Annotated in this window: 107 protein-coding genes, 1 tRNA gene, 1 other RNA gene and 1 pseudogene (1 of these 110 running past the window's edge); 67 read left to right on the plus strand and 43 right to left on the minus strand. The window is 54.2% G+C overall.

What is annotated here, in order from left to right; genetic code table 11:
- Positions 1-326, plus strand: a pseudogene (locus tag IE090_RS11925) (alpha-amylase family glycosyl hydrolase); the annotation flags it as partial.
- A gap of 216 nt (positions 327-542) precedes the next feature.
- Here the strand turns inward: IE090_RS11925 and IE090_RS11930 are convergent.
- Together IE090_RS11930 and IE090_RS11935 are read right to left on the minus strand one after the other, a co-directional pair.
- Positions 543-1,691 carry a Fic family protein gene (locus IE090_RS11930; protein ID WP_189388619.1) on the minus strand — a complete coding sequence of 383 codons (1,149 nt, stop codon included), beginning with the start codon at positions 1,689-1,691 and terminating at the stop codon, positions 543-545.
- Positions 1,692-1,966: 275 nt separating this feature from the next.
- Positions 1,967-2,851 carry a LysR family transcriptional regulator gene (locus tag IE090_RS11935; protein ID WP_189388620.1) on the minus strand — a complete coding sequence of 295 codons (885 nt, stop codon included), beginning with the start codon at positions 2,849-2,851 and terminating at the stop codon, positions 1,967-1,969.
- Positions 2,852-3,035: 184 nt separating this feature from the next.
- Here IE090_RS11935 and IE090_RS11940 point away from each other — a divergent pair, with 184 nt between their 5' ends.
- From IE090_RS11940 to IE090_RS11960, 5 genes are read left to right on the plus strand one after another with little or no spacing between them, the layout of a single operon-like run.
- The gene (locus IE090_RS11940) at positions 3,036-4,595 is read left to right on the plus strand and encodes an NADH-quinone oxidoreductase subunit L (RefSeq protein ID WP_189388621.1); all 1,560 of its coding nucleotides are present in this window, start codon (positions 3,036-3,038) and stop codon (positions 4,593-4,595) included.
- 10 nt (positions 4,596-4,605) lie between these two features.
- Complete coding sequence (locus IE090_RS11945; RefSeq protein WP_189388622.1) at positions 4,606-7,041, plus strand: YbcC family protein; 2,436 nt, start codon at positions 4,606-4,608, stop codon at positions 7,039-7,041.
- A complete protein-coding gene (gene cysD, locus IE090_RS11950) occupies positions 7,041-7,958 on the plus strand; it encodes a sulfate adenylyltransferase subunit CysD (protein WP_229815750.1) in 918 nt (305 codons plus the stop codon). Before IE090_RS11945 ends, cysD begins: the two co-directional genes overlap by 1 nt.
- Positions 7,942-8,781, plus strand: a complete 840-nt coding sequence (locus IE090_RS11955; protein WP_189388623.1) for a DUF6671 family protein — start codon at positions 7,942-7,944, stop codon at positions 8,779-8,781. The genes cysD and IE090_RS11955 overlap by 17 nt, the downstream gene beginning before the upstream one ends.
- Entirely contained in the window at positions 8,782-9,756 is a 975-nt protein-coding gene (locus IE090_RS11960; RefSeq protein ID WP_189388624.1) for an L-threonylcarbamoyladenylate synthase, read from the plus strand.
- Here the strand turns inward: IE090_RS11960 and IE090_RS11965 are convergent.
- Genes IE090_RS11965 through IE090_RS11975 form a run of 3 tightly spaced genes read right to left on the minus strand, consistent with a single transcriptional unit; the run spans position 9,719 to position 12,051 of the window.
- Complete coding sequence (locus IE090_RS11965; protein WP_189388625.1) at positions 9,719-11,083, minus strand: sensor histidine kinase; 1,365 nt, start codon at positions 11,081-11,083, stop codon at positions 9,719-9,721. The genes IE090_RS11960 and IE090_RS11965 overlap by 38 nt on opposite strands.
- Positions 11,080-11,751, minus strand: coding sequence for a response regulator transcription factor (locus tag IE090_RS11970; RefSeq protein ID WP_189388626.1), 672 nt, complete (start codon positions 11,749-11,751; stop codon positions 11,080-11,082). Before IE090_RS11970 ends, IE090_RS11965 begins: the two co-directional genes overlap by 4 nt.
- Before the next feature lie 9 nt (positions 11,752-11,760).
- Complete coding sequence (locus tag IE090_RS11975; protein WP_189388627.1) at positions 11,761-12,051, minus strand: PepSY domain-containing protein; 291 nt, start codon at positions 12,049-12,051, stop codon at positions 11,761-11,763.
- Positions 12,052-12,322: 271 nt separating this feature from the next.
- On the opposite strand from IE090_RS11975, the gene IE090_RS11980 reads away from it, so the two are divergent.
- A complete protein-coding gene (locus tag IE090_RS11980; protein ID WP_189388628.1) occupies positions 12,323-13,093 on the plus strand; it encodes a substrate-binding periplasmic protein in 771 nt (256 codons plus the stop codon).
- 335 nt (positions 13,094-13,428) lie between these two features.
- Here IE090_RS11980 and IE090_RS11985 read toward each other — a convergent pair whose 3' ends face one another.
- From IE090_RS11985 to hutI, 3 genes are all read right to left on the minus strand, one after another.
- Positions 13,429-14,001 carry a DUF3592 domain-containing protein gene (locus tag IE090_RS11985; protein ID WP_189388629.1) on the minus strand — a complete coding sequence of 191 codons (573 nt, stop codon included), beginning with the start codon at positions 13,999-14,001 and terminating at the stop codon, positions 13,429-13,431.
- 394 nt (positions 14,002-14,395) lie between these two features.
- Positions 14,396-15,394, minus strand: coding sequence for a formimidoylglutamase (gene hutG, locus IE090_RS11990; RefSeq protein WP_189388630.1), 999 nt, complete (start codon positions 15,392-15,394; stop codon positions 14,396-14,398).
- Positions 15,391-16,674, minus strand: coding sequence for an imidazolonepropionase (hutI, locus tag IE090_RS11995; RefSeq protein WP_189388631.1), 1,284 nt, complete (start codon positions 16,672-16,674; stop codon positions 15,391-15,393). The genes hutG and hutI overlap by 4 nt, the downstream gene beginning before the upstream one ends.
- A 91-nt stretch (positions 16,675-16,765) precedes the next feature.
- Here hutI and hutC point away from each other — a divergent pair, with 91 nt between their 5' ends.
- Genes hutC through hutH form a run of 3 tightly spaced genes read left to right on the plus strand, consistent with a single transcriptional unit; the run spans position 16,766 to position 20,729 of the window.
- Positions 16,766-17,479, plus strand: a complete 714-nt coding sequence (gene hutC / locus IE090_RS12000; RefSeq protein ID WP_189388632.1) for a histidine utilization transcriptional repressor HutC — start codon at positions 16,766-16,768, stop codon at positions 17,477-17,479.
- 17 nt (positions 17,480-17,496) lie between these two features.
- The gene (hutU, locus tag IE090_RS12005; RefSeq protein WP_189388633.1) at positions 17,497-19,197 is read left to right on the plus strand and encodes a urocanate hydratase; all 1,701 of its coding nucleotides are present in this window, start codon (positions 17,497-17,499) and stop codon (positions 19,195-19,197) included.
- Positions 19,198-19,202: 5 nt separating this feature from the next.
- On the plus strand, positions 19,203-20,729 hold the full coding sequence (gene hutH, locus IE090_RS12010) for a histidine ammonia-lyase (protein ID WP_189388634.1): 1,527 nt from the start codon (positions 19,203-19,205) through the stop codon (positions 20,727-20,729).
- Between the two features lie 143 nt (positions 20,730-20,872).
- Here the strand turns inward: hutH and rph are convergent, their stop codons facing one another.
- Positions 20,873-21,589, minus strand: a complete 717-nt coding sequence (gene rph, locus IE090_RS12015; protein ID WP_189388635.1) for a ribonuclease PH — start codon at positions 21,587-21,589, stop codon at positions 20,873-20,875.
- Positions 21,590-21,700: 111 nt separating this feature from the next.
- Here rph and IE090_RS12020 point away from each other — a divergent pair, with 111 nt between their 5' ends.
- Both IE090_RS12020 and IE090_RS12025 read left to right on the plus strand, forming a co-directional pair.
- Entirely contained in the window at positions 21,701-22,576 is an 876-nt protein-coding gene (locus tag IE090_RS12020) for a YicC/YloC family endoribonuclease (RefSeq protein WP_308428505.1), read from the plus strand.
- A 575-nt stretch (positions 22,577-23,151) separates the two neighbouring features.
- The gene (locus IE090_RS12025) at positions 23,152-24,465 is read left to right on the plus strand and encodes an ATP-binding protein (protein WP_189388636.1); all 1,314 of its coding nucleotides are present in this window, start codon (positions 23,152-23,154) and stop codon (positions 24,463-24,465) included.
- Positions 24,466-25,007: 542 nt separating this feature from the next.
- On the opposite strand, the gene IE090_RS18005 is transcribed toward IE090_RS12025, so the two are convergent.
- From IE090_RS18005 to IE090_RS12045, 4 genes are all read right to left on the minus strand, one after another.
- On the minus strand, positions 25,008-26,228 hold the full coding sequence (locus IE090_RS18005) for a type II restriction endonuclease (protein WP_308428506.1): 1,221 nt from the start codon (positions 26,226-26,228) through the stop codon (positions 25,008-25,010).
- Between the two features lie 50 nt (positions 26,229-26,278).
- Positions 26,279-27,838: a DNA (cytosine-5-)-methyltransferase gene (dcm, locus tag IE090_RS12035; RefSeq protein ID WP_373296419.1), complete on the minus strand. Its 1,560-nt coding sequence runs from the start codon at positions 27,836-27,838 to the stop codon at positions 26,279-26,281.
- 98 nt (positions 27,839-27,936) lie between these two features.
- Positions 27,937-29,292: a type II toxin-antitoxin system HipA family toxin gene (locus IE090_RS12040; RefSeq protein ID WP_189388637.1), complete on the minus strand. Its 1,356-nt coding sequence runs from the start codon at positions 29,290-29,292 to the stop codon at positions 27,937-27,939.
- On the minus strand, positions 29,282-29,572 hold the full coding sequence (locus tag IE090_RS12045; RefSeq protein ID WP_189388638.1) for a helix-turn-helix domain-containing protein: 291 nt from the start codon (positions 29,570-29,572) through the stop codon (positions 29,282-29,284). The genes IE090_RS12040 and IE090_RS12045 overlap by 11 nt, the downstream gene beginning before the upstream one ends.
- A gap of 237 nt (positions 29,573-29,809) precedes the next feature.
- Here IE090_RS12045 and IE090_RS12050 point away from each other — a divergent pair, with 237 nt between their 5' ends.
- Positions 29,810-30,487: a cytochrome b/b6 domain-containing protein gene (locus IE090_RS12050; protein WP_189388639.1), complete on the plus strand. Its 678-nt coding sequence runs from the start codon at positions 29,810-29,812 to the stop codon at positions 30,485-30,487.
- Here the strand turns inward: IE090_RS12050 and IE090_RS12055 are convergent.
- Positions 30,477-30,914 carry a c-type cytochrome gene (locus tag IE090_RS12055; RefSeq protein ID WP_229815763.1) on the minus strand — a complete coding sequence of 146 codons (438 nt, stop codon included), beginning with the start codon at positions 30,912-30,914 and terminating at the stop codon, positions 30,477-30,479. The two genes, IE090_RS12050 and IE090_RS12055, sit on opposite strands and share 11 nt — an antisense overlap.
- Before the next feature lie 148 nt (positions 30,915-31,062).
- A complete protein-coding gene (locus IE090_RS12060; RefSeq protein WP_189388641.1) occupies positions 31,063-31,653 on the minus strand; it encodes a hypothetical protein in 591 nt (196 codons plus the stop codon).
- Between the two features lie 78 nt (positions 31,654-31,731).
- Here IE090_RS12060 and gmk point away from each other — a divergent pair, with 78 nt between their 5' ends.
- The 10 genes from gmk to IE090_RS12110 all read left to right on the plus strand — a co-directional run bounded on the left by gmk (position 31,732) and on the right by IE090_RS12110 (position 41,504).
- Positions 31,732-32,349 carry a guanylate kinase gene (gmk, locus tag IE090_RS12065; protein ID WP_229815764.1) on the plus strand — a complete coding sequence of 206 codons (618 nt, stop codon included), beginning with the start codon at positions 31,732-31,734 and terminating at the stop codon, positions 32,347-32,349.
- Positions 32,350-32,503: 154 nt separating this feature from the next.
- Positions 32,504-32,734 carry a DNA-directed RNA polymerase subunit omega gene (rpoZ, locus tag IE090_RS12070; RefSeq protein WP_189388643.1) on the plus strand — a complete coding sequence of 77 codons (231 nt, stop codon included), beginning with the start codon at positions 32,504-32,506 and terminating at the stop codon, positions 32,732-32,734.
- Positions 32,735-32,746: 12 nt separating this feature from the next.
- Positions 32,747-34,861 (plus strand): bifunctional GTP diphosphokinase/guanosine-3',5'-bis pyrophosphate 3'-pyrophosphohydrolase, encoded by a 2,115-nt coding sequence (gene spoT / locus IE090_RS12075; RefSeq protein WP_189388644.1) that lies wholly within the window; start codon positions 32,747-32,749, stop codon positions 34,859-34,861.
- 62 nt (positions 34,862-34,923) lie between these two features.
- A complete protein-coding gene (locus tag IE090_RS12080) occupies positions 34,924-35,712 on the plus strand; it encodes a sulfite exporter TauE/SafE family protein (RefSeq protein WP_189388645.1) in 789 nt (262 codons plus the stop codon).
- Positions 35,713-35,794: 82 nt separating this feature from the next.
- Positions 35,795-36,595, plus strand: coding sequence for a prolipoprotein diacylglyceryl transferase (gene lgt, locus IE090_RS12085; RefSeq protein ID WP_189388646.1), 801 nt, complete (start codon positions 35,795-35,797; stop codon positions 36,593-36,595).
- Positions 36,596-36,597: 2 nt separating this feature from the next.
- On the plus strand, positions 36,598-37,392 hold the full coding sequence (gene thyA / locus IE090_RS12090) for a thymidylate synthase (protein ID WP_189388647.1): 795 nt from the start codon (positions 36,598-36,600) through the stop codon (positions 37,390-37,392).
- A gap of 90 nt (positions 37,393-37,482) precedes the next feature.
- Entirely contained in the window at positions 37,483-39,192 is a 1,710-nt protein-coding gene (locus IE090_RS12095; RefSeq protein ID WP_189388648.1) for a putative bifunctional diguanylate cyclase/phosphodiesterase, read from the plus strand.
- 4 nt (positions 39,193-39,196) lie between these two features.
- A complete protein-coding gene (locus IE090_RS12100; protein ID WP_373296420.1) occupies positions 39,197-39,748 on the plus strand; it encodes a dihydrofolate reductase in 552 nt (183 codons plus the stop codon).
- A 373-nt stretch (positions 39,749-40,121) separates the two neighbouring features.
- Complete coding sequence (locus tag IE090_RS12105; protein ID WP_189388650.1) at positions 40,122-40,343, plus strand: hypothetical protein; 222 nt, start codon at positions 40,122-40,124, stop codon at positions 40,341-40,343.
- Positions 40,344-40,433: 90 nt separating this feature from the next.
- Positions 40,434-41,504 (plus strand): patatin-like phospholipase family protein, encoded by a 1,071-nt coding sequence (locus IE090_RS12110; RefSeq protein WP_189388651.1) that lies wholly within the window; start codon positions 40,434-40,436, stop codon positions 41,502-41,504.
- Between the two features lie 3 nt (positions 41,505-41,507).
- Here IE090_RS12110 and IE090_RS12115 read toward each other — a convergent pair whose 3' ends face one another.
- From IE090_RS12115 to argA, 6 genes are all read right to left on the minus strand, one after another.
- Entirely contained in the window at positions 41,508-42,146 is a 639-nt protein-coding gene (locus IE090_RS12115) for a hypothetical protein (protein WP_189388652.1), read from the minus strand.
- Positions 42,147-42,217: 71 nt separating this feature from the next.
- The gene (locus IE090_RS12120) at positions 42,218-43,789 is read right to left on the minus strand and encodes a TonB family protein (protein WP_189388653.1); all 1,572 of its coding nucleotides are present in this window, start codon (positions 43,787-43,789) and stop codon (positions 42,218-42,220) included.
- Positions 43,790-43,835: 46 nt separating this feature from the next.
- Entirely contained in the window at positions 43,836-44,270 is a 435-nt protein-coding gene (locus IE090_RS12125) for a phosphate ABC transporter substrate-binding protein (RefSeq protein WP_229815751.1), read from the minus strand.
- Between the two features lie 8 nt (positions 44,271-44,278).
- Positions 44,279-45,493, minus strand: coding sequence for a porin (locus tag IE090_RS12130; protein ID WP_189388655.1), 1,215 nt, complete (start codon positions 45,491-45,493; stop codon positions 44,279-44,281).
- A gap of 129 nt (positions 45,494-45,622) precedes the next feature.
- A complete protein-coding gene (locus IE090_RS12135) occupies positions 45,623-46,507 on the minus strand; it encodes a bile acid:sodium symporter family protein (protein ID WP_189388656.1) in 885 nt (294 codons plus the stop codon).
- Between the two features lie 85 nt (positions 46,508-46,592).
- Entirely contained in the window at positions 46,593-47,903 is a 1,311-nt protein-coding gene (gene argA, locus IE090_RS12140) for an amino-acid N-acetyltransferase (RefSeq protein ID WP_229815752.1), read from the minus strand.
- A gap of 162 nt (positions 47,904-48,065) precedes the next feature.
- Between argA and IE090_RS12145 the strand changes: the two genes are divergently transcribed.
- The 3 genes from IE090_RS12145 to IE090_RS12155 all read left to right on the plus strand — a co-directional run bounded on the left by IE090_RS12145 (position 48,066) and on the right by IE090_RS12155 (position 51,853).
- Positions 48,066-49,460: a CYTH domain-containing protein gene (locus IE090_RS12145; RefSeq protein ID WP_189388657.1), complete on the plus strand. Its 1,395-nt coding sequence runs from the start codon at positions 48,066-48,068 to the stop codon at positions 49,458-49,460.
- Between the two features lie 25 nt (positions 49,461-49,485).
- Complete coding sequence (tfpB, locus tag IE090_RS12150) at positions 49,486-51,249, plus strand: type IV pilus assembly ATPase TfpB (RefSeq protein ID WP_189388658.1); 1,764 nt, start codon at positions 49,486-49,488, stop codon at positions 51,247-51,249.
- A 103-nt stretch (positions 51,250-51,352) separates the two neighbouring features.
- Entirely contained in the window at positions 51,353-51,853 is a 501-nt protein-coding gene (locus IE090_RS12155; RefSeq protein WP_189388659.1) for a 3'-5' exonuclease, read from the plus strand.
- Here the strand turns inward: IE090_RS12155 and IE090_RS12160 are convergent, their stop codons facing one another.
- The gene (locus tag IE090_RS12160) at positions 51,854-52,720 is read right to left on the minus strand and encodes a coiled-coil domain-containing protein (RefSeq protein WP_189388660.1); all 867 of its coding nucleotides are present in this window, start codon (positions 52,718-52,720) and stop codon (positions 51,854-51,856) included.
- 91 nt (positions 52,721-52,811) lie between these two features.
- Here IE090_RS12160 and IE090_RS12165 point away from each other — a divergent pair, with 91 nt between their 5' ends.
- Positions 52,812-53,720 carry a response regulator gene (locus tag IE090_RS12165; RefSeq protein ID WP_189388661.1) on the plus strand — a complete coding sequence of 303 codons (909 nt, stop codon included), beginning with the start codon at positions 52,812-52,814 and terminating at the stop codon, positions 53,718-53,720.
- Positions 53,721-53,737: 17 nt separating this feature from the next.
- Here the strand turns inward: IE090_RS12165 and lpxL are convergent, their stop codons facing one another.
- The 3 genes from lpxL to hldE are packed head-to-tail and all read right to left on the minus strand — an operon-like array spanning position 53,738 to position 57,052.
- Positions 53,738-54,676, minus strand: coding sequence for an LpxL/LpxP family Kdo(2)-lipid IV(A) lauroyl/palmitoleoyl acyltransferase (lpxL, locus tag IE090_RS12170; RefSeq protein WP_189388662.1), 939 nt, complete (start codon positions 54,674-54,676; stop codon positions 53,738-53,740).
- Positions 54,669-55,625, minus strand: coding sequence for an ADP-glyceromanno-heptose 6-epimerase (gene rfaD, locus IE090_RS12175; protein ID WP_189388663.1), 957 nt, complete (start codon positions 55,623-55,625; stop codon positions 54,669-54,671). The genes lpxL and rfaD overlap by 8 nt, the downstream gene beginning before the upstream one ends.
- Positions 55,622-57,052, minus strand: coding sequence for a bifunctional D-glycero-beta-D-manno-heptose-7-phosphate kinase/D-glycero-beta-D-manno-heptose 1-phosphate adenylyltransferase HldE (gene hldE, locus IE090_RS12180; protein ID WP_189388774.1), 1,431 nt, complete (start codon positions 57,050-57,052; stop codon positions 55,622-55,624). The genes rfaD and hldE overlap by 4 nt, the downstream gene beginning before the upstream one ends.
- Positions 57,053-57,174: 122 nt before the next feature.
- Here hldE and waaA point away from each other — a divergent pair, with 122 nt between their 5' ends.
- A complete protein-coding gene (waaA, locus tag IE090_RS12185) occupies positions 57,175-58,443 on the plus strand; it encodes a lipid IV(A) 3-deoxy-D-manno-octulosonic acid transferase (RefSeq protein WP_189388664.1) in 1,269 nt (422 codons plus the stop codon).
- 25 nt (positions 58,444-58,468) lie between these two features.
- Here the strand turns inward: waaA and IE090_RS12190 are convergent, their stop codons facing one another.
- Positions 58,469-59,800, minus strand: coding sequence for a TolC family outer membrane protein (locus IE090_RS12190; RefSeq protein ID WP_189388665.1), 1,332 nt, complete (start codon positions 59,798-59,800; stop codon positions 58,469-58,471).
- 201 nt (positions 59,801-60,001) lie between these two features.
- On the opposite strand from IE090_RS12190, the gene IE090_RS12195 reads away from it, so the two are divergent.
- From IE090_RS12195 to IE090_RS12235, 9 genes are all read left to right on the plus strand, one after another.
- Positions 60,002-60,625: an NUDIX domain-containing protein gene (locus IE090_RS12195; protein ID WP_189388666.1), complete on the plus strand. Its 624-nt coding sequence runs from the start codon at positions 60,002-60,004 to the stop codon at positions 60,623-60,625.
- Between the two features lie 55 nt (positions 60,626-60,680).
- Positions 60,681-61,121: a DUF1249 domain-containing protein gene (locus IE090_RS12200; RefSeq protein WP_189388667.1), complete on the plus strand. Its 441-nt coding sequence runs from the start codon at positions 60,681-60,683 to the stop codon at positions 61,119-61,121.
- 75 nt (positions 61,122-61,196) lie between these two features.
- Positions 61,197-62,003 carry a 3',5'-cyclic-AMP phosphodiesterase gene (gene cpdA / locus IE090_RS12205; RefSeq protein WP_229815753.1) on the plus strand — a complete coding sequence of 269 codons (807 nt, stop codon included), beginning with the start codon at positions 61,197-61,199 and terminating at the stop codon, positions 62,001-62,003.
- Entirely contained in the window at positions 62,004-62,612 is a 609-nt protein-coding gene (locus IE090_RS12210) for a YqiA/YcfP family alpha/beta fold hydrolase (protein WP_189388669.1), read from the plus strand. It abuts the gene before it with no gap.
- An 80-nt stretch (positions 62,613-62,692) separates the two neighbouring features.
- Entirely contained in the window at positions 62,693-64,582 is a 1,890-nt protein-coding gene (gene parE / locus IE090_RS12215; protein WP_189388670.1) for a DNA topoisomerase IV subunit B, read from the plus strand.
- Between the two features lie 33 nt (positions 64,583-64,615).
- A complete protein-coding gene (locus tag IE090_RS12220; RefSeq protein ID WP_189388671.1) occupies positions 64,616-67,393 on the plus strand; it encodes an EAL domain-containing protein in 2,778 nt (925 codons plus the stop codon).
- Between the two features lie 229 nt (positions 67,394-67,622).
- A complete protein-coding gene (locus IE090_RS12225; protein WP_229815754.1) occupies positions 67,623-67,976 on the plus strand; it encodes a hypothetical protein in 354 nt (117 codons plus the stop codon).
- Positions 67,977-67,982: 6 nt separating this feature from the next.
- Positions 67,983-68,282, plus strand: a complete 300-nt coding sequence (locus tag IE090_RS12230) for a hypothetical protein (protein ID WP_189388673.1) — start codon at positions 67,983-67,985, stop codon at positions 68,280-68,282.
- Position 68,283: 1 nt separating this feature from the next.
- On the plus strand, positions 68,284-68,601 hold the full coding sequence (locus IE090_RS12235; protein WP_189388674.1) for a hypothetical protein: 318 nt from the start codon (positions 68,284-68,286) through the stop codon (positions 68,599-68,601).
- On the opposite strand, the gene IE090_RS12240 is transcribed toward IE090_RS12235, so the two are convergent.
- Positions 68,585-69,433 carry a pirin family protein gene (locus IE090_RS12240; RefSeq protein WP_189388675.1) on the minus strand — a complete coding sequence of 283 codons (849 nt, stop codon included), beginning with the start codon at positions 69,431-69,433 and terminating at the stop codon, positions 68,585-68,587. The genes IE090_RS12235 and IE090_RS12240 overlap by 17 nt on opposite strands.
- Positions 69,434-69,616: 183 nt before the next feature.
- Here IE090_RS12240 and parC point away from each other — a divergent pair, with 183 nt between their 5' ends.
- From parC to mepK, 4 genes are all read left to right on the plus strand, one after another.
- Positions 69,617-71,887 carry a DNA topoisomerase IV subunit A gene (gene parC / locus IE090_RS12245; RefSeq protein ID WP_189388676.1) on the plus strand — a complete coding sequence of 757 codons (2,271 nt, stop codon included), beginning with the start codon at positions 69,617-69,619 and terminating at the stop codon, positions 71,885-71,887.
- Positions 71,878-72,624, plus strand: a complete 747-nt coding sequence (locus IE090_RS12250; protein ID WP_189388677.1) for an NRDE family protein — start codon at positions 71,878-71,880, stop codon at positions 72,622-72,624. The genes parC and IE090_RS12250 overlap by 10 nt, the downstream gene beginning before the upstream one ends.
- Before the next feature lie 182 nt (positions 72,625-72,806).
- A complete protein-coding gene (locus IE090_RS12255) occupies positions 72,807-74,597 on the plus strand; it encodes a L,D-transpeptidase family protein (protein WP_189388678.1) in 1,791 nt (596 codons plus the stop codon).
- Positions 74,598-74,794: 197 nt separating this feature from the next.
- Positions 74,795-75,340 carry a peptidoglycan L,D-endopeptidase MepK gene (mepK, locus tag IE090_RS12260; protein WP_189388679.1) on the plus strand — a complete coding sequence of 182 codons (546 nt, stop codon included), beginning with the start codon at positions 74,795-74,797 and terminating at the stop codon, positions 75,338-75,340.
- On the opposite strand, the gene ptsP is transcribed toward mepK, so the two are convergent.
- Entirely contained in the window at positions 75,337-77,631 is a 2,295-nt protein-coding gene (gene ptsP, locus IE090_RS12265; RefSeq protein WP_189388680.1) for a phosphoenolpyruvate--protein phosphotransferase, read from the minus strand. The two genes, mepK and ptsP, sit on opposite strands and share 4 nt — an antisense overlap.
- 56 nt (positions 77,632-77,687) lie before the next feature.
- Positions 77,688-78,182 carry an RNA pyrophosphohydrolase gene (gene rppH, locus IE090_RS12270; protein ID WP_189388681.1) on the minus strand — a complete coding sequence of 165 codons (495 nt, stop codon included), beginning with the start codon at positions 78,180-78,182 and terminating at the stop codon, positions 77,688-77,690.
- A 255-nt stretch (positions 78,183-78,437) separates the two neighbouring features.
- Between rppH and IE090_RS12275 the strand changes: the two genes are divergently transcribed.
- Both IE090_RS12275 and IE090_RS12280 read left to right on the plus strand, forming a co-directional pair.
- Complete coding sequence (locus tag IE090_RS12275; protein ID WP_189388682.1) at positions 78,438-79,094, plus strand: histidinol-phosphatase; 657 nt, start codon at positions 78,438-78,440, stop codon at positions 79,092-79,094.
- Positions 79,095-79,097: 3 nt separating this feature from the next.
- The gene (locus IE090_RS12280) at positions 79,098-80,294 is read left to right on the plus strand and encodes an imelysin family protein (protein ID WP_189388683.1); all 1,197 of its coding nucleotides are present in this window, start codon (positions 79,098-79,100) and stop codon (positions 80,292-80,294) included.
- Here IE090_RS12280 and IE090_RS12285 read toward each other — a convergent pair.
- On the minus strand, positions 80,291-81,487 hold the full coding sequence (locus IE090_RS12285) for a class I SAM-dependent rRNA methyltransferase (protein WP_189388684.1): 1,197 nt from the start codon (positions 81,485-81,487) through the stop codon (positions 80,291-80,293). The genes IE090_RS12280 and IE090_RS12285 overlap by 4 nt on opposite strands.
- A gap of 121 nt (positions 81,488-81,608) precedes the next feature.
- On the opposite strand from IE090_RS12285, the gene IE090_RS12290 reads away from it, so the two are divergent.
- Positions 81,609-82,484: an HDOD domain-containing protein gene (locus tag IE090_RS12290; RefSeq protein WP_189388685.1), complete on the plus strand. Its 876-nt coding sequence runs from the start codon at positions 81,609-81,611 to the stop codon at positions 82,482-82,484.
- Between the two features lie 7 nt (positions 82,485-82,491).
- On the opposite strand, the gene IE090_RS12295 is transcribed toward IE090_RS12290, so the two are convergent.
- From IE090_RS12295 to IE090_RS12310, 4 genes are read right to left on the minus strand one after another with little or no spacing between them, the layout of a single operon-like run.
- The gene (locus IE090_RS12295) at positions 82,492-83,679 is read right to left on the minus strand and encodes a UbiH/UbiF/VisC/COQ6 family ubiquinone biosynthesis hydroxylase (protein WP_189388686.1); all 1,188 of its coding nucleotides are present in this window, start codon (positions 83,677-83,679) and stop codon (positions 82,492-82,494) included.
- A gap of 1 nt (position 83,680) precedes the next feature.
- A complete protein-coding gene (gene ubiH, locus IE090_RS12300; protein WP_189388687.1) occupies positions 83,681-84,907 on the minus strand; it encodes a 2-octaprenyl-6-methoxyphenyl hydroxylase in 1,227 nt (408 codons plus the stop codon).
- Positions 84,908-84,941: 34 nt separating this feature from the next.
- On the minus strand, positions 84,942-86,252 hold the full coding sequence (gene pepP, locus IE090_RS12305; RefSeq protein WP_189388688.1) for a Xaa-Pro aminopeptidase: 1,311 nt from the start codon (positions 86,250-86,252) through the stop codon (positions 84,942-84,944).
- Between the two features lie 9 nt (positions 86,253-86,261).
- On the minus strand, positions 86,262-86,810 hold the full coding sequence (locus tag IE090_RS12310; protein ID WP_189388689.1) for a UPF0149 family protein: 549 nt from the start codon (positions 86,808-86,810) through the stop codon (positions 86,262-86,264).
- Positions 86,811-86,983: 173 nt separating this feature from the next.
- Between IE090_RS12310 and IE090_RS12315 the strand changes: the two genes are divergently transcribed.
- The 5 genes from IE090_RS12315 (at position 86,984) to IE090_RS12335 (ending at position 89,054) form a co-directional block, all read left to right on the plus strand.
- On the plus strand, positions 86,984-87,223 hold the full coding sequence (locus IE090_RS12315) for a TIGR02449 family protein (protein ID WP_189388690.1): 240 nt from the start codon (positions 86,984-86,986) through the stop codon (positions 87,221-87,223).
- On the plus strand, positions 87,216-87,530 hold the full coding sequence (locus IE090_RS12320; protein ID WP_189388691.1) for a cell division protein ZapA: 315 nt from the start codon (positions 87,216-87,218) through the stop codon (positions 87,528-87,530). Before IE090_RS12315 ends, IE090_RS12320 begins: the two co-directional genes overlap by 8 nt.
- Before the next feature lie 51 nt (positions 87,531-87,581).
- Positions 87,582-87,761, plus strand: a non-coding RNA gene (ssrS, locus tag IE090_RS12325) — 6S RNA.
- A 27-nt stretch (positions 87,762-87,788) separates the two neighbouring features.
- Positions 87,789-88,397: a 5-formyltetrahydrofolate cyclo-ligase gene (locus IE090_RS12330; RefSeq protein ID WP_189388692.1), complete on the plus strand. Its 609-nt coding sequence runs from the start codon at positions 87,789-87,791 to the stop codon at positions 88,395-88,397.
- Positions 88,398-88,592: 195 nt separating this feature from the next.
- On the plus strand, positions 88,593-89,054 hold the full coding sequence (locus IE090_RS12335; RefSeq protein ID WP_189388693.1) for an EVE domain-containing protein: 462 nt from the start codon (positions 88,593-88,595) through the stop codon (positions 89,052-89,054).
- A gap of 4 nt (positions 89,055-89,058) precedes the next feature.
- Here the strand turns inward: IE090_RS12335 and IE090_RS12340 are convergent, their stop codons facing one another.
- From IE090_RS12340 to glnA, 3 genes are all read right to left on the minus strand, one after another.
- Positions 89,059-89,511 carry an ester cyclase gene (locus IE090_RS12340; protein WP_189388694.1) on the minus strand — a complete coding sequence of 151 codons (453 nt, stop codon included), beginning with the start codon at positions 89,509-89,511 and terminating at the stop codon, positions 89,059-89,061.
- A 142-nt stretch (positions 89,512-89,653) separates the two neighbouring features.
- Positions 89,654-90,616, minus strand: a complete 963-nt coding sequence (locus tag IE090_RS12345) for an alpha/beta hydrolase (protein WP_189388695.1) — start codon at positions 90,614-90,616, stop codon at positions 89,654-89,656.
- 107 nt (positions 90,617-90,723) lie between these two features.
- Entirely contained in the window at positions 90,724-92,130 is a 1,407-nt protein-coding gene (glnA, locus tag IE090_RS12350) for a glutamate--ammonia ligase (RefSeq protein WP_189388696.1), read from the minus strand.
- A 438-nt stretch (positions 92,131-92,568) separates the two neighbouring features.
- Here glnA and typA point away from each other — a divergent pair, with 438 nt between their 5' ends.
- Both typA and IE090_RS12360 read left to right on the plus strand, forming a co-directional pair.
- On the plus strand, positions 92,569-94,377 hold the full coding sequence (gene typA / locus IE090_RS12355) for a translational GTPase TypA (RefSeq protein ID WP_189388697.1): 1,809 nt from the start codon (positions 92,569-92,571) through the stop codon (positions 94,375-94,377).
- A 90-nt stretch (positions 94,378-94,467) separates the two neighbouring features.
- Positions 94,468-95,253, plus strand: coding sequence for a substrate-binding periplasmic protein (locus tag IE090_RS12360; protein WP_189388698.1), 786 nt, complete (start codon positions 94,468-94,470; stop codon positions 95,251-95,253).
- On the opposite strand, the gene IE090_RS12365 is transcribed toward IE090_RS12360, so the two are convergent.
- Entirely contained in the window at positions 95,250-95,546 is a 297-nt protein-coding gene (locus tag IE090_RS12365; RefSeq protein WP_189388699.1) for a DUF6471 domain-containing protein, read from the minus strand. The genes IE090_RS12360 and IE090_RS12365 overlap by 4 nt on opposite strands.
- 128 nt (positions 95,547-95,674) lie before the next feature.
- Between IE090_RS12365 and IE090_RS12370 the strand changes: the two genes are divergently transcribed.
- The 7 genes from IE090_RS12370 (at position 95,675) to IE090_RS12400 (ending at position 100,741) form a co-directional block, all read left to right on the plus strand.
- Positions 95,675-96,073 carry a DUF2170 family protein gene (locus IE090_RS12370; protein ID WP_189388700.1) on the plus strand — a complete coding sequence of 133 codons (399 nt, stop codon included), beginning with the start codon at positions 95,675-95,677 and terminating at the stop codon, positions 96,071-96,073.
- A 1-nt stretch (position 96,074) separates the two neighbouring features.
- On the plus strand, positions 96,075-96,767 hold the full coding sequence (locus IE090_RS12375; protein WP_189388701.1) for a PspA/IM30 family protein: 693 nt from the start codon (positions 96,075-96,077) through the stop codon (positions 96,765-96,767).
- A gap of 73 nt (positions 96,768-96,840) precedes the next feature.
- Positions 96,841-97,866 (plus strand): potassium channel family protein, encoded by a 1,026-nt coding sequence (locus IE090_RS12380; RefSeq protein WP_189388702.1) that lies wholly within the window; start codon positions 96,841-96,843, stop codon positions 97,864-97,866.
- A gap of 8 nt (positions 97,867-97,874) precedes the next feature.
- The gene (locus IE090_RS12385) at positions 97,875-98,513 is read left to right on the plus strand and encodes a YjfK family protein (RefSeq protein WP_189388703.1); all 639 of its coding nucleotides are present in this window, start codon (positions 97,875-97,877) and stop codon (positions 98,511-98,513) included.
- A gap of 21 nt (positions 98,514-98,534) precedes the next feature.
- On the plus strand, positions 98,535-98,936 hold the full coding sequence (locus IE090_RS12390; RefSeq protein WP_189388704.1) for a DUF350 domain-containing protein: 402 nt from the start codon (positions 98,535-98,537) through the stop codon (positions 98,934-98,936).
- 12 nt (positions 98,937-98,948) lie between these two features.
- Positions 98,949-99,560: a DUF1190 domain-containing protein gene (locus IE090_RS12395; RefSeq protein WP_189388705.1), complete on the plus strand. Its 612-nt coding sequence runs from the start codon at positions 98,949-98,951 to the stop codon at positions 99,558-99,560.
- The gene (locus IE090_RS12400) at positions 99,560-100,741 is read left to right on the plus strand and encodes a glutathionylspermidine synthase family protein (protein ID WP_189388706.1); all 1,182 of its coding nucleotides are present in this window, start codon (positions 99,560-99,562) and stop codon (positions 100,739-100,741) included. Before IE090_RS12395 ends, IE090_RS12400 begins: the two co-directional genes overlap by 1 nt.
- A 25-nt stretch (positions 100,742-100,766) precedes the next feature.
- Here IE090_RS12400 and IE090_RS12405 read toward each other — a convergent pair whose 3' ends face one another.
- The 4 genes from IE090_RS12405 to IE090_RS12420 all read right to left on the minus strand — a co-directional run bounded on the left by IE090_RS12405 (position 100,767) and on the right by IE090_RS12420 (position 105,302).
- A complete protein-coding gene (locus tag IE090_RS12405; RefSeq protein ID WP_189388707.1) occupies positions 100,767-102,029 on the minus strand; it encodes a malic enzyme-like NAD(P)-binding protein in 1,263 nt (420 codons plus the stop codon).
- 138 nt (positions 102,030-102,167) lie between these two features.
- Entirely contained in the window at positions 102,168-103,508 is a 1,341-nt protein-coding gene (locus tag IE090_RS12410; RefSeq protein ID WP_189388708.1) for an ATP-binding protein, read from the minus strand.
- 2 nt (positions 103,509-103,510) lie between these two features.
- Positions 103,511-104,200 (minus strand): response regulator, encoded by a 690-nt coding sequence (locus IE090_RS12415; protein ID WP_189388775.1) that lies wholly within the window; start codon positions 104,198-104,200, stop codon positions 103,511-103,513.
- Positions 104,201-104,282: 82 nt separating this feature from the next.
- Complete coding sequence (locus IE090_RS12420) at positions 104,283-105,302, minus strand: AI-2E family transporter (RefSeq protein WP_189388709.1); 1,020 nt, start codon at positions 105,300-105,302, stop codon at positions 104,283-104,285.
- 115 nt (positions 105,303-105,417) lie between these two features.
- On the opposite strand from IE090_RS12420, the gene IE090_RS12425 reads away from it, so the two are divergent.
- The 4 genes from IE090_RS12425 to IE090_RS12440 all read left to right on the plus strand — a co-directional run bounded on the left by IE090_RS12425 (position 105,418) and on the right by IE090_RS12440 (position 109,123).
- Positions 105,418-105,502, plus strand: a tRNA-Leu gene (locus IE090_RS12425).
- Positions 105,503-105,521: 19 nt separating this feature from the next.
- On the plus strand, positions 105,522-105,857 hold the full coding sequence (locus tag IE090_RS12430; protein WP_189388710.1) for a CidA/LrgA family protein: 336 nt from the start codon (positions 105,522-105,524) through the stop codon (positions 105,855-105,857).
- On the plus strand, positions 105,850-106,545 hold the full coding sequence (locus tag IE090_RS12435) for an LrgB family protein (protein WP_189388711.1): 696 nt from the start codon (positions 105,850-105,852) through the stop codon (positions 106,543-106,545). The genes IE090_RS12430 and IE090_RS12435 overlap by 8 nt, the downstream gene beginning before the upstream one ends.
- 100 nt (positions 106,546-106,645) lie before the next feature.
- Entirely contained in the window at positions 106,646-109,123 is a 2,478-nt protein-coding gene (locus IE090_RS12440) for a hybrid sensor histidine kinase/response regulator (RefSeq protein ID WP_189388712.1), read from the plus strand.
- 1 nt (position 109,124) lies between these two features.
- Here IE090_RS12440 and nudE read toward each other — a convergent pair whose 3' ends face one another.
- Complete coding sequence (gene nudE / locus IE090_RS12445; protein ID WP_189388713.1) at positions 109,125-109,688, minus strand: ADP compounds hydrolase NudE; 564 nt, start codon at positions 109,686-109,688, stop codon at positions 109,125-109,127.
- A gap of 45 nt (positions 109,689-109,733) precedes the next feature.
- Here nudE and yrfG point away from each other — a divergent pair, with 45 nt between their 5' ends.
- From yrfG to IE090_RS12470, 5 genes are all read left to right on the plus strand, one after another.
- Positions 109,734-110,393 (plus strand): GMP/IMP nucleotidase, encoded by a 660-nt coding sequence (yrfG, locus tag IE090_RS12450; RefSeq protein ID WP_189388714.1) that lies wholly within the window; start codon positions 109,734-109,736, stop codon positions 110,391-110,393.
- A gap of 40 nt (positions 110,394-110,433) precedes the next feature.
- Positions 110,434-110,829 carry a ribosome-associated heat shock protein Hsp15 gene (gene hslR / locus IE090_RS12455; RefSeq protein ID WP_189388715.1) on the plus strand — a complete coding sequence of 132 codons (396 nt, stop codon included), beginning with the start codon at positions 110,434-110,436 and terminating at the stop codon, positions 110,827-110,829.
- Between the two features lies 1 nt (position 110,830).
- A complete protein-coding gene (gene hslO / locus IE090_RS12460) occupies positions 110,831-111,679 on the plus strand; it encodes an Hsp33 family molecular chaperone HslO (RefSeq protein WP_189388716.1) in 849 nt (282 codons plus the stop codon).
- A gap of 224 nt (positions 111,680-111,903) precedes the next feature.
- Positions 111,904-113,442: a phosphoenolpyruvate carboxykinase gene (locus IE090_RS12465; RefSeq protein ID WP_189388717.1), complete on the plus strand. Its 1,539-nt coding sequence runs from the start codon at positions 111,904-111,906 to the stop codon at positions 113,440-113,442.
- Positions 113,443-113,728: 286 nt separating this feature from the next.
- Positions 113,729-115,343, plus strand: the 5' portion of a protein-coding gene (locus IE090_RS12470; protein ID WP_189388718.1) for a Tex family protein. It continues 716 nt past the right edge of the window; the window shows 1,615 of its 2,331 coding nt (coding positions 1-1,615); the start codon lies at positions 113,729-113,731; the stop codon falls past the right edge of the window.

The following is a 115,343-nucleotide window of genomic DNA, read 5'->3' on the forward strand; positions in this document are numbered from 1 at the left end:
TATTTAACTTCGCTGGTAACCCTCGTGAAAAAATGCCGGAAGGCATCCCAATGCAGTTAACCGACTACATCGACTTGGTGGACTGGACCGGCAGACAAATACGCGATGATAAACGCGGTCATATCGATCAAAGCTTACCACCCGCGTTGCTCAGGCTGGGCATTGATCCACAACACTGGCTGGTGATGACGCAGCAGTTTGAAAGCCAGTTTAAAGGCCTAGTGGGAAGTGCTCAGCAGCTAAAAGCCAAACTGAGCTGCTTCTCCCAAGATAACAAGCAGCACCGAACGGCTGGCATTGGTGCTTGCCAGCAGCTGCTGACTTAACAGAAGTCAATAAAATCTCTCCATCAAAAGCCTGTTTGCTCAGCAAGCATGGGTTAGCTTTGTTTGAAACTCTCTCTCGGTAGCTAAATCACTTTTTGACTCATTGATAGACGGTGTTCAAGGCCGCCAGTGACTGGGTGCAGCAGTAAACAGTCATAATTTTTCGAAGGACTATCTTGTCTGTGCTTAAAGCATTCGAACTTCTGACTCAGGATACTAGCTCTTGGTGTTTAAAAAGTACCTCACCCCCCGGCCAACGCCTTCGGACTTTATACAGTCTTTAACGAGTAAATCGCCTAAGTCACGGGTGGCGGTTGCTTTGGAGCATTTACCCAAAGCCGCGTATTTTTGTGCACTAACACCATTGGGAAATCCTTCTTTTCCTGCCTTAAATATTTTATTCAAAACTGTTTTCTGGCGCTCTGATAATTCCGTATTTCTGTGTCGCTGCCAGAACTCGGTCTTTGCAAATATTGTTGCTATCTTTTCTGCCGCGCTTTGTTGAGCTTCGATCAGGGTTTCAATAAACCAGCTAAGCCAGCAAGTGATATCCAGCATCTCGGGGTTAGCTAACTCTGAGGCATCACAACAACTCGCCATATTCAGTTGGCGATAGTATTCTTTTTTGTTTTCTTCGATATGCGTCGACAGGCTAAACACAACAGGCATACCTAAATCTTGTGCCAACGCATATTCGATGATGGCGCGGCCGATCCGACCATTGCCGTCATCAAATGGGTGGATGATTTCAAACCACAGGTGAGCGATACCGGCGCGGATCACCCCAGGTATTTGTTGGTTATCTTGGCGATTGAACCAGCTCAGAAAGTCCGCCATTAAAGCATCAAGGTCTTGGGCGGCGGGTGCTTGATAGTGCACACGTTCATAGCCAACCGGCCCAGAAACGATTTGCATGGGCTCAGGGCTGTTGCGCCACTGCCCAACGGTCAGGTCACTGTGCAGAATATTGTCTTCGAATCCGGCCAGCACCATGCGGTGCCAGTTGAATAACATCTCCTTGCTAAGTGGCTGATTGAAGTGCTTACGCACATCCACAAGCAGTGCCGCCATTCCCTCTGCTTTAGCGTCAGCGACGTTGATGGGAGTCGGGGTTAGATTCAGATAGTTCTGTAGTGATGAGCGTACACTGGCCGGATTCAGGTTCTCACCTTCAATCAGGCTGGTGTTTATCGCCTCGTCCACCATCAGGTCCAGCTGAGCGGCTATGCAGTCATCCGGATTGGTTTGCGACAGACTGCCGGAAAGCAGAGCAGCTTCTTTGGCGTATTGGTAGGCAAGGGCAGACAGCTTAGCGCTGTCGTAGCGGAAGTTGGGCCAGTGTTGGTGTTGCCAGATGTAGCTCATGGGCTGTCCGGTTGGCTGTACAGTGCCTTGTTTATAGGGCTTTGAGCCGCAAATTCCATATTTACGGCTCATGATTGTTGATTATATGAGCCGTAACGGCAAGTTTTTCGGCTCAATATAGGTTCTAGAGCCCTCTGGCGATCCAGAACTAGCACCGAATTATTCAGAAGTGCCCTACCCTACGCCGAAGATCTGCTCTTTGCACAGTTGGTCATACGGCTGGCTCAGCACCGCCGCTATGCAGATCTACAGAACCTGCTCTATTCCCCTAGCGGTTACGCGCGGCTGCTAATCGCGGTTAACAGCTCGGTTAACACCGGCGGTGCAAATTGCCTGGGCACGGTAATGGCGTAAAAGTTTTCGTGCACATCCGGCAAGGTCATATACGGCACCAGCAGGCCGCTGGCGATTTCGTCACGCACCACGACCTCGGGCAGCAACGCCAAAGCGCCGCTGTCACGCGCTAGCAGGCGCAGCATGGCCATATCGTCGGCTTCGGCCAGTACATTGGGCTGAAACTGATGGCGGCTGCAAAAGCCATCAAAGGCAGCGCGCAGCTCGGTCTGCGCTGTGGGTAAAATCCAGCGTTGCTGCGCATAGCCCTGTGGAAAAGCCCCCTCTGGTTTGCCGTCCGGTGGGCCGACAATGGCCAGCGGTTGGTGTGCCAAGCGCTGGCTTTGCCAAGTTTGATCGCCGCTGACTGGCACCTGCGCATTGGTCAGCACCAAATCAAACTGATGGCGGGCCAGGCCGTCGAGCAAATTACTCATGCCGCGCGCGTGCAAGCTAAAGCGCACCTTGCGATCGTGCAGCAGGGGCGAAATAAAGTTCTCGATAAAGTTACGCGACATGGTCGACAGCATGCCAATACGTAGCTGCTGATATTCCGGCTCGACGCCATGGCGCATAAGAGATTCCAACTCTTCGCCTTTGCGAAAAATATCCTCAGCATAAGTAAGCACTCGCTTACCGGCGGATGTCAGCAATAGTTGGCGGCCACTGCGCTCAAACAGCTGTACCTCCATGCTTTGCTCAAGTTGGCGAATCTGCGACGACAGCGCCGACTGCGACACATGCAGCTGCTGGGCGGTGCGGGTCAAGTTGCCACTGCGGGCCACCTGCCAGAAGTAATACAAATGGTGATAGTTCAATCGACTCATAAAGTTGCCTTAACACTGTTTTTCCTACCGACTGGCACTGTCGCAACCGCGAGGTTAGCCGCCATAAATAGCCAATGTTCTAAATAATAGAACGTTGTGTGCATTTATATCTATTTTACTGATGCTAATGCGCTACCGATACTGACACGGTTCAAAAAACGATCACAACGAGGCAGGAGGCACCATGAACTGGGCGCTCACACACACTCTCACCACGCTGCTGTTGCTGGCGATCCCGGCACTGTTCGTGATTGGCGCAGTGCAAAGCCGCGGACAACGTGACCGTTGTCATTTACCCCTGGCAATGCCACTAGCAGCACTGGTACTGACCAGCGCATTGGCCGTGGCCTACGCCGCCGGTCAACTACAGCCATTTGCCTTGCTGCAACTGCAACCATTAACCCTAGTCATGCTGGCGCTGATCAGCTTTTTGGCTTTGGTGATCATGCGCTTCTCGCAACGCTATATGGACGGCGAGGTCAATGCTTGGCGCTATGCCCAGTGGCTGCAGCTCACCCTAGCGGCGGTCACCTTGGTGATTATCAGCAACCATTTGGCCTTATTGTGGCTGGGTTGGGTGTTGATCAGCTTGGCCCTGCATAACCTGCTGATGTTTTACCCTGAGCGGCCGCGCGCGGCGCTGGGGGCACACAAAAAATTCCTGCTGGCGCGGCTGGCCGAAACCTGTTTATTGCTCGCCTTTGCACTGCTGTATCAGGTGCATGGCAGTGCGTATTTGTCGGACATTGTCGCCGCCTACGGCTCTGCCCCGGCCTTAAATGGCATGGAGCAAGCCGCCATGCTGTTAATCGCCACCACGGCACTGATCAAGTGTGCGCAGCTGCCGGTGCATGGCTGGCTGATGCAAGTGGTGGAAGCACCTACGCCGATTTCAGCCTTGCTGCACGCGGGCGTCATTAACCTGGGTGGTTTTTTGCTCATCAGTTTTGCGCCGTTATTGCTGCTGTCGCAGCCAGCCCAGTGGCTACTGTTGGTGGTGGCCGGTATCAGCACGGTACTGGCGGCCTTGATTATGGCCACCCGCATCAGCGTTAAAGTGCGCTTAGCTTGGTCGACCAGTGCGCAAATGGGGCTGATGTTGGTGGAGTGTGCCCTAGGTCTGTTTGAGCTGGCGTTGCTGCACTTGGTGGCACACTCGCTCTACAAAGCGTATGCCTTCCTCAATGCCGGTTCGGCGGTGCAGCAATATCTGCTGCAGCAATGGCTGCCCCAACGCGGTGCGCATTGCGCTAACTGGAGCCTGGCCGCTGCCATCAGCTTGCCGCTGGTGGCGCTGGCGACCTGGCTGGTCGCGCCACAAGGGCCCTACAGCCCTTGGCTGCTGCTGGCGCTGGCATTGACCGTATTGTTGGCCCGTCGCGATCAGGTCAGCTTGGCGCGCTGGGGCGTGCTGGCGGTGGCGCTGTTAGCCGCTTACAGCCTGCTGAAACTGACCAGCGCCACGCTGCTGGTGGATTATCAAATTGCGCTATCGGTGTGGAACGATGTCTGGGTCGCTGGCTTGGTGATCGCCCTGTTTGGCCTGCGCAGCTGGCTGACCAGAAGCCGCAGTGCCGCTGCGCAGCGCTTTAACCTGTATTTGTACGCCGGTTTTTACCTCGATGAATGGTTTACCCGCACCACCTTGCGGTTATGGCCGGCGCGCATTCCTAAGCGCGCCAACGCCAAGCGCACCGCGGGCAAACAGCAATCTCTGGCCCACTCCCTGAGCAACCCGGAATAAGGAGCGTTATATGACTCAAGTCGCCGCATACAGCCAAGCTTCTGCCCTGTTACAGGCCGTGACCCTGGCCGGACAACGCATCGCTCCGACTTGGCCATTGGATCAAATGATTGCTGTAAACCCTTGGTGGGAAATGCGCGATCAGCCGCTGGCCGAGGTGGCCGCACGGCTGGAAGCCTTGGCCAGCGCTCAAGTACTGATGCCAACGGAGCATTACGCCGCCTTGTGGCAGCGCAGTGCCATCAGCGCCCAGCAACTGAGCCAGGCCGCCTTAGAGCTCAACTATGATGGCGACCAAGACAGCTTGGTCACTGCCTTGCAGCAACCGCCGCAATTGGGCCACTGGCACAACATCAGCGATTGGCTCGATGGCAGTCGCGACCGCCAGCATGAGGTCGCCTGGCGCGATGAAATTACCCATCAAATCAGCCAGTTTTGCGCCGCCCGCTACCAAGACGATGGCGCCGTGCCCGCCACCGACAGCCTCTATCGCGATTGGCTCGACGTCACCTTAAAAGATCGCGGCATCGCCATCTTAATGGGCAGTGCCGGCCTGATGGATGCCTTTAAAGCCCTGCCTCAGGATCATGAGCAACTGCTCGTTGAAGCCTTGACCGAGCTGGAAGTCACCGAAGAGGTGGCCACAGATTACGCCCATGCCCTGCTGCTCGACATTAACGGCTGGGCCTCCTGGCTGGCCTACGAGCGCTGGCAAACACGGCTGGATGGCAGTGAACAAGACGATTTGCCCCAGCTGCTGGCCATTCGCTTGGCTTGGGAGCTGGTGCTGTGGCGTTATCATGCCCAGCAGCAACCGCAGCAGGCCCGCCAGTGGCAGCACCAATGGCGTCAGCAGCTGACGTTATTGCCGGCACTGCTGCAACAACATCAGCAAGCTCAGGCACCACTGTGGGTGTGGCAGCGGGCGGCGGAATTGGCGTTTCAACAGTCCTTGCAACAACAGCTGCAGCAGCCGCAATCCTGGCAGGCACAAGCACGCTCGGAGCGGCCAGCCGTGCAAGCGGCGTTTTGCATCGATGTGCGCTCCGAAGTCATGCGTCGCGCCCTGGAAGCACAAAACGACGGCATTGAAACCCTAGGCTTTGCTGGCTTCTTTGGCTTGCCGCTGGAATACGCCCCCGCCGGCGGTCACAGCGTGCGACCACAACTGCCTGGCCTGCTGCGCGCCGCCATTCGCGTGACCGAAGCGGGCCCCGACGGCCAAGCATTGGGTGAGCGTCGCCAGCAATCGCAAGTGGGTAGCTTGCGCTTTCAGCAGTGGGGCGGCAGCGCCAGCTCGTCGTTCAGCATGGTAGAAAGCGCGGGCTGGTGGTCGCTGTTTAAGTTGTTAAAAAACAGCTTCTGGCCCGCTGCCGGTGACTACCACCCGTTAAATGCGTTGGAAGCGGGTGACGGGCCTTGGCTATTAACCCAAGGTGAGCGCCCACTGACGCTGCAGGAGAAGGCTGACTTGGCCCACGGCATTCTCGGCGCCATGGGGCTAGTGCGCTTTGCGCCGACGGTTTTGTTGGTTGGCCATGGCAGTCACAGCCGCAACAACCCTCATGCAGCGGGCTTGGATTGCGGTGCCTGCGGCGGTCAGACCGGTGAAATTAACGTGCGGGTATTGGCGCGCTTGCTGAACGATCAAACCCTGCGCGCAGAACTGCGCCAGCGCGGCCATGATATCGGCGACGATGTGGTGTTTATCGGCGCTTTGCACAATACCACCACCGACGACATCACCCTGTTCGAAGCCAGTGCCGATGACAACTTAGCGCACTGGCTCAAAGGCGCCCGCCAGCAGGCCCAGCAAGAACGGGCTCAGGCCCTTGGCTTGCAGCCGGATGCCAGCGAGCTAGATGAGCGCATTCGCCAGCGGGCCCGCGATTGGTCAGAGGTACGCCCAGAATGGGGTCTGGCCAATAATGCCGCCTTTATCGTTGCGCCCAGAGCACGCACCCGCGCCCTAAATTTGGCTGGCCGAGCTTTTCTGCACGACTACCACTGGCAGCAAGACGACGGCTTTGGCGTGTTAGAGCTGATTATGACGGCGCCCATGGTGGTAACCCATTGGATCAATATGCAGTACAACGCCTCGGTCAGCGACAACCTCAAATACGGCAGCGGCAATAAGGTGCTGCACAACGTGGTGGGCGGCCATTTGGGCGTGTTTGAAGGCAATGGTGGTGATTTGCGCATTGGGTTGTCGCTGCAATCCCTGCATGACGGCAAGCAATGGATGCACCAGCCGCTGCGCATCAGCGTTTATATCGATGCCCCGCGTGAAGCCATGGCGGACATAGTGCAGCGCCACGATAATGTGCGCCAGCTGGTGGATAACGATTGGCTGTATCTGTTCCGCTTGGGCGACAACGGCAGCATCGAGCGCTTTTACCAGGGTCAGTGGCTGGCGTTGGATCAACCACAACTGGGAGCGGCTTAATGTCCATGACGCATTTACAGCAGCTCGAAGCCGAAGCCATTCACATCATTCGTGAAGTGGCGGCCGGTTTCGATAACCCCTGCATGTTTTATTCGATCGGCAAAGATTCCACCGTGATGCTGCACCTGGCGCGCAAAGCCTTTTACCCAGGGCGGGTGCCTTTTCCTTTGCTGCACATAGATACCACTTGGGAATTTGCCGAAATGGCGCAGTTTCGCGATCGTCTGGCGCAGCAGCACCAGCTCGATGTGCGAGTGCACACTAACCAAGAAGCCCTAGCAGCCGGGGTGCATCCAATTGAATCTGGCTCGGTGAAATACAACGACCAGATGAAAACCGTGGCGCTTAAGCAAGCCGTGGATTATTACCGCTTTGACGCCGCATTGGGGGGGGCACGCCGGGATGAAGAAAAATCCCGCGCCAAAGAGCGGGTGTTCTCGGTGCGCACCGCCACCCACCAATGGGATCCAAAGCAACAGCGGCCCGAGCTGTGGTCGATTTACAACGGTCAAATTCGCCGCGGCGAGTCGGTGCGGGTGTTTCCGCTTTCTAACTGGACTGAGCTGGACATTTGGCTCTACATCCTGCGCGAAAACATCGACATCGTGCAGCTGTATTTGGCCAGGCCACGGTTGAGCTGGATCGACGACGCCAGCGGCCAGATTCTGGGGTTAGACGACAAACGCATGCTGCCCTATCTGAGCGCTAGCGAGCGCGCCAGTGTGCAAGAGCGCATGATTCGCTTCCGCACTTTGGGGTGTTATCCACAAACCGGCGCGGTGGAAAGCGAAGCCGATACGGTGGAAAAAGTCATCGCCGAAATGCTCGCCAGCCGCACCAGCGAGCGTCAGGGTCGCTTATTGGATACCGACCAGGTCGGCTCGATGGAGAAGAAAAAGCGTGAAGGCTATTTCTAACGGGGCTGTTTCTAAGGGCGCTGTTTCTAAAGGCGCATGGCCACAGCGCATTACCCTGCTTAGCCAGCATCAAAAACAGGCCTGCATCGCTCCAGAGTTAGCGCCGTTGGGCATTGAAGTGAGAGAATATGACCAGTTTGATACCGACCAACTGGGCACCTTTGCCGGCGAGGTGGAGCGCACACTGAGCCCGCTGCAATGCGCGGCGCATAAGGCCCGGCTGGCGTGTGAGCTCACCGACAGCGACTGGGGTTTAGGCAGTGAGGGCAGTTTTGGCCCAGGGCCTGCGGGCATTACCTGGAACACCGAACTGCTGGTGCTGTATGACCGTCGCCACGATTGCCAGCTGGTGGCCAAGGCCCAAGGCCCAGTGGCGGTGAGTGTGCTGCGGGCAGCCAGCCTGCAAGAGTTAGAGCAACGTCTGCAAGCGCATCCGAATCAGGGCTGGATATGGCGTCAGCCTGACGTTATCCACAAAGGCCTGTATGATGCCGCCGCGATTAGCGCTCTGCTGGCCGAGAATGGCGCGTGGCCGTTGGTGCTGGAGCCGGATTTTCGCGCTTTGCACAGCCCAGAGCGGCGCCAGCGCATCGCTCAGGCCGCCAGCGCGCTGGCGCAGCAGCTGCAAAGCCTGTGTCCGGCTTGTGACTATCCGGGCTTTGCCGTGGCGAAGCGCACACCTGGCTTGGCCTGTGCGGTATGCTCCGCGCCGACTCAGCAGGTGCAACAGCAAGTGTGGCACTGTAGCCGCTGTGAGCATGAATGGCAGCAACCGATCGAGGGCGCTGCAGACCCTTTTTATTGTGCGTTGTGTAACCCTTAAATGGCTGATTCCCCCTCTTCACTGACGACCCTGCGTTTATCCACCAGCGAGCAAGACATCGCCCAAGCGCTGGCCATTTGGCGCGCCGGCGGGCGTGTGGCGGTGCCCACCGAGACTGTGTATGGCTTAGCGGCGGATGCCAGCAATGCCACTGCGGTGAACGGCATTTTTGCGGCCAAGCAGCGCCCGGCGAATCACCCTTTGATTGTGCATATCGCCAGCGCCGAGCAGCTCAGTGATTGGGCCAGCGACGTACCGCTGGCGGCGCAACAGCTGGCCCAGGCGTTTTGGCCCGGTCCACTTACTTTATTGCTGCCCAAAGCCGCGCATGTGCCAGCGGAAGTCACTGGCGGTTTGCCCACGGTGGGCTTGCGGGTACCCAGCCATCCGCTGTTGTCGCAGCTATTGCACGCCTTTGGTGGCGGTGTGGCGGCGCCTTCAGCCAACCCGTATAAATCCCTGAGCCCAACGTCAGCCGAGCAAGTATTGGCGGGTCTGGACGGTCGCATTGAAGCGGTGGTGGATGGCGGTCCGTGTGAGTGGGGGCTGGAATCGACCATTGTGGATGTTTGCGGCCCGACGCTGCGCATCTTGCGCGCAGGCCCCATTACTCAGGAGCAAATCGAGCAGGTGGTGGGTCAGCCGGTGGACATGCCCCAACAGCACACGGCGGTGGTGCCAGGTAATGTGAAGGCTCACTATCAGCCGCGCACGCCATTGCGCTTGGTCGCTGCCGATGCACACGCAGAAAACGGCATTGGCCTGTTGGCGCACGATGCAAAATGGTTGCAGGCATTCGCAGCCACCAGCACCCGGTTATTGCCAGCGGATGCCGTGGGCTATGGCCGTGAACTGTATGGTGCTCTGTATGAAATGGATCAGCGCGGCTTTGATGAGTTGTGGCTATTAACGCCACCGTATGAGCCAGAGTGGCTGGCTATTCACGATCGCTTAAGGCGGGCAGCGTCACGCTAACGTGCAGGCCGTGGGGCTCGTTATCGAGCAACTGCAGGCGGCCGCCGTAGCTCGCCACGATGTCTGCCACCATGGCCAGGCCCAAACCGCTGCCGGCTTGCTCGCCGTGCTCATCTAACCGCGTGCCGCGTTGCAGCAAATAATCACGTTGCTGCGCGGCAATGCCATTGCCTTGGTCACGCACGTCCAGTTGCCACTCTGCCCCTTTCTGGTCGGACAGCCCCACCGACAGCTGTACCAGCCCCGTGCCGTCTTTGCGGGCGCCGTATTTACAAGCATTGTCCAATAAGTTGCCCAGCAGCTCGAGCATATCGTCGCGGTCATGCGGCATGACCAAACCAGGGGCATAAGCGAACTGCAGCTCAGCCTGTGGATAAAGCTGTTGCAAAATATGCTGCAGCGCCGGCAGTTCGTCGTCTAACTGGGTTTGGCGTCCGGGCGATGGCATGCCGACAATGCGTGCACGCTGTAGCTCGCGCTCGGTTAGCTGCTGCAGTTGCCGCAGCGCCTGAACTTGCTCTGCTTGCTGCTCAGGGCTGAGCTGCTCGGCCAACAGCTGCAGCTGCTGCAGCGGATGCTTCATGGTGTGGGCCAGGTTGCCCAATGCATTGCGCGAGCGCTGAATGCGTTGCTGCAAGCGTTGTAATAAGTGGTCCAGCTCCGCTGCCAGGGGTTGAATCTCCTGTGGGTAACTTGTGCGTACATCGCTGAGATCTTGTCTTTCACCTTGCTGCAATTGCTGCAAATGCTGCTGCAAGGGCCGTAGCTGGGCAAACACCTGCTGCAGTTGTCGTCGTTGCCACAGCAACAGCAGTATGACGGCAGCGGCCAGTAGCAGCAGTGCCAGCAGGCGGTAGCGGTTGAGTGTGGCTTGCAGGCCGCTGATGTCTTCAGCTACCCACAGGGTGAAAGCCTGGCCATCTATTTTTAACTGGCGCGCTAGATTGAGCCACACCTGATCGCCTAGGGCGCCGTTTTGCTGCCAGCTGCGCTGTTCACCCTGAATCAAGTCAAAGGCTGGCGGCTGGTGGTCCCACAGGGAGCGGCTGACCTGCATTTGGCCGTCGGCGCTTAGAATGGCGTAATAATGGCCAGAGTAGACCCGTTGAAACAGCCCGCCCAAGCGTTGCTCGTTGATCTGCCAACGGCCATCGGCGTCGACTTCAATGGCGGCAATGAGGCCCTCGGCATCGTGATCAAGGCGATTCAATACATAGTGCTGAGTCAGTTGGCGCACGCCTAAATCGACCAGCAGCAGCAAAGGCAGGGTAATGGCCAGCAATGACATCAACCATTGGCGCCGTAGCCGGTGTTGCAAAGAACTCATGCCGGCTCCTCGGCGCGCAGTTGATAGCCCTGGCCGCGACGAGTCACGATAAAGTCACGACCAAAGCGCTGACGCAAGCGGTTGATGTAGACCTCAATGACGTTGCTGTCGCGCTGCTGATCTTCCTCATACACATGCTCGCTGAGGCGGGTTTTTGAGTGCACTTGCTGCGGGTGTAGCATCAGATAGCGCAGCAAGCGAAACTCGATGCCAGTGAGCGCGACGGCTTTGCCATCCGGCCCTTGCGCCAGTTGCTGCTGGCAGTCGAGTTGTACGCCAGCCCAACTTAAATGCTCGTCACTGCGGCCCTGAGAGCGACGGCTAATGGCCTCTAACCGCGCCAGCAACTCGGCACTGTGAAACGGTTTGCCGAGGTAGTCGTCGGCGCCAGCACGCAGGCCGTCGACCCGCTCATGCCAGGCATCGCGAGCGGTTAAGATCAGCACCGGAAAACGGGCGCCCTGCTGACGCCAATGTTGCAACACCTGCAGGCCATTGCGCCTTGGCAAACCCAGATCCAGCACCACTACATCGGGCTCTAGTTCAAGCCCCAAAAACTCACCGTCGACGCCATCGGCAGCGGTTTCTACGGCGTAGCCGGCTTGGCGCAGCAGTGGTACCAAGGCGCTGCGCAGTTGTGCATCATCTTCTACCAGCAGTAGCTTCATGGGTATGCCTTAGTCTTCGATTTCATCTTCCAGCCAGCGGCCATCTTTGGCATCGATGTAGGTCTCATGGCGCAGCCCTTGCTCGTCTAACCAGGTCAGCTCGTAGACCCAGCGTCCGTCTTCTGACTCCAGTTCAGTATCTAATAATTTTCCCGGCATGGGATTGACGCTGAGTAGTTGATCCAGCGATTGAATAATGCCCGCGCTGACTAACTCCTGCACTTGTTGCGGGCTGTAATCGTCCGCCCAGCTTGGGCTGCTTAGGGCGATCAGAGCGCTGAGAGTTAACAGTGTTTTCATAATATGACTCCGTTATTTGTGTTCTGTTTTTGCTTGGTCTTAGCACAAGGAAAGTTTTACGGCTGGGGCAGTGTTGCTCTCTCCCCCATGGCGTGAGCCAAGCATAAGGTGGCTGGCTTAATTCAACCTTAACGCCAGAGGTTGTTACCGATAGGCGATAGTTATCCACAGCCCATCGCGTCTAACATGACTTTCACGACAAACAGCCACGGCCAGGCATCTGGCTTCTACGCTTTTAGTATGACCTTGTATCCAGCGTGAGGAGCTGTCTATGTTGAAACTTACATCCATCGCCTTATCTGCGCTTTTGGCTGCGGCGGCCCAGCCCGTGTTGGCGGCCTGCCCCAAAGATCAGGTACGCATCGGTTGGGAGCCTTGGGCACCCTATTCCGTGCAAGAAAACGGTGAATATACCGGGCTCGACTTGGACATCGCCAAAGCCGTATTGGCGGATATGGGCTGCAACGTGGAGTTTGTGCAGCGCCCGTGGAAGCGGCTGCTGCTGGAAATTGAGCAAGGCAAGGTCGATATGACAGCCAGCGCTTCGCGCAATGCAGAGCGCGAGCAATATGGCTTTTTCTCCGAGCCTTATCGCACCGAGTCGGTGGTGCTGTTTGTCGGGGCCGGTCAATCGGCTAATTACTCAAATATTCAAGGGTTAAAGGACATCGCTGCGGCCGATTTTGATCTGGGTATCGCGCGTGGCTACTACTATGGCGAAGAGTACGCTGCGCTAGAAAGTGACCCTAGCTTTAAAGACAACCTGCAAAGTGCCGGTGACGACGTGACCAACTACAAAAAACTGGCGGCAAAGCGTCTCGATGGTTTTTTGGCAGACCCCTTCTCCGCTGCTGCGAGCCTGAAAGAGCTGGGCTTGAGTGACAAAGTGGAGCAGCACGCCACGATTTACTCCGATGACATTTATTTTTTGATCAGCCGCAAATCGTCTTCGCAAGCCTTTGTCGATGCGTTTAACCAGTCTTTATCGGCGATGAAGGCAGATGGCCGTATTCAGACGATTATTGATCAATATTTAAACTGATTGTTTTTTGTACTGGCATGTTTTTGCCCGCTTTTTTGCTCATAAAATGATCAGATTGAGCGATTTTCTTTTTTAGCCCCAGTTCTGGGGCTTTTTATTGCCCGGGTGGTTTATTGTTTTTGGTTTTTTGTGGGAAGTTTTCTTCAGTGTAGAAAATTTTTTAATAAATATTTATTATTTATAAAGATGTTTGAAGCAATCGAAATTTCAGAGCTCTTGGTTTTTAGTACCGAATAAATTTATTTTATAGATTTATTTATAGGAGTTTAAAATCACGTGCAATACTTGAGCAGGCGTGAGCAGCAGAATTTCTGCTCACGCAGTTGTTTATATTTTTATTGGACTGGGCGATTTTGCTCTGGGTCCCAGGGTTGGCTTTCCGGGAACTCCGGGCCACTTTTGACGGCTTTGCGCAAACGATAAACGACGAGAATAACAGCAAAAATACCACCAAGCTCCATATAGCCGACATCAAACTCTGAGGGTTTGAACATCAGCGCTGAAAACCCCATAAAAAACACTCCTATACCCATCAATAAATAGATCAAGTTGAAGCTAGGAGCACCAGGAATAGATAGCTGCATGCCGTTAATATCATGCTCTAGGCGCGCTTCTTTAGGGTTGTCGTGCTTTAAGCGAACATTGACGCAATCGCCCACCTTTTTTCCATCCGCTGAACCTAAATTATCGCCTTTGACGCACCACCATTGATCCTTAGCGAAGAACTTTACCAGCGGAATGTAGAGGGTGTGATTACCATCACGACTTCTCATGATCTCCTCGCTAATAGCAACAATCTCACCAGTGACGACAGAGGAGTCTTCTAGGTACTGCTTGTCTCTAATAACGACATACAGACCGAGCAGAAAAAATAACAAACCGCCAAGACCAAACATCAAAAAAACCATCACATTCTCCTTATGGAAACTCTAAATAATGCAGTACCCGGTTGGGATCGCTATAAGACTCTAGGGCACTTCTGAATAATTCGGTGCTTGCTTTGGGTCGCCAGCCAGAGGGCTCCAGATCACGAAGTCGGTTTGCCGCTCTAGTCAGCTACAGCAAAAATCAGTGACACAGAGCTGTGCAGAATTATTTAGATTTTCCCTATATATAATTGGCTTAAATAAATTAGAAATGACCATACAGTGATCTTTGCTCGTATGCCGTGCTGCATTAGCTGGGTATGGGCAAGTCATTCTGTGCTTATGAAAAGTATCAAGGCTGTGACTATCGCATCATAAATACAGAGATTCAATGAACGAAGTCACACGAACTCATAATGGAAGACGATTTATGGCTTTATTCGGGAATGCCGCGATTATTCTGTATTTTTATTAACTCATACACCAACCGCGCCGCGACCTTTGCGGTGCGTTGGTCAATATCAAAATCTGGATTTAGCTCGGCGATATCGGCCATCAGCCAACGTACGTTATGTTGCTGACATTGCTGTTGAATATCTTTTAATGCCGCCAGCATCTGTATCAAGGGCAGACCCAGTGCCGATGGTGCGCTCACCCCTGGGGCTGTGGCGGCCGGTAATACATCCAGGCAAATGGTAACGTAGAGGTAGTCTATATCGGCTAGAAAATCATTGATTAATGCCTGGTTTGCTTCCGGGCTGCAATTCACATCTAACACATAAGAGACATTTTTTTGCTGCGCAAAGTTAAACAGCGCTTGAGTGTTGGCCGCTTCGCTGATGCCTAAACAGGCGTACTTAAATGCCAGGCCACGCTGAGCACAATCTTGGCTGACCTGATAAAACGGCGTGCCAGAGCTGCCGGCCCAGTGGGCACCGGGTGCCGGTTTACGCAAATCAAAATGGGCGTCAAAGTTTAAAATACCGACCTTGGCCGACGTGTGGTGTTGGTCATCCAGATATTGCCGACAGCCCTGGTAACTGGCCCAGCCAATTTCGTGACCTCCGCCTAAGCCAATAACAAACTGCTGCTGAGTCAGTATTTGAGCCACTTGCTGCGCGTATTGCTGCTGGCCCTGAGCCAGGGCATCCAGGTTTGATTCTGCCGCCACCACAATATCGCCGGCATCGTGCAGCGGTTTATCGCTGTGCCAGGCCATGCTGGCCATGGCTTTGCGAATCGCCATTGGGCCTTGTTTTGCCCCAGGTCGGCCCTGGTTATATTGCACGCCTAAATCCGAGGCCAAACCAACGAGGGTCACACCTGGCTGACTGCTGGCATCGAAGGGGCGTACCACTTGATGACAGCGCAAACCCTGATCGCCGTCTTCGGAGTCGATGCGCCCCTGCCAGCACTGATCAAATTCCTGACTCATATTGCCTCCTGCGCATTCGCGCGTAACCGCCCCTGATGCCATACCTGAGTTGGGCGATAAAAATTAACGCCGTAGGCCAGCTCCGCCGGGTGCTGAATATCCCATAACGCCAAATCGGCCGCCATGCCCGCTTGAATGCCACCGACATCCTTTAACCCCAGCGCTTTAGCACCATGCAATGTCGCGCCTTTTAACGCCTCGGCGGGGGTTAATCCAAATAAAATGCAGGCCTGATTCATCGCCGTTAATAACGACGCCAGTGGCGCTGTGCCTGGGTTTAAATCGGTGGCCACGGCCATGGGAATATTATGCTGCCTTAGAGCAGCAATGGGCGGTCGTTGCTTTTCATTCAGGCAATAAAACGCTGCCGGTAATAATACCGCGACTGTACCTTGCAACTTTTCCACATCGGCCTCGGCCAGATATTCGATATGATCGACCGATAACGCATGGTACTGGGCGGCCAGCACAGCGCCTTTTAAATCGCTGAGCTGTTCAACATGGCCTTTGATCGGCAAGCCCAATTTGGCCGCCGTTTGAAATACCTGCTCACATTGTTGCGGGGTAAAACCAATGCCTTCGCAAAACACATCCACGGCATCGGCCAGCTCCTGGCGCGCGACTTCTGGCAGCATATCCTGGCAGACATAATCGATATAACACTGCTGGCCATGGCTGCGCTGTTTAAACTCAGGTGGCACGGCATGGGCACCTAAAAAGGTGGTTTTTACCGTCACGGCATGGCGTCGGCCCAATTCACGCGCCACCCGCAGCATTTTTAATTCGGTTTCAGTATCCAAGCCATAACCGGATTTAATTTCTACCGTGGTGACGCCTTCTTCTAACAAACGCAGTAAACGCGGCTCGGACTGTTTTAGCAGCGCCTCTTCGCTCAGCTCTCGGGTATGGCTGACACTGGAAACAATGCCACCGCCTTTGCGAGCTATGTCTTCATAGCTTTCACCGCGTAAACGCCACTCAAATTCCTGCGCTCGATTGCCGCCAAACACCAGGTGGGTATGGCAATCGACCAGACCTGGCGTCAGCCATTGGCCGCCGGCATCGAGCCGCTGTTTGACGTCATAGCCCTGGCTAGTGAGCCAGTCTTCGGTGCTGCCTGGCAGCTGACCGGCAAACACGATTTTATCGTCGGCAATGGCCACCACTGCTTGGGTACAGCTGCCGTAATCATCTTGCGCGATGCCCTGCTTGTCACTCGGCCCGTCGCCTTGTGCGAAGGTCACCAGATTAACGTTATCAATCAAATAATCGATTTTCATAGCATTACGGCCAGCTCTATTAGACCCTTCCAGCCTACTTGTATATACAAGAGTAGACAAGTAGCATGAAGGTAATCGTTAGGGGATAACTATGGCCCAGCCCAGATACGCGCAAATCAAATCGCACTTGTTACAGCAAATAGAGCAAGGCGAATTACAGCCCGGTTGTAAGGTCGCTTCCGAAAACCAACTGGCCGAGCAGTTTGGCGTGAGCCGTATGACTGCCAGGCGAGCCTTGGACGAGCTGTCGGAAGCCGGGTTTCTATTGCGCAGCCAAGGCTTGGGCACTTTTGTCGCCGACAGCCGCCCCATGAGCTCGATGCTGCAGATTCGCAATATCGCCGATGAGATTCGTGAGCGCGGCCATCAATGCCAAATTGAAGTGGTGACCTTAGAGCAGGTTGAAGCCAACGAACAGCAGGCCTATTGGCTTGGCTTGCAACATCCTGCCAGGGTATTTCATTCAGTATTGGTGTTTTTTGAAAATGGCCGCGCCATTCAATACGAAGAGCGCTACGTTAATCCGCAGCTAGCACCTGAGTATGTGCAGCAAGACTTCAGCAGCATTACCCCCAACGAATATTTATCCCAGGTAGCGCCACTCACCGAAGCCGATCATATCGTTGAGGCACTGTTACCAACGCCAGACATAGCCCAGCAGCTGGCCATTGCCGAGAGCCAGCCCTGTTTAAACATTACCCGTCGAACATTTTCTAAGGCCGGCATTGTGAGCTTTGCCAGCTTAATTCATCCAGGTGATCGCTATCGCCTGGGTGGCCATATTCATGTCAGCAGCCACGTATAAAAATCAGGAGCAGCACCATGACCAACGACCCACGCCACGATGCCAGCCGCGTGATTAAAGCGCCTACAGGCAGCCAGTTAACCGCCAAGTCCTGGCTGACCGAAGCCCCTTTGCGCATGTTAATGAACAACCTCGACCCAGACGTTGCCGAGCACCCACAAAATCTGGTGGTGTACGGCGGTATTGGCCGAGCGGCGCGTGATTGGCAGTGTTACGACAAAATCGTTGAAGTGCTGACCCGGCTGGAAGATAACCAAACCTTATTGGTGCAAAGCGGCAAACCCGTAGGTGTATTTGAAACCCACGAAAATGCTCCACGGGTATTAATTGCCAACTCCAACCTAGTACCTCACTGGGCCAACTGGGAGCACTTTAACGAGTTGGATAAAAAAGGCCTGATGATGTACGGCCAAATGACCGCCGGCTCATGGATTTACATCGGCTCCCAAGGCATTGTGCAAGGCACCTACGAAACCTTTGTCAGCGTGGCGAAAAAGCACTTTAACGGCGATGCCAAAGGCAAATGGATTTTAACCGGTGGCTTAGGCGGTATGGGTGGTGCTCAGCCTTTGGCTGCGACCATGGCGGGCTTTTCCATGCTGGCCGTCGAAGTCGATGAAAGCCGTATCGATTTTCGTTTAAAAACTCGTTACCTAGATAAAAAAGCCACCAACCTGGATGACGCACTCGCCATGCTGGAGCAGGCCAAAGCCGACGGCCAGGCTATTTCCGTGGGCTTATTAGGCAATGCTGCCGATATTTTCCCTGAGCTGGTAAAACGCGGTATTACGCCAGATGTAGTCACCGACCAAACCAGTGCCCACGATCCACTCAATGGTTATTTGCCCCAAGGCTGGACACTGGAACAAGCCGCCGCAACACGAAAAGAAGACGAAGCTTTGGTGGTAAAAGCGGCGAAAAAATCCATGGCGGTGCAAGTACAGGCGATGTTGGATTTACAACAAGCCGGCGCTGCCACCTTGGATTACGGCAACAACATTCGCCAAATGGCATTGGAAGAAGGCGTAACAAATGCCTTTGATTTCCCCGGGTTTGTACCGGCCTATATTCGTCCCTTATTTTGCCAGGGTATTGGCCCCTTCCGCTGGGCTGCCTTAAGCGGCGACCCAGAAGATATTTATAAAACCGATGCCAAAGTCAAAGAACTGATTCCAGACGACCCTCATTTGCACAACTGGCTGGATATGGCCCGTGAACGCATTCAGTTCCAGGGGCTGCCGGCTCGTATTTGCTGGGTCGGTTTAAAAGATCGCGCGCGCTTGGCACTGGCTTTCAATGACATGGTAAAAAGCGGTGAATTAAAAGCGCCAGTCGTGATTGGCCGGGATCACCTCGATAGCGGCTCGGTGGCTTCACCTAACCGTGAAACCGAAGGCATGCAAGATGGTTCCGACGCCGTTTCCGATTGGCCGTTATTAAATGCCCTCCTCAATACCGCCGGTGGCGCCACTTGGGTTAGCTTGCACCACGGTGGTGGGGTTGGCATGGGCTTTAGCCAGCACTCAGGGGTGGTCATTGTCTGTGACGGCAGCGACGATGCCGCCAAACGCATTGGCCGAGTCCTATGGAATGACCCAGCCACCGGCGTGATGCGCCATGCCGATGCCGGTTACGACATCGCCATTGACTGCGCGCAACAGCAAGGGCTGGATTTGCCGATGTTAAACCCAACTACAACAGGCCAGCAGCCGGAGTAATTTGCATGTATGAATTAACCATTACCCCAGGCGAGCTCACACTGGAGCAATTACGTGAAGTTAATCGCCGTCCGGTTCATGTTGTACTGGACCCAAACTGCTATGCCGGTATTGAAAAATCGGCGCGCACCGTTGCCGACGTTATCGCCGAGCAGCGCACTGTGTATGGCATTAATACCGGCTTTGGCTTGCTGGCCAACACCAAGATTAAACCCGAAGAACTAGAAACCCTACAGCGCAGTATTGTTTTATCCCATGCCGCTGGCATGGGTGAATTTATGCAAGAAAGCACAGTGCGCTTATTAATGGTGCTGAAAATTAACTCACTGGCACGCGGGTTTTCTGGCATTCGATTAAATGTTATTGAAGCCTTAATGCAGCTGGTGAATCGTGAAGTGTACCCGGCCATTCCACAAAAAGGATCGGTCGGTGCCAGCGGCGACTTGGCGCCACTGGCCCATATGAGTGCGGTATTACTGGGTGAAGGCGAAGCCATTTACCAAGGTGAACGCATTAGTGCTCGCCAAGCACTGGAAATTGCCGGCATGGAGCCCATTCAGCTGGCTCCGAAAGAAGGCCTAGCGTTATTAAACGGCACCCAAGCCAGTACCGCCTTTGCTTTGCAGGGGTTATTTCATTGTGAAAATGCCTTAAAAGCCGCCACGGTAGTGGGGGCTTTGGCAGTCGATGCTGCGATGGGCTCACGCGTGCCCTTTGATGCACGTATTCATACCATTCGTGGTCATCAAACCCAAAGCGATATGGCCAGTGCCTATCGGCATTTATTGCAAGAATCGGAAATTGGCGCCAGCCACAGCGGCTGCGATAAAGTGCAAGACCCTTATTCACTGCGTTGCCAGCCACAGGTGATGGGAGCGTGTTTGCAGCAAATTCGGTTTGCATCACAAGTGCTGGTCACCGAAGCCAATGGCGTGTCGGATAACCCGCTGGTATTTACCGACCAAGGCGATATTTTATCCGGTGGTAATTTCCATGCTGAACCCGTTGCCATGGCGGCTGATATGCTGGCCATTGCCTTGGCCGAAATCGGTTCGTTATCGGAGCGGCGCATGGCACTGTTGATTGATTCCAATCTCAGTGGCTTACCGCCCTTTCTGGTCGACAACGGCGGTGTGAACTCGGGCTTTATGATTGCCCAGGTGACCAGTGCAGCCTTAGCCAGCGAAAATAAAACCCTGGCACACCCAGCCTCTATTGACTCTTTACCGACATCGGCCAACCAGGAAGACCATGTGTCTATGGCAACCTTTGCTGGGCGACGATTAAAAGATATCTTCGAAAATGTGGTGGGAATTTTGGCCGTAGAATGGCTGGCCGCTTCCCAAGGCATCGACTTTCGCTCACCGCTAAAAACCAGTAAGCCGCTGGAGCAAGCCAAGAGCATTTTGCGCAGCAAGGTGCCGTTTTACGATAAAGATCGCTATTTCGCACCCGATATCGAAAAAGCCGCCGAACTCATTCGCCAGGAAAAACTGGCGCAGGTGCTAGAGAGTGAGGTGTTGGGTTTTTAGGCAACCCTAAATAGTTCGGTGCCCTCTGGCGATCCAGAGCGGGCACCGAACTGTTCATGGGTGCCTTGTGCGAGCAAAGCCCCCGACTCGTTTGATGGAGATGACCAATCAGAGCCGAGCGCTAATCGGGCAAACAATTATCATTAATTATTCAGTGCCGCTTGCTGTGCTGCTGCCAGCTCACCAATGGCCTTTTGTGCCAGCGCCAGCATGGCGTTTAACTCGTCGGCGCTAAAGGCTTCTTGCTCGGCGGTGCCTTGAATTTCTACAAAGCCACCGGCGGCGGTCATGATGACGTTAAGGTCGGTATCGGCTTGAGAATCTTCGGCGTAATCTAAATCCAACACTGGCTCGCCCTGATAAATGCCCACCGAAATGGCGGCGATCGGGCTCTTGATCGGGTTAGTTTTGATGGTACCGGCAGCCAGCAAGCCGTTAATGGCATCGGCCAGCGCCACGTAAGCGCCGGTAATGGCGGCGGTGCGGGTGCCGCCATCGGCCTGAATCACGTCGCAATCCAAGGTAATGGTGTTTTCACCGAGTTTTTCTAAATCCACCGCGGCACGCAGGCTGCGGCCAATCAAGCGTGAAATTTCCACCGTGCGGCCTTGCTGCTTGCCTTTGGCCGCTTCACGAATCATGCGCGAGCCCGTCGAGCGTGGCAGCATGCCGTATTCTGCCGTTACCCAGCCGCGGCCTTCACCGCGCATAAACGGCGGCACCCGATTTTCAACGCTGGCGGTACATATCACCTTGGTATCACCAAACTCCACCAACACCGAGCCTTCGGCGTGCTTGGTAAAGTTGCGGGTGATGCGCACATCGCGCAGTTGATCGGGCTGACGGCCACTGGGACGCATAAAAACTTCCTTCGATTGAATGAGAGCCGCCATTATAGGGCTTGGCTTTGCCGCTTTCGACCGTCATCGCTTACTCGTACAATCATGCTTTTATCAATGGAGGACGCACAGGTGAGCCAACCCATCGTTTTCAGCATGACCGCCTTTGCCCGCGCCAGCAGTGAGCAGCAAGGTGGCCGCTTCACCTGGGAAATTCGCAGCGTCAACAGTCGCTACCTAGAGCCACACTTTCGTCTGCCGGATGCTTTTCGTGAGTTGGAACCGAAATTGCGAGAGCGTCTGAAACAACGACTGAATCGCGGCAAAATCGAATGTGCATTGCGCTTCCAGCCCCTCGCTGGTGAAGCTGGCCTGAGCGTTAACACTGCTTTGGTCGAGCAACTAAACCGAGCCGCTGACCAAATCCACGCCATTATTGGCCCAGGCAATGCCATGAATGTGTTAGAGCTGATGCAATGGCCGGGCGTGCTCGACCAGCAACAGCATGACAGCAAAGCCCTGCAAGCCGCCGCGCTTAGCGCCTTTGATGAAGCGTTGGACCAACTACTGGCCACCCGCGCGCGCGAAGGCGAAGCTCTGACGCAGATGATTGAGCAACGTCTAAGCAAAATGCAGCCCTTGGTCGAGCAGGTGCGCGAGCAAATGCCCCAAGCCCTGCAAGCACAAAAACAGCAGCTGCAAGCACGCCTAGATGAGCTGCAACATCAATTACAGCCAGAGCGGCTGGAGCAAGAAATGGTATTGCTGGCGCAAAAAGCCGACGTGGCCGAAGAGCTCGACCGCCTCGACACGCATATTGCTGAAGTGCGCCGCATTCTTGCCAGCAACGAGCCCATTGGCCGCCGCCTCGACTTTATGATGCAAGAGCTGAACCGTGAGGCGAATACCCTATCCTCCAAATCCCTCACCGCCGCCATTACCCAAGCTGCGGTAGATTTGAAAGTGCTGATCGAGCAAATGCGCGAGCAAGTACAAAACATTGAATAAATGGCCGGGAGCCATTTATCGCGAACGCAGTGAGCCCGCAGGGTGAGTATCAGGGAGGATGCGAACCATAAATTGCCAGCAGCAACTTATCGCGAACGCAGTGAGCCCGCAGGGTGAGTATCAGGGAGGATACGAACCATAAATGGCCAGCAACAGCTTATCGCGAATGCAGTGAGCCCGCAGGGTGAGTATCAGGGAGGATACGAACCATAAATGGCCAGCAGCAACTTATCGCGAACGCAGTGAGCCCGCAGGGTGAGTATCATCATATTTTTACCCGCCCAAGAACGTCTTAAAAGCCCCCTCTATGGGCAGGGTTGGCGTGTGGCTAAGTGGCGTGAATTAAGGCTTTGCCCAGACTGTCCCAGTTGCCCGTCAAGGCTTTGCCCAGACTGTACCAGTTGCCCAAGAAGCAAGTGCTAAAAGTCATCTCAAAAGGGAAATACCTGTTTAACTAGAGCGCCATTACACTTTTATGCGCATAAAAGTGTAGAGTTTCGCACTTTTCTGCGCTAAAAAGTGTAGCCTAAGCTATAATGCTGGCAGTTAACAGTCTTAATTGGCGGGAAATGACAATGCAGCGCAACTTACTCAACGCCCTAATAGCATGGAAACATCAACCTGTGCGCAAGCCATTATTGATCGATGGTGCAAGACAAACAGGTAAAACCTATCTGCTGCAAGAGTTGTTTGGAAGCACCTTTGCCAACATCCTTCGTATCGACTTCCTTGAAAACCCTGCTTACAAAGAGGCGTTCGATGGTTCCTTGTCACCTGACGAGCTAGTCATGAACATTGAGTTGTTAACCAACCAAGCGTTCAACCCAGAAACCGACTTGCTGATATTAGATGAAATTGGCGAATGTGAACGAGCCGTAACTTCGCTGAAGTATTTTGCCGAAAAAGCACCGTCCTATTTTGTCGCAGCCAGCGGCTCGAACATTGGTTTGCTCAATACCTTCCCTGTAGGCAAGGTAGAACAATACAATTTACGACCACTGACCTTCCAAGAATTTATATACGCATCCAACGAGCAAGCGCTGATCAAAGCATTTGATAGTCAAGCAAGCACAGCGGCGGTGCACACTAAATTGATGGATAAACTAACCGACTATTTTTTTACCGGTGGCATGCCAGAAGCTGTTTCTGCTTGGTATCAGTATAAGGATTCAAGCATTTTAGAACGTGTTGAAAAAGTCACAAAAATTCATGCCGACTTAGTTGAAGGTTATCGCCGCGATTTCGGTAAGTACGCGGGCAAGGTCGATGCCACACTGATTGAATCGGTGTTTAATAGCATTCCTGCGCAGTTATCACTTGTCAGCGATGAGTCGGTTAAACGCTTTAAATTTAAGCATGTGCATGAGCGTAAATCTCGTTATAGCGATTTTGAAACCGCGATCCATTGGCTTAACTGCTGCCGCTTAGCTTTGCCAAACTACCCTATTGAAGGATTGCCGAAGTCTCCGTTGGCGGCCTATAAAAAAGACAATATGGTTAAACTATTTCTGTTTGATGTGGGCCTGCTCAATCATATGCTGGGCAGCAGTTATAAAGAGATTAAGCAACAAAGCTATGAATACAAAGGTTATGTAGCAGAAAACTTTGTGCAACAAGAGCTCACAGCGATTGGCGTTGACCCAAGCTATTCATGGAATGACGCCCGCGCCGAAATCGAATTTATTTTGGCGACCGATGAAGGCGATATCATCCCTGTAGAAGTCAAAAGTGGTAAACGTACAAGAGCAAAATCGTTGGCATCCTACGTTAAAAAATGTGCACCCAGTAAAACCTTTAAGTTAACGGGTACACAAGGCTCTACAGCATTAGAAAAAACTAATATCGTGATGCCTTTGTATTTCACGCAGTATTTACCTCAGAGATGGTAGAGACGCGTTGCTTAGCCCTAATGTCTACGCTCAGTTTTATCGCCCTTGGATGCCATAGTATCCATATTGAGATTGACTCGATTAAAATAGAAAAAATAATGTCTAGTTCAGACTGGGTGGATTTTTTTGACTCATTGCTATCGCGTAGAACCAGTAAAAATAGCAAATCTATATTGATGGAGATCATGCTCGATTAGGTCTTTCAAAACTGCTATGTTTTAACATTAAGATAAGCAAAAAATCGGCACTGTTTTTTCAATTTCTAGCCACTAAGATTTAGTAAATCAGGGGAGTTTTGGTGGACAATCAGTAGTTTTTGAGCGGTTTATTCTCAATAAGCTATTGAGTTTATTAGGGTCTGGTCGCTACTCAGTGAATAGGTCTAAAACAACGAATAATTTGTCAGGATAAATTCATCGCGAACGAAGGAGTCTAGAGGGTGAGTGTCAGTGGAATATTTCTCCAAAAATCCAAGAATGTCTTAAAAGCCCCGTATTTTCCAGTAAATAAAAGGGCTTTATATTATAGGCTATAGTTGATTTTTAAGAATATTTACGACATTGCTGATCCTTGATATAGCGGATAAAACTAAATAGGTTTTCAGCGTTACTTTTGGAATAGAAGCACTGTAAAGGAGAAGGAACGACTAACTGTACCTCCGAGTCTATCATCTCAGTAAGTTGGTACTCAGAGATGCCCGGCTGAAGGGTTAATAGGTGCTTCGGTGAAATACGCTGGGCTTCGTTTAGGATCTGTCTCCAGCGATCCTTGCATGACGTTTTGACGCCTAGCATGTGCAGGTGTGACGAAGGGAAGTCACTATCATGATAAGCTGCGCTACCCGGGAAAAGAAAATCTGGCTTTGAGCGGTTCTCGGTCCTAGCTCCTCGTTCAAATTGCAAGCCATTCTTACCGAAAAGCCATTCTAGGTGATTCTCAAGTGCGTGGCCCGCTCTGGATTTTCTGCGATTTTGTACACTTAATGAAAAGCTAATAAAGTCATCAACATCCTCTGACCACCCTGCGGCGTGTTCCACTAGGTGCTCACTGACAATGTGACGTTCCAGCTGTTTAAAGAGGATTTCTTCACGTTCAATTAAGGCCATGAGAGTAGTATCAGGCTCAACTACTGGATCAATATCATTGTCAAGAGTTTCTAGCGCCAGCGAAGATAGCTCTCGCGTAGTTGGGAATTTCAGTCCGAATCTATTGAGAAGCAGTTCTGTCCAGTCGTCGTTTGTCCCCACTGCATTTACCGGTATTCCAGCCTCTTCAGCGATGTAATTGAAAAGAGAGGTCGGAAATTCGATATCGTTTGGGTCTACGATATCTAAAAGCTCTCCGGGTTCTTCATAAATACCGAAAAGCCAGAGCAGCTCCATCCGCAGATTGCTTTCTTTTGGAACAACAACCAAGAGGAGCGAAGCATCAGGCCGATGCGCATAAATGAGCGTGTCACCAGCAGACGCTGATTTCAAAGGCTCATTACTGCTCCTATAGTACAGCCGAAACTCTGCACTGCGGCTTGGGTTTTTTTCACGAGAATCATACCAAGTGAGCTGCCCATCCTGAGAAAGACGATCTACTTCATCATCAGCAAGATAGATGCAAGTAGTTTTAATATCTCGTCTATCATTTCCTAAAATTTCACGGAGCCTCTGAACCCCTTGAAGCTCGTGCTGATTAGACTTCCTGGGGTTTATCTCAACTTCACTCAAAAGTTTTACTGCAATACCAGTGAAGTGATTAGATAGCTTTTCCATACTTAAACGATTCCCCGATAACCAATGCGCAAAATATCCATAAAAAACGATTAGAGCGCAAGAGGCATTTCGAATTGCTTCCGATCCTTCTTGGTTTTGATAAGTCTACTTTTAGATGCAGCCAGAATCCTCGGTTTCATCAAATGCGCCACAGCTTCAAAAACCGGAACAACTACGGAATTACCAAACTGACGATATGCCTGAGTATCAGACACGGGTATAACGAATTTGCTTTCACCTGGTTTATCAAAGCCCATCAACCTAGCGCACTCTTGCGGAGTCAGCCTTCTTGGTCGATGCTTTTGGTTGTGCTCACAGTAAAAGTCCATCGAATCATCAAACCCACGGTCAACTAGGATTTCTGACCCATCCTTGTGGTAGCGAGCGGACAGAGTGCGGGCCACATCATTTGGGCGAGTCAAACCAAAGCCAAATCCGTTCCCTTTTTCTCGATGCTTCTGCGCGTACTTATACAGATATTCCCATAACTTCGGGGTCAGGATGTACTTATCGTCTACCTGCTCATCCAGAATATCACCAAAGGAAGGACGCTCCTTCGGATACATTTTTTCAATGTCTTTTAGAGTGAACCCTTTGTGAACATTGAGGTCGCGACGGAAACCGACTAGAACAATTCTTTCTCGGTGCTGAGGAGTGAAGTGCCTTGCGTCTATTATTTTTGGGTCTTGGCTCTTTGGCGCATTAACATCTGCAACGTCATAGCCTAATTCGTCCAAGGTCTCACAGATTACTCTGAAGGTGTTACCTTTGTCGTGACTCTTGAGATTTTTGACATTTTCCAACAGGAATGCCGCGGGTTTCTTTGCTGCCAGAATACGGGCAACATCAAAAAACAAGGTTCCTTGTGCATCACACTCAAAACCGTGTTTCCGTCCAAGAGAGTTTTTCTTTGACACGCCTGCTAAGGAGAATGGTTGACACGGAAAACCTGCTAGCAAAACTTCATGGTCAGGAATTTGCTGATCAATATGTTTGTAGGCTGTATCTTCGTCTATCTTCAGATCAGAACTTAGAGTTACTTCTCGAATGTCTTCGTTAAACCGGTGCCTCAAGGGGTCACAGTAGTAATTTGCCTTGTAAGTGCGAACGGCATACTTGTTCCACTCGGAGGTGAATACGCATTCGCCACCAATTGCCTCAAAACCCTTCCTTATACCGCCGATTCCTGCAAACAAATCGATGAATCGAAAGGTCGGTTCGAGATTGTTGGATTTGGGTGCAGGTAACATTGAGATCATGCGTTGATAGGCAGCATGAGTCACCCTTGGTTCAGCTTTCCCCTTTGCCCAGCGGTTGATAGTCTCTCGACACCAAAACCCCTTATCGACCTCAGCGAGCGCTCCAGCGATGGCCCTCTGATCGTATATTTCTAGTAGCTTCTTTAGCAGAGCTTCCTCACTGAGCCCCTCATATGGTGACGATGATGTACTTACTGGGCCGGGAACAGCGCCTAAGTCAGCGTTGTTATTAATATCGATAAGAAGAGCCATGAGATCCTCTGGGTCAAACCTGTGACGAGATGACACGATTCTATCCCAGTAGATAGGAGGCTCGCGATGTTTTTTACTGCTTAATTGGATTTTGGTCACAATCCGATTCATGACAGGTCGATCATGAATCCCAAGTAACCACCGAGATTCTTCACGATTTGACTGCGCTTCTTGCTCTTGCTCTTGCGCCCAGTGCCCTAGGCGCCATAGAGAAGCGCTGCATTGTCTTGTTTGCGCTGATCCAATGCCTTAGCAATTGCAGATACGGTCGTTGTATTGACCCCTTGTTGCCGGGCGAGATGAGTGAACTGGCTGATTGCTTCTGCGACTTCTTCAATGACTTGCTTGGCCGCATTCCAGTTGGAAAATCCGGCACTGGTGGCCAGCTTCTGCACTATCTTCAGCGGCGGCGCTTTGCCATACCCGCCAAAGGCAGTGGCATGTTCGTTGAATGGATGTGGGCTGTAAGTAACATCGTAAAAAGGTGCAGGATTCCATTGACCGTCATCCGCTTGCAAAAACGCCCAGTTTTTACTGTGGTCGTCTTGATTAGATGACAGCAGGTTAAAAACGGCACGGCGAAATTGCAGTTGTCCAGCCGCTGGAGATTTACATAGTTGACGGCTTGCTTTGATTAGATCTATGTAATCTAAACTTGGCGTGCGAAAGTCCGCATCCAAAAGCCCGCAGGCGCTGTGCATATGCAGGCGACCTGAACGGCGATTGCCGCTTAAATTGGTCTGTTGACTGACATAATCAAAACGCTTAAGCGCCAACCAGGCAGACGCACCGCTTGTAGGTGGTGCTTCAATGAGTTGCCATTGTGGCGGTTGACACTTAGCAAGTGCTGCCATTTGCAAATAAACCGCCTCACACAAGCCTTCTTCATGCCCGAGCGCTAGATTCTTCGAGGTAAATTTAATCAGCCAAGCCTCATCTCCAGGCTGAGCAAAGGTTCGACAATGCTGAGTTTCGCCAGCAGGCATATAAATCTGTGCTTTTGGCCTTGCCCCACCCGAACTACCACCCGCGACTAATGCCGCCAGCACCTGCTGAGTATTCCCATCTGATTCATCGTGATTGTCATCCATATAATCTGACATTGAAGCATCGAACAGCCTTTGTGCCTCTAAGCCTAAAATAGCTAAATCAATGTCAGCGTTCGTCGTGGCTGAAAACTCAGATATGGGAGAAAAAGACAACGCTCCCATGCCTTTATCACCGACAAAGGCCAGCCGGTCCATCGCTGTTAGTTGATTGGGTAACACGCCTTGCTGTCGGAAAATACGATCCTGTAACAGCATTCCCCAGCCATCGGGCAAGCAATCCCCAAAGACGCCATGTACTCCTTGATGGGGCGCTTTAGGTGCGGCTTGAACTTGTGTGCTCGCTTGCAAAGTAAAAGGCGATAAGTTGCCAAATTGTTGCAAATAGCCGTCTGCATACTGAAAAAAAACGCCTTGCCGGTTCTGCGCCAAGACGCCGACTGCGACCTGCTCACCTGAACTTAACGTGCGGGTTACGGTGAGTTTTCGTATGGGTTTAAAACTCATCTTTTAGGACTTCATCAATACTAGAGGGCATGGTGACGCGCTGTTCATCCGGTTGCGTAAGCTGATACAACCTATCCAATGAGTCGAGGGTCTGCCACAGCAATAGCAACTGGCGAAATGATATTTGTCCAGTCAGCTCAAACTTTTTAATGGTGGCCGCAGGTACGCAGCTGCGCTCTGCCAGTGCAGTGCGTGACAGCTTTGCTTGCTTTCGTAGCTTTCGCAAATACGCAGCATAGGCTTGGCTAACGTCGCTATCATCAAGCAGGGAAAAGTTCATTTATAAGCACTCTTTGGATACAGCTGTGTCTGTTTTTGGGCTATAAAGCCATATTTGGGTACTACTATATCCATTTGATAGAAAGAATCACAATGCCTTGGTAACCGCCAGTGCTGATCGGTTTAGGGAGGCGGGTGTTGATAGATGATTTCTTTGCGATAGCGTCTTGAGTTTGTTTGGGGATAAGTCACTATTCAATGAGCAGACCAAACACCTCACAAGTAATAAGACATGACCATGACTCAAGTAACATCTACTTCCGCAACCGAGCCCGCCCAAGTATGGGATGTGTTTGTCAGGCTGTTTCACTGGCTACTGGTGGCCTGCATCGGCTTTGGCTGGTGGTCGGGCGAGCAAGGCGGTGAATGGATGGAATGGCATATGCGCAGCGGCTACACCGTGTTGGGGCTGGTGTTGTTCCGCTTATTGTGGGGCTTTGCTGGCACACCGTTCGCGCGCTTTCGCCAGTTTGTGCGCAGCCCCATAGCGGTGTGGCGCTACGCCAGCGACTTGGTTCGCAATCGGGCTTCTGTGTATCACGGTCATAACCCACTGGGCGGTTGGATGGTGGTGGCTTTGCTGCTGCTGTGCGCCGCGCAAGCGGGCACCGGCTTATTTGCCAATGATGAGATTTTTACCGAAGGGCCGCTGGTGCATTTGATCAGCTATGACCTCAGTGTTGAGATCACCCGCTGGCATGAAACTTTGTTCGATCTGCTGCTGGTGGCCATTGCTCTGCATTTGGCCGGTGTGCTGTTGCATCAGCTGGGTAAGCGTGAGCCGCTACTGCAAGCCATGTTGCACGGCCGCAAGCCCGGCGCTAAGGCCGACCGCACAGTGTCACGTGTGTGGCTGCGCGGTTTGGTGGCCATAGCGGCGGCGGCGTTCAGTGTCTGGGCCTTGCTCAGTCTTTGAACTTGTCGTGGCAGGATTTGCAGGTGCGGGCCACTTTGATAAAGGCCGGTTTAATCTCGTCCATGTTGCCGCTGGCAGCGGCTTGCTCTAGTGCCGCGGTATTGTCTTGGAACTGGCTCATGGTGTCGGCAAAGGTTTGCCAGTCGTCTTCGATGCTAGGCAAGGCAGACGTAGCACTGGCATAAGTGCCAGGCCGAAAGCCTTCCAGTGGCATTTTGCTGAGCGCTGCTAGGTTGGTGGCGCGGCGGCTGAACTCAGTGGCGTCGTAATCAATTTTGCCTTTGACCATGTCGCCCATGGGGCCAAACTGCCATTTCACCGCTTTGAAAATGCCCTTACGGTATTCCACCGCTTCAAATGGTTTGATATCGGCGACGGCAGCGACGCTGCTAGCGGCTAGGGCAGCAGCTAGGGTCAGTTTAATCATTTTGTTCACGGTTGCTTCCTCTCAACGGTTCTCTGCGAAGTGCTTGGCGGCTTCTGGCCAACCAAGCTGAGGCAGTTTATAGAGTCTGCTGTTAACAGGGCAACGCACTTACCCTCCTTGACAGTTGGCGAAGCTCTAAAAGGCAAGTTCAATGCTTGGGTGTGACAATGCGCAGCTCTCGCGCATACACCAGTTCGCAGGCGCCATCGCCGGTGTCGTTGCGCGTTAGTGAGCTCACCCAGCGCCAACCATTGCTGCCATCGGCACGCACCAGATGGCCACGAATTTCAACCACGTCACCTGTGCGCACATCAGCCAGATCATCGGCCACCCAGTCATTGGCTGGGATGATGTGCATATTGGCGCTGGAGGTTTCAATTTGCCGACGCGGTGCGGGTAATTGCTCTGTGCGCCAGCGATACCAGCGACCGCTTTGGCTAATTTCTAACGCATCAATGACTTGGCTATCTGACATCACCCCCCAGCCTAACGCTAGATCAGTTTTAACCAGTTCAGATTCGCTGTCGAAGTAATAGTTTTCACGCGCTAATACCCGTGCAGTGATGTCAAAGTCGGCCAGTGGTGTGAGCTGAAAATCGCCATGGGGAAATGCTGCTGTGCTGCTTGGCGGCGTTTGCAGCGGCGCCTCAGGTGCCAGTTGCCCAGGCGGGTGGGTGCGTTCGGCGGCTGGCCACAGCCACCAAAGAGCAACGGGGAGTAATATCCACCATACTTTCATTGTCTTCTCCGTGAGCTTTGCCAGCGGCTTTTATATACTGGCGCGCTTTTAACCCCTGTGAGCAATCCCAGCGAGATCATCATGATTGGAACCCTGTATGTCTTTTCTGCGCCGTCTGGCGCTGGCAAAACCAGCTTGGTCAAAGCCCTGTTGGAACGTACGCCACACATTGGTGTATCGGTATCTCATACCACTCGTGCCGCACGGCCCGGTGAGGTGGATGGCCAAGACTATCACTTTGTCAGCAAAGCCGAGTTTGAGCAGTTGATTGGCGACGGGGCCTTTTTGGAGCACGCCCAAGTCTTTGATAACTACTATGGCACTTCTCAGCGTTGGGTCGAAAGCGAGTTGGCCGCCGGTCGTGACGTCATTCTCGAAATCGACTGGCAAGGTGCACAACAGGTGCGCCATTTAATGCCGCAAACCGTCAGCGTCTTTATCGCGCCCCCCTCTATTGCTGCCTTACGCGAGCGCTTGGGCAATCGCGGGCAAGATGACGAAGACACCATTGCCCGCCGCATGCGCGACGCTCGCAGCGAAATGAGCCATTACGGCGAATATGACTATTTGATCGTTAACGATGAGTTCGACAATGCCCTAGAAGAGCTGCAAGCCATTGTTATTGCCCGTCGTCATCGGCTGGAGGCCCAGCAAGAGCGCCACGCAGCGACCTTGCAGGCATTGTTAAACGACTAATTGAAAGCACCGGATCAGCGGCTGAGCTGGGTTTGCGCTCGGGTTGCGACAGCCGCCCCAGCATTGAACATTATGTAATCAAAAGGCTTTCTTTCAGACCGATTTCAGATAAACTAGAAGGTCCCTTCGAATTTGATTAAATCACAGGATTTTTATGGCCCGCGTTACTGTTGAAGATTGCTTGAACAACGTAGACAACCGCTTTGAACTGATCATGCTGGCCACCAAGCGTGCCCGCCAAATCGCCGTTCAGGGTGCTGAGCCTTTGGTACCGGTGGAAAACGACAAGCCGACCGTATTGGCCCTGCGCGAAATCGCTGAAGATCTGGTAACGCCAGCCAGCATGGCGGCGCATGAAGAAGCAGAGCGTCAACAAGCGCTCTAAGGCGGTCGCTCCTTGCCCACCATTGATGCCCTAGCGGAACGACTGACCCAATATCTGACACCGGCTCAGATCAAACAGGTCAGTCGTGCCTACTATTACGCCGAACAGGCGCACGAAGGGCAACGTCGCCGCAGTGGCGAACCCTACATTATTCACCCGCTGGCGGTGGCCAATATTCTGGCCAATATGCATCTCGACCATCAAAGTCTGATGGCGGCGATGCTGCACGATGTGATTGAAGACACGGGCATACCCAAACAGGCCTTGGCCACGCAATTTGGTGATGTGGTCACTGAGCTGGTCGATGGCGTTTCAAAGCTGACGCATATTCACTTCGAAAACAAAGAGCAACAGCAGGCCGAAAACTTCCAGAAGATGGCCATGGCGATGGCCAAAGACATTCGCGTCATTTTGGTGAAGCTCGCTGACCGCTTGCACAATTTGCGCACCCTAGGCTCTTTACGGCCAGAAAAGCGCCGTCGCATTGCCCGCGAGACTCTGGATATTTATGCCCCGATTGCTAATCGACTGGGCTTGAACGATGTCCGCATAGAGATGGAAGAGTTGTGTTTCGAAGCCATTTATCCGATGCGCTCGAACATGATTCGCAAGGCGGTTAAAACCGCTCGCGGCCATCGCAAAGAAATGGTCGATACCATCTCTGGCGCCATTCGCAACCGCTTAACTGAAGCTGGGGTGCAAGCTCGTATCGTCGGGCGTGAAAAGCATCTGTACAGCATTTACTGCAAGATGCGTGACCAGCGCAAACCGCTGGCCGACATCATGGATGTGTACGGATTTCGCCTGATTGCTCAATCTGTTGACGATTGCTATCGCCTGTTAGGCATTATGCACTCGCTGTATAAACCAATCCCTGGGCGCTTCAAAGACTACATTGCCATTCCCAAAGCCAATGGCTATCAGTCGTTGCATACCACGCTGATTGGCATTGCCGGCTTACCGGTGGAAATCCAGATTCGCACCGAAGAAATGGACGCCATGGCTAACCATGGTATCGCCGCCCATTGGCTGTATAAATCCGATGTCGATCCGGCCAATGGCAGTCAACGCGCTCGCCAGTGGGTGCAAAACCTGCTGGAGCTGCAAAAGAGCGCCGGCAGCCCGATTGAGTTTGTCGAGCACGTTAAAGTTGATTTGTTCCCTGACGAAATTTACGTCTTTACGCCCAAAGGCAAGATTCTCGCCCTGCCCGAAGGCTCCACCCCCATCGACTTTGCCTACGCCGTGCATACCGATGTTGGCAATCGCTGCATTGCCTGCCGCATCAATCGCCAATTAGCGCCGTTGAGCGCCAAGTTACAAAATGGCCAAACGGTGCAAATCGTGACGGCCCCGAATTCGCAGCCCAATCCGGCTTGGCTCAACTTTGTGGTCACTGGCAAAGCGCGCTCCAATATTCGCAGTTACCTGAAGAACCAGCGTCGCAGTGAATCCGTTGCGTTGGGTGAGCGCCTGTTGAATAAGGCCTTGAGTGGCCTAGGCAAAACTCTGCAGGACATCGACCAAGGGCACATTGAGCAAGTGCTGCGCGAAACCGAGATGGCCAGCCTAGAAGACTTGCTGGAAGACATTGGCGCCGGTAATCGCATGGCGCCTTTAATGGCGCGACGCTTGCTGGTAGCCCACCGCGACTCCGATGTTGACTTAGATGCCTACGAGCAATCGCCGTTGGCGATCAAAGGCACTGAGGGGCTGATGGTCAGCTTTGCCAAATGCTGCAGCCCGATTCCAGGTGATCCGATTGTCGGCCATGCCAGCTCTGGACGCGGCTTGGTGATTCACACTGAACACTGCAAAAACGTCGAAGAGTATCGCGACAACCCAGAAAAATGCGTCATCCTCAGCTGGGATAAAGACATCGACACCGAGTTTTCCGTCAACCTTAAGGTCTACATGGAGAACCGTCGCGGTGCCGTCGTTGAGCTGGCCGCCGCCGTCAATCAGGCCGATGCCAGCCTCGATAGCTTCTCCGTTCAGGAGCGCGATGCTCGCTTGAGCGTTGCCCGCATGACCATCAGCATTCAAGGCCGCAAGCATTTGGCGCGTGCGATTCGTCGCTTACGTCATGTGCATGGTGTCACCAAAATCGTCCGCACCCGCAACTAATTTTGCCTAGTGCCAGCAAGTCGGCATAATGACCGCCCCCGAGACGACGGACAACCGAGCGTATGAGTGTTTTCCTGTTATTCCTAGCCGTGGGCGCTGCAGCCGGGTTGCTCGCTGGTTTGTTCGGTATTGGTGGCGGCATGGTGATTGTGCCGGTGCTGGTATTGACCTTTGAAGCCCAAGGCGTCGGTGCGGATGTGCTGACTCATATGGCCATCGCCACTTCCCTTGCCACCATTGTTTTTACCTCCATTAGTTCGGTGCTAGAACACCATCGCAATGGCGCTGTGCGTTGGCCGCTGGTGGCGCGCCTGAGCATTGGCATTGTCGCCGGCACGGCGCTGGGTGTGGCACTGATAACCCAAGTGCCTGGCCCAGTATTGCAAAACATCATTGGTGTATTTGCCCTGCTGCTGGCCGCCAAGATGTTCTTTGATTTGACCCCTGGCCGTGATGGCCATGTGCCAAGAGATGGTGCCTTGGTCGGTGCTGGCGGGCTGATTGGTTTTGGCTCCTCTTGGTTTGGCATTGGCGGCGGTACCTTTACCGTGCCCTACCTGACTTGGATGCAAATCCCCATGCGTCAGGCCGTTGCCAGCTCTGCCGCCTGTGGCTTGCCGATTGCCATCACGGGCGCGCTCAGCAATGTCTGGGCTGGCTGGCAGGCCAGTGGTTTGCCCGCTTGGAGTACCGGTTTTCTGTACTGGCCGGCCATCATTGGCATTGTGCTGACCAGTGTGCCGATGGCAAAAGTAGGCGCACGACTGGCGCATCGCCTTGACCAGAACAAGCTGAAAAAAGCCTTCGCCCTGTTGCTGTGCGTGGTCGGGCTGCGCTTTTTGCTGAGTTGAACCACAGGCACATAAATGCGCTCTGAACCTTCACATTTACCACCGATACTGCTGACTGAACTGATCGGACAAGGAAGCATGCATGTTGAAATACCCTGATATTGACCCAGTGGCCATCGCCATTGGTCCGTTGCAGATTCACTGGTACGGACTGATGTATCTGCTTGCGTTTGGTACAGCTTGGGGACTGGCTAACTATCGCGCGCGCCAAGCGAACTCCGGCTGGACCAGCGAACAAGTGTCTGACCTGATCTTTTTCGGCGCCATGGGCGTGATTCTTGGTGGCCGCTTTGGCTATGTGATGTTTTATAACTTTTCGCAGTTTCTTGACGACCCGCTGTGGCTATTGCGGGTGTGGGAAGGCGGCATGTCTTTTCACGGTGGCTTATTGGGCGTATTGCTGGCCGTGGCTTGGTTTGGTCGTAAGTATCAGAAGAACTTTTTCGATGTCGGTGACTTTGTTGCCCCCTTGGTGCCGGTGGGTTTGATGTTTGGTCGCATCGGCAACTTTATTGGGGGGGAGCTGTGGGGGCGTGCAGCAGACCCGCAAGCCGTGCCGTGGGCCATGGTGTTCCCGCGTGCAGACGACCTCGCTCGCCATCCTTCTCAGTTGTACCAAGCCGGGCTTGAAGGCTTGCTGCTGTTTATAGTGCTGTGGTGGTACTCCAGCCGTCCAAGGCCGCGCATGGCCGTGGGCGCTGCATTTTTGCTCGGCTATGGGATTTTCCGTACCATTGCCGAATTCTTCCGTGAGCCCGATGCCCACATCGGCTTCGATCTGTTTGGTTGGATGAGTCGCGGTCAATTACTGAGCTTGCCGATGATCATAGCCGGCTTGCTGTTATTGGCTTGGGCTTATCGCCGTCGTCACCAGAGTATTTAGTCATGCAACAGTACCTAGATTTGATGCGCCATGTGCGCGAACACGGTGTTTTCAAAGAGGACCGTACCGGCACCGGCACCTACAGCTGCTTTGGCTATCAGATGCGGTTTGATTTAAGCGCGGGCTTTCCGCTGGTGACCACCAAAAAACTGCACCTGCGCTCCATCATCCATGAACTGCTGTGGTTTTTAAGCGGCGAAACCAACATCGCTTATCTGAAAGAAAACGGCGTATCGATTTGGGATGAATGGGCCGATGCCGATGGCAACTTAGGGCCTGTGTATGGCTCGCAGTGGCGCAGCTGGCCAGCGGCTGATGGCCGCCAGATAGATCAGATCAGCCAGCTGATGGAGCAAATCCGCAACAACCCGGATTCTCGTCGCTTGATCGTGAATGCTTGGAATGTCGGCGAAATCGACAACATGGCGTTGCCGCCGTGTCATGCCATGTTTCAGTTCTATGTTGCTGACGGCAAGTTATCGTGCCAGCTGTATCAGCGCAGCGCGGATATTTTCTTGGGTGTGCCGTTTAACATCGCCAGCTATGCCTTGCTGGTACACATGGTGGCGCAGCAATGCGACTTGCAAGTGGGTGACTTTGTTTGGACCGGCGGCGATGTGCACTTGTACGCCAACCATCTGGAGCAGGCCGATTTACAGCTCACCCGCGAGCCGCTGCCATTGCCAACGCTAGTGATCCAGCGTCGGCCTGAGTCCATTTTTGATTATCAGTTTGATGACTTTGTGATTGAGGGCTACCAAAGTCACCCACACATCAAGGCACCGGTGGCGGTCTGACCTGCCAATCCTCCCGTTGAACTAGGTGTAAAGTCTGAGCTACCCGCGGCTGGCTATACTTCGGTAGAACCAGTTTCGCGGTAGCAGCTTATGACCACTCAAGCGAACCCCGTCCCACAAGCACACGCTGGGCTGTATTGCTTGGCCTTGGATGACGGTGCATTGCCGTTTTGGCAGCAGTGCTCGCGAGGGGATGCACAGCTGATCGCTTGCGATAGCTTCGCCCACCTCAGCAGCGCTTGGCTGGACGACCAAAGCAACGCTCTTGCCCTAGCCGCGCAACGCTACGATCAGCGCCTGCGTGATTTGCTGGAGCGTTTGCAGTTAACCCTACCCGAAGCACCGGTACTGGTGCTACTGCAAGAGCCCTGCGGCGCTAACGTCGCCATTGAGCTCATCGACCTAGGTGTGCAAGAAGTGGTGGTCTCACCCGATACCGGCTGGCAACTGGATGAATCTCTAGCGTTGGCTAACGCCCGCAAACAGCATGAGTTACAGCTACAACGCAGCTCCCACTACGACAGCCTCACTGGGCTGGCTAATCGCACCTTGTTTCAAGATCGTCTCGATTACAGCCTGGCCCAGTGTCAGCGCCGCCAGCGGGGCTTGGTATTGCTGTTTATCGACCTTGATCGCTTTCGCATCGTGAATGAAATTCTGGGCCACGACGGCGGCGATCAGGTGCTGCAAATTGTCGCCCAGCGCTTGCAGCAGTGCGTGCGTCGAGCCGACACCTTAGCGCGCCTGGCTGGCAACAGCTTTGCCGTGCTACTGGATAACATTAACAGTGCTGATATCGCCCGCTTAGTGGCAGACAAGCTGCGCAGCCGCATTCACCTACCGATTGAACTGGGCGATGAAGAAGTCTTCGTCAGTGCCAGCATTGGCATGGAACTGGCCAATCGGGTTGGCTTTGATGCCGGCCAGTTGGTGCGCCGAGCGGAGCTGGCCTTGCACCAAGCAAAGCAACAAGGCCGCCAGCGCAGCCAATTGTATGAAGAGCAGCCCTCTCCCATCGCCAGCGTCAGAGCCGGGTTAGAAAGCTCTCTGCACCACGCGCTGGAGCGTGATGAACTGTATTTGGTGTATCAACCCCAAGTACAAGTCGAAAATCGCCATTTCGCTGGCGTCGAAGCCCTAATGCGGTGGCAGCACGCTACCTTGGGTACGGTACCGCCGGCGGTGTTTATCCCTGTTTTAGAAGACACCGGCCTGATCGAACCCTTTGGCGAGTGGGCTATTCGCCGCGCCTGTCAGCAATACCAAAGCTGGCTGGAGCAAGGCGCCGTGCCCGCCAATAGCAAAGTATCGGTGAACTTATCACCGCGTCAGTTTCGCCAAGACAACCTAGAAGCCATCATTGGCGAAGCGCTAGAAGAAAGCGGTTTGCCAGCGGCCAACCTGACCTTAGAAATAACCGAAAGCATGCTTATGAGCAGCGTCGAACAAAATGCCGAGCTGTTGTCGCGTTTGCGCCAACTGGGCATTGGCATCGCCATCGACGATTTTGGCACCGGCTACTCCTCGTTGGCTTACTTAAAAAACCTGCCCATCGACGTGCTGAAAATCGACCGTATGTTTGTAAAAGACATTGTTGATAATGCCGACGACGCCGCCATCGCTCACTCGATCATCAACCTGGCCCACAATTTAGGGCTGAAGGTGGTTGCCGAAGGTGTTGAAGATGTGGAGGTGCTGGAGATTCTACATTTGCTAGGCTGCGATCTGTATCAGGGGTATTACTTCTCACGCCCAGCCAGTGCCGCGGATATTCCCGGTTTGGTAGCACGCTGCCGCTAACGCTATCATAGCGGCCCACTTATCACTGCTGAGAGTCTCTGTGTCACTTGCCCTGATTGTCGCCAAAGCCCGTAATCGCACCATCGGCCGCAATAACAACTTGCCTTGGTATTTGCCGAATGACCTCAAGTATTTCAAACAGGTCACACTGGGCAAGCCCATCATCATGGGCCGTAAAACCTACGACAGCATCGGCAAGCCGCTGCCCGGCCGCACCAACATTGTGATTACCCGCCAAGCCGACTATCAACCGGCCAACGCCAACGACAGCGTGCGTGTCGTCAGCAGCTTAGAAGCTGCACGCGACCTGGCGGAGCAGATATTGCTGATCAATGGCCAAGACGAAGCCATGATCATTGGCGGTGCCGAGATTTACGCTCTGGCGCTGCCCTTGGTAGACCGCATGTACATTACCGAAGTGCACGCTGACGTCGAAGGTGATGCCTTCTTTCCTGAATACAACGCCGAGGAGTGGCAGGACGTCGCCCGCGAAGATTTTAGCGCCGAAGGCCCCAACCCTTACGATTACAGCTTTGTGGTGTATCAGCGGCGTTGAACCCGTAGCCCAATGCTTACTCTAAGCCTCCTTTAGGGAGGTACGGGTGCGACTGGCAGTATGTGGATCACTTCTGGTGCATCTGGTCATCTTCCTGCTTTGGCCGCAGTCAGCGGGCCACATTCGTGGTGGAGCGACAACGTTAAACTTAACGCTGCGCTCCTCACCCTCTGCTCCACCAGCCCGCTCCACCACCGCACCTCAAACGGCCAAACAACCCAGCACCCAAAAACTTCAGACTCCTGCTGGTAGTGCAGCAGAGCAGCCGACGCCTAGCGCATCCAAGGCAGGCCAACACAGCCAGCCACAAACGCCTGCACTGCAGTGGTCGCTGCCAACGCCACACAAGTGGTCATCTCCCCCTCCAGCACCAGTGCCTGACAGCGATATCTTTGACCCACGCTTGCGCCGCGCCCTGCAGCAGGTGCGTGATCAGCCGCCTGAAACTCAGTCGGCGACCGACGTCATTCAGCGCCGGCCATTGCCCGGCGCCAATCGCTCTTTTATACGCGTCGGCGATCATTGCTTTATTCATGAAGAAGCGGATGCGCTGGATGAAGACGATTTTCAGCGCTGGTCACCGCAAGATTGCTGAGCCTAGAGCGTCGGCGGGCGGCATCTTTGCCTCTGGTCGCCAGCCCAGAAGCAAGGTACAACAGCCACTTAAGCAAGGTATGAGGACAACATGGCATTTGCTCTAAAGGTATACGCTGGCAGCGAAGCGCTGGCGCACATACGCCAGCATGGCCTCAAGGCCGACGATATCGACATGGTGCTGGGCGCCTCAGGCGGCCCTAAGTGGCTCACGCTGGCGGCCATGGACCGCTACTGGCTGAGCGAATGGTTTGCGCAGCGACAACGACCGCTGCATTTGCTCGGTACGTCGGCCGGGGCTTGGCGCCTGGCCTGCTTTGCTCAGCAAGACCCACTGGCCGCTCATGCCCGTTTTCAAGAAGCCTACATCAGCCAACAGTATTCACCCGAACCCAGCGCCGCCGAAGTCGCTGCCGGCTGCCAGAACATTCTGAAGGAGGTGCTGGGCAGCCAGGGCGCGGCCGAGATCGCCAATCATGCCGTGATGCGCTATCACACCCTGGCCACACGCTGTCGTGGACTGGCCCGGTTTGATGCTAAGCCATTGCAAAGCCTGGGACTGCTGGCGGCGATGGGCGCTAACGCCATTGCTCGCAGCGCCATGCGCCCGTGGTTACAACGTACCCTGTTTCATCACCCAGAAGCGCCACCCATCAGTCACTTTCCACATTTGCCGGCACAGCGGGTGGTGCTAAATCAGCACAACTTGGAATCGGCCTTACTCGCTACCGGCGCGATTCCGTTGGTGATTGCGGGCGTTAAAGACATCCCAGGGGCACCGCGTGGCACCTATCGCGATGGCGGCATTACCGACTATCAATTTGATTTACCCGTGTGGCCACAGCATGGATTGGTGCTGTATCCGCATTATTTTGCGCGGGCACCCAAAGGGGGGTGGTTTGATAAGAAACTGCCTTGGCGGCGGGCGTCGGCAGTGCATTATCGGCGCACTGTGATGATCACGCCTTCATGGGAGTTTGCCGCCGAGCTCCCCGGTGGGGGCATTCCGGATTTGGATGACTTTTACCAGTACCCAGATTACGCCACTCGCCGTGGCCGCTGGCAAACAGCCCTGGACCAATGCCAGCGCTTGGCAGATGACTTGGCCACCATCGATCAGCAACAACGCTGGGCCGAGGTTGCCGAGCCACTGCCTTGGTAGGCGTTATTCGCTCGCAGCTTGCTGTTGTTGCTGCTGTTGCTGAGCGGCACGCTGCTGCATCACCTGCTGCATAATGGCTTGATATTGAGCTTGTGCTTGGTTCAGTTGCGCCAGTAATTGCTCACTGCTTTCGTCAACGGTCTTCATACCGTCGACCAGTGCTTTGCTGAGGGCATCACCGGCGGCCTGCACTTCTTCCATTTGCATGACCTCTTGCTGCGCCTGCTGCAGCGCCGTGCGTTGCTCGGTGTACTCTTTCTGCATCGCTTGACGCTGCTCTTCGGTCAGGCTTTCAGCCTTTTGCTGTGCTTCTTTAGCAATGTTTTCGAGCTTTTCCCGAGCTTCTTCAGCATTGACACCAAGCTCCGCCATTTTTTGCTCGACCATGTCGGCGAAGTCGTCTTGCTGTTTTTGTAGGTCTGGGTTTTCTTCCAGCGCTGTTTGCTGAATGCCCTGCAGTTTTTGACCCAGTTGCTGAATTTGACGCTGCAGCTGCTGCAGCGCCTGACCGGCGGTCATTTGCGGCTGTTGCTGCTGCGCCTGAGTGCTATCAGCGGCCGTTTCGCCTTCAGCAGCGAAAACAGGTGAAGTCAGTAAAGCGGCGGCTGCTAGGGCAGCCAGTGAAAGTGGGCGTATCGACATGAAAAGATCCTTGATCATTTTTCATCGACGGTAACAGACGCCCCCGGGGCGCTGTCAAACCCAAACCCCGGTTAGGGCCGGAAGCTGTGTTCCACTGTGACGCGTAACTCACCCCCGGCTGCTGGTGGTAACGAGTCGAAGGGTGCGGCAGCATCGACGGCTGACAGCACCGCCTGGTTTAGCTCACGGTGGGCACTGGCTTGCTGCAGGTTGGCATTGGCAAGGCTGCCATCTGCCGCCAAGGTTAGCTCGACGATCACATGCCCCTGCTTTTTCAGAATTTGCGCCGCTTTCGGATAGCGAATGCCCGCTTTTACGGCAGCGACGACACTTGCACGATAATCCTCCAGCGATACGCTGGGCTCACTGCTCTGCTCCGGGCCTAGGCTGCTGGGCCTTTGTGGTTGTGGATTTGGCAGTAGCGCTGTGTCCGCCAGTTGAAAGCGGTAACGCAGCAGTAGTGGCCAGGCATTACCTTGTAACTCATCGGGTATCGATACGTCTGCCGCCACCGCTTGCACCGCACGCTGCAGCTCACTGACCAGTAGCTTGTGGGCGTTGTTGTCAGCGATTTGCAACGTGGCAATGTCGCCACCGCGCTGCAAGGTCACACTGGCTTGTATCAGCCCTTCTTGCTCAAACTGACGCGCCCAGGCTGGGTAGGTCACTTCTTTATTGACTGCCTCCTGCAAGCGCCATTGCAGCAGCGCGGCATAGTAGCTTTGCTGTTGTTGCAGTTGTTCTGCGGTCGGCTGAGGCTTGGCCTTGCTCGCTGCAACTATCGGCGTGACAGGCTGGCTGTCAGGCTTGGCTGCCTGCGCCTGACGCTCGGCAGCTAGCCGTGCTTGGCGCTCCGCTTCTTCGCGCGCTTGACGTTCTGCGGCCAGGCGCGCCTGACGCTCGGCTTCAAGACGGGCTTTTTCTGCCTGTGCTTTGGCTTTGCGCTCCGCTTCCAACTGCGCTTGGCGCTCGGCCTCGCGGCGGCGGGCTTCTTCTGCTGCGCGTTGCTGTGCTAAGCGCTGCTGGCGCTCTTGCTGCAACCAACCTTCGTAAAGGCCGGTACGCTGTGGTGGAATTTGATGATCGGCTAATACTTGGCGCCACTGAGCGCTGCGCTCGTCTTTTACTTTGCCCAGCATGCGATCGCGAAACTCGCGTGACGGTGGCAAGGGGCCGATCCAAGTGTTCACTAAGAAGTTAAACAGTTCACTGCCCACGGCGGTTAGCGCAAGTTGCTGATTAAGATAGATGCGCGTATCACCGCCAGGCTGATAATCGATCACCAGCTCATCGCCTTTGACTAGGTCTTCACGCAGTAGCTGGGTGAGTTCCATCAGTGCTGTTTGCACGTCTTTGGCTTGGCTGAGATTTTCGTTGTTGATGGAGATGTTGTTTTGCCACATCTGCTGCCAACGTCGTGGCGACCAGCGATTAGCCACCACCACCAGACGCATGCGCTTGGCGGTGGTGGCACTGCGGATAAAGTCGGCATCGCTGCTGGTTTGTGACAAATACAAACCACCGACATACACGTCTTGAGTCAGACGCTGATAACTGGCACTGCCATTAAGAACAAGCTGGGCATAGCTGTTGGGAAGCCATAAGCCCAGCATCAGGGCAGCGCACAGTAATCGCGTCGTCATCTGTGTTCCTCTCTACTTAGCGCCCCCGCACTCGCGGGGGGAAGTGTCAATCCTCGATGGTGAACAGCACCGCTACGCTGGCATCCACAGCCGTGGACTTGATGTAGCCAATGGCACTTTCGTCGGCCGCAACGGCGGCTTTCATGGCCTCGGCATTATCGACGGTACGCGGCGGTTGTTGTTTGCCCGAGAAGATACGGCGTGACCAATAGGCATGCAACTGTGATGGCGTTTTACCAATCACTTCTTGCACGAATAGCTGGCGAGACGCATCGCCTTTGCCGAGGTCGTAGGGCGTGGCTTTGCTGCCGTCCGGAAACTGGCTGGCCTTACCCAGGTAAATGCGCTGGATCAAATCCTGCTCGACCCCGGTGTAAGTGTTTTGGTTTTTGACGTTAACGATTACCGCTACATCAGCCCATACAGAACTGGCCAGCGACATGGCCGCAGCCGCGGCGAGAGCTTGAATACGCTTCATCATCGGGCTCCTTAAAATACCAGTTGCAGGGCCATGCGGTAGAGATTACCGCTGGTACCAGGCTCGCCCTGGTTTTCCATTTCGTTGTGGTGGCTCGCTTCAAATTTGAAAGCGGTGGCCTCATCCAAGTCGTAACGCACGCCCAGGGTGTAGGTTTCATCTTCACCTTGCAGCTTCAGCGCTTCTTGAATATCACCAACATCGCCACTGTCTACCTGGTCTCTTGAGGTGGAGTAGGTAGCGTGCACGGTGGCTGGACCAAAGCGCTTAGCGACACTGGCCAACCAAGCGACGTTGTCTACATATAGGCCAGACTCGAACTCGATGATGGCGGTTTCAGCCATCGCGCTCCAGTTGCCGTTATCCCAGTTCACCGCCAAGTTGTAATAGTTGGCGTCTTTTTCGTCGAAGTTAAACGCTTCTTGGGTGCTTTTGCTTGAACCCGCGGTGAACACCGCCGCCGCCGTTTGCGCAACATCAATACGGCGCGCACCCGAGGCAGCCAGCTCGCCCAGTGCAACTTGCGGGTCTTGCCCCTGCAGGATGGCACCCAGAGTCGCCATATCGGCTTCACTGTCGAGGTTCATTTCAGTTTGCTGTGCACCGGCCCGGAAACCAAAGTTGCCTTTATAAAGGTTCAAGGTAATACCGGCGAAATTGTTCAGCTCAGACTCGTATTGTGCACCGAACAAGGTAATGGGCTTGTCGCGGCGACCATAGTTCAGCTGCAACTGACCATCAAAGGTATCGAAGCTGAAACGCTTGACTAAGTCGGCACCGTCGTAATCGGCAAACGGAATGCCGTATACGTCCCAGCTGGGGCGAACCCAGTTATAGGCGTAACCAACGTCGAGGAATTCGGAATAGTAGAAGAACGGAATACGCAGACGGCCAAAGCGGAAGTCAGTGCTGTCATTAATGGCATGACTAACAAACGCCAAGGAGGTTTTAACGGCAAAATCCTCCTCGCCACGCGCCGTCATTTGCACGGTCGCACTGGTGGCATCGCTGATACGCTTGCTCACCTGCAAGCCCATCATGGTATCGCGTTCAAAGAAGCGGGCATCATCGGCCTCATAAGACTCAATGGTGATGTCTTCTTCATCCAGATAATAGGCACCGATATTGACGAAGCCGTAGACGTTCAGGCTGTCGTCAGCCTGTACTGTTACGGCGCCTGTGCTCAGTGCGGCACAGGTAATGGCAGTGTACAAATGAGTTCGCATGCGATTCCTCCTTAGGCAGGAGGCGCGATTCTACCTAAGGATGCATGCGTATTTGGTCTTTTCCGACGAATATTCGTTATTTTTTGTTACTAACGTACGATTACTGGGAACTTTCCGCTGAGTGAGCGGTTATCCGCCCACATCCGCGCAGCTGGCCAGAGGTTGACGCCGGCGCCACCACATGGCTACCAGCGTGGCCGATACGAACATTAAAATGCTGTAAACACTGGGGGCAATCGACATTTCACTGCTTTGCAGCAACCCTGTGGTGATCAACAGCGCCAGTGTGCCATTTTGCAGCCCAACTTCTAGGCAAATGGTGCGCGCTTGCTCTTCGCGATGCAGCAACCAGTTGCCCAAGCCGTAGCCGAGGGCCATGGTCACCAAGTTGAGTAATATCGCGGATGGCCCTGCTTGCAGCAGAAAGTCCAGCAGCCGCGGGCCCAAATTAAAGCCAATGCTGATCACCAGCAGTATCAGCACCATCATAGAAAAGGCGCTAAGCCCTCTCTCTGCGCGCTCGGCAAAGGCGGGCCACTTAGCTCGCAGCGCCATGCCCAGCAATACGGGTAATACAGTAATGACGATGAGCTTGGCCCAAGTGCTCAAAAGCGGCAGCTCGAACGTCTTACTGCCATCACCATAAAAGCCAATGGCCCAAGCGCCCAGCAGCGGAATAGTAAAGGGGGTGATAAACCCCAGCACCGCCGTCAATGACACAGACAAACCGACATCACCACGGGCTAAGTAGGTATAAAGATTGGAGGTTACCCCGCCAGGGCACAGCGCCAGGATAAACAACCCGATGGCCAGCTCACCGCTTAAGCCGGTCAATGCGATCAGTGCCATGGCGACCAACGGTAAAATCAACAGCTGACAAGCAGCGCCTAGGAAAAAGCCTTTGGGTTCTTGTGCGACTCGGCGAAAATCAGCGGGCGTTAGGCTCATGCCAACGCCAGCCATAATCAAAATCAGCGCGATGGGCAGGCCGATCTGGGTTAATGCCTCAAACATGGTGATGTGCTCTTTATTATCGTTGTTAGCGGCAAACTACTGTATCCCGCTACCAGCGACAACTCCGGCGGGTAAAGGAATGTCTTTATAACGCGAAGAAGAACACCTTAGAGTTGCGCTGAAAGTTATACAGCTGGCGCCGTGCTGGCGGCAGAGCATCGACTTCGCCGGGGACAAAGCCCTGCTCCACAAACCAGTGAGCCGTGCGAGTGGTCAGCACAAACAAGCGCACAAAGCCGCGCCGTCTGGCTTCGTCCGCCACCTGCTGTAACAACCGCTGGCCACGCTGGCTGCCGCGGTAATCTGGATGCACAGCGACGCAAGCCAGTTCGGCATCGGTCTCAGAGTATGGGTGCAAGGCGGCACAAGCGGTAATCAAACCATCGCGCTCGATCACATAGAAACGCTGCAGTTCGGTTTCCAACAGCTCGCGCGAGCGCTTGACCAGGGTGCCGTCCTCTTCCAACGGCTGCAGTAATTTCAGAATGCCGCTGACATCCTCGGTGCGCGCTGGCCGTAACTGGTCATAAGGCTCACGGGTAATCATGGTGCCACCGCCTTCACGCGTGAACAGCTCCTGCAACAAGGCGCCGTTGACGTTGTGAGCGATCATGTGCACCCGCGGTACCCCTTGGCGAACGGCGCGAATGGCGGTCTGGCTGAGCTGCCGTCGCAGGGCTGGCAACTCATCTAGGCACTGTTCTAATTGCCGACAAGTCAGCTCACGTAACAGCTCGCCCTGTGGGTCACAAATGCCCTGATCGGCTGATAGCAAAATCAGCTTATCGGCGCGCAGACTCACCGCCGCATGCAAGGCGACGTCCTCGGCGGTGAGGTTGAACACATCCCCTGCCGGTGAATAGCCCGTTGACGACAGCAATACGATATTGCGCTGCTGCAGCAGATCGCGAATCGCCTGATGATCCACCCGCCGTACTTCACCGGTATGTTGGTAATCAACGCCATTCAAAACTCCCATCGGCTTGGCTGTGACAAAATTGCCGCTCACCACTCGAATGCCAGCGCCGTGCATAGGTGAATCAGGCAGGCCCAGTGACAAACGCGACTCGATGTCAGCTTTAACAATGCCGACCGCTGCTTTGACGGCTTCCAGCGCCTGAGAGTCGGTAATGCGCACACCGTTTTCGAAGCGGCTGCGAATATTCAGGCGCTGCAGCGCACGATCGATCTGGGGGCGAGCGCCATGCACCAGTACCAACCTAACACCAAAGCTATTGAGCAGGGCGAGATCATGCACCAAATCAGTAAAGTGCTCATCGGCTAGGGCATCGCCCTCCAGCATGATGACAAAGGTCTTATCGCGATGCGCATTGATGTAGGGTGAGGACTGGCGAAACCAGTGCACATAGGGTGGAATGGAGGAGTGTTCAGTCACAGAGAGCCCATTGCCGTCAATTTTCCCGTCATTGTTTTCCGTTGCGCGGTTTTGTGCAAATGCTTTTGCCGGTGGGCGAAATAGCCGCCATGGCCACGACGGGGCAAGAACTGGGCCCCTTTTGGCATTCCCAATAGCAGCATGGAGGCTTAACATAGCGCTATGACCACAGAAATCGAACTCAAACTTAGGCTGCAGCCAGAGCACTTAGCCACGCTGACCAGCTACCTCGACCAATATGCTCGGCGCCAGGATTGCCAACATCTGAGCAATCAATACTTCGATACCGCCGCCAGTGACCTGGCGCAGCAGCGCTGTGCTTTGCGTGTCCGCAAAATTAGCGACGGCAGCTATGAGCAAACCCTGAAAACTGCCGGCCAACTGCAGGATGGCATCCCCCATCGGCGCGAGTGGAACTGGCCCATTGACAGTGACCAGTTTGATCCAGCGCTGTTGCAGGATGATGATATCCGCACTGAGCTACCCGATGAGCTCGATATAGATGATTTGACCCGCGTCTTTCGCACCGACTTTGAACGCCATATCTGGTGGTGGGAGCAACCTGAGAGCCAGATTGAAGTCGTTATTGATGAGGGCACCATCGATGCCGGCGACCAGCAACAGTCACTGTGTGAAGTCGAACTTGAACTCAAACACGGCAGTGCCAGCGATCTATGGCAATTGGCAGAGCGCTTAGCTGAACATTGCCCCTTGTGGCTCAGCGACATCAGCAAAGCCGAACAAGGCTACCGCTTGGCACAGCTGCATCGTGGTTGGCAGCCAGAAGAGCATATTCATCCCGACAGTTCGACCTCTGAAGCTTTGCAGCAATGGTTGCAGCAAGCAGTCGTTGGCCTACAACGCTCGTTAGAGCTAGCCCTATGGCACGGCGACAGCCAAGCCGGCCTAGAAGCTTGGCAGTACTGGCATGCACTAAAACAGTTACCAGTGCTGAGCAGCAAAGTGCTGAAACGACGTGACAGCAAGGTACTGCGCGAACTATTGAGCCCATTTGAGCAGCCGCTGGCGCATCTATCGGCTCTAGTGACAGCCGGTCGTTTTAGTGGCGCGTCAGACTTGTATGCTGCGTTTCGCCAGCAAGCGGCGCGGATTCGTGGCGACGGCCGATTAGCAGCGGCACTGCTCGCCATCGTGCAACAAGTGCAAAAGCTGCCATTGGAGCACAGCCAAGAAAGCGCCCTGCAGCGTATTCAACGCATTTGGCGCGATGAGGCAGAGCCGATTCTGCAAGCCGCTGGCAATGTCAGCGCCGAGCAATGGGCCGACCGACAGGTACAGTATGCCCGTTTGCGTCAGTTGTATTTATGTCGGCACAGTTTGCAGCCCGAAGACGTTATCGAAGGAGCCGCGGCACAGCAACACCGCACCAGAGTACGCTTGCTGTCTGATATGCTGGCCGGCACCACACTGTTGCAGGTATGTCGACGCCCTGAGGCTGAGTTGGGTGAAAACAGCGCCACCTTGCGCGACGAATTTGCCCAATACGTGCCGCTGGAGCTGAACTCACGTTTGCTGCAGTTGCGACCGCAACTCTGACCCCACACTGACACGGCAGGCAACCATGCAGGCTCAGGCTGATCGCTTTACCACGTTATCAACACTGATTGAGGATTTGCGGCGCGACGGCATTTTGGCGGATGAAGACTACCAAGCCGGTTTGTCCATCCGCCGCAACAGCGACGAAGGTGACCTGCACCCGCTGACTTTAATCGCCCGTCAGAGCTTCTCGGATCAGCGCAGTAAAAAACTGCTGACAGAAGACGCCCTCACGGAGTGGTTGGCCGAGCACCATAAGCTCCCTTACTACCATATTGATCCGCTCGAAGTAGACGTCGCTACGGTAACCGAGGTGATGTCTTATGCCTTTGCTGAGCGCCATCGCATCTTGCCCGTAAAAGTGACCCAAGATGAGGTCGTCGTCGCCTGTGCAGAGCCCGAGGTGTATGGTTGGATCAGCAACATCGAGCACGTCAGCCGCCGTCAGGTCAGTCGAGTCCTGACACCGCCAAGTGATATCGAGCGCTACCGCGTTGAGTTTTACCAGCTTGCCAACTCGGTTAGCCGCGCACGCCAGGCCAACAAAGGCGCCAGCGGTGTGCAAAATCTGGAATCCATGCTGGAGCTGGGCAAGGCCCGCGCGCCGGATGCCAATGACGAACACATCGTCAACATTGTTGACTGGCTGCTGCAGTATGCTTTTGATCAGCGCGCCAGCGATATTCACCTAGAGCCTCGCCGGGAAATAGGCCATGTGCGTTTTCGCATTGATGGCGTACTGCACACTGTGTATGAGCTGCCCGCCCAGGTTGCCATGGCCGTGGTCGCGCGGATTAAATCGTTAGGGCGCATGAACATTGCCGAGAAGCGCAAACCGCAAGATGGCCGGCTAAAAACCAAAACCCCCGCCGGTGGCGAAGTTGAACTGCGTTTATCCACCTTGCCGACAGCGTTCGGTGAAAAACTGGTGATGCGGGTGTTCGACCCGCAAGTGTTGGTGCGCTCGTTCTCGGAGCTGGGCTTTAGCCGCGAAGATAACCGCCGCTGGCATGCCATGACCGAGAACAACCACGGCATCGTGTTTGTTACAGGCCCCACTGGCTCAGGTAAAACCACCACCCTGTATTCGACCCTGAAGCAACTGGCCACGCCCGAGGTCAATGTCTCCACCATTGAAGACCCGATTGAAATGGTGGAGCCAGCGTTTAATCAAATGCAGGTGCAACACAACATTGAGCTGGATTTTGCCAGCGGTGTGCGCGCGCTGCTGCGCCAAGACCCAGACATCATCATGGTGGGCGAGGTGCGCGATTTAGAAACCGCCGAAATTGCTGTGCAAGCCGCACTGACCGGCCACTTGGTGCTGTCCACCCTGCACACCAATGATGCCCCCAGCGCCATCACACGCCTGTTAGAACTGGGCCTGCCGCCCTATTTGATTCGCTCCAGCGTCTTGGGCGTCATGGCTCAGCGCCTAGTGCGTACTTTATGTCCGCACTGCAAAACCGCCCAACCCGTTGATGAAGACGTCTGGAAGCAATTAACCAAGCCTTGGTTGGTGAAAACCCCCGACAAGGTCTATGCCCCCAAAGGCTGTTTGGAGTGCCGCGATACCGGCTATATGGGACGTATGGGCATTTATGAAGTCATGCCGTTATCCGACAGCTTGATGGCGCAAATCGACGACAACACCGATCTGCTCAAGCTGCGCCAGGCGGCAATGAAAGAAGGCATGCACAGCCTGCGCTTAAGCGGGGCACACAAGGTCGCTGCAGGCATGACTACGATGGCGGAGGTTATGCGCGTGGCACCTTTGTCCAAGTTTTAACAAAAGTGCCTATTTATCCATAGAGTCAGTCCGACTCAGCCCCTAGAATAGCGCCGGTGGATGAGCCACACTGGTGATAAATAACAACAAAGGGCGAACGGGCGTGTCACAGCAGCTTCCGGCAATCATAGATTTAGAGGCCTCCGGCTTTGGCCGAGGCAGCTACCCCATCGAAGTGGGCTTTGCCTTGGAAGATCGGGCCGCACACAGTTTTTTGATTCGCCCGGCCGCCACTTGGTTACATTGGAGCGATGAAGCCGAGCAAATCCACGGCATCAGTCGCGATTTACTGGTCGCCGAAGGGCTGAGTGTGCGCGAAGTCGCGCTGCGATTGAATGAATTGCTGCACGGTAAAACACTTTACTCCGATGCCTGGAGCTTTGACTCGAGCTGGGTCGGACGCCTGTTCGATGAAGCCGAGCTGGTGCAGCGCTTTCGCATTGAGACCATCAATAAGCTGCTAACACCCGAGCAAATGGAAGCCTGGCACGACACCAAGCAGCAGCTGTGGCAGCAGCAACCGTTTCATCGCCATCGCGCCGCCAACGACGTGCAAGTACTGCAAGAAACCTTTCGCCAAGTCACTGGCATGACCACGGTTTAGCTACTCGTCGTTGGTTGGCTGCTGGTCTGAATCCATATCCAATACGGCTTGCTCCAAGAATTGCACTTCGCGCTGTTTGCGCTCCAACTGCTCCCGCAGCTCGTCAATGTCGCCCTGTTCGGCCAACTCCAGAAAGTGACGTTCAATAAATTCTTTTTCCGCTAACGTGCGTTTCAATGACTCTTCGGCATGATTCAACTCATCGCGAATTTCTTTCACCTCTGAAGCGCGAAAGCTGAGTTTGAGCTCCTCAGATAAGTTGCGGTTCAGCAGTTTTTCTTCCTGGTACTGTTGCTTCAGTACCTCAACCTTTTCCTGCAAGCGCTGTTTATCGCGCTGGAGCCGGTCGCTGGTAACCTTGAGGGTTTTTAGCGACTGAACCTCACGGCTCAAACGGCTCACCTTTTGTTTTAACTGGCGGGCCGATTCGGTCATGTTTTGCTGAGTGGTCTGGTATTTGTCTAATAGCTTTTGCGCTTTGTCATAGGCTTTGCCGATGTCATCCAGCTTTTTTTGCAGCTCGGCTTTATCTTGCTCCTCACTGGCAAGGTAATCCTTAAATGCCTCTTTCTGCTGCGCCATTAAGGCTTGCATTTGCTCCCATTCTTCTAGGCTGACGTCCGCTTGGCCGAGCTGGTTCAGCTCTTCACATACGTCGTCCAGCGCACTGCCAACGCGCTGCTGCTGCTCGGTACTGTCGTCAATGTGCTGTTGCTGCTGCTGAAGTTGCTGCAGTAAATGATCATTGGCCTGCATCAACTCCGACAGTTGTGCTTGCTTCCAGCGCCATACCGCTACCAGCGCTACCAGTGTCGCCACCCAAAATATGCCTACCTGGCCTAAAGCCAGCCAACCGTAAAGCGTCATAGCTCACCCGATAAATGCCACCGCTTACATACTGACCTGCCGTTGGCAGACGTCAAGCTGTTCTATACTGGCGGCAGTGACAGGAGGCCGCATGAAATTTCTGATTGTTGACGACAGCCCGGCAATGCAAACCATCATTCGCCGTTCACTGGAAAAAGCCGGCTACGCCGATATCGAGTTCCGCCTCGCCAGTGACGGCAGTGAAGCCCTAGATACCATTCGCACTTGGGAGCCAGACCTGGTGATCACCGACTGGCACATGCCCAATATGAGCGGCCTGGATTTAATGCAAGAGTGCAATCGCCAAATGCTGGGCATTCGCTTTGGCTTGGTGACCACAGAAACCAGCCCAGAGCGCATTCAGGAAGCACGCGATGCTGGCGCCTTGTTTGTGCTGCACAAACCTTTCGAGATGGATGAGTTTCAGCGCGCTCTGGTGCCGATTATTCAAGGCTCCGTCGAAGGCGAAGAAATCCTATCGCGTCAGCAAGAAGACAAAACCACCTACGATTTGCATTTGCCCGCACTCAGCGCCCTTACCACGGTCATTAATGGGGTTTGCCACAATCCAATTGTGCTCGAGCCTACCGACATGCGCAGCATCGATTATCGCCATCTGCCCTATGTTGTGAGCTTGTTTTGCGACCATGACCAAGCAGTAATCAAAGCAGTCTGCATCTTGGATTTACGCGCTGCCGCGATACTCGGATGCTCTTATGAAGGCGCGGATAAAAGCATCCTGCAGCAGTGTTTGCAGGAGAAAATGCTGGATCGCCATTTGCTGGACAACATCAAACGCCTAATGAAACTCACCGGCGCTTTGTTTTATGACCCATCTCATAAACAAGATTTGGATTTAAAAGGCGTACACCTGATTCCCAAACCGTTTGATCGGCTGGAAAAACTGGGCGACAGCACTGGAGATAAACGCCTCGACCTGCGCGTTGGCTCGGTCGAGTACGGTGAAGGACAAATGATTTTGATGGAAGTGGTCGATTAATCGACCACAACACTCATTCAGCGTTGATACAACAGGCCTTTTTTCTCACGCTTATCCGGGCGTGTTTTAAAGCGCTTGTGCAGCCACAAATACTGACTCGGATGTTGCCTTAATTGCTGCTCTAAAAACGCATTGGCCATGCGGGCATCGGTGGCGTCGTCGCCACTGGGAATATTCAACGGCGCATGCACAGTAATGTCGTAACCAGAGTTGTCCTGCTTGCGAAAGTAGGTGATCGGCATCACCACCGCATTGCCTGCTTTGGCAATGCGTGAGGTCGCGGTAATGGTGGCGGCTGGCATACCAAAGAAATCGACAAACACGCTATTTTTGCGGCCAAAATCCTGGTCTTGCGCGTACCACAGCACTTCACCTTGCTTCAGCGTGCGAATAAAGCCGCGAATGTCTTTGCGGGTAAAACAACGATCGTACAGTCGTGCTCTGCCGCGCTCCATCACATAATTCATCACTGGGTTATCTTGCGGCCGATAACTGACGTTGACCGGCTGAACATTCGACACCAAGGCGCCGGCCAGATCCAGCATGCTGTAATGCGCCCCGAGCAGCATAACGCCACGGCCTTGTTGCAGCTGCTCGGTCACCTGCTCAAAACCATGAAAGTCGGTGCGCGACAGCAAATAGTCTGGCTGGCGGAACCAGGCCATCATGGTTTCCATAAGGCCAATGCCGTTGTCGATAAAAATCTGCCGTACCAGCGCCTGACGCTCGGCTTGAGTTTTCTCCGGGAAACACAGCTGAATATTCACCTCAGCAATGTGCCGACGCTGCTTACCCACACGATGCAGCAACAAGCCAATGTGCCGACCTACCCATAATTGCGTTTTAAACGGTAAGCGCGTCATCAGGTTCAACAGGCCGATACCCAACCAAGTCGGCCAGTGTTTTGGATGCCATAAGGCTTTGGGCATGGCCTTAAAAAAACCGGATTCAGCCATTGAGCCAATCCATGTAGGCGCTGACACCCTGCTCGACCGTGGCAAATGGCGCATCATAGCCCACCGCACGCAGGGCGCTGATATCCGCCTCGGTAAAGCTTTGATAAGCACCTTTTAAATGCTCGGGGAAAGGAACGTATTCTTTGCGGCCATTCAGCCCGTTTGTCGCATGCCAAGCCAGTACGGCATCAGCAACGTCGTTAAAGCTCTGACAACGGCCCGTGCCTAGGTTAAAAATGCCGCTTTTGTCGGCATTTTGCCAAAACCACAAATTAACCTTCACGACGTCGTCAATAAACACGAAGTCGCGGCGTTGCTCACCATCACCGTAGCCATCACTGCCACCAAACAGTTTGCACACACCCTTGTCTTGCAGTTGGTTGTTAAAGTGAAACGCCACCGAGGCCATCGAGCCTTTGTGTTGCTCCCGTGGACCGTAAACATTGAAATAGCGAAAGCCCACCACTTGCGATGCAAACGTGCTTTGCAGGCGACGCACATACTGGTCGAACTGCCACTTCGAGTAGCCATACACATTCAGCGGCTTTTCGTGTTCGCGCGCTTCTTTAAAGACTTCACTGCCGCCATAGACAGAGGCGCTGGAGGCGTACAAAAACTGAATGCCTTTAGCCAAGCAGGCGTGCAACAATACTTTCGAGTATTCGTAGTTATTGGCCATCATAAACTTGCCATCCCACTCGGTGGTGGCGGAGCAAGCGCCCTGATGGAAGATGGCTTCAACGTCATCCAAAATGCCATCGTCGGCTTTAACGCGGGCAAGAAATTCATCTTTATCCAGGTAGTCGGCAATGTCACAGTCACTGATGTTATAGAACTGCTTGCCATCGCTCAGATCGTCGACCACGATCACATCACTGCGGCCTTGCTCGTTTAGCGCCTTAACTAGGTTGCTGCCAATAAAACCGGCGCCGCCGGTAACGATAATCATGCTTCACTCTCCTGAATTCGTTGGACGATGGCCGACGTGGAGCAATTATCTTTAAAGCTCAACACAATCACCTCGCCGCCGTTGTCTCGCACACACTGCCCTCCGGCGATGTCTTCAATGCGGTAATCACCGCCTTTTACCAGCACATCGGGCAAGACTCGGCAAATCAAGCGCTCGGGCGTGTCTTCACTGAACGGCACCACCCAATCGACGCTTTCCAATGCTGCCAGCACCGCCATGCGATGCTCAAGCGGATTAATCGGCCGACTGTCGCCTTTTAAGCGCTTAACCGACTCGTCGGAGTTGACCGCCACCAGCAAGCGAGCACCCAAGGCTTTGGCTTCTTTTAAATACTGCACATGGCCCGGATGAATGATGTCAAAACAGCCATTGGTCATGACCAGGGTTTCGCCGCGCGCACGCGCCTCGGCGACCTGTTGCAATAAGCTTTCTTCGTCAAATAAGCCCGCACCTTGATGATGTTCGCTGCGCAGGTCGGCGCGCAGCTCTTCGGTGGTCACTGTCGCTGTGCCTAACTTGCCTACCACAATGCCAGCAGCAGTATTCGCCAGCGCTACGGCTTCTGCCAAACTGACGCCCGACGCCAAAGCGGTGGCCACCACTGAGATCACGGTATCGCCAGCACCCGTGACGTCGAACACCTCTCGCGCCCGAGTCGGCAAATGCAGCGGCTCACCTTGGGCCGTGATCAGCGTCATGCCTTTTTCACTGCGGGTCACCAATAAGGCCTGTAAGTCGTAATCTTGTATCAGGGTGCGGCCTTTGGCGACCAGGGTTTCATCGTCGCGCGCAAGGCCGACCACCGCCTCGAATTCATTCAAGTTCGGGGTAATCAAGGTCGCGCCGCGATAGCGCTCAAAGTCGGTGCCTTTGGGGTCGACCAGCACGGGAATTTGCTGGCGTCTGGCGGCGTCGATTAAGCGCTGCGGATTGGCTAAAGCGCCTTTGCCATAATCCGATAAGATCACCGCACCGGCCTGCAGCAGTTGCTGGTCATAGTATTGATACAAGGTGCTCAGGTCGGAGGCATCGAAGGCTTCTTCGAAATCCAACCGGATCAACTGCTGGTGACGACTGATAACGCGCAACTTGGTGATGGTCGGCAACAACGGATGATGATGGAAATGACAGCCAACCTGCTGTTGCTGTAACAGCTGTTTCAGTACCTGACCGTTGTCGTCATTGCCAATGATGCCCAGCAACTCGGCTCGCGCGCCTAAGGTGGCAATATTGAGCGCGACGTTGCCCGCACCGCCAGCACGATTTTCGATGTCATCAATGCGCACGACGGGCACGGGGGCTTCTGGAGAAATACGAGAAGTTGGACCCTGCCAGTAGCGGTCCAACATGACGTCACCAAAGACCAGTACACGGCCACGGTGAAAGTCAGGAAGGGCAATATCCATGGTTACAGTCACAGCCTGATTCTGAGCGCGGCAGTCTAGCATATTGGTTACAGCGATTGTGCTACTATGCGCCGGCCCGCTGGTCGGGTGAATTCTCTTGGTTTGCTTGGTTCGGATAGCCTGTGGCGCGCACTTTATACACGATTGTTTATACCTGTTTACTCCCTGTCATGCTGGCCCGCCTGTGGTGGCGCGGGCGTTTGAATCCGGGTTATCGCCTGCGTTGGCGCGAGCGCTTTGGCTTTTTGCCGCACCGCCCTGCGGCTAATGGCCTCTGGGTGCATGCGGTTTCCGTCGGTGAAACCCTCGCCGCCGCGCCCTGGATCAAAGAGTTCCAGCAGCGTCACCCATCCGTACCCATCATTGTCACCACCACCACGCCCACCGGCTCTGAGCAGGTCAAGCGCTTATTCGGCGATCGCGTTTATCACATGTTCTTGCCTTACGATGTGCCCGCCTTTTGGCGACGCTTTTTCCGCACCTTAAACCCTGGTTTGCTGGTGGTGATGGAAACTGAACTGTGGCCCAACTTACTGCATGCTTGCGAGCAACGGCAGTTACCAGTGATTTTGGCCAACGCCAGGCTGTCCGAGAAATCAAAACAAGGCTACGAGCGCTTCGCCGCACTTACCCAGCCCATGCTGCAGCAACTCACCATGGTCGCCGCGCAAAACGCCACCGACGGCCAGCGCTTCGTGGATCTCGGCTTGCCAGCGGATCGCTTGGAAGTCATCGGCAGTGTGAAATTTGATGTTCAAGTCGACCCAGAGCACCTTCAATACGGCGAGCAGTTGCGCCAGCAATGGGGGGAGCGCCGTCCGGTGTTGGCGCTGGCTTCAAGCCACCCGGGTGAAGACGAACAGCTGTTAGATATGTACCCACAGCTCGCCGCCCAATGCCCTGGGCTGCTGCTGATGTTGATTCCGCGCCACCCTGAGCGCTTTGATGCCGTTGCCAATGCGGTCTATGCCCGCAACCTGAAATTGCAGCGTCGCAGCAAAGGTGCGGCGTCCGAGTTAACCCAGGTCTATGTGGCCGACAGCATGGGCGAAATGCTGACGCTGTTGGCAGCAGCCGATTTGGTGGTCATGGGTGGCAGTTTGATTGAGCATGGCGGTCATAACCCAATTGAGCCGGCGGCACTCGGCAAAGCGACGGTGTGTGGCCCGCATTACACCAACTTCGCCAGCATCGTTGCGACGTTAAAACAAGCGGGTGCATTGCAGGTGTTAGACAGTGATGATCAGCAGTGGTCACAACGGTTGGCAGACTTACTCAATCAGCCACAACAGCGTGCCAGCATGGGGCAAGCGGGCAAGCAAACTGTGGATGATAATCGCGGCGCGGTGCGACGCCTGGTAGAGATTGTTGGGCAGCTGCTGCATCGCTAGTGCAGCAGCTTTGACTTAATTGCTATTAAGCCTGAGTTTGCAACCAGTCGTTCAACTGAGCAATGTCACCTTCATTTAAGGTGCCGGCGTAGAACTTCAGGTTCAGCAAGTTGATGATGTAATCGTAACGAGCGTTGGCGTAGTCACGCTTAGCGCTGAACAGGTTGCGCTGTGCATCTAACACTTCGACGATGTTACGCGTTCCCACTTCATAGCCGGTTTCTGTCGCTTCAAGCGCGCTTTCTGCCGAAGCGATGGCTTGCTTGCGTGCCTTGACGTTACGAACATCGGTTTGCACCTGACGGAACAAGCTACGAATGTTTTGCTTGGCTTGGCGGCGCTGGCTTTCTAGCTGGTAATCGGCCGCAGCAAGCTGGCTAGCGGCCTGTTTACTTTGACCGTACAACGAGCCACCGGCCAACAGCGGTACCGATAATTGCACGCCAATGGCTTGGGTGGTGCTTTCACGCGGATCGCCTACCGCTGCAGGCTGATCGGAATTTTCGTAGCTGGCCACCAGCTTCACGGTAGGCAAATGGTTAGAGCGTGTCGCATTGCGCTGCAGGCGCACACTTTCTCGATTGGCCTGAGCTAAGCGAATACCGGCATATTTTGCCAAGCCGCTCGCTACCCAGTCACTGACGGCTGCCGGCGCGGGCATTTGCATTTGTACATCGTCACGCAGTGGTGCGACATCGCTGTAGCGCTCACCGGTTAATACTTCCAAGGCTTCATAGCTAATATCGAGGGCGGCTTCTTGACCAATCAGATTCACTGCAGTGAGGTCGTAAGTGGCTTGCGCTTCGAGCACTTCTGTTACCGCAATCAAACCAACCTCAAAGCGCTGTTTGGTTTGCTCTAATGAGCGGCCAACGGCTTTTTCTTCGGCTTGGGCAGTGGATAGGTTTTCTTGTGCACGCAAGACATCGAAGTAGGCCTTAGCGGTGCGCAGCAATAAATCTTGCTCTGCCAACTGCAACTGGTAAGCGGCGGCATCATCGCCGGCGACCGCGGCTTTATAGGTGTACCAACTGTTCAGGTCAAACAAGGCTTGCGACGCTTCCAGTGCCAGCTTATCGAGGGTTTCGTTTCTATCGACGTCAAAAAACGTTCCGTTGCTGGCATTATACTGCTCGCTTTCGCTATCCACCTTGGTTTTGCTGTAGCTCAGTTGTGCCTGCGGCAGCAACCCGCCACGTGCAGTCATGACGTTGTAGCCGTTTGCCTCACGCGTCGCCCGAGCGGCCGCGACTTCGGCATCGTTAGCTACTGCACGCTGGTATATAGTGCTCAGATCAGTGGCATTGGCCATTCCAGCCATTAACATGGCCGTCGACAGGGCAAGCAGTTTTTTCATACAGGGTGCCTTACTCGGTTAGATTCAGTCCGTTGCGCCGGATCATAGCAGAAAAGAAAAGCGCTTAAGTGCCGTGATTGTGCCGCTGTGAGGAACACAGCGTCAGGTTTACAGCGTAAACATCGCGCCAGCGGCTGTCTACGGCGATTTGAGTGATATTTAAACAAAAATTCTTACATGCGGATATAGGTATATTGCTTTATGGGTGCGCTTCCGACTCCTTTTACACAGCAAGATGTTGAGCTGGTCGATCGCCAGGTCGCTTTTCGTGGTTTTTTTACCATTGAAAAACTGACGCTACGCCATCGCCGTTTTAACGGAGAGTGGCTGGGCCCTTTTCAGCGCGAGCTGTTTCGCCGAGGTGAGGCTGTGGGGGTGCTGTTGTTTGACCCACAACGCCAGCAAGTAGTGCTGACGGAGCAGTTTCGGGTAGGTGCATTGCGAGATCAACGCTCTCCCTGGCTGCTTGAGCTGGTGGCAGGCATGGTCGAGGAAGGAGAAGACTATGCCGATGTTGCTCAGCGTGAAACTTTAGAGGAAGCCGGCAGCGAGTTTTATCAGCTAATCCCGATTTGCGACTATTGGGTGTCACCCGGCGGCTGCGATGAAAAAGTCATGCTTTACTGTGGGCTGGTCGATAGCAGCAATATGGGTGGCGTGCACGGCCTAGACGAAGAACACGAAGACATTCGCCTAGTTACATTAACGCTTGATCAAGCTTGGCAGGCACTGGATGACGGCAGCATGAATAATGCTGCTACCATCATCGCCATGCAGTGGCTGCGCTTGAACCAAGAGCGCTTGCTGTCAGAACTGACGCGCTGATTGGCAGCACCACTTAACCCCGTTACTCTGCGCCCCTCATAGGAGACCTGATGCTATGCGCAAACGCTATGTTCCCGATCTGAAGCAGATTGGCGCTCAGTGTGAAAGCAACTACTTGCGTTTACAGCGTTTGTTAGCGGATGCTGGTGAGGGCGATTGTCGAGCCTTTGTGTTAGAGCCAGGGCTGAGTCAGGTGCAGATCATGATTGAAGAAGAGCACCCCTACACCAGCATGCTGGATGTGCGCCAACAGGGAGGCAGTCAATGGCTGCTACCACCACAAATGAAGGTGCGCTTGTATCATGATGCCGGTATGGCGGAAGTTATTCGCTTTCATAATCAGCATCGCTTTGAGGGCCGCTATACTTATCCGAATAAAAATATGCTGCAGCCAGATGAAAAGTGGCAAATTAATCGCTTTCTGGCAGAGTGGCTAGATCATTGCCTGCGACATGGATTGGCTCACAGTGCGACACAGTTTGCTCCGGCGCCATGAGTTTGTGACTTTGGTCTCAAAGGGCAAGCGCTAGCGCAGGTAAAGTTACGTTTTTACTAAGGGATGAGGTGCCGCTTGTATACGCTACAGCAGTCGGGCTCATTACGATTGGTTCAGATTACCGACACCCACCTCAACGAACCCGAGGATGGCCACCTGTTGGGTATGCAAACCCTGCACAGTTTGCGCTGCGTGCTGGATACCGTGCGCCAAGAACAGCAAGATATCGACGCGATTCTGGTCACCGGTGATCTTTCCCAAGACGGCTCCGAACGCTCTTATCAGCATTTACGTACAGCGTTGGACGGTTTCAGTGCGCCGTCGTTCTGGTTGGCGGGCAATCATGACGAACGCGCCGCCATGCAGCGTGCAGACATTCCGGGCGATCATTTGACCCGCGTTATTCGGGCGCCGCACTGGCAAATCATCCTGATTAACAGCCAAGTGCCTGGCAAAGTGTTTGGCCGCATCAGCCAAGCCGAACTCGACTTTCTGGAGCAAACGCTCAGCGAGCGACCGGACTTACACACCCTAGTGACCTTTCATCACCACCCGGTCGATATGGGCAGCCGCTGGATCGATAAAATTGGCATTCGCAATGCCGAACAACTGCTGGATGTGATTGATCGTCACAACAATGTGCGCTGCCTGCTGTGGGGCCATGTTCATCAGGAAAGCGATCAAATGCGCAATGGTGTGCGTTTGCTGTCAACGCCCTCGACTTGCGTGCAGTTTGAACCCGGTTCTGAAGATTTTTCGGTTGATACTCGTGCTCCGGGTTATCGCTGGTTAGAGCTTCACGCCGATGGCCGCCTAGATACCGGCGTTAGCCGCGTGGAAGGCATTCACTTCGAAGTGGATTATTCAGTCAAAGGATATTGAGTGAGTTTACCCGCCTGCCTCTACCTGCATGGGTTCCTTAGTTCACCGCAGTCGCTCAAAGCACAGCAAGTGCAAGATTATTATCGTCAGCATGGCTGCCCCGAGCGCTTGAGTGTGCCGCAACTGCCCTTTGACCCCAAGCATGCCATCGACACCGCGGAGCAAGAGCTGCAGCGTCTGATGAGCCTGTATCGCCCCAATGCCGGGGCTCGTGATCTGCCAATATTGATCATTGGTAGCTCTCTCGGCGGCTTTTACGCCACTTGGCTGGCACAGCAGTACGACGTACACGCCGCCCTCATTAACCCAGCGGTGCGTCCATTTGAGCTGCTGGATAACTATATCGGCCCCAATACTCACTATCACACCGGCGAAGTGCATGAGCTGACCCATGACCACATCGCCCAGCTGCAGCAGCTGTACTGCCCGACGGTATGTGATCCGCAGCGCTTAATGCTACTGCTGCAAACGGGCGATGAAACCCTAGATTACCGTCAGGCCGCCGACTACTACCGCAACTGCCCTGCTTGGCTGGAAGGCGGCGGTGACCACAGTTTTCAGCACTTTGAGCAACGCTTGTCGATGTTGATGCAGTTTGCCAGCCGCTAGGGCGTCGTTATACTCGCCAACCATCAGTTATTCCGCCGCGTTGCAGCCAGCAAAGCGGCCTGTCACGGCTTGAGGTTGCTATGTCACAGCAATATACCGCGCAATCGATTGAAGTTCTGAGCGGTCTTGACCCGGTGCGCAAGCGCCCGGGTATGTATACAGATACCACCCGCCCTAATCACCTTGCCCAAGAGGTGATCGACAACTCGGTGGATGAGGCCCTTGCCGGTCATGCCAGCACCATTGACGTCACATTGCACAGCGATGGCTCAATGACGGTGCAGGACGACGGCCGTGGTATGCCCACCGACATTCACCCCGAGCACGGCGTTTCTGGTGTCGAGTTGATCCTGACACGTTTACACGCCGGCGGTAAATTTTCGAACGACAACTACCGCTTTTCTGGCGGTCTGCATGGCGTCGGCGTGTCGGTGGTGAACGCCTTATCGAAAATGCTGGAAGTAAAAATCTGGCGCGGCGGTGAAGTGCAGCGCATTGGCTTTAAAGATGGCCACAAAGCACTGGATTTGGAAGTGGTCGAAAGCTGTGGCAAACGTCGCACTGGCACCAGCGTGCGCTTCTTGCCTGACCCGCAGTATTTTGACTCGGCCAAGTTTTCCATTCCGCGCTTGAAGCACAACTTACGTGCCAAAGCGGTGCTGTGCCCAGGTCTGCGCATTAAGTTCCATGCCCCCAATGCCGAAGACAGCGCCGAATGGTATTACGAGGATGGCCTTACCGATTACCTGCGCATCAGCGCCAGTGGCGAAAGCGTATTGCCAGCCGAACCTTTCACTGGCTCCATGCTGGGCGACACCGAGGGCGTCGATTGGGCAGTGCACTGGCTGCCAGAAGGCGGTGAGCTGCTGCAAGAAAGCTACGTCAACCTCATTCCGACGGCCCAAGGCGGCACCCACGTCAACGGCTTTCGCTCCGGCTTGCTCGACGCGCTGCGCGAGTTTTGCGAGTTCCGCAACTTGCTGCCACGCGGCATCAAGCTGACGCCTGATGATATTTGGGAGCGCTGCTCTTACGTGCTATCGGCCAAGCTCGCCGACCCTCAGTTTGCCGGCCAAACCAAAGAACGATTGTCATCGCGCGAAGCATCGGCCTTTATTTCCGGCGTCGTCAAAGACGCCTTTGCGCTGTGGCTTAACCAGCACACTGCCGAAGCCGAGCAAATTGCCGAGCTGGCGATCAACTCAGCGCAAAGCCGCCTTCGCAAAGCCAAAAAGGTAGCGCGCAAAAAAGTGACCCAAGGGCCGGCGCTACCAGGCAAGCTGGCAGACTGTACCAACCAAGACAGCAGTCACGCTGAGCTGTTTTTGGTGGAGGGTGATTCCGCTGGCGGCAGTGCCAAGCAAGCTCGCGATCGTGAGTTCCAAGCCATCATGCCGCTGCGCGGTAAAATTCTGAACACCTGGGAGGTCGACTCAGGTGAAATCTTGGCTTCGCAAGAAGTGCACGATATTGCCATTGCGTTGGGCATCGACCCAGCAAGCTCAGACCTCACCGGTCTGCGCTACAACAAAATTTGTATTTTGGCCGACGCCGACTCCGATGGCCTGCACATTGCCACCTTGATTTGTGCCCTATTTGTGCGTCATTTCCGCCCGCTGGTGCAGCAAGGCCATGTGTATGTGGCGATGCCGCCTTTGTACCGTATTGATGTCGGTAAGGAGGTGTTTTACGCATTGGACGATGGTGAGAAGCAGGGCATACTGGAACGCATCAAGGCGGAGAAAAAACGCGGCAAGGTCAATGTGCAGCGCTTTAAAGGCTTGGGTGAGATGAACCCCATGCAACTGCGTGAAACCACCATGGACCCGAATACTCGCCGCTTGGTGCAGTTGACCCTCGACCCAGAGGATGGCACCGACGAATTGATGGATATGCTGCTTGCCAAAAAGCGCGCCAGCGACCGCAAAGGTTGGCTGGAACATCGCGGAAACGAAGTGGAGATCGTCTAACGCAGACGCACTCCACCACAGGATGTCACGGGGATGCGTTCAACCTTGTTTTTAGCAGCCACACTGTGGCTGCTAGTCACTATGTCAGTTCATGCTCAACCTGAGCCACAGCGGGTGTTATTGCTGCTGTCCTACGACCCGCTGTTTCCCACCAGTCATCTCATCATCGACACCGTACGCCAAACGCTGGAGCAAGAATCCAAGCGCCCGCTGCAGCTGTACGTCGAGTTTTTATACAGCAAGCACAACAATCAGCCCGCCTACCTGAAGCAAGCACTCGAACTGCTGCGGCAGCGGCGGTCACTATCCACGTACGATTTGATCATGACCGTCGATGACAACGCCCTGCGCTTGGTACATGACCATGCCCGCACACAGTTTCCCAACACGCCGGTGGTGTTTCTGGGCGTCAATGATGCCGAACTGATTCGATTGGTACGGGGAGACGGTGGCTTTACCGGTCAATTCGAAGGTTTGCCCGCAGCCGAATTTATGGCCTGGTATCGTTCGCTATTTTTGCAGCAGCCACTGCGGGTATTGGTCGATGGCCGCCCAACGGGCCAAGCCGATCTGGAGCAAATTCAGGTGGCCGCGCGCAGTGTTGGCATACCGTTAAAACTGCTGTCGCTAGAGCAGTTGAGCTGGCAACAACTGCAGCAACAGCTGGCGAACAGCAATCACCCGCTGTTGGTGGTCTCGGCCTATCGCGACCGACTGGAACATGACAAATCTTTTGCCGAAAGCTTGCGCTTTGTCGCTACCGCCACCGCCGCACCCTTACTGCATATGTATGCCCATGGCATTGGCGATGGCATGCTCGGCGGTGTCGTCGTTGATCACCAGCAGCATGCACAACTGGCCGCTCGCCAAGCCTTGGCGATACTATCTGGACAGTCAGCCAACGGCACCGCCGTCAACTGGCAAACGCCGCAACGCCTGTTGGTGGACCTGCCGTTGTTTCAGAAATACGGTCTCAACACCAGCGTGATGCCTGCGCACATCGAATGGTTAAACAATCCACAGCAACGCTGGCAAGCCCTGAATCGTTGGCTATTGGCCGCCTCTTTGCTGGCTTTACTGCTGCTGTTGCCGTTAGCTTGGTTAGGGTGGCAGTGGCAACGCAGTCGGCTCATCGCTGCCGACAGCCTCAAGCAACAGCAGCAACTCAGGCAAAGCCTCGATGCGCTGGATGATCTGGTCTATGTCAAAGATCAAGACGGCCATTACCGATTTTGCAACCTAGCCGCTGGCCAGTTTCTCGGACGTGATACCGAACAGTTGTTAGGCCGCACCGACCTGCAACTGTTCAGCGCAGCACAAGCGCAACAGTTCCGACAGTTTGATACCGATGTGATGAGTGGACAACAACGCATCACATTGGATGAATGGGTGCAAGATGCCAGTGGTCGGCTGACACTGCTGCAAACCACCAAAACTCCTTGGCTTAATGACAGCGGGCAACCTTGTGGCGTGATTGGCGTCGCTCGTGATGTGACCGAACTGCGCAAAAGCCAGCAAGACCTAGAGCACATGGCCCACCACGATGGGCTGACCGGCCTGCCCAATCGCACCTTGCTGCAACAACGTCTGACCTACGCCTTGCAGCTGGCGAACCGCAATGGCGAACAGGTGGCGGTGATCTACATCGACTTGGACCGCTTTAAAGAAATCAACGACACCCTCGGCCACGCCATTGGCGATCTGCTATTAAAAGATGTGGCCCAGCGCCTGCACAATAACGTGCGCGAATCAGATATTTGCGCCCGCCTGGGCGGCGACGAGTTTGTACTGGTACTGACGCAGTTGGATGATGCCTCTCACATACAGGACAAATGCCAAGGGCTGCTGCAGGCGCTGGCGCAGCCCTACAGTTTGCAAGGCCACTTGCTGAGCGTATTTGCCAGTGCCGGGGTCAGTCTGTTTCCGCAGCATGGCGAGCAGGTCGATGCCTTACTGGCGCACGCAGATACGGCGTTAAATCAAGCCAAAACCGCCGGCCGCAATCGCTGCTGCTTGTATGAGCCAGCGCAGGATGGCGGCCAGCATCAACGCGCCAACCTAGAGCAGGATTTGCGCCAAGCCATTGTCCAGCAGCAATTGAGCTTGGTGTATCAGCCGCAGTTTCGCCTAGGTGATTCACACCCCAAACGCGCCGAAGCGCTGCTGCGCTGGCCGCATCAAATTCATGGCAACATTGCACCCAATGACTTTATTCCACTGGCAGAAACCAGTGGGCTGATGGCGGACATCGGCTTGTGGACACTGGAGCAAGCTTGCCGACAGTTTTTGACTTGGCGCCAGCAAGGACTGACGCTGGAGAAGATCGCCGTGAATGTCTCGGCGCTGCAAATCGACGGCCACTTTGCCGCTCGCATCGAGCAGATTTTACAATCGCTGCAGTTTCAACCCGAGTGGCTGGAGTTGGAGGTCACCGAATCTGTGATGATGAGCACCACGACCGAGGTCTCTCAGCAAGTAGAGGCCCTGCGACAACTGGGCATTGATTTCGCCATTGACGATTTTGGTACCGGTTATTCGTCGCTCAGTAAAATCAAATCTATGCCGGTGCGGGCTTTAAAGATCGACCAGTCTTTTATTGCCGGTCTTAGCCATGACGTCAGTGATTATGAAATCGTTCGCGCCATTGTGTTGATGGCAAAGAGCCTCGATATGTTAGTCATCGCCGAGGGGGTAGAAAGTGCAACCCAAGTCGACACGCTACAGCGCTTGGGCTGCGAATGGATGCAAGGCTATTACTTTGCCCACCCCATGAGCGGCGACGAGTTTCTGCAACACTACCGCACCCGCTAATTCAGCCTTGGTTCAGTTTTAGTCCTTATCATGCCCAGCCGCTGTCATGCCGTTTTAAGGCATGGCAGCGCTGTGCGCGCCCACGAGCAGCATCGTTGGTGCGAGTATTTCACTCACAGGCATGTTCGATATGACATCGAGAAACTCAAAACCGGCCGCCCCCCTGCGCTGGACTCTTATTCTACTCGCGGCCGGCAGTGTCGGTTGCGCGCGACTGGATCAGATGCAGATGGGTAGCCTGGATCAAAGCCAGGGCAAGCTAACGCCTGTTAGCTTTTCCGTGAACGAACTGGGGCTGGATATGGCCGGCGGCGCTGAAATCGCCCGCCAACTCACTAAGGGGCAGGCATCGCAAAACGCCCAGGCCGTGCGCGATATTTTGGCGCTGATCAATATGGGCCCGCGCACTGGCAACCCAGTGTTTGATGACAGCTACAGCGATCAGCTACTGGCCAGCATTCAACAGCAATGCCCCAGCGGCCAGCTCACCGGCCTGCGCTCAATACGAGAAGGCATCGCTTATGGCCCTGTGTCCGGCGAGGTCGTTCGCGTCGATGGTTATTGCATTAATTCTGCGGAGTAACACGGTATGAAAGTTTGGATCACCCTGTGCCTACTGGCACTGTTGAGCGGCTGTGTCAGTCTCAACTCAGTGTCTATGACACAAGTCCCTGCACAGCGCAGCAATCAAGTGACGACATCGGCCGATCACTGGTCGCTGCTGGGTATCGCTTTTAGCAACGACTTTGTTGATGAGGCCATGACCGGTCTGCAGCAACAATGCCAGGGCGGCAAGTTAGAAGGTGTGTACACCAAATACCAAAACACTTTGTATCTGCTCATCCTGCAGCGCGAAGTCATTGTCAGTGGTTATTGCAACCGGAGTTAATATGCGCCGTTATCTAGCCATCGCCGCTTTCGCTGCATTAACAGGCTGCACGCACTCGGTGCACCTGCATCACGTCAGCGATATGGACCCTTTAAGCGCCAGCGACAAGCCCAAAACCTTGGTCGCAGAAGCAGAGCAAAGCGTGGTGTTGGGCTTTGTTTTTGATACCCATTACGCCGATCAAGCGAGGGAGCAGCTGCTGGCTCAATGTCCGGGCAAGTTGACGGCGATTAGCACACGCTACTCCACCAGCCACGGCTTCCTGCATTGGACCAACCGCATTCGCCTGACCGGCTTATGCGTCACGACAGCGGGATAAACTCATCGTCATCCCCGGGGACGGGCGCAAAGCGGCCGTCCCGCCAATCCTGCTCTGCTTGGGCAATGCGCTCACGGCTATAGGCAACAAAATTCCAGCGAATGTGGGGCACCTGCGCAAACGCTTCGCCGCCCAATAAGACAAAGCGGCAGTAGCTTTGCGCTTGCAGCATTTCATCGCCCTGTAACAGCGCGAAGTCGCCCGCCACAAAGCGCTCCCCAGCGATGTCTAATGCTCCTTGTTGTAGATACAGCGCCAGCTCTTGCGCTTGTGGCAGTTCGATCGTCTCCCCCGCCACACTGATTACATCCAACAACACCGTCGGCACATAGGTGCGCACTGGCGAGGTCAAACCATAGGCCTCGCCAGCGATCAAGCGCATGTAGGTATTGCCTTGATAGCGGTGAGGCAGCGCTTCTTTACCAACGTGCTGAAAAGCCGGCGCAATCTCTGTTTTTTCCGGCGGCAGCGCTAGCCAGAATTGCAAGCCGTTGAGCTCGTGCTCACGGCTTCGCACCTCCATGGTTTCGCGCTCGGAATGCACGATGCCGCGCCCTGCCGTCATCCAGTTCACTTCACCGGGAAAGATTTCCTGCACATTGCCCAGGCTGTCACGGTGCAGCATGCTGCCAGCAAATAAATACGACAGCGTCGACAAGCCGATATGCGGATGTGGTCGCACGTTCACGCCCTTGCCCGGTTCAAAGGTCGCCGGCCCCATATGATCGAGAAAGATAAAAGGCCCCACCATTTTTTTGACCGGGTTGGGCAGGATGCGAGTAACACTGAAACCATCCAGATCTTTTTTGTCGCTGTTTAATCGCGTTGCCATATTGCCTCCTCCGGTTAGTGATTCCAGCATAGCGCGAAGCCGTTGAATGAAAATGGCGTTTTTTTGCCCGTTTCTTTCCAATAAATTGAATCACCAGCGGCTATCCAGCCACCGGGTGGTTGTCGCTAGCCGGGCCGTCGGTCACAATCAGCATCTTTGCCAATACAAGTCAGCCGAGCGCTCATGACGGATCAGATCAGCTATACCGATGACGGCGTTGAACGCCAGTCGCTTCGCCAATACACCGAAAATGCCTACCTGAACTATTCCATGTACGTCATTCTGGATCGGGCCTTGCCGCACATAGGCGACGGCATGAAACCGGTGCAACGGCGTATTGTTTATGCCATGAGCGAGCTGGGGCTGAAAAATACCGCCAAGTACAAAAAGTCCGCTCGCACCGTGGGTGATGTCTTGGGTAAGTACCACCCACACGGCGACAGCGCTTGCTACGAAGCCATGGTGTTGATGGCACAGCCATTTTCTTATCGCTACCCATTGATCGATGGCCAAGGCAACTGGGGTGCCCCCGACGACCCGAAATCCTTCGCCGCCATGCGTTATACCGAGGCCAAGCTGTCGCCGTTTGCTGAGGTATTGCTGTCAGAACTGGGCCAAGGCACCGTCGATTGGCAGCCTAACTTTGACGGCACCATGAATGAGCCGGCAACGCTGCCCGCACGCCTGCCCACTGTGCTGCTCAATGGCACCACCGGCATCGCCGTGGGCATGGCAACGGATATTCCACCGCATAACGTGCGCGAAGTGGCCAGCGCCGCCATTCACTTGCTCGATGACCCCAGCGCCGACATCGACACCTTGTGCGAGCACATACTCGGCCCGGATTTCCCCACCGAAGCGGAAATCATCACCCCCAAAGAAGACATTCGAAAGCTCTATCGCAGCGGCCGCGGCTCGATCAAAATGCGAGCGGTATATGGCATTGAAGACGGTGAAATCGTGGTAACGGCCTTGCCGCATCAGGTCTCTGGGGCGCGCATTCTGGAGCAAATTGCGCAGCAAATGCAGGCCAAAAAACTGCCGTTGGTGACGGACCTGCGCGATGAATCCGACCACGAGAACCCCACTCGTCTGGTGATCGTGCCGAAGTCGAACCGCGTGGATTACGACGCCGTTATGGCGCACCTGTTTGCCACCACCGACCTGGAAAAAAATTACCGCGTTAACATGAACGTCATCGGCCTTGATGGCCGGCCGCAGGTGAAAGACCTGCACAGCATGCTCAGCGAGTGGCTGCAGTACCGCACCGAAACCGTGCGCAGACGCCTGCAGCATCGACTGGATAAAGTGCTGGCACGCCTGCACATTCTTGAGGGCATGCTGGTGGCCTTCCTCAACATTGATGAAGTCATCGACATCATTCGCAGCGAGGATGAGCCCAAGCCGGTATTGATGCAGCGCTTTGGCGTCACCGACATTCAAGCCGAAGCCATTTTAGAGCTGAAACTGCGCCACCTGGCCAAGCTCGAAGAGATGAAAATTCGCGGCGAGCAAGACGAGCTGGAAAAAGAACGCGACAAGTTAGAAAAAACCCTGGGCTCAGAGCGCCGTCTGAAAACCCTGATCAAAAAAGAACTGGCCGCCGACGCCGAGCAATATGGCGACGATCGTCGCTCACCGTTAGTCGTGCGTGGCGAGGCCAAAGCCTTTAGCGAAACCGATCTGCTGTCAGCGGACCCAATTACCGTGGTGCTATCAGAGAAAGGTTGGGTGCGTGCTGCCAAAGGCCATGATATTGACGCTGCCAGCCTTAACTACAAAGCCGGTGATGGCTACCTCGCCTGCGCTCGTGGTCGTAGCAACCAAAACGCCATGTTTATCGACTCCAGTGGCCGCGCCTACAGCCTAGCTGGGCATTCTTTGCCATCGGCGCGAGGCCAGGGCGAGCCGCTTACCGGCCGCTTGAACCCACCCTCTGGCAGCGAGTTTTTATCGGTGCTGATGGGCAACGACCAAGATCATTATTTGCTGTGCACCGATGCAGGCTACGGTTTCATTGCTCACATCAGCGATATGTTCAGTAAAAACAAAGCCGGTAAGTCACTGCTAACGGTGCCCACCAACGCTCAGGTACTGACTCCGGCCCAGGTGGCTGACCCAGCCCATCAATGGATTGCCGTGGTCTCCAACGAAGGGCGCTTGCTGGTCTTCCCCGCTGCCGACTTGCCATTGATGGCTCGCGGCAAAGGCAACAAGATGATTAACATCAGTAGTGCCCGCGCCTCCGCTCGCGAGGAGTTAATGATCGCCGCTGTGGCCTTCAGTGAACAAGACACCTTGCTGGTTCAGGCTGGCAAGCGTCATATGAAGCTTAAGTTTGCAGATTTAGAGCATTACCAAGGCGAGCGCGGCCGTCGCGGTAATAAGCTGCCACGCGGCTTCCAAAATGTTGATGCCATGAGCGTGCTGTCGAGCGATGATGGATGTGCCTGATCGTCTTTGATTGGCAGCCAGGCCAGCAACTGCGCCTGGCCGCCAATCGCGATGAGTTTTATCAGCGCCCCACCGCCCCAATGCATGTGTGGCCAACCGAGCCGCCCATATTAGCCGGCAAAGATTTAGACCAAGGCGGTAGCTGGCTGGGCATCAGCCAAACCGGCCGCATCGCCATGCTGACCAACGTACGCCAACCCGGGCAAGGCCGAGATGCTCGGCAATCGCGGGGGGCGCTGGTCACCGACTTTTTGCTATCAACGTTGCCGGCTGACGACTATTTGCAAAGCCTTGCCCCCAACGACTACGGCCCCTTTAACCTTATCTGCGGCACATTAGATGCGCTCTGGTATCTGAGTAACTGCTCCTCTCGGCCAGCTCAGCGCATCTCGGCAGGCGTTCATGTGTTAAGCAATGCCGCGTTGGATACACCTTGGCCTAAAGCCGAGCTAGCGCGTCAGCAACTGGCAGATTGCCAAGCTGAACTGCCGCTGGGCATTCTCAATCAGCGCCAGCCTTTTGCCGATGAGCAATTGCCCAATACCGGGGTGCCAGCAGAGCTGGAAAAACAGCTATCGGCGCAGCACATTCACATTGCCGGATCGTATGGCACCCGCTGCCAGACGGCCATACATTGGCGTGGCCAGCAGTTACAGATGGCCGAGCAAAGTTTCAATAGCGATGCGCAACCCGACGTTGCTTGTCATTGGCGCTGGCAGCTACAGGAAGATGGATGATGTTTTTTGGGCTGCTGATATTGGATTGTTGAGAACAGTTACGCGAACAAATGCGTAACCCCCTGATACACATAGAAAACTCAAAAAGAATAAAAATATCAGTTGCATTCAATTACAAAATTCTTCCGACCAGCCACCTTTTAGCACCACACTTTTTCCTATCTGAGTCCATACTAAATGGCATGGAAACTCAGTACACGGAACAGCGCCGCCCGCGCCACGCCATTCGCGCCACAGGCATCATAGCCTTGGTGTGCATGGCATTGCTGTTCGCCGCGCTGGCTGCCAGCATCAATACCAAGCCCTATATGCCGCCCACCGTGGCTCAGCGCTATATGGAGCATTGGCTGATTGAGTCCTCTCGCCAGGTCGCGGGCGAAGTGCGTCTCAAGCATGTGCGCGCCATTGAACCCTTCTATTTGCGCCGCGACTATCAACCTGTGTGGATGGACAGCTTCGAAATCACCGAAGCCGGACGCGAGCTGCTGCAAGCCTTGCGTGAAACCGCCGCCGACGACTGGCGCAACTACGGTTATGAGCTGCCCGTGCTTGAGCGCGAAGCCAGCCGGTTATCCAACATTCCCAAGCAAGCAACGGCAGTTGAAGTGTTGCTCACCGACGCCTTTGTTACCTACGCCAAACAAGTGTTGAATTCGGAACTGCTGCCCGACTTAAATGAAGGCGATCACCCGATTCGCAAGGTCGCCAACAACGACAGCCTAGGCAGAGCTCAAATCAGCGAAGAACGCATTATTGAGTTGCTACACGAGTCTATTGATCGTGGCCAGCTAGAGCACTTAGTGGAACAACTTACGCCTTCTCATCCTGGCTATTTGAAATTGCGTGGAGAGTTGAATCGCTATCGTGATATCGCCAGTTCCGGCCGTTGGCAACCATTGCCTGAGGATATGTTGCTGCAGCCTGGCGACCAGCATCGGCATGTACCACAACTGCGCTGGATGCTATCTCAGTATGGCGACCTGAAAAAAGGCGCCCTCGCCTGGCTGTTCCGTGAAAAAACCGAGTTGACCGAACAGCCTGCGGCCGAAGATCAAATAGATTTGTCATTGCCTCAGTTCAACTATGACGAAGCCTTGCAAGAAGCCGTACAGCATTTCCAACAACGCCACAAGCTGCCTACAACGGGCGAGTTGGATGCAGCGACACTGGCCGCTTTGAATGTGCCCCCGCATCAGGTGGCGCAACGGATTGCCCACAATATGAAGCGCTGGCGCCATCTACCCGAGCGTTTAGGCCAGCGCCACGTAATGGTCAATATGGCTGATTTCAGGTTGCAGCTTATCGACGGCGACACCACAGAGCTGGATATGAAAGTCATCATTGGTAACAACCAGCGTCGCACTCCCGTTATGGCGCAGAGCATCAGTACCTTGGAATTGGCACCGACTTGGTCAGTACCGCGTCGTATTGCCGTCACCAGTTTGCTACCTAAGATTCGTCGCAATCCGGATTATTTGCGTCAGAAGGGCTATCAAATCATCGGCCGCGTCGATGGTGTGGATAAGTTTATCTCTCCGGATGATGTCGATTGGTCGCGCTTGAGCGCCAACTATTTTCCTTATCGCCTGATCCAAAAGGCCGGTGACGATAACGCTCTGGGTACCATCAAGTTCTTGTTCCCTAATGATCGCGATATCTACTTACATGACACCTCGCAGCCAGAGCTGTTTAATTTGGATAAGCGTGCCCTCAGCTCAGGCTGCGTGCGGGTCGAGCAACCTCGTCTGCTCGCTGAAAAACTCTTGCGGGGCCAGCAAGGCTGGAACCGCCACGCCATCGACAGTGCCATCGAGCAAACCCGCACTACCCGTATTCGACTACAGGAGGAAGTCCCAGTGTATCTAATGTATTGGACCACTTGGGTTGATGAGCAGGGCGTCTTACAAGTGCGCGATGATGTGTATAAGCGTGACCTAATCGCGGGCCAAGCGCCGGTGAATCCAGAGGCTTGACCCCACAGCGCCCCCCCCTCAATAAGCGCGGCTACATTGTAACGATTGCTTTGGTGGTGTTTCTGTAACTTCAGGCGTCCCTCTCCTGCCTTACTTGTCTTTCAAAAATCCACTGTGCGCTAGTTCCGGTTTGCACCTAGTACTTTTGGCATACTCGGCGCGAATTTGATCACAATTTAACCACAGGCATTTTAATCATGATCAGTCGTCGTCGTTTGCTGGCGCAAGCCGGCTGCCTTTCGGCCGCCACGCTCGTTGGAACTGGTTTCTCTTTTTCGGCACACGCTGCTGCTGGCGAGCGTACTTTGCGCCTCTATAACATCCATACCGGCGAGTTTCTCAACACCACCTTTTGGGCTGATGGCCAATACATAGACGATGAACTACAGAACCTAGACCTGCTGGTGCGCGACCATCGCGCCAATGAAGCCATTGCCATGCAGCGTGAGCTGTACCAGCGTTTGTACGATTTGCAGCAACTGTTTAACGCCAGTGAGCCTATGTATGTGATTTCTGGCTATCGCGCGCCCAGCACCAATCATTCGATGCGCCAAGCATCCAATGGTGTGGCTGAGGGCAGCCTGCACATGCAAGGTAAAGCCATTGATATTCGCATCCCTGGTGTATCTCACCGTCATTTGCACAAGGCTGCATTAGCGATGCAAGCGGGTGGCGTCGGTTACTACCCAAGTGACGGCTTTGTTCATATCGATACTGGCCGAGTGCGGCGCTGGCGCGCTTAACGCGGCCCTTCGCTGCCGCCAGGGCTGATAATGCGAGCAAAGCCGGCTTTTTCCAGCGACAGCTGAATGGTCGATACGATGATGGGGGCGCTATCGATTTGCATGACTTCATCCAGCAAGGATTGCGCCCAGCTACGGCTGATGCCACGCAACACGGACTTTACTTTGGGCAAGTTGGTGGCATTCATCGACAGCATGTCGTAGCCCATCGCCAGCAATAACACAGCACCGTGCGGGCTACCTGCCATTTCACCGCAGACGCTGACCGGCGTATCACTGGCCTTGGCATCACGAGCAATCATATTGAGTGCGTTCAAAACCGCCGGGTGAAACGCCTGATAGAGATCGGCAACGCGCGGGTTGTTGCGATCCACCGCCAGCAAATACTGGGTCAGGTCGTTACTGCCCACAGATAAAAAGTCGACCCGTGCCGCCAGCTCTCGAATCTGATACACGGCTGCAGGGACTTCGACCATCACTCCGACGTCTGGCATCACAATATCGAAACCTTCCTCAAGTAGCTCGGCATGGGCTCGATAGATCAGGTGCAAGGCTTCATCCACTTCATTCACACTGCTGATCATCGGCAGCATGATGCGCAGGTTATCCAGCCCCTCACTGGCTTTCAGCATGGCGCGAATCTGTACCAGAAAAATCTCTGGATGATCTAAGGTCACGCGAATACCACGCCAGCCCAGAAACGGGTTGGCTTCTTCAATCGGAAAGTAGGTCAGGGATTTATCCCCGCCAATGTCCAGCGTGCGCATGGTCACCGGACTGGGGGCAAAGGTCTTTAGCTGCTGGTGATAAATTTTCTGTTGCTCTGCTTCCGACGGGAAGCGGTCTTTCATCATAAACGGCACTTCGGTGCGGTACAGGCCCACGCCTTCAGCGCCGCGCTCAAGGCTGCGCACCGCATCCGTGATTAAGCCCGTGTTTACCCACAGTGGGATCCGATGGCCATCAATGGTCTCTGCAGGCTCGTCTTTCAGCTCCAGCAAATCCTGCTGCAGGGCCTGCTCTTCTTCAAAAATCGCTTGGTACTGCTCAGTTAACTCTTCACTGGGGTTAGAAAACAGCTGGCCGCGGTAACCGTCAACAATTAGGCGACGCCCATTGAGTTTGCCGTAGGGCAAGTCCACCACCCCCATGACGGTAGGGATGCCCATGGCGCGCGCCAAAATGGCCACATGCGAGTTAGAAGAGCCTTTGACCGAAACAAGGCCGCGTAACTTTTCCGCCGGCACCTCGGCCAGCATGGCTGGCGTCAGTTCTTCACTCACCAAAATGGTGTCTTGCGGCAAAGCATCCACATCCAGCTGACTGCTGTTGCCTTCCAAATGCGCCAGAATGCGCGTGCCTAAATCGCGAATATCCGTTGCGCGCTCACGCAGGTAGACGTCTTCCATCACTTGAAAATGGCCGACGTAATCCATCACCACTTGGCGCAAAGCACCTGCAGCCCAGTTGTTACTGTCGATGATGCGCTGGCGCACTTCGGCACCCAACGCGTTGTCATCCAGCATATTGAGGTACACATCGAAGAGTGCCATCTCTTCCGGTCTTAGCTCTCCGCTGAGTTGCTCACCGAGTTGGCGAATTTCCTCTCGCGCTTCGTTTAACGCATGGTCAAAGCGCAGTACCTCGGCATCAACGGAATCCGGCTCTTTATCGACGACGGTACTGAGATCAGCCGCTGGGGTAATGACCCAGCCGATGCCCAGCCCAACACCGGGCGCCCCCGGTGCGCCGGCAAAGCGCGCACTGCGACGACGCTCACCGGTTTGGTTGTGCAACTCAAGAATATCGCCAGTGGCTTCGGCGTGGGCAATGACCCCGGCCAGCTGAGCCGACATAGTGACCAAAAATGCTTCTTCACCCTGGTCGAACTGACGACTCTGGCGTTGCTGCACCACCAATACGCCCATCAGGCGTTTATGGTGAATAATAGGAACACCAAGAAACGAGTTAAACGGCGACTCACCGGTTTCTGATACGAAGTGGAAGTTAGGGTGCGCTGGCGCGTTGTCGATGTTCAACGGCTCTTCCCGCATGCCTACCAGAGCCACCAAGCCCTGCGACGTGGCCAGCCGCACCCGACCGACGGCTTTCTTATTCAGGCCTTCGGTGGCCATCAATACATATTCTTTGCTGTCTGCATCGTAAAGATAAACCGAGCACACCTCAGTTTGCATTGCCGCCCGGATACGCGCCACCACGATATCCAAAGCCTGATTGAGGTTGGCGGCGGTGCTGACTTCCTGAACAATACGACGCAGAATATCCAGCATAAACCTTACCTTTGTTAGTGGCGCTAGGGCCTGTTCAACTCATGCCAGCAGACCCACTAGCCATGATGCCGGCGTTGTAGCCGAGCCACTCGGGGTGCCAGCTCCGCCAGTGCACTGCGGTAAACGTCGCGTTTGAACGACACCACCTGACCCAGTGGATACCAGTAACTCACCCACTGCCAGCCATCAAACTCCGGCTTGGCTGTGGCGCGCACATCCACGCGTTCATCACTGCTTAGCAAACGCAGCAAATACCATTTTTGTTTTTGCCCGACACACACGGGTCGGCTGTCTTGTCGAACCATGCGCCGTGGCAGGCGATAACGCAGCCAACCGCGGGTACAGCCCAGAATTTTGACATCCTCTGGCTGCAGTCCGACCTCCTCTGCCAACTCCCTGTACAGCGCTTTCTCTGGCGATTCCCCTTTTTTTATGCCGCCCTGTGGAAACTGCCAAGCATCCTGCCCCACACGGCGGGCCCATAAAACCTGGCCGGCATCATTGCAAATGATGATGCCAACGTTCGGGCGGTACCCTTGATCGTCAATCACACTGTTTTCCAATTCTTTGTCTTGGCTTCAACCTTGCCGATTTACCGCCAAAGGTCAAGCACCAGTGTCAGACTAAGCCGCTCAGTGCCAGTTAGAATCTAAGCTTTTATTGAAGATGACTTTATAAAACCAAGCCTTATAAAGAAAGTTAGCAGAAGGCGTTCAATCTTGCTGCAGCGAGCAGCGTTCAGACCTGTCAGAGCGCAGCGTTTGCGCTACTATGTGCGGCCGATACTGATGCAGGAGAGACGCCTCGTGGCTTTGGCGATTTTTGATCTTGACCACACCCTGTTAAACGGCGACAGCGATCATGCCTGGGGGCAATATCTCGTCGACCGCCAACTGGTTGCTGCCGAAGAACACCAGCGCCGTAATGATGAATTCTATCAGCAGTATCAGGCCGGCACTCTGGATATTGACGCCTACCTGGCCTTTGCCTTAGAGCCCTTAACCCGCTACCCACGCGCCGTCATGGAAGCAGAGCGCGAGCAATTTTTGCAGCAGCGCATCTTGCCCATGATCAGCGCCAAGAGCCGCGAGCTGATCGCCGAGCACCAGCAGCGCGGCGATCGCTTGTTGATCATTACTGCCACTAACGGATTTGTGACCTATCCGATAGCCGAAATGCTCGGTATCGCAGATATTATCGCTCCACAGCCAGAGCTTGCAGGCAACGACTACACCGGTCGCATTGTGGGTATTCCCAGCTTTCAGCAAGGTAAGGTGACGCGCCTGCAACAGTGGTTGGAGCAACACCAGCTGACGCTCAAGGGCAGCTACTTTTACAGTGATTCTCATAACGACCTGCCATTGTTGCGCGAAGTCGAGCATCCGGTTGCCGTCGACCCAGATCCAACACTGTTGCAAGTGGCGCAGCAGCAAGGCTGGAAAATTATCAGTTTAAGGGACTGACTCATGAACAAACGCTGGGCCATTGGCATTTGCCTGGCATTGCTGACAGCTTGCAATCAGGCGCCGCCACCGGCACCAGCGCCCTCCTCCAACCTCAGTGATGCCCAGTCCGATATCGTCTCCGACAGCTTGCAGGCGCATGGCTCGGCATTGCGCGCGGACATCGGCCTAGCCGCCTATACGCAGTGGTCGCAGGCCAGTCAAAGCGCACAAAAGCTGGACGCCAGTCTGGCCAGTTTTTTGTACCAACCGGACGATGACAGCCTGACCTTGGCACGCAACGCTTGGCGCCGCGCCTACAGCGATTACCTCAAGGCTTTGGTACTGACTCACTTACCGCTGAGCGATCCGCCGGAGTGGCGACGCCAGCAATTGCACTTGCCACGTTTATTGGAACGCCTCGACAGCTGGCCGATTGAGCCTGGCTACATTGATTATCTGCCGGGCTACCCGTTTAGTGGCATCGTCAATGACCTGGCACTGGAGCTGAGTAGCAGTAGCTTGTTGGACCAACACGGCTTCTCGGATCCGAGCTACGCCAGCTTAGGCTATCACCCGTTAGAATTTATGTTATGGGGCAGTGACGGCACGCGTTCAGCGAAAGATTTTCTGGCGCGAGAAAATACCGCCCCCATCATCTTACCGGCAGAAAGTGACGGCCATAACGCAGTAGAACAGAGCGGCGTTCAAAACCACCATCGGCGCCGCGATTATCTGCGCTTGGTGAGCGAGCAACTACAAAAAGATTTACAGCGCATTCAACGGCGCTGGCAGCCCAGCGAGGGGTACTATGCTCAAGCATTGCAAAACAGCGAGCCCCAGCAAGTACTCTACGCTGTGTTAACGGCAGCCCAATCGCTGGTGTCCGATGAGCTGCTGCAACGACGCTTAAACCAGCACAGCAGCAGCTTTTCCATGACCAGCTTGGATGATGTGCAAGCCTTAAGCGACGGCCTGTTTCACCTGCTGATTCCCACGGATGCCCAATATTCTGGGCTGATCCCGGTATTGCCCGATGCGCTGCTGCAGCAGTGGCAAGCCTCTCAGCAGCGCATTAACGATTTGCTACTGCAATGGCGCAGTGGCCAGCTGTTGTCTGAGGATGCGCGTCAGCAGCTACGTGAAAGCTTCATCACACTGCTGTCGTTGCTGCAGCAAAGCGCCGACAGCCAAGGCCTGACGTTGCCGCGCGCGGGTTAGCGCGTCGGCAATACCCGCGCGAACACGGCTTTTAAGTAGCGCGTTTCTGGTACCGCTGGCAATACCGGGTGATCAGCCCCCTGACTGCCGATGTGCTGCAGCAATACCTCACGATCCAGTTCACGACCAACCAGGCGCAACAAATCCGGCAGACGGTCTTCGCCCAAGTTCATCGAACACGAACCTGACACCAACATGCCGTCTTTTTGCAGCAAGCGCATGGCCAGTTGATTCAACCGTCGGTAGGCTTGCTCGCCGGCTTTGATGTCCTTGCGACGCGGTATCAGCGCCGGCGGGTCGACCACGACAATATCAAAGCGCTCGCCTTCATCGCGCAGCTGTTTGAGCGCCTCAAAGGCGTCGCCCTGCCAGCAATGCAACTGATCGCTGACGTCATTGAGCGCCGCATTTTGCTCGACCCAGTCCAACGCCCGGGCCGATGCATCAACACAATGGACCTCCGCAGCGCCGTGACGAGCGGCTTGCACCCCCCAACCGCCGATGTAACTGAACACGTCCAACACCCGCTTGCCCGCCACCAAGCCATTGAGGCGGGCTCGGTTGTCGCGATGATCGTAAAACCAACCGGTTTTCTGCCCTTCAATAACGGGCGCCATAAAGCGGGTATCGTTTTCGATCAAGGGTGCACAGTTATCCTGCAACTCGCCCTTCACCACGGTCACGTATTCATCCAAGCCCAAACTGGCGCGCAGTTTGCCGTCGTTTTTCAACACAATGGCGCTGGGTTTGGCGACCTGATCAACCGCAGCGACGATGTCGTCACGCATCAGCTCCATACCTTCACTGGAAATCTGAATCACCACCACATCGCCAAAGCGGTCGATCACCAGACCAGGTAGGGCATCGCTGTCGCCGTACACCCAGCGATAACACTGATGCGGGTACCACAGCTCGCGACTGCTTAACGCAACGTTCAAGCGATGCACCAACCACGAACGATCCAGTACTTGACCGGCATCGCGGCTGAACAAGCGCGCGCAAATCAACTGCTGCGGGCTCACCAACGCAACGCCTAAAGTCTGACCACTGGCACTTTCGACCACCACCTGTTGGCCCGGCGTGAGGGTTTTGAGCGGCGTTTGTGCGATGTCGACCTCATTGCTGTAGACCCAGCAATGACCGCCTTTGATTCGTTTATCCGCCTTCGGTTTGAGGCGCAGCAGTGCTGTCATTCTAGGTCTCCAACATGGTTACAAAAAAAGACCGCCATTATACGCATTCACTGATTTTGCTCACCCCACCATGCTGATGCCATTGCTACACTTACGCCGTTTTCTGATGACAGGCAGGGCTATGGCACACGAGCTGACCACAGAGCAAATTGAGTCCATTTTGCAGGGCATTCGCATCCCGCCACAGCCGCAGATCATGGTCGACCTGCAGCTAGAGCAAGTAATGCCCGACCCAGATTTGGGCCGCATTGCCAGCCTGATCCGCCAAGATCCAGCCCTGGCCGGCACCGTCCTCAAGGTCGTCAACTCACCGTTTTATGGTTTAAGTAATCGCATCACTTCGGTTGAGCAAGCGGTCAATTTGATTGGTATGAACAGTGTGGTGAACATCGTTAATGGCTTATCGATTAAAAGCCAGATGAGCGATGAAAAGATCGTAGCGATGAACCGCTTTTGGGATACCGCCACCGACATCGCCAATGTCGCCACCACCATCGCCAAGCAAGTGGGCTACCCCAACCCAGATTTGGTTTATTTACTCGGCTTATTTCATAACTGCGGCATTCCGCTGCTGATGTCACGCTTTGATAACTATTCCAGCGTGATGGTGGAGTCGTACAACCATCCAGAACTGCGCGTGGTCGATGTCGAAAATCAACAACTCAACACCAACCACGCGGTGATCGGCTATTACACCGCTAAATCTTGGCGCTTGCCTAAAATTTTGTGCGACGTCATTGCCGAACACCACAACGCCACCCGCTACTTCAGCGCCAGCGATTACCGCGATACCGAGCAGAAAACCCTGCTCGCCATTCTCAAGCTGGCGGAGCATATTTGTGGCAACTATCGAGTGTTAGGGAAGCAGTCCAGCGACCCAGAGTGGCAAATCATTGGCGATGAAGTGCTGGCTTATTTGGGCCTGGGCGAATATGACATGGAGCAAATGGAAGCTAACTTCGCCGAACTGGGTGCCAGCTACCAAAACTATTTTTAAGGGCCTATCACAGCCCCATGGCACGCTGCATCACATGCTGCTTAACGGGCAGCCAGCGATCAAACCAGCGCATGCCTTCATTGCGCGCCAAGCGCAACCAATGACTATCGGCAGCGAATAAGCGCTTAAATCCTTCCATCGCCGCCATGGTGGCCAAGTTATCGGCCTGGCGACGCCGCTGGTAGCGTTGCAGCACACTCAGCTCACCGGCAGCCAGCCCACGCTGGTGGCCACGCAGCAGCTCCTCGCTTAACGCGATGGCATCTTTAAAGCCCAGGTTAACGCCCTGCCCAGCCAATGGGTGAATGGTATGCGCGGCATCGCCGGCCAGCGCGATGCCGGCCATGACATAATCTTTGGCATGGCGCTGGCGCAAGGGAATAGCAAAGCGCGGCGATACTTGCTCCACCGCGCCAAGCCGTTGTTCAAACGCCTCAGTCAAGGCGGTAGCAAAGGCGTCGTCATCCAGCGCCATCAAGGCATTGGCTTCTTCAGGTACAGTCGACCAGACAATCGATGCCAGCTGCTCGTCACCGGGCAAAGGCAATAACGCCAACGGACCCTGGGGGCGAAAGCGCTGCCAGGCCGTTGCCTTGAGAGATTGCTGCAACCGCACCGAGGCGACAATGGCGTGATGATGATAATCCCACTCACGTGTCGGCAACCCCGCCCACTGGCGAATACGTGACTGAGCACCGTCGGCACCAACCACCAAGCTCGCCTCAACGACCTCCCCATTAGCCAAAGTCACAGGCGTCGAGCCGTGCTGAGCGTTGTCGATGTGCGCCACAGCCTCAGGCAGCAACGTCACCTCTAACTCGCTCAGTCGCTGGCGCAGCGCCGCCACGGTATGGCTGTTTTCAACGATGTGGCCCAAATCTGGGCGATGGAGATCATGGCAATCGAAGGTGACCGACGCAGTGCCCTCGCCATCCCACACATGCATGGCTTGATAGGGCTGTTTGCGGCCAATGTATTGCCAAGCACCCAATTGCTGCAACCAACGCTGAGACTGCGCCGATAACGCGCTGACACGCAAATCATAATCGGCGACTTGGTTACCGCTTGATCGCTGCGCAGGCTGAGCCAGCACTGGGTCAGCCACGGCGATGCGCCATTGACTGTGTTGCCCCAAATACGCGGCAATGGATAACCCCACCATGCCAGCGCCGACCACGATCACATCGTATTGCATGTCACTCTCCTAATTGCGCCGCGCGCTGCCCTAAGCCCATGGCATGACGGGCAAACAAACGCCGCGCCGTCGGCGCCGCCGACATCGCCACCAAGCCGACATCACGCAGCCCTTGTAGCCAGCTCTGACGACTGGCGAACAAGCTTGGCAGCCAATCACTGGCTTGAATGGTATTGCGCTGATCCGTTTGCTGCTGTTGCACATAGCGCTGCAGCAGTGCCAGCTCTCCAGGGTGATCACCGCGCTGACTGGCCTGATTTAAGTGCTGCGCCAACATCGCGGTGTCACGCAGTGCCAGGTTAAACCCCTGACCCGCCACCGGATGCAAACTGTGTGCAGCGTTGCCTAGCAACACCAGCGAGCGTCGCACTTGCTCACTGGCCGTCATCAGTGCCAAGGGATACGCCTGACGCTCACCGACTCGTTGTAAACGCCCGACCCGCCAACCGATTTGCTGCTGTAAATGCTGTAAAAATGCTTCATCACTCAGGCCCAGCACGGCGTTAACGGCATCGTCTGCCAAGGTCCACACCACAGCAAACTGACGCTGCCCCAGCGGCAGAAAAGCAATCGGCCCGGCTTCACTAAAGCGCTCATAGGCCCAATGTTGATGAGGCCGGTCCGTTTCGACTTGAGTCACCAGAGCAAAACTGTGGTACGACTTGCGCCGCTGTTCTATGCCAAGTTGAGCCGCTAACGGCGAGCGACCGCCATCGGCCATCACCAGCAAGCGGGTCTGCAGCGTGTCGCCACTATCCAGCTGCAATAAAGCGCCTTCTTGGTTCATGGTGATGCGCTCAACCTTAACCGGAGCGCGTATCTCCAAACCCTGCAGCTCGGCCAGAGGCTGCAATAACCCCTGACCCAGCACCGCATTTTCAATCACATACCCAAGTGCATCCGTGTCTTGCTCCGCCGCATGCAAATGCGCTTGACCAAAGCGACCCTGGTCTGACACCTGAATGTGCTCGATCGCGCAAGCACGCTCGGCAATACTCGGCCACACCTGCAGCTGCTGTAACAGTTGTTGGGTACCGTAGGACAACGCCGTTGCACGACCATCAAAGCTTGGCGGCCGACTGGCGATATCGCCGTCCCAGCGCAGCGCCTTGCCATCCAGCAGGGTAATGCGCCAGCCCGCTGCCAGCGCCGGGCGCAGCAAATGCACCAAGCTGGCCCCCGTCATGCCTGCGCCTAAAATGGCGATGTCAGTATCGGCGTGTGTCATGGTCACCCCTAAAAAGAGTCAGCCTCGTTTGCACTCAGCCCTGAATTAAACGCTCAATGTCGTCGGCTTCTTTCACCACCGCCGCGGTCAGGTTGCGGTGGCCGCTGTCGGTAACGGCAATGTCATCCTCGATGCGAATGCCGATGCCACGCCATTGCTCGTCCACGCTGTCGTCATCGGGCGCGATGTACAAACCCGGCTCGATGGTTAACACCATGCCAGGCTCCAGCAAGCGCCACTCGCCATCAACGCGGTAATCGCCCACATCGTGCACATCCATGCCCAGCCAATGACCCGTTTTGTGCATAAAGAAGCGGCTGTAACTCTGTTCTTCTAACGCTTGTTCAAGCGTGCCCGACAATAAGCCCAAGTCCACTAGGCCTTGCGTCAGTACCTTGACCGCTGCATCGTGCGGTTGGTTCCAGTCATTACCTGGCTTTACCTGCTCGATGGCGGCGTACTGTGCCGCCAGCACCAGGTCATATAAGGTACGCTGCGGTGCAGTGAAACGCCCGTTAGCGGGAAAAGTACGCGTCACATCTGAGGCGTAATATTCCAGTTCACAGCCGGCATCGATCAATACCAGATCGCCATCGGCAATGACAGAGCGATTGCTGGTGTAGTGCAAAATGCAGGCATTGTCGCCAGCCCCGACAATCGAGGGGTAGGCCCAGCCAGCGCCGGCATCCATAAAGGTATGCATCAGCTCTGCTTCGAGTTGATACTCATGCAAGCCAGGTTTCACTCGCTGCATGGCGCGGGTATGCGCTTGCGCCGTGATTTCACCGGCACGGGCCATCATGTCGATTTCTGCGGGCGATTTAATCAGACGCTGTTCGTGCAGCAAATGATCCAGCGCACTGAACTCGTGCGGCGCCGATACGACGCTGCGCATGTGCCGTTTAATGCGGTTGACCCAGTGCATCAGCTGCTGATCAAACTCCGGGCTGATGCCAAAGCTGGCGTAGATGCGACTGCGGCCCTCGAGCAAACCCGGCAAAATGTCGTCGATGTCATTGATGGGAAAGGCATCGTCACAACCCAACACTTCGGGCGCGGCATCGGGGCCGACGCGGCGCCCTTCCCAGATTTCGTGCTCGACGTTTTTTTCCTGACAAAACAGGATGTACTCGCCGTGCTCCCGCCCTGGCATCAGCACCAGTACCGCATTGGCTTCGTCAAAACCACTGAGGTAATAGAAGTTACTGTCAGGGCGGTATGGGTGTTCCACATCACTGTTGCGGCTGGTGATGGGGGCAGCAGGCAAGATGGCGATGCTGTTATCGGCCATGCTGTCCATCAGCTGCTGACGACGCTGCTTGAACTCCTGGGCATCCAGCTTCATAGGGCTTCCTTAATGTAGTTGTTGACCCGACTGGGTCGGCATTTGATTGAGCGAATAAAACACCGTTAACGCCGCCATGCGGGCATGCTCGGCGATTTGCTGCAATAAGAATTCGTTTTCCGGGTCGGCGGGGTCTTCGAGGGTGGCGCCGGTAAAGGCGTCGAGATCACGCAATACTTCCGTCACATCTTCCGGCAGCTGGCCGCTGACGTTACCGGCGGCACCAAAGCCATCGAGAAAGCCTTTGCTCCATTGCGCTAAGCAATCCAGCTGCTCGTCGACATCAGCTTCTTCTTCACTGGGGAGTAAGGGCTCGTAGCTCATGTCCTCTTGTGCCAGGCTTTGCAGCACGTTCGGGTAAAACTTGGCCAGAGCTTGGCTGAGAGACTCTTCTGGTGCCTCTTCCAGCTCCAGATAATCCAGTGCCTCGCGTATCCATGCTTCCGGCTTTAGCCGTGCTCCGGCTGCCAAATAGCCCGTCAGCCAGCCATGCAGAGCAGACGGTGATTGAAAGCAGCGGGCCTGAAGCCAAGTATCGGCGAGATCAGAAAAATCCATAAACATATGTCGCTTTGTGATGGGTTGTGGCGCATTCTAACATTGCCGCTCGCTGGCGGCTGCCCCAACCCAAGCGCGACAATTGACCATTCACAGCAGCGCCTAATATAGTAGGCTCGGCGCATGGCTCAGCCATGACGTCTTCGAGTTTTCCGCCAAGGTAGATCAGTTTCATGGACAGCGACGCTTATCCAGCTTCGGACAGCGCTTTACAACTTCAGTACTTGCAGCGCCAATTGGCGAAACTGCTGGCTGCCCATGAGCAGCTGCGGGAGCAGAACAAAGCCATGCGTCTGGCTGAAGCTCAATGGCAAGCTGAGCGCGCCAAGCTGCTGCAGCAAAACGAGATGGCACGGCAAAAGGTCAATGATATGATCCAACGCCTGCAAACTCTGGAGCGCAACAGTGGCTAGCTCACCCAAAACTTTGTCTCTGAACATTCTGGATCGCGAATACCGCATCAACTGCCCAGAAGGGGCCGAAGATCGCTTATATGAATCGGCCCGCCTACTCGACCAGCGCATGCAAGAAATCAAACAAGCAGGCTCTGCCACGGGCAAAGTGCTGGGGCCAGACCGCATCGCGGTTATTGCTGCGCTGAATATGGCCAACGAGCTGATCGAACTGCGCCAGCAAGATCAGCAAACACAGCGCACCTTGTCGCAGCTGAGTGAAGACATCGACCAGTTATTGGATCAAGACCAACAACTGGAACTGTAAAAGTCCGTTACTGGGGTCGGATTCCTACTCTGTTGTTTGCTATTATGCACCTGCTCCCTGGGGTGTTCGCCAGTCAGTAAAGACCTCGAGCCGATGCGTATTACCCAGGAGGGGAAGTTGGTTGTTGTGTGCATGTCCGCATGACGGAAAGCCTTATTCAGCCAATACCCCGCCACCTTGAACTTCAGGGTTCAAGGGCTTTATTTTTGACAGCGGCACAGTGGGGAGCCCTCTTCTTTTTTACCAGCCAACTTGCGCATGGATAAATCCGAACTTCGTCGTCGTATTCGCCGCCTCCGGCGTCAGCTGTCACCGCAGCAGCAGCGCCAGGCCGCACACCAACTCGCACGCCATATCAGCTCTGCCCCGGAACTCATCGGCAAACAACGCATTGCTCTGTATTGGCAAAATGACGGTGAGATCGACCCAGCCATCGCCATTCGGCACCTACTACAACGTGGCAAGCAGGTGTATCTGCCGGTGCTGCACCCGTTTAAACTAGGGCATTTACTGTTTGTGCGTTATCAACCTGGCATGCCGATGCGCAACAATCGCTACGGTATTGCCGAGCCCGACTGGCGCTCTGGCCACTGTTTACCCGCGATGTTGCTCAGTGCCATATTGATACCACTGGTTGCCTTTGATGAGCGCGGTGCGCGTTTGGGAATGGGGGGCGGCTACTATGACCGCACCCTGGCGTTCAGCCGCCATAGCCGACAGTGTCCGCTATTGATCGGCTGTGCCTATGAATTGCAGAAACTGCCTCAGTTACCGATGGCATCTTGGGATGTACCCATGCAGATGATGGTTACAGAGCAACGCTGTTATCGCTTCCCCTCAGCGAATGCTGGTCTCGGAAACGATTAAGCTGGCGGGCGTACGCTGGTCTGCACTGACGCTGGTTACCCCAGCACCGACGGCCACTAAGATGGCCAAGATAATAAGTAGGTCTGGCTTTTTCATGGTAATGCTACTTCCCCAATGTTTACGCAGCCATTCTGTGTGGCTGTTGTTGCAAGGCGATGATAGCCTTTACAAGAACTATACCTACTGATCACGGTTATGCACTACTGGTTATTTAAATCCGAGCCTGAAGAATTTAGTTTTAACGATTTGCAGCAGGCTGAGCTGGGCCGTACTGTATGGGACGGGGTTCGTAACTATCAAGCCCGCAACCTGATGCGTGATCGCATGGCTGTGGACGATCTTGCATTTTTTTACCATTCCAGCTGCAAGCAACCGTCAATCGTGGGCATTTGTCGCATAACCGCTACTCAGGTGCCCGACCCCAGTGCATTCGACCCTCAGTCGCCCTACTTTGATGCCAAATCAACGCCGGACTCGCCACGCTGGATAACCGTCGAGTTGTGTGCCGAACAGGCGTTAAATAACCCTGTGCCATTGAGTCTGATTAAACAGCAGCCAGTACTCAACGATATGGTATTGGTACGCAACCCTAGGCTGTCAGTGCAGCCTGTTAGCCAACAGCATTGGCAAGCGGTGCTAGAGCTAGCTGGTCGCTGAGCGGCTAGCCGTTGGCCACTTGGCCTATTCGAGCCGCCTGATGCATCAGCTCGGCGGTATCGAGCAGTGAATGCGCTGATTGCACTACGCCTCGGCGAACCGTCCAAAAGGTCACCGCATTGAGTGCTACGATGCGATCCGTTGGTTCAAATCCCATAAAGGGCTGGCGCAGACTGCCGGTAAAGGTTGATTGGCTGACCACCTGATTGCCTTCGGCAATCATGTCATCCACCAGAACGGCAAAGTCGGCCATGACGTGGCGAATGGAGTCGATCAGCTCTCCCATCGCCAGCAACCCCATCGGCGTTTCGATCATGCTGGCCTGATAGGTAAACTGCGACGAAGCCAGATTACCCGCCAAATGATGGCGTCCTTGATTCCAGGTCAGTTCAATAAACTGACGCACCACGCGTTTGTTGTCTTCCAATCTTTGTTGGGCGTTTGGCAGCTCGTCCATGACAAGGGCCCCATGTAACACAGTGTAAGATTGGGTTGATGATACGACAAACTGCGACGTCACGACGTATCTGCTTCACATTCTCACCGGTTTCTCTGGTACCAAAGTATGGCAATAGGTGACCAGCGCAGCAATCGGCAGATCAGCGGTTTGAAGAGCAGTCAGGTTCGCTCATCCACTCAGCCAGCTGATCAAACATCAAACGCTGGTTATAGGCCGACTCATTCACCAAGTGGTGCTGCCCACCTGCCACCATCAAGCGCCGCTGGCGAGGAAATTTTTGCTCCAACACCTGAAGGTTGTGACGCCAGTCGACGGTGCGATCACAGTCTCCCTGAACGATATTAATGGCCACATCGGTGGCAGGCTGAGATTCAATCATCGGAATCCAACGCTTGAGCGCCCCGACCCAACGCACGCTCAAAAAGCGTGGCTGCAGCGGGTCAAGTTCAGCGACAAAGCGCAGAAACTCGGCATTGGCTGAGTTGGGTTTAAACTTGCGTTTGATCTGGCGCACAAAGCGATGTACCAGACCATGAATCCATTTACCACTGCGCCAACCCGTGGGTCGAATCAAGGGGGCCAACAAGTTCACTTGGGCAAATGGACTATCAATCTGGCGAATGCCACGAGTCAGCAAGTAATGCAGAATGATGGCGCCTCCCGTGCTTTGCCCAAACACGTGAATGGGCAGCTGCAGCTGCGCGACCTGGCTAAGCACTTGGCTGAATACGTCATCGTACTGGCGAAAATCATCAATGCTGGCCACCTCGCCACTGGAAAGACCGTGGCCTGGGAGATCAAAGCAAACCACGTTTAATTGTTGGCTAAGGCAGAACTCGATCAGTGAGCGATACAAGCCGACATGGTCGTAATAGCCATGCACCAGTAACGCGACGCCTTTGGGCTGCTGCACTTGCCAGTATTGCACCACAATATCAAAGCCACCCAGCTGAGCTTTGCCAGCACTGTGCTGATGTGCCTGGCTGAACGCCAAGCGATAGTGGTCGCAATACGCTCGCCATTGCTCACTCAAAGCCGGCGATAAGGCCTGCCAATCCAGCGTGGGCGTATCCGCCACCAGCGTCGTTTTATCCCACTGCACCCAACTACTCCTCAAACTACTGGCGGCAGTATACGCCAGCTCGCGAAGGGGCGAAAAACAGACACAAAAAAGGCCGCTTACGCGGCCTTTTGTAGCAATAGCTCAGCTTACACTGAGTAGTACATATCGAACTCAGCTGGGTGCGTGGTGTGCTCAACGCGGAATACATCTTCCATTTTCAGGTCGATGTAAGCATGGATCATGTCTTCCGTGAACACACCGCCTTCAGTCAGGAAGGCCATGTCTTCTTTCAGAGCATCCAATGCTTCGCGCAGGCTGCCAGCCACCTGAGGAATCGCTGCGGCTTCTTCTGCCGGCAGGTCGTACAGGTCTTTGTCAGCGGCATCGCCAGGATGGATCTTGTTCTTAACGCCATCGATACCCGCCATCAACATGGCTGCAAACGCCAGGTATGGGTTGGCAGTGGGGTCAGGGAAACGTGCTTCAATACGCTTGCCTTTAGGTGACGCCACGTAAGGGATACGAATGGATGCACTGCGGTTGCGGGCCGAGTAAGCCAGCATCACAGGCGCTTCAAAGCCTGGGATCAGACGCTTATAAGAGTTGGTCGATGGGTTGGTGAACGCGTTCAGCGCTTTGGCGTGCTTGATGATACCGCCAATGTAGTACAGCGCCGTTTCGCTCAGGCCAGCATAGCTATCGCCAGCGAATTGGTTTTCGCCATCTTTCCAGAACGACTGGTGCACGTGCATGCCAGAGCCGTTATCGCCCACAACAGGCTTAGGCATAAAGGTCGCCGTTTTGCCGTACGCCGCAGCGACGTTGTGAACAACGTACTTCAGCATTTGCACTTCGTCGGCCTTCTTCACTAGGGTGTTGAACTTCACACCGATCTCATTCTGGTTCGCCGTCGCCACTTCGTGGTGGTGTACTTCAACGTCCAGGCCAATGGCTTCCATTAGGTTACACATGGCCGCACGAATGTCGTGTGAGCTGTCCACTGGAGGAACTGGGAAGTAGCCGCCCTTAACGCGTGGACGGTGACCCAAGTTACCGCCTTCCATCACGGTTTCGGTGTTCCAAGCGCCTTCATCAGAGTTGATTTTGTAGAAAGAGCCGGACATATCCTGGCCCCAACGCACGTCGTCAAAGATAAAGAACTCGGGCTCAGGGCCGAAGAAGGCGGTGTCGCCCAAACCAGTAGACTTCAGGTACTCTTCTGCACGCTTTGCAACAGAGCGCGGGTCACGCTCATAGCCTTGCATGGTAGAAGGCTCAATGATGTCACAGCGCAGCACCAGGGTTGGATCTTCTGTGAACGGATCCATAAATGGAGTGCTGTCATCTGGCAGCAGAATCATGTCGGATTCGTTAATGCCCTTCCAGCCAGCAATAGAAGAGCCATCGAACATCTGGCCAGTCTCGAAGAAATCCTCATCGACTTCACGCGCCGGAATGGTGACGTGCTGTTCCTTACCTTTGGAATCGGTGAAGCGCAGATCGACCCACTTCACATCGTTTTCTTTGATCAGATTCAGAGTGTTCTCTGACATGTTTCTTCTCCAGATGCTGGTTCAGATTTGAACAAGGGACGCATCCCTGTTTGGTATGAAAGTCATAGGAGCAAGTTGTATGCCATACCGCAGGATCGGCTGAGCCGCACAAAATCAGGGCCATCCAGTTCCAAAAGCATTCGCAATGCACCGAAAGACAACATTACATACGCAGACCGCACCTTTTTAGTGCGTAATCTGCGTTATGCCGAGCAGTTCCCTGCAAGAATGCACAGTATAGGTTCACCTCACAGCGCACGGAACCGTTTTGCCGCCCTATGAAGCTGCGCATTGCTTTGGCTCAAGATCCATAAAAACCGCCAAACAGTCACAATACTCGGGTTAAATAGCTCGCCATGTAAAAGCCATGCCGTATTCTCGCTGGCTTCATGTATAATCGCGCCGCATTTTGTTCAAACTTTAACCAAGGCACCTATTGTGATCGACAATCTCAGAAATATCGCCATCATCGCCCACGTTGACCATGGTAAAACCACTCTGGTTGACAAGCTGCTGGAGCAGTCCGGCACGCTGGAGCGAAACCAGGGTGGCGAGCGGGTCATGGATTCCAATGACCAAGAAAAAGAGCGTGGCATTACCATTTTGGCGAAAAACACCGCCATCAAATGGAATGACTACCGCATCAACATCGTCGACACCCCTGGGCACGCCGACTTTGGTGGTGAAGTTGAACGTGTGATGTCGATGGTCGACTCCGTCTGCCTGTTGGTCGACGCCGTTGATGGCCCGATGCCACAAACCCGCTTCGTAACGCAAAAAGCGTTTGAGCGCGGCCTGCGCCCTATTGTTGTAATTAACAAAATTGACCGCCCAGGTGCCCGCCCTGACTGGGTGATGGACGAAATTTTTGACCTGTTCGATCGCCTTGGCGCCACCGAAGAGCAGCTCGACTTCCCCGTGATCTACGCCTCGGCACTGAACGGCATCGCTGGCGATGATCCAGACAACATGGCTGACGACATGTCGCCACTGTTTCAAATGATCGTTGACCACGTGCAAGCGCCGAACGTTGAGCTGGACGGCCCATTCCAGATGCAAGTATCTGCCCTCGACTACGACAGTTTTGTTGGCGTTATCGGTGTTGGCCGTATCACGCGTGGCAAACTGAAGCCAGGCACTGACGTGCAGCTGATCGACCGCGAAGGTAACACTCGCAAAGGTCGTATTCAGCAGGTAAAAGGTTTCCACGGTCTTAACCGCGTCGACGTAGAAGAGGCAGCAGCCGGTGACATCGTCTGTATTTCCGGCATCGATGGCTTGAACATTTCTGACACCTTGTGTGCCGTTGGCAACGTTGAAGCGCTGCCGGCACTGAGCGTTGACGAACCAACGGTGAGCATGACCTTCCAGGTGAATGACTCTCCGTTTGCGGGTAAAGAAGGCAAGTACGTTACCTCGCGTAATATTAAAGACCGCCTGGATCAAGAACTGATCCATAACGTTGCCCTGCGTGTTGAGCCAGGTGACAGCCCAGAGAAGTTCAAAGTCTCTGGTCGTGGCGAGCTGCATTTGTCGGTTCTGATCGAAACCATGCGCCGTGAAGGCTTTGAAATGGCCATCGGTAAACCTGAGGTGGTGCAAAAAGAGGTGGATGGCGAGCTGCAAGAGCCCTACGAGCAGGTTGTGATCGACATCGAAGACCAGCACCAAGGCTCCATCATGGAAGAAATGGGCAACCGTCGCGCCGAAATGACCAACATGGTGCCCGATGGCAAAGGTCGCGTGCGTCTGGAGTTTATGATGCCAGCCCGTGGTCTGATCGGTTTCCGCTCGCAATTCCTGACCATGACGTCCGGCTCTGGCATCCTGACCAACGTCTTTGACCATTACGGTCCAGTGCAGGCCGGCTTGGGTTCTACCCGCCATAACGGCGTATTGGTTTCAATGGTGGCAGGTAAAGCATTGGCCTACGCGCTGTTTACCCTGCAAGATCGCGGACGCTTATTCATCGGCCCACAAACCGAGGTTTATGAAGGCATGGTGATCGGCCTGCACAGCCGTGATAACGACCTGGTGGTTAACCCCACCAAAGCCAAGCAGCTGACCAACGTGCGTGCCTCGGGTACCGATGATGCACTGACGCTGACGCCGTTTGTGCGCCACACGCTGGAACAAGCGCTGGAGTTCATTGAAGACGATGAGCTGGTAGAAGTAACGCCCACCAGCATTCGCCTGCGCAAGAAGTTCTTGAAAGAGCACGAGCGTAAGCGCGCCAAGAAAAGCTGAGATCACTCTCGCTTGCTATGATGGAACCGGGGTCTGACCCCGGTTTTTTTATGTCTGCCGTTTAATCACAGCCATGCTCGGAGATACGTTTTGGCCACCACAATCGCGCGATCTAAGGCCGCTAGCAGCCTGAAACAAGCCTTGTGCCTCATGTTATTGCTGCCTGCTGTGGTGTGTGCCCAACAGCTGACCGTTGCGGCCGGGAACTCCATGCCCCCCTATGTCATTCCCGCCAGCCAAAACGGCATTGCTTTAGAACGCCTTAGAGCCGCACTCAGCAGCGAGAACATCGAACTGGACCTAGTTTTTGGCAGCAATGCAGACAACCTCAATGCCTTTCAAACAGGCCTTGCTGACGCCATGCTGGTCGCCCCCATGGACAGCAGCGGCTTGTTTATCACCCGCACACCCATTGCTCAGATGCAAAATGTCGCCATCAGCTTGAAGCCCCTGCCCTTGCAGCAGATCAGCGATCTAAAGTCCTACCGCATTGGCGCCTTTAGCCTTGCGCATCGCATGTTGCCCCAGCCGTTTGCTGAAACCGCGGCTGATAGCCCTGACTATCGCGAGTACCCACGCCAGCTTGAGCAGGTCAAATCGTTGTTTAGCGGGGATAACGACGTTCTGGTGATGGAGCGCTCCATCTTTCGCTATTACTTCAGCCAGCTACGACAGCTCGACCCGGGCAACCCGGCGTACCAACAAAAGCCCAGATATTATCCGCTGTTCCCCACCAGCCTTCGTCATACCGGGCTCAGCGACCCAAGCATGCGCGATAAGCTCGACCAAGGCCTAAAGCGACTGCAACAAAGCGGCGAGTACGATCGCATTCGTGAGCGCTATGAACGGTTAATGGACGAATATTTGCTGCGTTAGGGATTATCAGTAGTATCCTGCTCGCGTTGTAATTTTTGAATCTGTTGCAAAGCTTCATCGTTCATGTCGAGGATATCGACCACAACCAAAAACAAATCGGCAGCAAATGCTCCCTTGCTGACTTTGCTACGCAGATTCTCGCTGGTAAGGACAATACCACGCTGCTCTAGCTCAAGCGCTAAGTCCTCATAGCGCTTGCTTTTGAGAATCATCGACGAGCGAATCAAGCGGCTAATCGCCATGCGGTACTGCGCCAGGCTGCGCTTATTCTGTGCACTTTGCTCCGGTTTCATAACATGCCTTTCCGATTACACCGCGATTTTGTTGGCTATTTCACCAATATATAAAACAATCATTGACATTAAAACAAATAAGTATAATTTGTTGCCTATTAATCACAAACGCCACCAAGGAAGCTTAAATGGCTTGGGATTTGAACAACATCAAAACGCTTTTAGATGCCCACAACAGCTGGTCGATTGAAAGCGAAGACAACTGTCTCAGCATCAGCAATGACGAGGGACTGGATGCTTTTCTCTACGCTGGCGAGCAGCAAATTATCGTTGAGTCGTTATTGTTTCCACTCAGCAGCGTGCGTGATGAAGCAGTTTTGAACCAAATGATATTGCGGACGCATCAACTCCAGCCATTGACCGGCATCAGCATCAAGATGATTGGCGGTGCGGAGTATTATGTCGCTTTTGGTGCGCTATCAACACAAAGTAAAGACAGTGTTTTATTGGAGGAAATCGAAACGCTATTTATTAATGTCGGCGAGTTTCTAGAACTGTATGCCGATCACTTGAACTGTGAGGTGTAACATGAGTCTGTCAAAAATTTGGACCGCCTTAAAAGGTAGTTTCAATGAAACTACAGAATCCATCGCCGACTCACAATCTTTGCGCATCCTAGACCAAGAAATTCGCGAAGCCAAAAAAGAGTTACAAGCAGGTGATCAGAGCCTGACCAAGATTATGGCTAAGCGCAAGCTGGCGGAGAACAAAGCTCAGGCATTGCAAGCCGACATTGATACTTACTCAAACCATGCTGTTGCCGCCATGGAGCAAGGCAACGAAGAGCTGGCTCTTGAGTGTGCTGAAAAGGTCAGTGAGCTGGAGACGCAATTGGCCCAAGAGCAGGAAATTCTTTCTAGCTTTCTGCAGTCGGAAAGTACTCTAAAAGCGAATATGGCCAAAGCCAAAGCCAATGTGCGCCGCATGGAGCAGCAAGTCGACCAGATTAAAGCTACAGAGTCTGTGCAAAAAGCTCAGGTTGCTGTATCAAGTCGGCATGTGGGGGCCAACAATAAAGTCAAAACGGCCCTAGATAGCTTAGAACGTATTAAAGGCAAACAGGCACAGCGTGCCGCTGAGTTGGAAGCTGCCGAAGAAATGGCCAATGCAGAAAGCGGCAGCGACCTAGATGCCAAGCTGAGATCTGCGGGTGTGATTGGTGGCGGCACCTCAGGTAAAGATAAATTGGCCCAATTAATGGCATCTCGCGGCAATAAATAATAGTATCTGCGCCCTTAAGCCATCTGCTGGAACTTAGCAGGTGGCTGTTGTTTTGGATCGTTAGGGATTACGAATGCCTTTGGTATTAAAACTTCGCCAACTGGCTGCTCGCCTGTTTTACCAACTGAGCAGCCTTGCAGTGATCGCTGCATTGTTTATCTATTTACTCACTAGCTGGTTAGGTCTTTATCTAGCAGGTGAAACAGACTTGCTGGTGCTGGATACCTTTTTCTATTGGATGCTGGTGACCGCTTCCACCGTTGGTTACGGCGACTATTCTCCCGCCACTGCTGCAGGGCGTTTATTCGTAGCATTCTGGGTAATACCACTGGGGTTAAGCCTATTTGCAATTGTGGTAACACGCTTTGGCATGTTAATTCACTCGCTGGTATTTAAAGGTAGAAAAGGACTGCTGATGTTAACACTGACTGACCACACCGTGATTATTGGCTGGAACGGTGCTCGCACATTGAGACTAATCGAGCTGTTACTGGCCCGTACTAATAAGCAGCGGGAACAAATTGTCTTATGCACGACGACTGATATAGAAAACCCGCTGCCAGGTAAGATTGATTTTGTTCGGGTGGATTCATTTACCCAGCCGGAGGATATGGCACGTACCTCCATCAATAGCGCTAAGCGTATCATCATCGATACCAGTTCTGACGACGTTACTTTAACGACGGCATTATTTTGTGCGGATGCCAACCCGAATGCGCACAAGACTGCGTACCTACAGCAAGAGTCATTGGCAGATCTGCTTAAAGTTCATTGTCCAAAGGTTGAGGTGATTCCCTCTGTCTCCATCGAGATGCTCGCTCGTTCTACCCTCGATCCAGGCTCAAGTCAGGTCCACAAACAGTTGTTGGACAGTACGGAGGGGATGACACAATACAGTTTGGAATATCAAGGTCAGTCGACAGAATTTCGGCATTTGTTCGAGCAATTTAAATCCAGTTTGGACGCAACATTGATTGGTGTGAGACCGGCCAATGCAGCAGATATCATTCTAAATCCACCTTTATCTTCACCAATAAATCAGGGAGATAATTTGTTCTATATCGCAGCCCATCGCATTGAGCACTCGGTACTGAGTTAGGAGGCGTTATGTTGCATTGGTTCAAAAAGACAGAAACATCTGGTACGCCTGAGATACTCGGCTTAAAACCCGGCTTCAGCTTTGAGGTAGATAGTCTGTTATTGCGACTGCTTGCGAAGGAGTTGACCGCCCAGAATATTGCCTCAACACAACTGATTCAGGCGGCTGGGATCGTTGAAATGGATGATACCTTTTTGTTCCGCTATTACACCGATGACGATGCTTGGTTGCAGGTGGTCACGCAAGGAGGTCGATCAGATCAGCATGTGATCGACGTCAAACTGTTTCACTATTACGACACTTTGAATATTGCTACCGAGCAACGCTGGAATAGGCTGCTAAGCGAAGAAATTGGGCAACAGAAATACTATTTGGAACAGCAGTGTTTTCAGCGTGTATGGACCGATATCGATGACTATCATCCTCCGGTCGCAATGACAGAAACCACTTGGGACCAGCAGCTACAACAAAGCAGCACTGATCAGTTCGCTATGTTATTTGAACGCTCTTTAGCTCACCAAGGTATGACAGAGTCATTGTTTTTAGCCGCAGAGGAGCACCGAGAAAAAAGCGGTCATTTATCACGCTGTCTGGTTATTAGTACCGGTATCACTTTAACTCCCAGTCAACTCACTATTTACGGTTAATTTAATCACAGGAAGGTCTGTATGTTAGTTCATGCTATTGGCAATTTTGCTTTGTATTTTAGTATCGCAGTGGTCGCTTTGATGTTATTCAAAGTTATTTATGCCGCTATTACGCCTCACGATGAGTGGCAATTGATTAAGCAGGAAGAAAATACCGCAGCGGCCATTGCCTTTGGCGGTGCTATTCTTGGCTTTTCTATCGCCTTAGCGGGTGCCATCAGTAACTCTGTCGACTTGATCGACTTTCTGATTTGGGGAGCGATTGCTTTATTAGCGCAACTGGTAGCTTTTGCTTTGGTACGTTTTATATTTATGCCCAAGATTGTTGCTCGGATTCAAAACAATGAAATCAGTGCTGCCATTGTCTTGCTGGCAGTGTCAGTGTCGGTGGGCCTACTTAATGCCGCATCATTGAGCTATTAAGGGGAGGCTCTGATGTCTAAACGTTCAAAAAATATCGTTCTTTCGCGCATGCGTAAACACCCAGCTACGACCCTAGCGGCTGCAGCCAGTGCTGGGTTAGTCGGCTGCTCATCTACTGAGCCGGTCACCATGGTGGCATCTATCGATGACTGTCAGGAAAGAACTTCACTGACAGAGGAACAATGCGAGTTTGCCTACAAAAAAGCGCTGGCCGAGGCGCAGCGAACCGCACCTAGGTTTCAAGATGAACGCGACTGTGAAGACAATTTTGGCTTCCATAACTGTGAAGACAGTAATCAGGGGTTTTTCACTCCAGCAATGACGGGCTTTTTAGTGGCTGAAGCCATTGATGAAGTTGGCGATGCATATCGCACGAAATACTACAGTCCAGTCTTTCGCAATAAGTACCGTGATGTCGTACTTGCTGATGGTACCGAATTAACCTACGGCAGTGGTGGCTTTGGCTCTTATCGCATACCTAAATCTGCGAATCAGCCCAAAGCTTCGGTCAGTAAGGTTTACCCTAAAGGCACAAAAACCATCAGCCGTAGCGGCTTTGGCTCAACCGCATCGGCGAAAAGCAGCTGGGGTGGTGGCTCTTCCTCGCGTAGCTGGGGTGGTTGATGCTTCGCCTTCCGATTGCTGAGCGCCCCGGCTGGGAGCAGCGCGCACACGAGTTTGGTTTTCACTTTCATACCATGTACGGCGAGCGCTACTGGGATGAAAGTGCCTATTACCAATTTTCGTTACAGCAAATCGAGCGCGATCTAGAGGCGCCAACAGAAGAGATTCATGCCATGTGCTTGGAGGTGGTCGATCTTGTGGTGCAAGACGAAAGATTGCTGCGTCGCTTTGCCATACCTCAGTCACAGTGGGACGTAGTGCGGCAAAGCTGGCTGCAACGGGAGCCCAGTTTATACTCGCGTTTAGATTTTGCTTACGACGGCCAGTCGCCTGCCAAGCTGTATGAAAACAATGCTGATACTCCTACCAGTTTGTATGAAACCGGCTTTTGGCAATGGCTATGGCTCGAAGATCAGGCCGATAAAGGCTTGATTTCGCGCCAAGCAGATCAGTTTAATAGTTTGCAAGAAAAGCTGGTCCAGCGTTTCCGTGAGTTACTCGCTAATCAGCTGCGTCAGCAAGCCAGCCCGATACTGCATGTGAGTTGCTGTAAAGACTCGGATGAGGATCGCGGCACAGTGCAATATCTGCAGGATTGTGCCGCTGAGGCGGGCATAGAGACCCGCTTTGTCTTTATTGAAGATGTTGGACGCGATGCGAACGGCCGACTCACTGACCTTGATGACCATATCATCGAATGGTGGTTTAAACTGTACCCATGGGAGTTCATGGTGCGTGAGCCGTATGCACCATTGATCGCTGAATCCGGCGTTCGCTTTGTGGAGCCAGCATGGAAGTCGGTGCTATCGAACAAGGCTATATTGCCCATGTTATGGCAGCGCTTCCCTGGCCACCCCAATCTGTTGCCGGCCTATTTCGAAGACCAGCTCGATCGAGTTCCGAGTGACATGTCATTGGTGAAAAAACCCATTTACTCGCGCGAGGGAGCAAATATTAGTTTGATCAGCGGGGCGCAAGAAACCGAATTCTCTTCCGGACCGTATGGCGAGGAGGGCTTTGTTTATCAGCAGGCGCACATGCTACCCAAGTTTGGGTCACACCACACTTTGATTGGTAGCTGGCTAGTCAACGATCAGGCAGCGGGTATTTCCATTCGTGAAGACAGTGGTCCCATCACACAAGACCTGAGCCGCTTTTTGCCGCATATTATCTTGGGATAAAAAAACCGCCCGAAGGCGGTTTTTCTTAGATCTCGCTGATCGAGTTCAGCGGGTAGTTGGCCGGCATTGGGCCATCAGCTGCCCCTGAGTCAATGGCGGCTTTTGCAACAGCGTAAGACACCTTGCCCAGCAGGCGCGAATCGGTGGCTTTAGGAATGATGTAATCCTTACTGAAGGTCAGTTCATTCAAGCCGTAGGCGGTCAGAACTTCTTGTGTGACTGGCTCTTTCGCCAGTTCTGCCAAGGCTTGTGCTGCGGCCAGTTTCATTTCTTCGTTAATCTCGCGGGCGCGAACATCGAGCGCACCACGGAATATGAATGGGAAGCCCAGTACGTTATTCACCTGGTTAGGGAAGTCTGAGCGACCGGTAGCCATGATGGCATCATCGCGTGCAGCGGCAACGACATCCGGCATGATCTCTGGCACTGGGTTGGCGCAAGCAAAGATGATGGGGCGATCCGCCATCTTCTTGATTTGCTCGGCGTTTACCATATCTGGGCCAGACAAACCTAAGAAGATGTCGGCGCCGTCGATGGCGTCATCAAAAGTACGCTTATCGGTATCCACCGCAAAGGCTTGCTTGTACTGATTCAAGTCGTCACGACCTGAGTGAATCACGCCTTTGCGATCACACATAAAGATGTTTTCTGGTTTCATGCCCGCCAGAATCAGCAGCTTGGAACAAGAAATCGCTGCCGCACCAGCACCCAACACCGCCATTTTGACTTCGCTGATTTGCTTGTCTTGGATTTCCAGTGCGTTCAATACGCCGGCGACGGTGACGATGGCAGTACCGTGCTGATCGTCGTGAAATACTGGAATGTTGCACTGCTCGATTAGGGTGCGCTCAATCTCGAAGCACTCAGGCGCTTTAATGTCTTCTAGGTTGATACCGCCATAGGTATTGGCAATGCGACGTACAGTATCGATAAAGGCCTGCGGACTTTCTGCTTCGACTTCCACATCGATGGAGTCAATACCGGCAAAGCGTTTAAACAGCAGGCTCTTACCTTCCATTACTGGCTTTGACGCCAGAGGCCCTAGGTTGCCCAAACCCAGAATGGCGGAGCCGTCGGTGATTACTGCGACTAGGTTGCCTTTGGCGGTGTACTTGTAGGCATTTTCTGGGTCTTCTGCAATGGCTTTCACAGGCTCTGCCACGCCTGGGCTGTAGGCAAGGGAAAGATCGCGAGAGGTTTCAGCTGGGGTGCTCAGCTCAATACTAATTTTGCCCGGCTTGGGGTTGGCGTGGTAATCCAGGGCCGCTTGCTTCAAATCTTCTGACATAGTACTCGTCCAGTCTTGTCGCGTTGTAAAAAGCCGGCTGTGCAACTTTGGTCCAATACACAGAGGCGTAAGGGGAGCTACTTGATAACAAAAAGCCAATCCCTTTTCCACTAAATTAGGGCGGACTCTATGCTTTGATCAGTGATTTATCTTACGTGGTAACCGTATTGTTATTTGAAGACCGGGTGATCGGTTTTCAGCACGGATCATTCCGTCGTGCAGTTCAACAATGCGTTTGACCAGTGCCAAACCGATGCCGTAGCCCCCGCTAGCATGGTCCCGGGCACTGTCGACCTGGGTGAAGGGATCAAAAATACGCTGTAACTCATCATCGGGAACGCCAGGCCCCTGATCGGCAACGGCCAGGTTGACCCAGTCACCGTCGCTTTCCAGAGCGACCAGCAGTTCGCTGTGTTCCGGTGCAAAGCGGATGGCATTGCGCAAGATATTATCGAACGCGCGTTCGATCAAAACCCAGTCCCACTCGCAGGTCAATGGTACCGGATTATTCTGGCGTTGTAGGCGTAATTGTTTGTCGTCAATTTCAATAGCCGCGTCACTTAGCCAGTCATCCAGCCGGCTATCAACGTCGTCTTCTTCCAGCAACAAGGCGCGGCTGTCTTGTTGTTGCAGGCGCGCTAGGTCGAGTATCTGCCCCACCAGGCCATCCACTTGGGCTACAGCGCGCTCAATGCGGTCATGCTCCGTGGCCAACGCATCTTGTTGGTCTTTTTTGCGGGCAATGCCCAAGGCAATTTGCAAGCGTGTTAGCGGTGAGCGCAGTTCATGTGAGACATCACGCAGCAGCTGCTGGTGACTTTGCAGTAGTCGCTGTAGTGCTGCCGCCATGTCGATCACTTCGCCCGAAAGGGCGCCAATTTCATCATGGCGATGCTCATCCGCGCGCAGGCCGGAAACGTCAAAGTTGCCCTGTGCTAGCTGGCGTGCTGCACGCTGTAGACGCCTAATGGGCCGAGTCAGGCTCCAAACTAGGGTAAAGCACAACAGGGTCACCACAGCCACCACGGCCACGGGGACCATCCAGCGGTGCTCATCTTCAAGGAAACTCCCCCATTGTTGGCGGCTGATGGCCACATATAGGTAGTCGCCCCGTGCTACTGGGCCGATCATCAGCCAGCCATCGTCTTGGCCCCATAAAATACGACCCGACTCTTCAGCGGCATCTACGAACTCTTCGACATCATGGGGGAGCTGGCGCACGCGGTCACTGGCCACGGCAACCAGATTCCAACCCGGACGTAGCTTGCGCCATAGTTTGCGATCTTCGGCAATGATCGGTGGTTTGCGCTCTAACAAACGAATCAGATGCATTTGCTCGCGAGGTGTGGCTTGGCGAAAGTAGTCGTCGCCAATCCAATCACTGGTGACGACGGCCGCCAGCATGGCCAGAAAGATCACTGACCAGAACCAAAAGAAGACTTTAAAGAAGAGGGAGCGATACCAGCGGGTGGTGCGCACGCTTATACCTGAATCAGCATGTAGCCACGGCTGCGTACGGTCTTGATCCAATCGGTATCGTCATCGCGCTTGCCCAGTTTTTTACGCAAATTGCTGACGTGCATGTCGATGGAGCGGTCATAGGCCATTAAAGGCCGGCCCAGTGCTGCGAGCGATAGCGTGTCCTTGTCGACCAGCTCGCCGGTGTTTTCCATCAAGCATTGCAGTACGCCAAACTCAGCCCCGGTGAGCGATACGCGCTCGCCTTCCAGAGTCACTTCCCGCGTTGCTGGGTCCAGCACCAACTCGCCGACCTGATATGGGTTGTGACTGCTGCTGTCTTCGGCGCTGAAGTCGATGCGACGAAATAGCGCTTTGATACGTGCCACCAGCTCATGGTGGTGATATGGCTTGGCGATGTAGTCATCGGCACCGTGCTCTAAACCTAACACCCGATCGACGCTTTCACCGCGCGCGGTCAGCATGATGACCGGGATGGACGACTGCTCGCGCAGGGCTTTGAGCACTTCAAAACCGTTCATTTTCGGCAGCATCACATCCAGCAGCACCAGATCGAAATCACCGGACAGCGCTGCTTGCAAACCGGCCTCGCCATCGTGTCGGGCGCCCAGCTCAAAGCCTTCCATTGCTAGGTATTCCTGCAGCAGCTCAGCCAGTTCAAAGTCGTCGTCGATCAGCAGAATGCGGTTCATTGCGTATTTATTAGCCATATATTTGAGCTTCGCAGTTTAATCCACCACCCTCAGGTGCCCAGTGTTTTTACCCTTCCTTACCTCAATGATCGAGCAAGGTCGCTAACCAGCGGGTTTGCGGGCGGGTTTCGAGAGCAATTTTAACCACCATGGTCAGCGGAATGGAGAGCAACATACCAACCGGCCCCAAAACCCATCCCCAAAACACCAACGACAGAAAGACCACCAGCGTCGATAACCCCAAGGTGCGCCCCATTAAGCGCGGCTCAACGACGTTGCCAAACAAGGTGTTGGCGCCAACAAACACCGCGGCCGTTAACAATGCTGAGCCGAGCCCTAGCTGAATTAGAGCGATCAATACCGCCGGCACAGCCGCAATAATCGAGCCGATGTTAGGAATGTAATTGAGCAGGAAAGCCACCAGCCCCCACAGCGGTGCGTAATCCACACCGATAATGCTCAGCGCAATCGCAATGACTAGGCCGGTACCAAAGCTCACCAGCGTTTTAATCGCTAAATACTGTTGTACCGACTGGCTAAAACGAGCAAAGTGCTCAAACGCCAATGTTTGCTCACCAAAGGCGCGCTTTACCTTGTCCGGAAAACCCGAGGCTTCCAGCAAGATAAACACCACGGTAAACAGAATTAAAAAGGTATTAGTCAGCACTCCACCTAAGCCGTTAAACACCGAGGCGACGGTTTTCATGACCACACCCGGGTTTACATACTCCTTGACCAAGTCATTGGCCACTTCAATCCCCAGTGCACGTAGCTGTGCAATGCCTTGCTGCAGCAAAGCGTTCAGCTTTTGCTCATACAGTGGCATATCTTGATAGAAGGCATTCACAGTACCGCCCACAAACGTCGCTAGCCCCATGCCGATCACTACAAACAGGCTTACCAGTAGCAATACCGCTAGCACACTTGGCACGCGGTGACGCGTCAGCCAGGCCATCAACGGCGCGCTCATCACAGCAATAAAGACCGCTAGCAAAAATGGCACCAGCATCGACGCCGCACTTTTAATACCGGCGATGACGACGACGGCTGCGGCGGCGGTCAAAACCAAGTTGTTCGCCAAGCGGGACTCATCAGAGGCCATGGTTGTTCTCCGTCACTCATGTTTGCGCCTGAGTATGCCACAGCGACGTCAGCACACGATGTTGAAAATCGCACTTGTGTTTGTTGAAACAAGGCGTTAACATGCGCGGCCTGTCGCGGAAGTGGTGGAATTGGTAGACACGCTGGATTTAGGTTCCAGTGCCTCACGGCGTGAGAGTTCGAGTCTCTCCTTCCGCACCATCCTTTGCCGGAGTCGATCATGCCAGGATTGCTAATACTGCTGGCATGCCTACTGTTAGGGCATTTTTTTCATAACGTATTCACGTTACCCGTACCAGCAGCCATTATCGGTATGCTGATACTTTTAGTCAGTTTGTTGCTTGTGGGCAAAACGCCACAATCGTTACAACAAACAACACGCACTTTATCTCCACTCCTACCGCTATTTCTAATGCCTGTTAGTACTGGCATCGTCACCCAAGGCGAAACCATTGCCCGCCACGGTCCTGCCTTGCTAGTGATTCTAATTGTCAGCCTGATTCCGGGTATTTTGGTGTGCGGCTGGATTATGGGAAAAGGCTACTTCCATGACTGAGCTACTGCAACTGCCATTATTTTGGGCCAGCGCCACTCTGGCAGCGTTTTTAATCGGCCAGCAAGTGTACTTGCGCAGCGGCAGCAATCCGCTGTTTCCCCCGATTCTTATCGGTGTTGCGCTGCTCTCTGGCCTATTACTGCTGACGGGCACGCCCTATCCGGTGTATATGCAAGGCGGCGAGCTCATCAACATGATGCTAGGGCCGGTGATTGTGATGCTGGCGGTGCCTCTGTATCAGTATTTGCATACCATGCGCCGTCATTGGCAGCGCGTCATTATCGCTATTGCCTGCGGCAGCGGTACCACCATCGTCGTTGCTGGTGCACTCACCTATTGGTGGATCGGCGACCTGCCACTGAGTCGCACCATCGCCACCAAATCCATCACCACGCCTGTGGCCGTTGCCATCAGTGACCAAGTTGGCGGACTGGCGGCGATGGCCTCTGCATTTGTCATTGCTACCGGTATTCTGGGTGCCCTAATGGCACCGCCCCTGCTGCGCCTAATTCGCCGCGACCAGCCTCATACCGTGGGCCTAACGCTGGGTATTTGCGCCCACGCTATCGGTACCAGTCGGGCCTTGGAGTTGGGGCAGCAGCAAGCCGCTTATGCCGCACTGGCCATGACGTTAACCGCAACCTTGCACGCACTGGTGTTGCCGTCTCTACTGCCGTGGCTGATTTAGCCAATCAGCACTATGGTTGAAAGGGGGTTCGTGCGCTGCTGGCTGGCCAGATAGCGACGAAATAAAAGGCACAAATAGCCTGTACGGGCTGAGGGCAGGCATGGGGCGTCGCTTACAACACATCTGGCTGCTGGCACTGCTCAGCGCGATCGGTATTTCATTGCTGATCATGGCCTTGCTGATTAAGCAGCAGGTACGCCAAGAATACCGTTCCATGCAACTCTGGTCGGCCGAGCTGGCGAACTATGCAAGGCGTCAGCAAGCGCCGCCCGCTACCTTGATGCAGGCGCTCACCAACCAAGGGTATTGGGTGAAATTGGTGGCGCAGCAAGGCAATCAAATCGCTGTTTTGGCCAGTAACACCCGTGCTGCCAACCTCAACGATGCTCGTCAGATATTGCGTGATGGCGGTGCTGAGTCGCGCTTGAGTCGTTTAAATGGCCAACTGCATTTACTGCACCACACACTTGTGAGCGAGCATACCGCCGTCATCATGTACCGCCCCCTGCGTGATCTTTATGGTGGCTTTGTCACCATGGGTGTTGCAGTGCTGGTGGCCAGTCTGATGGTATTGCTGCTGTTGTTTGCCATGTTTCGACGCTTGGTTATGCCACTTATCAAGCGCTTGCGACAGAGTCAGCTCCAACAAAGCTTGGGCTGGGAGTTTATGTCTGGCATAGCCTTGCAGCTGAGTGCTAGCGGGTTTGTTTTGGACGCCAATCCGCGTTTTCGTAATAGCTTCAAGGTCGAGGAGGGGCAGCGATTTATTGATTACTTACCTGTTGAGCAACAAGCTGTGGTTGAGCAGCATTTCAAGTTGGCGTTAGCGAGTCAGCAAGCCATTAACTTTGACTGCCAACTGATCGATCAGCAGGGCAACCTGACGGACTGGACATTGCACGTCCACCTTTTGCATACCAACGACCGCTCGTATTTGCTGATCAATGGCGACGACATCAGCAAGCGCTCGCGCACAGAGCGACAGCTGCGCATGGAGCAACAGCGTCTCAATACCTACTTCGATGCCATGCAGACCTTGCTGGTCATATGCGACCGTGAGGGCAACATTACCCGCATGAATGCCCATATGCGCCAGCTGCTGCAGTTACCTGATGAGCAGGTGTTGCGGCAGCCGATATTTACGCTGTTGCCGCGCAGTCACGCCGAGCGCATGCGCCAACAGTGGCAGCACCTCAGCGGCGGCGACGAGCAACGTCCCGGCGAGCAGATTGACTATCCGCTCATCGCTGCCACGGGTAAAAGCTACCTGATTAGCTGGCGCATTACCCGCATTGAAGGCCAGCGCAGCGAAGACGATGACTACCTGCTGGCCGGCGTTGATATGACCGCCAGCGTGGCGCAACAGCAAGCGCTGGCGGATGCCAACGAAAAAATCCGTGAAGCATTGGCCAAAGCCGAAGCTGCAAACCGCAGTAAGACCATCTTCTTGGCGAACATGAGCCATGAAATTCGCACCCCAATGAATGGCATTCTGGGGGCTGCAGAGTTGATGCAAGGCTCACCTCTAAACCAGGATCAACACCACTACCTTGAAATCATTAGTAAGTCGTCGCAGTCGCTGTTGGGCATCATCAACGACATTCTCGACCTCTCTAAAATCGAATCTGGCAACCTTGAGATCGATTACAGCGACTTCGATTTACAAGCCTTGTTAACCGAGCTCTACCAGCTATTTAGCGACGCCGCGCGGCGTAAGGAGCTGGCCTTGACGAGCGTTTACCAGGCTGGTTTACCGGTATTCTGGCGTGGCGACGTGCAGCGTATTCGCCAGATCATGACCAACCTCATTAGCAATGCCATTAAGTTTACCGACCATGGTCATATTCACATTGCGTTTAATGGCCAAGAAATTTCTGAGCAACGCTATCAGCTATCGCTGTCAGTGACTGACACAGGCATTGGCATTGAAGCGGATAAACAACAACAGATTTTTACCGCCTTCCGCCAAGCGGATAGCAGCACCAGCCGGCGCTATGGCGGTACCGGCTTGGGGCTGACCATTAGCCGCCGTCTGGCCAATGCCATGCAAGGTGATATACAGCTGCAATCCACCAGCGGCGAAGGTAGCTGCTTTACTTTGGTCGTCCCGCTCACCGTCGGCAATGGTAATCATGTGCTACCGGCGCAGCAAAAAACCAAAACACCGCTTAAGTTTCATGGCCGCGTTCTGCTTGCTGAGGACAACCTAGTCAATCAAAAGATCACCCTTAAGATACTGCAGCGATTGGGATTTGAAGCTGATATTGCCGAGAACGGCGAAGTTGCCATCGGCGCACTGATGCAACGCGATTACGACCTAGTACTGATGGACATCAACATGCCGGTGGTGGATGGCATTGAAGCCACAGAGCGCATTCGCGATTTGAAAATCCCCGGGCGCAGCGTGCCCATTCTGGCCCTCACCGCTAATGCCATGATGGAAGACCAAGAGCGTTGCTTGGCTGCCGGCATGAACGGCTTTGTCGCCAAACCCATCAAGCTAGAGAAACTGGCCAGTGCCATTGCTCAGGTTGCGCCAGCACTGCAGGGCAATGGTAACTCAAGCGATGCCGGATGATTTAAAGAGGGTCGCCCTGCAGCTGCCCAGCCAAGAACTGCTGAGTCAACGCCAGCGCCGCCAGCACCCGGCCCTCATTGCAGTCATTGCGGGCAAACAACTCCGGCAGTTGCGACAAACGCCATTCCACCAGTTCTAAAGGCTCGGGCTCATCACCTTCGAGCTTTGACGGGTACAAATTACGTACCAGCACCAAATCGATGCCCCCGCTCATGTAGCTGGGCGACAGGCTGATCTTCTTTAAGTGAATAAACTCGTTAGCGCCGTAGCCAATTTCTTCCTGCAGCTCGCGCAGGCAGGCATCACGCATGCTCTCGCCTAAATCAATTGCGCCTTTAGGCAGCGTCAGGGTGTAGTCTTCAACACCGCCACCGTATTCACGAATCATGGCGAAGCGGTCGTCATCGAACAGCGCCACCATCATCACAGCGCCGGTGCCGCCCGGCACCAAGCGCTCATAAGTGCGCTCCACACCGTTGCTGAAGCGAATGTCCATCGACTCGATACGAAACAGCCGGGTTTCCGCTAGGCGGTGGCGCGCGAGAATCTCTGGTTTTTTATCCATGCTTGAGCCGCTTACAATGGTTTAAATGCTGTTGAGTATAACCCTATGAAGGCCACCGATTGGCAACAAATCGACACCGTGCTGCTGGATATGGACGGCACCTTGCTGGATTTGCACTACGACAACTACTTCTGGCTGCAGCATCTGCCCAGTCGCTACGCCGAACACCACGGTCTCAGCGCCGAGCAAGCACAGAGCGAGCTAAATAAAAGCTTTATCAGCCTGCGCGGCACCCTCAACTGGTACTGTTTGGATTACTGGTCCGAACTGACGGGGCTGGATATCTTGGCACTCAAACACGAAGTGCAAGACAAAATCGGCTTTCGCCCGCACGTGCAGGATTTTTTGCAGCAACTCAGCCTGCGTGGCAAACGCAGCGTCATCGTCACCAACGCCCATCGCGCTGGCATGGAGTTAAAGCTGGCCCGTACTGGCCTAGCCGAGCAGGTCGATCGCATCATCAGCTCACATGATTATCGCGAGCCCAAAGAAAGTCAGGCATTTTGGCAGCACCTGCAGCAAGACGAGCCCTTCGACCCGCAGCGCACGCTGCTGATCGACGATAATATCTCGGTATTGCAGGCCGCCTCGGACTGGGGCATTGCCCACCTGCTCACCGTTTTGCAACCAGACAGCCAGCAACCGCCCCAACAAAACAGCCCGTTCCCCGGCATTCACCACTTTAACGAGTTGGATATTGACTGAAGCATCCCCATCATGGGAGCTAAGGTTGAGGAAATACGCGATGACAGAGACCAGCAAAGTGCGGCTGGATAAATGGTTATGGGCCGCACGCTTTTACAAGACTCGGGCATTGGCCAAAAACGCCATCGAAGGCGGCAAGGTGCACTACGACGGCCAGCGCTGCAAAGTCAGCAAAATGGTCGAACTGGGCGCTAAGCTCAGCATTCGCCAGGGCTTTGATGAAAAAGAAGTGATCGTGCAAGCGCTGTCAGACCAGCGCCGCGGGGCACCGCAAGCTCAGCTGCTGTATGAAGAAACACCCGCCAGCATCAAACGCCGTATGGACGAAGGTGAGCGGCGTAAAATCGCACGCGCCACCATGGCCGTTCCCGACCATAAACCGAACAAAAAAGAGCGCCGCGACATGCGCCGCTTTGAACGCAACCAGGAATACTGACATGACCCAAGCCGCCGACCAACTGCAGCGCTTTAGCTTTGACGGCACCAACATTCGCGGTGAGCTGACGCAACTGCACGACAGCTACCAAGAAGTGCTCAATCGCCACCAATACCCACCTGTAATTGCTCGTGCCGTGGGTGAGCTGATGGCCGCCACCGCCCTGATGAGCGCCAACCTCAAGTTTGCCGGCCGACTCACGCTGCAAGTGCGCTTAAGCGGCAGCGTTTCTTTGCTACAAGCGGAAACCAGCCACCAAGGCGAACTGCGAGCCATCGCCCGCTACGATGACCAGCTCAGCAATGACGAGCTGGACTTCGCCGATGGCCAACTGGTGATCACCGTCGAGCCCGAACAGGGTCAGCGCTACCAGGGCATCACCGCCATTGCTGGCGGCAATATTGCCCAAGCTCTGAGCGATTATTTCGAGCAATCCGAGCAGCTCGGCAGTCGCTTCTGGCTGGTCTGTGACGGCACCCGAGCGGCGGGTTTTATGCTGCAAAAAATGCCCGCCAGCGCCGACGAAGACCCAGACGCCTGGGATCGCCTAACGCATTTAGCCAGCACGCTGAAAGATGAAGAGCTGTTGCAACTGGACAACGAAACCCTGCTGCACCGGTTGTATCACGAAGAAGCCGTGCGCTTGTATCCGGCCAGCGCGTTGTCTTTCCTCTGCACCTGCAGTCAGGAGCGCATTGGCACGGCTTTGCATCAGCTGGGCTACGACGAGCTGCAATCGGTACTCAATGAGCAAGGCAGCATTGCCATTAACTGCGAGTTTTGCCAGCAGTTATATCGCTTCGAACAGCACGATGTTGATCAGTTGTTCCCTGAGCGCCAGCAGCACTAGCTCAGGCTGTCATTCCTGCCGATGTTAGCGGCCGCCACAAGCGGCCGATATGGACAAACCGCTGGCCTAACAAGACAGAAGTTGCCCAACACTTATCCTAATGGTCATTTTCTGGCATAATCGCGCGCCTCGAACGCCCGTGCACCCTCTGGGCGGTAGGTAACACAGACTGATGCGGCGGCTCTCCCCCGCACGACAACAGCGAGGACCCATCGGGCACCGATATGACCACTGTTTACACTGACTTATCTTCTCCTCAACTGATTGAACACGCACTCCAGCGTGGCGAAGGCAAGCTGCAAAGCACCGGCGCCCTGGTGGTGACTACTGGCCAGCGTACTGGTCGCTCACCGATGGACCGCTTCATCGTTGAAGAGCCGAGCAGCAAAGACGCCATCGACTGGGGCAACATCAACCGCCCATTCGATGCCGACAAGTTCGACGCTCTGTGGGAGCGAGTTGAGGAATATCTGTCACAACAGGATCGCTTCGTATCGCATGTGCACGTGGGCTCCGACTCACAGCATTATCTGCCGGTCAAAATGACCACCCAAACCGCCTGGCAAAATCTGTTTGGTCGCAACCTGTTTATCCGCCCTGATAGCTACAACGCCGCTGACAAAGAAGAGTGGCAAATTCTTAACGTTGCTGGCTTTGAATGTGTGCCTGAGCGTGACGGCACCAACTCGGATGGCTGTGTGATCATTAACTTTGCTCAACGCAAAGTGCTGCTGGCGGGCATGCGCTACGCCGGCGAAATGAAAAAAGCCATGTTCTCGGTACAGAACTTCCTGCTGCCAGAAAAAGACGTATTGCCAATGCACTGCTCCGCCAACGTCGGCGAAGACGGCGATACCTGCCTGTTCTTTGGTTTGTCTGGCACCGGCAAAACCACCCTGTCTGCCGACCCTGAGCGCTATTTGATTGGTGATGACGAGCACGGCTGGGGCAAGGGCACCGTCTTTAACATCGAAGGTGGCTGCTACGCCAAAACCATCGATCTGTCGAAGAAAAACGAGCCCATCATTTGGGATGCGATCAAGTTTGGCGCCATCGTTGAAAACGTGGTGATCAACGAAGAAACCCGCATCGCCGACTACACCGACACCAGCCTGACCGAAAACGGTCGCTGTGCTTACCCGCTGGAGCACGTTGAAAAGCGTGTCGCGGAAAACAAAGGTGGCGAGCCCAAAGCGGTGATCTTCCTTACCTGTGATATGACTGGCGTTCTGCCACCTGTGTCTATCCTCAGCAAAGAGCAGGCCGCTTACCACTTCCTGTCTGGCTACACCGCACTGGTTGGCTCAACAGAAATGGGTGGCTCTAAAGGTCTGAAATCGACCTTCTCTACCTGTTTTGGTGCGCCTTTCTTCCCACGCCCTGCCGGCGAATACGCTGAGCTGCTGATGAAGCGCGTCACCGAGTTCGACTCTCAGGTATATCTGGTGAACACCGGCTGGACCGGCGGTGCGAATGGTGCTGGCGGTGAGCGTTTCTCGATCCCTACGACCCGTGCCGTGATCAGTGCGATTCAGAGCGGTGCTCTGCGTGACGCCGACACCGAAACCCTGCCGGTATTTGGCCTCAATGTGCCAACCGCCATTGAAGGTGTTGAAAGCCAACTGCTGAACCCAATCGCAGCTTGGGGCGACGAAGCGGCCTGGACGGAAGCAGCTAAGAACCTGGCGGCTCAGTTCGTTGAAAACTTTAAAAAGTACGACGTGTCAGAAGCCATTCTGGCCGCCGCGCCGCAGCTGGACTAACTGCCCAGCTGAAACAAAAAAGGCCGTCAACTGACGGCCTTTTTTATGCGCTAAGCAATGCCGTCCAATGAATAACGCTCACCTAATATGGCAAATCAGGCGATTTAGCTATGCCTCGATCTGATGTCGCTGGTGATGTTAAAGGCGATGTTAATGTTGGAGCAGAGCTGTGTAGAATCATTCAGGGGCGCCCTAAGTCCACGCGAATTGCGACCGGCGTCTTTCCCCGCTTTTCCTGCCTTGGTTATACTCCGGCGCTGTTTTTTGATTGTTTGAGTATTTGTTTATGAGTCACGCCACCATCGGCCAGCGCATTGCTGACGAACTCGGTATTCGCACCCAGCAAGTTGACGCTGCCGTCGCCTTGTTAGACGAAGGCGCTACCGTGCCTTTTATTTCTCGTTACCGTAAAGAAGTCACCGGCTCGCTGGATGACGGCCAGCTGCGCCAATTGGATGAGCGACTGCGCTACTTGCGTGAAATGGAAGACCGGCGTGAAACCATTCTGAAAAGCATCGATGAGCAAGGCAAATTAACCGACGAGCTCAAACGCGAGCTGCTCACCGCCGATACCAAAACCCGCTTGGAAGACTTGTACCTACCGTACAAACCCAAGCGCCGCACTAAGGGCCAGATCGCCATTGAAGCAGGCTTAGAGCCTTTGGCCGAAAAGCTGCTGGCCGACCCGACATTAGACCCAGAGCAAGAGGCTCAAGCCTTCTTTAATGCTGAGCACAACATCGGCGACAGCAAAGCCGCCCTCGACGGTGCTCGTTATATTTTGATGGAGCGCTTCGCCGAAGACGCAGATCTTTTGGCTAAGCTGCGCCGCTTTATGCATCAACAAGCGCAGATATCGGTACGCGTGGTGGCAGGCCAAGAGCAAGCCGGCGCCAAATTCTCCGATTATTTTGAGCACGACGAGGCGCTGAAAAATGTTCCCTCCCACCGTGCTTTGGCGATGCTACGTGGCCGTAATGAAGGCATTCTGAGCATTAGCTTGGTCACCGGTGATCCGGACGACAAAACCAGTGCCAGCCCTTGTGAGGCCATGATTGCCGATCACGTCGGCATTGAGCAGCAAGGTCGCGCGGCAGACCGCTGGTTGGCCGAGGTGGTGAAATGGACCTGGCGCATCAAGCTGCTGAACCACCTAGAAACCGAACTGGTGGGCCAGCTGCGCGAGCAAGCCGAAGAAGAGGCCATTCGCGTATTTGGCGACAACCTGAAAGATTTGCTGCTGGCCGCACCCGCCGGCAACAAGGTCACCATGGGCTTGGACCCAGGTTTGCGTACCGGCGTCAAAGTGGCCGTGATTAATGCCACCGGCAAAGTAGTCGATCACGCCACCATTTACTGCACGCCACCACAGAATAAATTTGCTGAGTCGGCCGCGGTATTAAAGGCCATGATTGCCAAACACGGCGTCGAGCTGATCGCCATCGGTAACGGCACAGGCTCACGTGAAACCGACAAGTTTGTGGGCGATATGATCAAAGCCCAGCCCGAGTTAAAAGCCGTGCAAAAGGTGATGGTGAACGAAGCGGGTGCTTCTGTGTATTCCGCCTCAGAATTGGCGGCGCGTGAATTCCCGGATCTAGACGTGACCATTCGTGGCGCCGTCTCCATTGCCCGCCGCTTACAAGATCCGCTGGCCGAGTTGGTGAAAATCGAACCCAAATCCATCGGTGTCGGCCAGTACCAGCACGATGTTAACCAATCACGCTTAGCTCGCTCGCTTGATGCCGTGGTCGAAGACTGTGTGAACTCGGTCGGTGTCGACCTTAACACCGCCTCTGCCCCGTTGCTGACTCGCGTATCTGGCCTAAACGCTACTTTGGCCAACAATATCGTTGCTTACCGCGACGAAAACGGCGCTTTCCCCAGCCGTAAAGAGCTGA

It is taken from the genome of Bacterioplanes sanyensis (genome assembly GCF_014652515.1).
GTDB lineage: Bacteria > Pseudomonadota > Gammaproteobacteria > Pseudomonadales > Oceanobacteraceae > Bacterioplanes > Bacterioplanes sanyensis.

What these genes read in the sequence shown, in the direction of transcription:
- IE090_RS11930 (WP_189388619.1), bottom strand. Translation starts at nt 1,691, where the DNA reads ATGAGCTACATCTGGCAACACCAACACTGGCCCAACTTCCGCTACGAC.
- IE090_RS11935 (WP_189388620.1), bottom strand. Translation starts at nt 2,851, where the DNA reads ATGAGTCGATTGAACTATCACCATTTGTATTACTTCTGGCAGGTGGCC.
- IE090_RS11940 (WP_189388621.1), top strand. Translation starts at nt 3,036, where the DNA reads ATGAACTGGGCGCTCACACACACTCTCACCACGCTGCTGTTGCTGGCG.
- IE090_RS11945 (WP_189388622.1), top strand. Translation starts at nt 4,606, where the DNA reads ATGACTCAAGTCGCCGCATACAGCCAAGCTTCTGCCCTGTTACAGGCC.
- cysD (WP_229815750.1), top strand. Translation starts at nt 7,041, where the DNA reads ATGTCCATGACGCATTTACAGCAGCTCGAAGCCGAAGCCATTCACATC.
- IE090_RS11960 (WP_189388624.1), top strand. Translation starts at nt 8,782, where the DNA reads ATGGCTGATTCCCCCTCTTCACTGACGACCCTGCGTTTATCCACCAGC.
- IE090_RS11965 (WP_189388625.1), bottom strand. Translation starts at nt 11,083, where the DNA reads ATGAGTTCTTTGCAACACCGGCTACGGCGCCAATGGTTGATGTCATTG.
- IE090_RS11970 (WP_189388626.1), bottom strand. Translation starts at nt 11,751, where the DNA reads ATGAAGCTACTGCTGGTAGAAGATGATGCACAACTGCGCAGCGCCTTG.
- IE090_RS11975 (WP_189388627.1), bottom strand. Translation starts at nt 12,051, where the DNA reads ATGAAAACACTGTTAACTCTCAGCGCTCTGATCGCCCTAAGCAGCCCA.
- IE090_RS11980 (WP_189388628.1), top strand. Translation starts at nt 12,323, where the DNA reads ATGTTGAAACTTACATCCATCGCCTTATCTGCGCTTTTGGCTGCGGCG.
- IE090_RS11985 (WP_189388629.1), bottom strand. Translation starts at nt 14,001, where the DNA reads ATGGTTTTTTTGATGTTTGGTCTTGGCGGTTTGTTATTTTTTCTGCTC.
- hutG (WP_189388630.1), bottom strand. Translation starts at nt 15,394, where the DNA reads ATGAGTCAGGAATTTGATCAGTGCTGGCAGGGGCGCATCGACTCCGAA.
- hutI (WP_189388631.1), bottom strand. Translation starts at nt 16,674, where the DNA reads ATGAAAATCGATTATTTGATTGATAACGTTAATCTGGTGACCTTCGCA.
- hutC (WP_189388632.1), top strand. Translation starts at nt 16,766, where the DNA reads ATGGCCCAGCCCAGATACGCGCAAATCAAATCGCACTTGTTACAGCAA.
- hutU (WP_189388633.1), top strand. Translation starts at nt 17,497, where the DNA reads ATGACCAACGACCCACGCCACGATGCCAGCCGCGTGATTAAAGCGCCT.
- hutH (WP_189388634.1), top strand. Translation starts at nt 19,203, where the DNA reads ATGTATGAATTAACCATTACCCCAGGCGAGCTCACACTGGAGCAATTA.
- rph (WP_189388635.1), bottom strand. Translation starts at nt 21,589, where the DNA reads ATGCGTCCCAGTGGCCGTCAGCCCGATCAACTGCGCGATGTGCGCATC.
- IE090_RS12025 (WP_189388636.1), top strand. Translation starts at nt 23,152, where the DNA reads ATGCAGCGCAACTTACTCAACGCCCTAATAGCATGGAAACATCAACCT.
- IE090_RS18005 (WP_308428506.1), bottom strand. Translation starts at nt 26,228, where the DNA reads ATGGAAAAGCTATCTAATCACTTCACTGGTATTGCAGTAAAACTTTTG.
- IE090_RS12040 (WP_189388637.1), bottom strand. Translation starts at nt 29,292, where the DNA reads ATGAGTTTTAAACCCATACGAAAACTCACCGTAACCCGCACGTTAAGT.
- IE090_RS12045 (WP_189388638.1), bottom strand. Translation starts at nt 29,572, where the DNA reads ATGAACTTTTCCCTGCTTGATGATAGCGACGTTAGCCAAGCCTATGCT.
- IE090_RS12050 (WP_189388639.1), top strand. Translation starts at nt 29,810, where the DNA reads ATGACTCAAGTAACATCTACTTCCGCAACCGAGCCCGCCCAAGTATGG.
- IE090_RS12055 (WP_229815763.1), bottom strand. Translation starts at nt 30,914, where the DNA reads ATGATTAAACTGACCCTAGCTGCTGCCCTAGCCGCTAGCAGCGTCGCT.
- IE090_RS12060 (WP_189388641.1), bottom strand. Translation starts at nt 31,653, where the DNA reads ATGAAAGTATGGTGGATATTACTCCCCGTTGCTCTTTGGTGGCTGTGG.
- rpoZ (WP_189388643.1), top strand. Translation starts at nt 32,504, where the DNA reads ATGGCCCGCGTTACTGTTGAAGATTGCTTGAACAACGTAGACAACCGC.
- IE090_RS12080 (WP_189388645.1), top strand. Translation starts at nt 34,924, where the DNA reads ATGAGTGTTTTCCTGTTATTCCTAGCCGTGGGCGCTGCAGCCGGGTTG.
- lgt (WP_189388646.1), top strand. Translation starts at nt 35,795, where the DNA reads ATGTTGAAATACCCTGATATTGACCCAGTGGCCATCGCCATTGGTCCG.
- thyA (WP_189388647.1), top strand. Translation starts at nt 36,598, where the DNA reads ATGCAACAGTACCTAGATTTGATGCGCCATGTGCGCGAACACGGTGTT.
- IE090_RS12095 (WP_189388648.1), top strand. Translation starts at nt 37,483, where the DNA reads ATGACCACTCAAGCGAACCCCGTCCCACAAGCACACGCTGGGCTGTAT.
- IE090_RS12110 (WP_189388651.1), top strand. Translation starts at nt 40,434, where the DNA reads ATGGCATTTGCTCTAAAGGTATACGCTGGCAGCGAAGCGCTGGCGCAC.
- IE090_RS12115 (WP_189388652.1), bottom strand. Translation starts at nt 42,146, where the DNA reads ATGTCGATACGCCCACTTTCACTGGCTGCCCTAGCAGCCGCCGCTTTA.
- IE090_RS12120 (WP_189388653.1), bottom strand. Translation starts at nt 43,789, where the DNA reads ATGACGACGCGATTACTGTGCGCTGCCCTGATGCTGGGCTTATGGCTT.
- IE090_RS12125 (WP_229815751.1), bottom strand. Translation starts at nt 44,270, where the DNA reads ATGATGAAGCGTATTCAAGCTCTCGCCGCGGCTGCGGCCATGTCGCTG.
- IE090_RS12130 (WP_189388655.1), bottom strand. Translation starts at nt 45,493, where the DNA reads ATGCGAACTCATTTGTACACTGCCATTACCTGTGCCGCACTGAGCACA.
- IE090_RS12135 (WP_189388656.1), bottom strand. Translation starts at nt 46,507, where the DNA reads ATGTTTGAGGCATTAACCCAGATCGGCCTGCCCATCGCGCTGATTTTG.
- IE090_RS12145 (WP_189388657.1), top strand. Translation starts at nt 48,066, where the DNA reads ATGACCACAGAAATCGAACTCAAACTTAGGCTGCAGCCAGAGCACTTA.
- tfpB (WP_189388658.1), top strand. Translation starts at nt 49,486, where the DNA reads ATGCAGGCTCAGGCTGATCGCTTTACCACGTTATCAACACTGATTGAG.
- IE090_RS12160 (WP_189388660.1), bottom strand. Translation starts at nt 52,720, where the DNA reads ATGACGCTTTACGGTTGGCTGGCTTTAGGCCAGGTAGGCATATTTTGG.
- IE090_RS12165 (WP_189388661.1), top strand. Translation starts at nt 52,812, where the DNA reads ATGAAATTTCTGATTGTTGACGACAGCCCGGCAATGCAAACCATCATT.
- lpxL (WP_189388662.1), bottom strand. Translation starts at nt 54,676, where the DNA reads ATGGCTGAATCCGGTTTTTTTAAGGCCATGCCCAAAGCCTTATGGCAT.
- rfaD (WP_189388663.1), bottom strand. Translation starts at nt 55,625, where the DNA reads ATGATTATCGTTACCGGCGGCGCCGGTTTTATTGGCAGCAACCTAGTT.
- hldE (WP_189388774.1), bottom strand. Translation starts at nt 57,052, where the DNA reads ATGGATATTGCCCTTCCTGACTTTCACCGTGGCCGTGTACTGGTCTTT.
- IE090_RS12190 (WP_189388665.1), bottom strand. Translation starts at nt 59,800, where the DNA reads ATGAAAAAACTGCTTGCCCTGTCGACGGCCATGTTAATGGCTGGAATG.
- IE090_RS12195 (WP_189388666.1), top strand. Translation starts at nt 60,002, where the DNA reads ATGGGTGCGCTTCCGACTCCTTTTACACAGCAAGATGTTGAGCTGGTC.
- IE090_RS12200 (WP_189388667.1), top strand. Translation starts at nt 60,681, where the DNA reads ATGCGCAAACGCTATGTTCCCGATCTGAAGCAGATTGGCGCTCAGTGT.
- parE (WP_189388670.1), top strand. Translation starts at nt 62,693, where the DNA reads ATGTCACAGCAATATACCGCGCAATCGATTGAAGTTCTGAGCGGTCTT.
- IE090_RS12220 (WP_189388671.1), top strand. Translation starts at nt 64,616, where the DNA reads ATGCGTTCAACCTTGTTTTTAGCAGCCACACTGTGGCTGCTAGTCACT.
- IE090_RS12225 (WP_229815754.1), top strand. Translation starts at nt 67,623, where the DNA reads ATGGGTAGCCTGGATCAAAGCCAGGGCAAGCTAACGCCTGTTAGCTTT.
- IE090_RS12230 (WP_189388673.1), top strand. Translation starts at nt 67,983, where the DNA reads ATGAAAGTTTGGATCACCCTGTGCCTACTGGCACTGTTGAGCGGCTGT.
- IE090_RS12235 (WP_189388674.1), top strand. Translation starts at nt 68,284, where the DNA reads ATGCGCCGTTATCTAGCCATCGCCGCTTTCGCTGCATTAACAGGCTGC.
- IE090_RS12240 (WP_189388675.1), bottom strand. Translation starts at nt 69,433, where the DNA reads ATGGCAACGCGATTAAACAGCGACAAAAAAGATCTGGATGGTTTCAGT.
- parC (WP_189388676.1), top strand. Translation starts at nt 69,617, where the DNA reads ATGACGGATCAGATCAGCTATACCGATGACGGCGTTGAACGCCAGTCG.
- IE090_RS12250 (WP_189388677.1), top strand. Translation starts at nt 71,878, where the DNA reads ATGTGCCTGATCGTCTTTGATTGGCAGCCAGGCCAGCAACTGCGCCTG.
- IE090_RS12255 (WP_189388678.1), top strand. Translation starts at nt 72,807, where the DNA reads ATGGAAACTCAGTACACGGAACAGCGCCGCCCGCGCCACGCCATTCGC.
- mepK (WP_189388679.1), top strand. Translation starts at nt 74,795, where the DNA reads ATGATCAGTCGTCGTCGTTTGCTGGCGCAAGCCGGCTGCCTTTCGGCC.
- ptsP (WP_189388680.1), bottom strand. Translation starts at nt 77,631, where the DNA reads ATGCTGGATATTCTGCGTCGTATTGTTCAGGAAGTCAGCACCGCCGCC.
- IE090_RS12280 (WP_189388683.1), top strand. Translation starts at nt 79,098, where the DNA reads ATGAACAAACGCTGGGCCATTGGCATTTGCCTGGCATTGCTGACAGCT.
- IE090_RS12285 (WP_189388684.1), bottom strand. Translation starts at nt 81,487, where the DNA reads ATGACAGCACTGCTGCGCCTCAAACCGAAGGCGGATAAACGAATCAAA.
- IE090_RS12290 (WP_189388685.1), top strand. Translation starts at nt 81,609, where the DNA reads ATGGCACACGAGCTGACCACAGAGCAAATTGAGTCCATTTTGCAGGGC.
- IE090_RS12295 (WP_189388686.1), bottom strand. Translation starts at nt 83,679, where the DNA reads ATGCAATACGATGTGATCGTGGTCGGCGCTGGCATGGTGGGGTTATCC.
- ubiH (WP_189388687.1), bottom strand. Translation starts at nt 84,907, where the DNA reads ATGACACACGCCGATACTGACATCGCCATTTTAGGCGCAGGCATGACG.
- pepP (WP_189388688.1), bottom strand. Translation starts at nt 86,252, where the DNA reads ATGAAGCTGGATGCCCAGGAGTTCAAGCAGCGTCGTCAGCAGCTGATG.
- IE090_RS12310 (WP_189388689.1), bottom strand. Translation starts at nt 86,810, where the DNA reads ATGGATTTTTCTGATCTCGCCGATACTTGGCTTCAGGCCCGCTGCTTT.
- IE090_RS12315 (WP_189388690.1), top strand. Translation starts at nt 86,984, where the DNA reads ATGGACAGCGACGCTTATCCAGCTTCGGACAGCGCTTTACAACTTCAG.
- IE090_RS12330 (WP_189388692.1), top strand. Translation starts at nt 87,789, where the DNA reads ATGGATAAATCCGAACTTCGTCGTCGTATTCGCCGCCTCCGGCGTCAG.
- IE090_RS12335 (WP_189388693.1), top strand. Translation starts at nt 88,593, where the DNA reads ATGCACTACTGGTTATTTAAATCCGAGCCTGAAGAATTTAGTTTTAAC.
- IE090_RS12340 (WP_189388694.1), bottom strand. Translation starts at nt 89,511, where the DNA reads ATGGACGAGCTGCCAAACGCCCAACAAAGATTGGAAGACAACAAACGC.
- glnA (WP_189388696.1), bottom strand. Translation starts at nt 92,130, where the DNA reads ATGTCAGAGAACACTCTGAATCTGATCAAAGAAAACGATGTGAAGTGG.
- IE090_RS12365 (WP_189388699.1), bottom strand. Translation starts at nt 95,546, where the DNA reads ATGAAACCGGAGCAAAGTGCACAGAATAAGCGCAGCCTGGCGCAGTAC.
- IE090_RS12370 (WP_189388700.1), top strand. Translation starts at nt 95,675, where the DNA reads ATGGCTTGGGATTTGAACAACATCAAAACGCTTTTAGATGCCCACAAC.
- IE090_RS12375 (WP_189388701.1), top strand. Translation starts at nt 96,075, where the DNA reads ATGAGTCTGTCAAAAATTTGGACCGCCTTAAAAGGTAGTTTCAATGAA.
- IE090_RS12380 (WP_189388702.1), top strand. Translation starts at nt 96,841, where the DNA reads ATGCCTTTGGTATTAAAACTTCGCCAACTGGCTGCTCGCCTGTTTTAC.
- IE090_RS12385 (WP_189388703.1), top strand. Translation starts at nt 97,875, where the DNA reads ATGTTGCATTGGTTCAAAAAGACAGAAACATCTGGTACGCCTGAGATA.
- IE090_RS12390 (WP_189388704.1), top strand. Translation starts at nt 98,535, where the DNA reads ATGTTAGTTCATGCTATTGGCAATTTTGCTTTGTATTTTAGTATCGCA.
- IE090_RS12395 (WP_189388705.1), top strand. Translation starts at nt 98,949, where the DNA reads ATGTCTAAACGTTCAAAAAATATCGTTCTTTCGCGCATGCGTAAACAC.
- IE090_RS12400 (WP_189388706.1), top strand. Translation starts at nt 99,560, where the DNA reads ATGCTTCGCCTTCCGATTGCTGAGCGCCCCGGCTGGGAGCAGCGCGCA.
- IE090_RS12405 (WP_189388707.1), bottom strand. Translation starts at nt 102,029, where the DNA reads ATGTCAGAAGATTTGAAGCAAGCGGCCCTGGATTACCACGCCAACCCC.
- IE090_RS12415 (WP_189388775.1), bottom strand. Translation starts at nt 104,200, where the DNA reads ATGAACCGCATTCTGCTGATCGACGACGACTTTGAACTGGCTGAGCTG.
- IE090_RS12420 (WP_189388709.1), bottom strand. Translation starts at nt 105,302, where the DNA reads ATGGCCTCTGATGAGTCCCGCTTGGCGAACAACTTGGTTTTGACCGCC.
- IE090_RS12430 (WP_189388710.1), top strand. Translation starts at nt 105,522, where the DNA reads ATGCCAGGATTGCTAATACTGCTGGCATGCCTACTGTTAGGGCATTTT.
- IE090_RS12435 (WP_189388711.1), top strand. Translation starts at nt 105,850, where the DNA reads ATGACTGAGCTACTGCAACTGCCATTATTTTGGGCCAGCGCCACTCTG.
- IE090_RS12440 (WP_189388712.1), top strand. Translation starts at nt 106,646, where the DNA reads ATGGGGCGTCGCTTACAACACATCTGGCTGCTGGCACTGCTCAGCGCG.
- nudE (WP_189388713.1), bottom strand. Translation starts at nt 109,688, where the DNA reads ATGGATAAAAAACCAGAGATTCTCGCGCGCCACCGCCTAGCGGAAACC.
- yrfG (WP_189388714.1), top strand. Translation starts at nt 109,734, where the DNA reads ATGAAGGCCACCGATTGGCAACAAATCGACACCGTGCTGCTGGATATG.
- hslR (WP_189388715.1), top strand. Translation starts at nt 110,434, where the DNA reads ATGACAGAGACCAGCAAAGTGCGGCTGGATAAATGGTTATGGGCCGCA.
- hslO (WP_189388716.1), top strand. Translation starts at nt 110,831, where the DNA reads ATGACCCAAGCCGCCGACCAACTGCAGCGCTTTAGCTTTGACGGCACC.
- IE090_RS12465 (WP_189388717.1), top strand. Translation starts at nt 111,904, where the DNA reads ATGACCACTGTTTACACTGACTTATCTTCTCCTCAACTGATTGAACAC.